The organism is Flavobacterium panici (assembly GCF_024499525.1).
In the GTDB taxonomy this organism is placed as follows: domain Bacteria; phylum Bacteroidota; class Bacteroidia; order Flavobacteriales; family Flavobacteriaceae; genus Flavobacterium; species Flavobacterium panici.
This window is the reverse complement of sequence record NZ_CP100437.1, coordinates 4,613,716-4,729,058: the sequence shown is the minus strand read 5'-3', so window position 1 is coordinate 4,729,058 and position 115,343 is coordinate 4,613,716. Positions and strand designations below refer to the sequence as shown.

At 34.4% G+C, this 115,343-nt stretch carries 104 protein-coding genes and 1 riboswitch (2 of these 105 only partly in view); of the genes, 62 read left to right on the top strand and 42 right to left on the bottom strand.

Annotated features, from left to right (window positions below):
- From NLJ00_RS20010 to kaiC, 7 genes are all read right to left on the bottom strand, one after another.
- Positions 1-483, bottom strand: partial view of a type VI secretion system Vgr family protein gene (locus tag NLJ00_RS20010; RefSeq protein ID WP_256635121.1) — the start only. Its footprint begins 1,326 nt before the window's first position; only the first 483 of its 1,809 coding nucleotides appear in the window; its start codon is at positions 481-483; its stop codon lies beyond the left edge, outside the window.
- Positions 484-731: 248 nt separating this feature from the next.
- Complete coding sequence (locus tag NLJ00_RS20005; RefSeq protein ID WP_256635120.1) at positions 732-965, bottom strand: hypothetical protein; 234 nt, start codon at positions 963-965, stop codon at positions 732-734.
- Positions 966-1,326: 361 nt separating this feature from the next.
- The gene (locus tag NLJ00_RS20000; protein ID WP_053474500.1) at positions 1,327-1,731 is read right to left on the bottom strand and encodes a response regulator; all 405 of its coding nucleotides are present in this window, start codon (positions 1,729-1,731) and stop codon (positions 1,327-1,329) included.
- 1 nt (position 1,732) lies between these two features.
- The gene (locus NLJ00_RS19995) at positions 1,733-2,989 is read right to left on the bottom strand and encodes a sensor histidine kinase (protein ID WP_053474501.1); all 1,257 of its coding nucleotides are present in this window, start codon (positions 2,987-2,989) and stop codon (positions 1,733-1,735) included.
- Between the two features lie 3 nt (positions 2,990-2,992).
- Positions 2,993-3,289 (bottom strand): circadian clock KaiB family protein, encoded by a 297-nt coding sequence (locus NLJ00_RS19990; protein ID WP_256635119.1) that lies wholly within the window; start codon positions 3,287-3,289, stop codon positions 2,993-2,995.
- A gap of 2 nt (positions 3,290-3,291) precedes the next feature.
- Entirely contained in the window at positions 3,292-3,585 is a 294-nt protein-coding gene (locus NLJ00_RS19985) for a circadian clock KaiB family protein (RefSeq protein ID WP_053474503.1), read from the bottom strand.
- Position 3,586: 1 nt separating this feature from the next.
- The gene (gene kaiC / locus NLJ00_RS19980; protein WP_256635118.1) at positions 3,587-5,266 is read right to left on the bottom strand and encodes a circadian clock protein KaiC; all 1,680 of its coding nucleotides are present in this window, start codon (positions 5,264-5,266) and stop codon (positions 3,587-3,589) included.
- A 324-nt stretch (positions 5,267-5,590) separates the two neighbouring features.
- Here kaiC and NLJ00_RS19975 point away from each other — a divergent pair, with 324 nt between their 5' ends.
- The 8 genes from NLJ00_RS19975 to NLJ00_RS19940 all read left to right on the top strand — a co-directional run bounded on the left by NLJ00_RS19975 (position 5,591) and on the right by NLJ00_RS19940 (position 13,813).
- Entirely contained in the window at positions 5,591-6,334 is a 744-nt protein-coding gene (locus NLJ00_RS19975) for an SDR family oxidoreductase (RefSeq protein WP_256635117.1), read from the top strand.
- A gap of 524 nt (positions 6,335-6,858) precedes the next feature.
- Entirely contained in the window at positions 6,859-8,151 is a 1,293-nt protein-coding gene (locus NLJ00_RS19970) for an epoxide hydrolase family protein (RefSeq protein WP_256635116.1), read from the top strand.
- A 262-nt stretch (positions 8,152-8,413) separates the two neighbouring features.
- Positions 8,414-8,827 (top strand): cupin domain-containing protein, encoded by a 414-nt coding sequence (locus tag NLJ00_RS19965; protein ID WP_053474507.1) that lies wholly within the window; start codon positions 8,414-8,416, stop codon positions 8,825-8,827.
- A 390-nt stretch (positions 8,828-9,217) separates the two neighbouring features.
- Complete coding sequence (locus NLJ00_RS19960) at positions 9,218-10,219, top strand: alpha/beta fold hydrolase (protein ID WP_256635115.1); 1,002 nt, start codon at positions 9,218-9,220, stop codon at positions 10,217-10,219.
- 155 nt (positions 10,220-10,374) lie between these two features.
- The gene (locus NLJ00_RS19955) at positions 10,375-10,785 is read left to right on the top strand and encodes an organic hydroperoxide resistance protein (RefSeq protein ID WP_256635114.1); all 411 of its coding nucleotides are present in this window, start codon (positions 10,375-10,377) and stop codon (positions 10,783-10,785) included.
- Positions 10,786-10,904: 119 nt separating this feature from the next.
- Complete coding sequence (locus NLJ00_RS19950; protein ID WP_256635113.1) at positions 10,905-11,645, top strand: DUF1223 domain-containing protein; 741 nt, start codon at positions 10,905-10,907, stop codon at positions 11,643-11,645.
- Positions 11,646-12,048: 403 nt separating this feature from the next.
- Positions 12,049-13,065 carry a sensor histidine kinase gene (locus tag NLJ00_RS19945; RefSeq protein ID WP_053472761.1) on the top strand — a complete coding sequence of 339 codons (1,017 nt, stop codon included), beginning with the start codon at positions 12,049-12,051 and terminating at the stop codon, positions 13,063-13,065.
- A complete protein-coding gene (locus tag NLJ00_RS19940; protein ID WP_256635112.1) occupies positions 13,046-13,813 on the top strand; it encodes a LytR/AlgR family response regulator transcription factor in 768 nt (255 codons plus the stop codon). The genes NLJ00_RS19945 and NLJ00_RS19940 overlap by 20 nt, the downstream gene beginning before the upstream one ends.
- Before the next feature lie 243 nt (positions 13,814-14,056).
- Here the strand turns inward: NLJ00_RS19940 and NLJ00_RS19935 are convergent, their stop codons facing one another.
- The 3 genes from NLJ00_RS19935 to NLJ00_RS19925 form a co-directional block, all read right to left on the bottom strand.
- A complete protein-coding gene (locus tag NLJ00_RS19935; RefSeq protein WP_053472759.1) occupies positions 14,057-14,869 on the bottom strand; it encodes a helix-turn-helix domain-containing protein in 813 nt (270 codons plus the stop codon).
- 315 nt (positions 14,870-15,184) lie between these two features.
- Positions 15,185-16,063: an oxidoreductase gene (locus NLJ00_RS19930; RefSeq protein WP_256635111.1), complete on the bottom strand. Its 879-nt coding sequence runs from the start codon at positions 16,061-16,063 to the stop codon at positions 15,185-15,187.
- A gap of 294 nt (positions 16,064-16,357) precedes the next feature.
- Complete coding sequence (locus NLJ00_RS19925; RefSeq protein ID WP_180857563.1) at positions 16,358-16,744, bottom strand: DoxX family protein; 387 nt, start codon at positions 16,742-16,744, stop codon at positions 16,358-16,360.
- 170 nt (positions 16,745-16,914) lie between these two features.
- Here NLJ00_RS19925 and NLJ00_RS19920 point away from each other — a divergent pair, with 170 nt between their 5' ends.
- The 12 genes from NLJ00_RS19920 (at position 16,915) to metQ (ending at position 28,590) form a co-directional block, all read left to right on the top strand.
- On the top strand, positions 16,915-17,487 hold the full coding sequence (locus tag NLJ00_RS19920; RefSeq protein ID WP_256635110.1) for a Crp/Fnr family transcriptional regulator: 573 nt from the start codon (positions 16,915-16,917) through the stop codon (positions 17,485-17,487).
- A 306-nt stretch (positions 17,488-17,793) separates the two neighbouring features.
- Positions 17,794-18,348, top strand: a complete 555-nt coding sequence (locus NLJ00_RS19915; RefSeq protein WP_256635109.1) for a YceI family protein — start codon at positions 17,794-17,796, stop codon at positions 18,346-18,348.
- 5 nt (positions 18,349-18,353) lie between these two features.
- A complete protein-coding gene (locus NLJ00_RS19910) occupies positions 18,354-18,572 on the top strand; it encodes a tautomerase family protein (RefSeq protein ID WP_012025971.1) in 219 nt (72 codons plus the stop codon).
- A 4-nt stretch (positions 18,573-18,576) separates the two neighbouring features.
- A complete protein-coding gene (locus tag NLJ00_RS19905) occupies positions 18,577-19,311 on the top strand; it encodes an SDR family NAD(P)-dependent oxidoreductase (RefSeq protein ID WP_256635108.1) in 735 nt (244 codons plus the stop codon).
- Between the two features lie 73 nt (positions 19,312-19,384).
- The gene (locus NLJ00_RS19900) at positions 19,385-19,762 is read left to right on the top strand and encodes a nuclear transport factor 2 family protein (protein ID WP_256635107.1); all 378 of its coding nucleotides are present in this window, start codon (positions 19,385-19,387) and stop codon (positions 19,760-19,762) included.
- 16 nt (positions 19,763-19,778) lie between these two features.
- Positions 19,779-20,864 (top strand): NAD(P)H-dependent flavin oxidoreductase, encoded by a 1,086-nt coding sequence (locus tag NLJ00_RS19895; protein WP_256635106.1) that lies wholly within the window; start codon positions 19,779-19,781, stop codon positions 20,862-20,864.
- Between the two features lie 310 nt (positions 20,865-21,174).
- Positions 21,175-21,275: riboswitch (SAM riboswitch) on the top strand.
- A gap of 280 nt (positions 21,276-21,555) precedes the next feature.
- Entirely contained in the window at positions 21,556-22,545 is a 990-nt protein-coding gene (locus NLJ00_RS19890; protein WP_256635105.1) for a TlpA disulfide reductase family protein, read from the top strand.
- Between the two features lie 199 nt (positions 22,546-22,744).
- The gene (locus NLJ00_RS19885) at positions 22,745-24,214 is read left to right on the top strand and encodes an aminotransferase class V-fold PLP-dependent enzyme (protein WP_256635104.1); all 1,470 of its coding nucleotides are present in this window, start codon (positions 22,745-22,747) and stop codon (positions 24,212-24,214) included.
- Positions 24,215-24,550: 336 nt separating this feature from the next.
- Positions 24,551-25,510: an NADP-dependent oxidoreductase gene (locus NLJ00_RS19880; RefSeq protein ID WP_256635103.1), complete on the top strand. Its 960-nt coding sequence runs from the start codon at positions 24,551-24,553 to the stop codon at positions 25,508-25,510.
- 546 nt (positions 25,511-26,056) lie between these two features.
- Complete coding sequence (gene metN / locus NLJ00_RS19875) at positions 26,057-27,088, top strand: methionine ABC transporter ATP-binding protein MetN (protein ID WP_180857555.1); 1,032 nt, start codon at positions 26,057-26,059, stop codon at positions 27,086-27,088.
- A complete protein-coding gene (locus tag NLJ00_RS19870) occupies positions 27,081-27,734 on the top strand; it encodes a methionine ABC transporter permease MetI (protein ID WP_256635102.1) in 654 nt (217 codons plus the stop codon). Before metN ends, NLJ00_RS19870 begins: the two co-directional genes overlap by 8 nt.
- Positions 27,735-27,777: 43 nt before the next feature.
- The gene (metQ, locus tag NLJ00_RS19865) at positions 27,778-28,590 is read left to right on the top strand and encodes a methionine ABC transporter substrate-binding lipoprotein MetQ (protein WP_256635101.1); all 813 of its coding nucleotides are present in this window, start codon (positions 27,778-27,780) and stop codon (positions 28,588-28,590) included.
- Between the two features lie 139 nt (positions 28,591-28,729).
- Here the strand turns inward: metQ and NLJ00_RS19860 are convergent, their stop codons facing one another.
- On the bottom strand, positions 28,730-29,398 hold the full coding sequence (locus tag NLJ00_RS19860; RefSeq protein WP_053472745.1) for a response regulator: 669 nt from the start codon (positions 29,396-29,398) through the stop codon (positions 28,730-28,732).
- 100 nt (positions 29,399-29,498) lie between these two features.
- Here NLJ00_RS19860 and NLJ00_RS19855 point away from each other — a divergent pair, with 100 nt between their 5' ends.
- The 8 genes from NLJ00_RS19855 (at position 29,499) to NLJ00_RS19820 (ending at position 37,154) form a co-directional block, all read left to right on the top strand.
- Complete coding sequence (locus tag NLJ00_RS19855) at positions 29,499-29,732, top strand: hypothetical protein (protein ID WP_053472744.1); 234 nt, start codon at positions 29,499-29,501, stop codon at positions 29,730-29,732.
- Positions 29,733-29,840: 108 nt separating this feature from the next.
- Positions 29,841-31,868 carry a tetratricopeptide repeat-containing sensor histidine kinase gene (locus NLJ00_RS19850; RefSeq protein ID WP_088636382.1) on the top strand — a complete coding sequence of 676 codons (2,028 nt, stop codon included), beginning with the start codon at positions 29,841-29,843 and terminating at the stop codon, positions 31,866-31,868.
- A 158-nt stretch (positions 31,869-32,026) separates the two neighbouring features.
- Positions 32,027-32,629, top strand: a complete 603-nt coding sequence (locus NLJ00_RS19845) for a murein L,D-transpeptidase catalytic domain-containing protein (RefSeq protein ID WP_256635100.1) — start codon at positions 32,027-32,029, stop codon at positions 32,627-32,629.
- 251 nt (positions 32,630-32,880) lie between these two features.
- The gene (locus NLJ00_RS19840; RefSeq protein ID WP_053472741.1) at positions 32,881-33,717 is read left to right on the top strand and encodes an STAS domain-containing protein; all 837 of its coding nucleotides are present in this window, start codon (positions 32,881-32,883) and stop codon (positions 33,715-33,717) included.
- 16 nt (positions 33,718-33,733) lie between these two features.
- Positions 33,734-34,132: an STAS domain-containing protein gene (locus NLJ00_RS19835; RefSeq protein WP_053472740.1), complete on the top strand. Its 399-nt coding sequence runs from the start codon at positions 33,734-33,736 to the stop codon at positions 34,130-34,132.
- Positions 34,113-34,529, top strand: a complete 417-nt coding sequence (locus tag NLJ00_RS19830) for an anti-sigma regulatory factor (protein WP_053472739.1) — start codon at positions 34,113-34,115, stop codon at positions 34,527-34,529. The genes NLJ00_RS19835 and NLJ00_RS19830 overlap by 20 nt, the downstream gene beginning before the upstream one ends.
- Complete coding sequence (locus NLJ00_RS19825) at positions 34,522-35,535, top strand: SpoIIE family protein phosphatase (RefSeq protein WP_256635099.1); 1,014 nt, start codon at positions 34,522-34,524, stop codon at positions 35,533-35,535. Before NLJ00_RS19830 ends, NLJ00_RS19825 begins: the two co-directional genes overlap by 8 nt.
- Before the next feature lie 2 nt (positions 35,536-35,537).
- Positions 35,538-37,154 carry a sensor histidine kinase gene (locus tag NLJ00_RS19820; protein ID WP_256635098.1) on the top strand — a complete coding sequence of 539 codons (1,617 nt, stop codon included), beginning with the start codon at positions 35,538-35,540 and terminating at the stop codon, positions 37,152-37,154.
- A gap of 56 nt (positions 37,155-37,210) precedes the next feature.
- Here the strand turns inward: NLJ00_RS19820 and NLJ00_RS19815 are convergent, their stop codons facing one another.
- The 13 genes from NLJ00_RS19815 to NLJ00_RS19755 all read right to left on the bottom strand — a co-directional run bounded on the left by NLJ00_RS19815 (position 37,211) and on the right by NLJ00_RS19755 (position 49,723).
- Positions 37,211-38,023, bottom strand: a complete 813-nt coding sequence (locus NLJ00_RS19815; RefSeq protein ID WP_180857549.1) for an SDR family NAD(P)-dependent oxidoreductase — start codon at positions 38,021-38,023, stop codon at positions 37,211-37,213.
- A 124-nt stretch (positions 38,024-38,147) separates the two neighbouring features.
- Positions 38,148-38,735, bottom strand: coding sequence for a TetR/AcrR family transcriptional regulator (locus NLJ00_RS19810; RefSeq protein WP_053472735.1), 588 nt, complete (start codon positions 38,733-38,735; stop codon positions 38,148-38,150).
- A gap of 96 nt (positions 38,736-38,831) precedes the next feature.
- A complete protein-coding gene (locus NLJ00_RS19805) occupies positions 38,832-39,314 on the bottom strand; it encodes a cupin domain-containing protein (protein ID WP_256635097.1) in 483 nt (160 codons plus the stop codon).
- An 85-nt stretch (positions 39,315-39,399) separates the two neighbouring features.
- Positions 39,400-40,860, bottom strand: coding sequence for an FAD-binding oxidoreductase (locus NLJ00_RS19800; protein ID WP_256635096.1), 1,461 nt, complete (start codon positions 40,858-40,860; stop codon positions 39,400-39,402).
- A gap of 26 nt (positions 40,861-40,886) precedes the next feature.
- Positions 40,887-41,624 carry a Dabb family protein gene (locus NLJ00_RS19795; protein ID WP_180857547.1) on the bottom strand — a complete coding sequence of 246 codons (738 nt, stop codon included), beginning with the start codon at positions 41,622-41,624 and terminating at the stop codon, positions 40,887-40,889.
- 45 nt (positions 41,625-41,669) lie between these two features.
- Positions 41,670-42,692: a heme-binding protein gene (locus NLJ00_RS19790; RefSeq protein WP_256635095.1), complete on the bottom strand. Its 1,023-nt coding sequence runs from the start codon at positions 42,690-42,692 to the stop codon at positions 41,670-41,672.
- Positions 42,693-42,746: 54 nt separating this feature from the next.
- Positions 42,747-43,109: a putative quinol monooxygenase gene (locus NLJ00_RS19785; protein WP_053472730.1), complete on the bottom strand. Its 363-nt coding sequence runs from the start codon at positions 43,107-43,109 to the stop codon at positions 42,747-42,749.
- Between the two features lie 89 nt (positions 43,110-43,198).
- On the bottom strand, positions 43,199-44,473 hold the full coding sequence (locus NLJ00_RS19780) for a ferritin-like domain-containing protein (protein WP_256635094.1): 1,275 nt from the start codon (positions 44,471-44,473) through the stop codon (positions 43,199-43,201).
- A gap of 5 nt (positions 44,474-44,478) precedes the next feature.
- Positions 44,479-46,359, bottom strand: coding sequence for a GMC family oxidoreductase (locus tag NLJ00_RS19775; protein WP_256635093.1), 1,881 nt, complete (start codon positions 46,357-46,359; stop codon positions 44,479-44,481).
- A gap of 15 nt (positions 46,360-46,374) precedes the next feature.
- Positions 46,375-46,797, bottom strand: coding sequence for a sugar dehydrogenase complex small subunit (locus NLJ00_RS19770; RefSeq protein ID WP_053472727.1), 423 nt, complete (start codon positions 46,795-46,797; stop codon positions 46,375-46,377).
- Positions 46,798-47,660: 863 nt separating this feature from the next.
- Entirely contained in the window at positions 47,661-48,902 is a 1,242-nt protein-coding gene (locus NLJ00_RS19765; RefSeq protein ID WP_256635092.1) for an MFS transporter, read from the bottom strand.
- Positions 48,903-48,906: 4 nt separating this feature from the next.
- Positions 48,907-49,119, bottom strand: coding sequence for a hypothetical protein (locus NLJ00_RS19760; protein WP_053472725.1), 213 nt, complete (start codon positions 49,117-49,119; stop codon positions 48,907-48,909).
- Positions 49,120-49,129: 10 nt separating this feature from the next.
- Positions 49,130-49,723, bottom strand: coding sequence for a TetR/AcrR family transcriptional regulator (locus NLJ00_RS19755; protein ID WP_256635091.1), 594 nt, complete (start codon positions 49,721-49,723; stop codon positions 49,130-49,132).
- Positions 49,724-49,932: 209 nt separating this feature from the next.
- On the opposite strand from NLJ00_RS19755, the gene NLJ00_RS19750 reads away from it, so the two are divergent.
- The 5 genes from NLJ00_RS19750 to NLJ00_RS19730 all read left to right on the top strand — a co-directional run bounded on the left by NLJ00_RS19750 (position 49,933) and on the right by NLJ00_RS19730 (position 55,421).
- Positions 49,933-50,334, top strand: coding sequence for a DoxX family protein (locus tag NLJ00_RS19750; protein ID WP_256635090.1), 402 nt, complete (start codon positions 49,933-49,935; stop codon positions 50,332-50,334).
- A gap of 240 nt (positions 50,335-50,574) precedes the next feature.
- Positions 50,575-50,910, top strand: a complete 336-nt coding sequence (locus NLJ00_RS19745) for a hypothetical protein (protein ID WP_256635089.1) — start codon at positions 50,575-50,577, stop codon at positions 50,908-50,910.
- Between the two features lie 98 nt (positions 50,911-51,008).
- On the top strand, positions 51,009-52,664 hold the full coding sequence (locus NLJ00_RS19740) for a peptidase domain-containing ABC transporter (protein WP_256635088.1): 1,656 nt from the start codon (positions 51,009-51,011) through the stop codon (positions 52,662-52,664).
- A 2-nt stretch (positions 52,665-52,666) separates the two neighbouring features.
- A complete protein-coding gene (locus NLJ00_RS19735; RefSeq protein WP_056198520.1) occupies positions 52,667-54,025 on the top strand; it encodes an HlyD family secretion protein in 1,359 nt (452 codons plus the stop codon).
- On the top strand, positions 54,006-55,421 hold the full coding sequence (locus NLJ00_RS19730; RefSeq protein WP_256635087.1) for a TolC family protein: 1,416 nt from the start codon (positions 54,006-54,008) through the stop codon (positions 55,419-55,421). The genes NLJ00_RS19735 and NLJ00_RS19730 overlap by 20 nt, the downstream gene beginning before the upstream one ends.
- A gap of 320 nt (positions 55,422-55,741) precedes the next feature.
- Here NLJ00_RS19730 and NLJ00_RS19725 read toward each other — a convergent pair whose 3' ends face one another.
- Positions 55,742-56,617, bottom strand: coding sequence for an NAD(P)H-binding protein (locus tag NLJ00_RS19725; protein ID WP_256635086.1), 876 nt, complete (start codon positions 56,615-56,617; stop codon positions 55,742-55,744).
- An 80-nt stretch (positions 56,618-56,697) separates the two neighbouring features.
- Here NLJ00_RS19725 and NLJ00_RS19720 point away from each other — a divergent pair, with 80 nt between their 5' ends.
- On the top strand, positions 56,698-57,060 hold the full coding sequence (locus NLJ00_RS19720) for a winged helix-turn-helix transcriptional regulator (RefSeq protein WP_256635085.1): 363 nt from the start codon (positions 56,698-56,700) through the stop codon (positions 57,058-57,060).
- Between the two features lie 112 nt (positions 57,061-57,172).
- On the opposite strand, the gene NLJ00_RS19715 is transcribed toward NLJ00_RS19720, so the two are convergent.
- The 8 genes from NLJ00_RS19715 to NLJ00_RS19680 all read right to left on the bottom strand — a co-directional run bounded on the left by NLJ00_RS19715 (position 57,173) and on the right by NLJ00_RS19680 (position 69,220).
- On the bottom strand, positions 57,173-57,562 hold the full coding sequence (locus NLJ00_RS19715; protein WP_256637485.1) for a RidA family protein: 390 nt from the start codon (positions 57,560-57,562) through the stop codon (positions 57,173-57,175).
- A gap of 175 nt (positions 57,563-57,737) precedes the next feature.
- The gene (locus tag NLJ00_RS19710; protein ID WP_256635084.1) at positions 57,738-58,301 is read right to left on the bottom strand and encodes a Crp/Fnr family transcriptional regulator; all 564 of its coding nucleotides are present in this window, start codon (positions 58,299-58,301) and stop codon (positions 57,738-57,740) included.
- A 508-nt stretch (positions 58,302-58,809) separates the two neighbouring features.
- Positions 58,810-60,054 (bottom strand): sensor histidine kinase, encoded by a 1,245-nt coding sequence (locus tag NLJ00_RS19705; protein ID WP_256635083.1) that lies wholly within the window; start codon positions 60,052-60,054, stop codon positions 58,810-58,812.
- Between the two features lie 10 nt (positions 60,055-60,064).
- Complete coding sequence (locus tag NLJ00_RS19700; RefSeq protein ID WP_256635082.1) at positions 60,065-66,442, bottom strand: HAMP domain-containing protein; 6,378 nt, start codon at positions 66,440-66,442, stop codon at positions 60,065-60,067.
- 106 nt (positions 66,443-66,548) lie between these two features.
- A complete protein-coding gene (locus NLJ00_RS19695; protein WP_053472716.1) occupies positions 66,549-66,980 on the bottom strand; it encodes a response regulator in 432 nt (143 codons plus the stop codon).
- Positions 66,977-68,428, bottom strand: coding sequence for an ATP-binding protein (locus tag NLJ00_RS19690; protein WP_256635081.1), 1,452 nt, complete (start codon positions 68,426-68,428; stop codon positions 66,977-66,979). Before NLJ00_RS19690 ends, NLJ00_RS19695 begins: the two co-directional genes overlap by 4 nt.
- A 108-nt stretch (positions 68,429-68,536) precedes the next feature.
- A complete protein-coding gene (locus NLJ00_RS19685; protein WP_256635080.1) occupies positions 68,537-68,914 on the bottom strand; it encodes a response regulator in 378 nt (125 codons plus the stop codon).
- A gap of 153 nt (positions 68,915-69,067) precedes the next feature.
- Entirely contained in the window at positions 69,068-69,220 is a 153-nt protein-coding gene (locus NLJ00_RS19680) for a hypothetical protein (RefSeq protein ID WP_165590693.1), read from the bottom strand.
- 138 nt (positions 69,221-69,358) lie between these two features.
- Between NLJ00_RS19680 and NLJ00_RS19675 the strand changes: the two genes are divergently transcribed.
- The 5 genes from NLJ00_RS19675 to NLJ00_RS19655 all read left to right on the top strand — a co-directional run bounded on the left by NLJ00_RS19675 (position 69,359) and on the right by NLJ00_RS19655 (position 76,368).
- Complete coding sequence (locus NLJ00_RS19675) at positions 69,359-70,171, top strand: AraC family transcriptional regulator (RefSeq protein WP_256635079.1); 813 nt, start codon at positions 69,359-69,361, stop codon at positions 70,169-70,171.
- A gap of 80 nt (positions 70,172-70,251) precedes the next feature.
- Entirely contained in the window at positions 70,252-71,913 is a 1,662-nt protein-coding gene (locus NLJ00_RS19670; protein WP_256635078.1) for a serine hydrolase domain-containing protein, read from the top strand.
- 114 nt (positions 71,914-72,027) lie between these two features.
- Positions 72,028-74,208, top strand: coding sequence for an HAD-IIB family hydrolase (locus NLJ00_RS19665; protein ID WP_256635077.1), 2,181 nt, complete (start codon positions 72,028-72,030; stop codon positions 74,206-74,208).
- A 122-nt stretch (positions 74,209-74,330) separates the two neighbouring features.
- The gene (locus NLJ00_RS19660; protein ID WP_256635076.1) at positions 74,331-75,851 is read left to right on the top strand and encodes a glycoside hydrolase family protein; all 1,521 of its coding nucleotides are present in this window, start codon (positions 74,331-74,333) and stop codon (positions 75,849-75,851) included.
- A gap of 268 nt (positions 75,852-76,119) precedes the next feature.
- Entirely contained in the window at positions 76,120-76,368 is a 249-nt protein-coding gene (locus tag NLJ00_RS19655) for a hypothetical protein (RefSeq protein WP_053472709.1), read from the top strand.
- 79 nt (positions 76,369-76,447) lie between these two features.
- Here the strand turns inward: NLJ00_RS19655 and NLJ00_RS19650 are convergent, their stop codons facing one another.
- Positions 76,448-76,672 carry a hypothetical protein gene (locus NLJ00_RS19650; RefSeq protein ID WP_053472708.1) on the bottom strand — a complete coding sequence of 75 codons (225 nt, stop codon included), beginning with the start codon at positions 76,670-76,672 and terminating at the stop codon, positions 76,448-76,450.
- Positions 76,673-77,109: 437 nt separating this feature from the next.
- Between NLJ00_RS19650 and NLJ00_RS19645 the strand changes: the two genes are divergently transcribed.
- The 5 genes from NLJ00_RS19645 to NLJ00_RS19625 all read left to right on the top strand — a co-directional run bounded on the left by NLJ00_RS19645 (position 77,110) and on the right by NLJ00_RS19625 (position 86,339).
- A complete protein-coding gene (locus tag NLJ00_RS19645) occupies positions 77,110-77,667 on the top strand; it encodes an RNA polymerase sigma-70 factor (RefSeq protein WP_256635075.1) in 558 nt (185 codons plus the stop codon).
- 116 nt (positions 77,668-77,783) lie between these two features.
- Entirely contained in the window at positions 77,784-78,707 is a 924-nt protein-coding gene (locus tag NLJ00_RS19640) for a FecR family protein (protein ID WP_256635074.1), read from the top strand.
- Positions 78,708-78,808: 101 nt separating this feature from the next.
- Positions 78,809-82,198 carry a SusC/RagA family TonB-linked outer membrane protein gene (locus tag NLJ00_RS19635; RefSeq protein WP_256635073.1) on the top strand — a complete coding sequence of 1,130 codons (3,390 nt, stop codon included), beginning with the start codon at positions 78,809-78,811 and terminating at the stop codon, positions 82,196-82,198.
- A gap of 18 nt (positions 82,199-82,216) precedes the next feature.
- Positions 82,217-83,752, top strand: a complete 1,536-nt coding sequence (locus NLJ00_RS19630) for a RagB/SusD family nutrient uptake outer membrane protein (RefSeq protein ID WP_256635072.1) — start codon at positions 82,217-82,219, stop codon at positions 83,750-83,752.
- 763 nt (positions 83,753-84,515) lie between these two features.
- Complete coding sequence (locus NLJ00_RS19625) at positions 84,516-86,339, top strand: alkaline phosphatase (RefSeq protein ID WP_256635071.1); 1,824 nt, start codon at positions 84,516-84,518, stop codon at positions 86,337-86,339.
- A 798-nt stretch (positions 86,340-87,137) separates the two neighbouring features.
- On the opposite strand, the gene NLJ00_RS19620 is transcribed toward NLJ00_RS19625, so the two are convergent.
- On the bottom strand, positions 87,138-87,278 hold the full coding sequence (locus tag NLJ00_RS19620) for a shikimate kinase (protein WP_256637484.1): 141 nt from the start codon (positions 87,276-87,278) through the stop codon (positions 87,138-87,140).
- 231 nt (positions 87,279-87,509) lie between these two features.
- Between NLJ00_RS19620 and NLJ00_RS19615 the strand changes: the two genes are divergently transcribed.
- The 8 genes from NLJ00_RS19615 to NLJ00_RS19580 all read left to right on the top strand — a co-directional run bounded on the left by NLJ00_RS19615 (position 87,510) and on the right by NLJ00_RS19580 (position 97,988).
- A complete protein-coding gene (locus NLJ00_RS19615) occupies positions 87,510-88,091 on the top strand; it encodes an RNA polymerase sigma factor (protein WP_180860476.1) in 582 nt (193 codons plus the stop codon).
- Positions 88,092-88,528: 437 nt separating this feature from the next.
- Positions 88,529-89,380, top strand: coding sequence for a FecR family protein (locus tag NLJ00_RS19610; RefSeq protein WP_256635070.1), 852 nt, complete (start codon positions 88,529-88,531; stop codon positions 89,378-89,380).
- A gap of 99 nt (positions 89,381-89,479) precedes the next feature.
- Entirely contained in the window at positions 89,480-92,722 is a 3,243-nt protein-coding gene (locus NLJ00_RS19605; RefSeq protein ID WP_256635069.1) for a TonB-dependent receptor, read from the top strand.
- Positions 92,723-93,244: 522 nt separating this feature from the next.
- Positions 93,245-94,561, top strand: a complete 1,317-nt coding sequence (locus tag NLJ00_RS19600; protein WP_256635068.1) for a hypothetical protein — start codon at positions 93,245-93,247, stop codon at positions 94,559-94,561.
- 69 nt (positions 94,562-94,630) lie between these two features.
- The gene (locus NLJ00_RS19595; RefSeq protein ID WP_256635067.1) at positions 94,631-95,479 is read left to right on the top strand and encodes a T9SS type A sorting domain-containing protein; all 849 of its coding nucleotides are present in this window, start codon (positions 94,631-94,633) and stop codon (positions 95,477-95,479) included.
- 46 nt (positions 95,480-95,525) lie between these two features.
- Positions 95,526-96,308, top strand: coding sequence for a hypothetical protein (locus NLJ00_RS19590; protein WP_256635066.1), 783 nt, complete (start codon positions 95,526-95,528; stop codon positions 96,306-96,308).
- 24 nt (positions 96,309-96,332) lie between these two features.
- Positions 96,333-97,688, top strand: a complete 1,356-nt coding sequence (locus NLJ00_RS19585; RefSeq protein WP_256635065.1) for a S41 family peptidase — start codon at positions 96,333-96,335, stop codon at positions 97,686-97,688.
- A gap of 27 nt (positions 97,689-97,715) precedes the next feature.
- Positions 97,716-97,988 carry a hypothetical protein gene (locus NLJ00_RS19580; protein ID WP_256635064.1) on the top strand — a complete coding sequence of 91 codons (273 nt, stop codon included), beginning with the start codon at positions 97,716-97,718 and terminating at the stop codon, positions 97,986-97,988.
- A gap of 1 nt (position 97,989) precedes the next feature.
- Here NLJ00_RS19580 and NLJ00_RS19575 read toward each other — a convergent pair whose 3' ends face one another.
- The gene (locus tag NLJ00_RS19575) at positions 97,990-98,604 is read right to left on the bottom strand and encodes a tetratricopeptide repeat protein (RefSeq protein ID WP_256635063.1); all 615 of its coding nucleotides are present in this window, start codon (positions 98,602-98,604) and stop codon (positions 97,990-97,992) included.
- 179 nt (positions 98,605-98,783) lie between these two features.
- Here NLJ00_RS19575 and NLJ00_RS19570 point away from each other — a divergent pair, with 179 nt between their 5' ends.
- The 6 genes from NLJ00_RS19570 to NLJ00_RS19545 all read left to right on the top strand — a co-directional run bounded on the left by NLJ00_RS19570 (position 98,784) and on the right by NLJ00_RS19545 (position 104,067).
- Complete coding sequence (locus NLJ00_RS19570; RefSeq protein WP_256635062.1) at positions 98,784-99,374, top strand: Crp/Fnr family transcriptional regulator; 591 nt, start codon at positions 98,784-98,786, stop codon at positions 99,372-99,374.
- A 75-nt stretch (positions 99,375-99,449) separates the two neighbouring features.
- A complete protein-coding gene (locus NLJ00_RS19565; RefSeq protein WP_256635061.1) occupies positions 99,450-100,037 on the top strand; it encodes an NAD(P)H-dependent oxidoreductase in 588 nt (195 codons plus the stop codon).
- Between the two features lie 27 nt (positions 100,038-100,064).
- Complete coding sequence (locus NLJ00_RS19560) at positions 100,065-100,286, top strand: 2TM domain-containing protein (RefSeq protein WP_256635060.1); 222 nt, start codon at positions 100,065-100,067, stop codon at positions 100,284-100,286.
- 20 nt (positions 100,287-100,306) lie between these two features.
- Positions 100,307-101,035 (top strand): putative quinol monooxygenase, encoded by a 729-nt coding sequence (locus NLJ00_RS19555; RefSeq protein ID WP_256635059.1) that lies wholly within the window; start codon positions 100,307-100,309, stop codon positions 101,033-101,035.
- 51 nt (positions 101,036-101,086) lie between these two features.
- Complete coding sequence (locus NLJ00_RS19550) at positions 101,087-101,911, top strand: DJ-1/PfpI/YhbO family deglycase/protease (protein ID WP_256635058.1); 825 nt, start codon at positions 101,087-101,089, stop codon at positions 101,909-101,911.
- Between the two features lie 1,103 nt (positions 101,912-103,014).
- A complete protein-coding gene (locus NLJ00_RS19545; RefSeq protein WP_256635057.1) occupies positions 103,015-104,067 on the top strand; it encodes an adenylate/guanylate cyclase domain-containing protein in 1,053 nt (350 codons plus the stop codon).
- On the opposite strand, the gene NLJ00_RS19540 is transcribed toward NLJ00_RS19545, so the two are convergent.
- The 4 genes from NLJ00_RS19540 to NLJ00_RS19525 all read right to left on the bottom strand — a co-directional run bounded on the left by NLJ00_RS19540 (position 104,048) and on the right by NLJ00_RS19525 (position 105,797).
- Positions 104,048-104,407, bottom strand: a complete 360-nt coding sequence (locus NLJ00_RS19540; RefSeq protein ID WP_256635056.1) for a hypothetical protein — start codon at positions 104,405-104,407, stop codon at positions 104,048-104,050. The two genes, NLJ00_RS19545 and NLJ00_RS19540, sit on opposite strands and share 20 nt — an antisense overlap.
- A 99-nt stretch (positions 104,408-104,506) precedes the next feature.
- Entirely contained in the window at positions 104,507-105,127 is a 621-nt protein-coding gene (locus NLJ00_RS19535) for a DNA-3-methyladenine glycosylase (protein WP_256635055.1), read from the bottom strand.
- A 131-nt stretch (positions 105,128-105,258) separates the two neighbouring features.
- Complete coding sequence (locus NLJ00_RS19530; RefSeq protein WP_256635054.1) at positions 105,259-105,651, bottom strand: hypothetical protein; 393 nt, start codon at positions 105,649-105,651, stop codon at positions 105,259-105,261.
- A gap of 17 nt (positions 105,652-105,668) precedes the next feature.
- Positions 105,669-105,797, bottom strand: a complete 129-nt coding sequence (locus tag NLJ00_RS19525) for a hypothetical protein (RefSeq protein ID WP_256379806.1) — start codon at positions 105,795-105,797, stop codon at positions 105,669-105,671.
- Positions 105,798-106,043: 246 nt separating this feature from the next.
- Between NLJ00_RS19525 and NLJ00_RS19520 the strand changes: the two genes are divergently transcribed.
- A complete protein-coding gene (locus NLJ00_RS19520) occupies positions 106,044-106,340 on the top strand; it encodes a hypothetical protein (protein WP_053472685.1) in 297 nt (98 codons plus the stop codon).
- 117 nt (positions 106,341-106,457) lie between these two features.
- On the opposite strand, the gene NLJ00_RS19515 is transcribed toward NLJ00_RS19520, so the two are convergent.
- Together NLJ00_RS19515 and NLJ00_RS19510 are read right to left on the bottom strand one after the other, a co-directional pair.
- The gene (locus NLJ00_RS19515) at positions 106,458-109,937 is read right to left on the bottom strand and encodes a hypothetical protein (RefSeq protein ID WP_256635053.1); all 3,480 of its coding nucleotides are present in this window, start codon (positions 109,935-109,937) and stop codon (positions 106,458-106,460) included.
- A gap of 26 nt (positions 109,938-109,963) precedes the next feature.
- Positions 109,964-110,749 carry a hypothetical protein gene (locus NLJ00_RS19510; protein WP_256635052.1) on the bottom strand — a complete coding sequence of 262 codons (786 nt, stop codon included), beginning with the start codon at positions 110,747-110,749 and terminating at the stop codon, positions 109,964-109,966.
- Between the two features lie 560 nt (positions 110,750-111,309).
- Here NLJ00_RS19510 and NLJ00_RS19505 point away from each other — a divergent pair.
- From NLJ00_RS19505 to NLJ00_RS19495, 3 genes are all read left to right on the top strand, one after another.
- A complete protein-coding gene (locus NLJ00_RS19505) occupies positions 111,310-113,697 on the top strand; it encodes a TonB-dependent receptor (RefSeq protein WP_256635051.1) in 2,388 nt (795 codons plus the stop codon).
- Positions 113,698-113,977: 280 nt separating this feature from the next.
- Positions 113,978-114,511, top strand: coding sequence for a response regulator transcription factor (locus NLJ00_RS19500; protein ID WP_256635050.1), 534 nt, complete (start codon positions 113,978-113,980; stop codon positions 114,509-114,511).
- 172 nt (positions 114,512-114,683) lie between these two features.
- Positions 114,684-115,343, top strand: partial view of a pyridoxal phosphate-dependent decarboxylase family protein gene (locus tag NLJ00_RS19495; RefSeq protein ID WP_256635049.1) — the 5' portion only. 873 nt of this gene lie beyond the right edge of the window; 660 of the gene's 1,533 nt are visible here — the first part of the coding sequence; it begins with the start codon at positions 114,684-114,686; its stop codon lies off the right edge, out of view.

The window sequence follows — 115,343 nt, the reverse complement described above, 5'->3', positions numbered from 1 at the left end:
TGTTTCGTTGTACTGTGGTTTGTATCGAAACTCTTTAGTATTTGTAGGCGTAATGGCTTCTCTTTGATAAAACTCACCTGAATTTTCTTCGTCAAAAATTTCTAAAGCGATTTGCTGTAGATTTTTATTCAGGAAAATTCTCGATTTGTCCATTTCATCCAGAACAATCGTGTGGCTTATTCCAATTACATGCAAACCAGCAGGAGTGCCGTTTTTATAAATGGATTTTAAACCTTTAATAATCCCTTTGGCCATTAATCTGATTTCGTTGACTTTGAAGGTGAAAATTACCTGACTGCCAATATATTTGGATATTGCTTTTTCCTGATCTTCGGGCGGAATTATTATTTTTCCTGTGTATTGCCATACGAAAGAAAAAACATGATGATCGGCCATTTTTTGTGAGATTTGTAAATCGTAGTAAATAACGTTTTTTTCAAATCCACCTATAGAAACGTGAACTTGCTCTGAGAATTTAGACATTGGTTGTGTGTTAGTTATTTTATCTTTTTGATTTCGGTTAATTAATATTTTTAATTTAAACGAAATCGATTTAGTAAATATATACTTGCAGAAAAAATTATGACGATCTCTAAACGATAAAATAATAACAGAATAGGGTATTGTGTAATAAGTTTTTAAAAGTGTTTTAAGTTGAATTTAAATCAAAACAAAACCCTCAATCTTTTATAAAAATTGAGGGTTTTACATTTAAATCAAAAACAAACCTTTTACTCCACATCCAAATAAGGATTCAAAATCTCGGCTAGTTCATTGAGCCAGTAAAAGCTATTTTCTAGTTTTGGTATTTCTTGCTGCAGGGTTTCGTTTTCTCTTATTAAACTTAACGAAAGAACAAAATTTACTTGCCTTAAGGCTTTTGCCATTTGTTCTGGCGTTACGGTTTGATTGAAGAAATTGGTAAGCCTGATTTCGGCTTCTTTTGAAAGGGTTTTGGTACTCATAATCTTAACTTTAGGGAAATGAAACCCGCGTGGCTTAGGTGTCCTACGCTGTTAAGAGAGCGTTGCAGTTGTTTCCAATACCGCCACCATACCACACGGGCAAACTTTTTTTCTGATATCATAATCTTAACTATTAGGACTGTAAAGATATCAAAAAATGTTTTAAATTGTAAGAAAAATATTTCTTTTGAAATTTTATTTCTAAATCAAATTTCCACAAAATCTTCTTATGAAAATGAGTTTAATAGCCCTGATCGAAGCGGCATCCTTTTTCTTGCTTCTTTAGCAAGAAAAAGATATAGCGAAGAGCAGGAATCAGCTCCTAAATAGTATTACGAATATATGAAATGGAAATGAAAACCTAAGCTTGTATAATACTCAAAATTGTCTTTGGAATTTCGGCGAAAGCCTCAAATGAATAAGGTTTTATAAGATAAGCTTTTACGCCCAGATCGTCGCATTTTTCTTTGTACGACGGATTTATGCTGGTAGAATAAACAAAACAGGGAATATCTTTTAAGTCTGAATTGTTTAAAATTTGCTGTAAGGCTTCGATGCCGTCGACAATGGGCATGTTGATGTCGGTCAGGATTACGTCGGGACTTTCGTTTGCCGTGTCTTTAAGGTAATTGAGCAGTTCTTCGCCATTGGCTACAAGGCTTACTTTGCCAAAATTGGGGTTTTGATTGAATGTTTCGAAGATCACATCAGCGTCATCATTGTCATCTTCGGCAATTATGATATGCAGGTTGTTTTTTTGTGGCATTTTATAAAATTGGAAAGTAAAGATTAAATGTCGTTCCTTCGTTCAGTGTACTTTCGACGGTTATGTTTCCGGAGTGGTTTTCCATAATCTTTTTACAAATCGCAAGGCCTATACCGTTTCCTGAATATTCGTTTCGGGCATGAAGGCGCTGAAAAATGGTAAAGATTTTAAGAAGATGGCTCGACTCCATGCCAATTCCGTTGTCTTTAATTTGAATCTTTACAAATTTAGCATTTTGATTTGGCATTTCGGCATTTAAATTTTCTGCCTGATAAATTTCTATAAGCGGGGCAACGGCTTCTTTACTGTATTTTATGGCGTTGGTAATAAGATTTCCAAAAAGCTGGCGAATTTGGACTTTAGAGGCTTTTATGGCAGGGAGTTTTCCTATTTTAATATGGGCCTTTTTATCTGCTATTATAATTTCGAGGTCTTCGATAACTTCGCCAATTATTGTTTTCAAGTCAATTTCGGCTCGTTCTTCCTGCGCGGTGTGCGACGAATACTGCACTAAATCATCAACCAGAGAATTCAACCGCAGTGCCGATGATTTTAAAACATTCATTGATTTGGCATCGTTATCAGAAAGGTAGCTTCCGTCGATTCTATCATTATGCATAACAATTTTCCTCAGCGGTTCTTTTAAATCGTGCGAGATAACATGAATAAATTCTTCGAGATTGGTATTGATCCGGTTTAACTCTTTGATTTTTTCTTCCAGTTCCTGCTGATGATGGAGCAGGGCTTCTTCGTGTTTTTTCTTTTCGGTCAAATCGGTAATCACAATTCCAATCGCTTCTACAGAAGGTTCCAGATCGGTTAGTGCGATATAAGCCGGAAAAGTTTTTTTGTCTTCGCTCGATTTAAAAAGAATTTCGTGTGTGGCGATTCCGTACCGAAGTGCCTGAATAAGCTGGACAAATTGTGTGGGATTATCAAAATATTCATTTAAATACGTCCCAATAATTTGTTCTGACGGAATACCAACAAGTTCAGAAAAGTAGTCGTTACAGTACAATATGAGTCCTTTGCGCGAAATACTAAGCGCACCCTGTCGGAACTTTTCAATAAGAAGTCGGTACGTATAATCGGCCGTTTCGAGAGAATAAAGCTGGGGTACTCCGTTATTGTTTACTACCAGTGCATCTACATCTCCTTGTTTTATGGCTTCGACTATACTGTTTGCTTCATAAAGCTGTTCTTTTAATGACTCGATTTCGGTCAATAAATCTTCTATATTTTTATCGGTAACCTCCAAATTCTACATAATATTTAATATTCTCAGTACTTTATCCTTATCTGATAAATCACCTAAAATGATTCTTTTAGGCTCGGGACATATCTTTAATAACGTAGGAATTGCTACTATCTGATGTATCACGGCCTGTTCTTTATCCCTGCTGATGTCTACGATTTCTAATTCGTAGTTTTCTTTGAGATAAGTATCGCATATTCTGCGTAAATTTTCAATTGCATGTCCTGATTTAACAGACATACCTGAAACAAAAAGTATGAACTTATGTTTGGTTGTACTTGTGCCATCAGATGAATCTTCCATGATTAAGCGTTTATAGGTTTAATATTAAGCCCTACAAGCACTCTTTCTTCATTAGAAAGGTCACCTATAATTTTACGGATTGGCTCAGGAAATTTCCTGACCAGGGTTGGTACAGCCAAAATTTGATCGCCTTCTGCCAATTGCGGATTCTTCAGCAAATCGATAATCTCGATGCTGTATTTTCCTTTTAAATGTTCTTCGGCGTACTTTTTTATATTTTCAAGTGCCTTGATCGATTTTGGCGTCTGACCTGCTATATACAGCAATAATTGCCATTCGGCTACTTCTTTTTTCATTTTAATTTTCTTTTTTCTTAGAAGATAATTTAGCCTGTAATTCTTCTGTTGCTTTCAGGATACTCAATTCTTCTTCTGCCGATTCAAATTCGGTTCTCAAGGCTTCAATATTGGCTTCCAAAACTTTGCGTTTGCGCTCAATTTCACGGTCTTTTCTGCTGATTTCGTTTTGAAGTTTAATATCAGAAATGGTTTTCTTAAACTGATGCGACTGTCTGGCAGCACCGGTCAGGATTCCCTGCGGACCTAATTCTACATCGAGTAATTCGATTCCTTTTTTAGTGATCACAAATTCGCGAACCTGATTAGAATGTCCCATTCCTCTGGCTTTGATAATAAAAATACCGCGGTTTCTTTCTCCAACGCCTTCCATATCACGAACCGTTATCCAGGTATCGACTAAAGATGATACGGATTCTTCTGCCAGATCTGGTCTAAAATTATCCGTTTGTTTATTTAATGACGTAAACAAAGCCGTAATATTATTTGCTTTGAGCATATCTATGAGCCTTACCAGCATAGAACGGACTTCTTGTTCGCTTCCTACTGTAATAAGATTACTGATTGGATCAATAATAATAGTGGTAGGCTGAAATTCTTTTATTAATTTTCGAAGTGTAAGCAAATGCAGTTCAAGACCATTTAATGACGGACGTGAAGAATGGATTTGCAAAATACCCTTTTTAATATGTTTGTCGAGATCAATTCCAATTGATTTCATATTGCGAACCAATTGCTGCGGCGATTCTTCGAAAGCGAAATAGATCGTTTTTTCGTTTTTCTTGCATTGTTCGTTGGCAAAATAACAGGCAACCGTAGTTTTAGCTGTTCCGGCTGTTCCTGATACTAAAATATTGCTTCCGCGATAGAATCCGCCGCTATGAAACATTTCGTTTAATCCGGGAACACCTGTAGAAATAATATCCGAAGAAACTTCGTTGTCGAGTTTTAACGATGTAATAGGAAGTACCGAAATACCTTCTTCATCAATTAAAAACGGATATTCGTTTGTTCCGTGTGTTGAACCTCTGTATTTTACAATTCGGAGTCTTCTGGTCGAAACTTGTTCAATAACACGATGATCGAGAACAATAACGCAGTCAGAAACATATTCTTCTAATCCTTGACGGGTTAAAGTTGCTTCGCCGCGTTCTCCCGTAATTACAGCAGTTACGCCTTTTGTTTTCAGCCAGTGAAATAATCTTCGTAATTCGGCTCTTAAAATCGCCTGATTGTCAAGACCAGCAAATAAAGATTCGATTGTATCCAGTACAACACGGGTTGCTTTTATAGAATCGATGGCGTGGCCTAATCTTATAAATAAACCATCAAGATCGTATTCTCCGGCTTCTTCAATTTCTGATCTTTCAACGCGGACATGATCTACAACGAGTTTTTTATCCTTTTTGAGCTGCTCAAGGTCAAAGCCGAGTGATTTTACATTTAAGGTAAGATCGTCTGACGGTTCCTCAAAAGACATGAAAACCCCGGGTTCGTTATATTCTGTAATTCCTTTAATAAGGAACTGCATTGACAATAATGTTTTTCCACAGCCGGCACCTCCGCAAATTAAGGTTGGGCGTCCTTTTGGGAAACCGCCATCAGTAATCTCGTCTAGTCCGTCAACGCCTGTAGGCGTTTTTGGGAATATAAAATGATGTGTTTTTGTTTTTTCCTGCACGATATAAAAATTCAGTATTATCTCAAATATACGTTTTCTTACAGAATTTACAATGAATTCTCATTAAGATTTAACAGCTGTTTAATGAAGTTTTAAAAATAAATTAAGAGAATTGATCTTTAAATATGAATAAATCGGATAATTTTAACCAAATAACTGCACATTCAATCTAAATATTTAACAGTAATTTTTGAGTTTTGCCTGAAATTGATTTTTGAGAATATTTAAATGTTAAAATCTAGTTTCCAGTATACTCTATGATACCTTTAAAAAAGCAATACCTTTTGCAATTTAACTTTGTCCCATTAATTAAAACATATAAAAATGGACAATTTAAAAGATAAAGTAGCCGTAATAACAGGCGGAAACAGCGGTATAGGATACGCTACAGCAAAACAACTAAAAGAACAAGGAGCACAAGTTATTATTACCGGAAGAAGAAAAGAAGCAATTGAAAAAGCAGCACTGGAACTGGGCGTTACAGCAATAACATCAGATCAATCGAGTATTTCTGATATTGAGAGCCTGGCTTTAAAAGTTAAACAGGATTTTGGAAAAGTGGATATTCTTTTCATCAATGCCGGAATTGCCGGATTAGGAAATATCGAGCAGGCAGCAGAAGAACAATTTGACAGTATCATGAATGTAAATTTTAAAGGCGCATATTTCACATTAAGCCGATTTATCCCAATTTTGAATGATGGTGCATCGGTTGTATTTCTTTCTTCGAATACTGCCAGTATGCCTGGGCCGGGATCTTCTGTTTATTCGGCTAGTAAAACGGCTTTGAATTCGGTTATGAAATCTGCAGCTTTAGAATTAGCACCTAGAAAAATCAGAGTGAATTCTGTTAGTCCGGGACCAACTCAAACCGAAGTCATGAAAAAAGTTGGTTTAGATGAAGCCACTGTAAATGGTATTATGGATATGGTTATCGAAAAAGTGCCTTTAAAACAAATGGGAAAATCTGAAGATGTTGCTAAAATGGTTTCGTATGTAAGCAGTGAAGCAGCAAAATTCATCACCGGAGCAGATTTTATTATGGATGGAGGAATGGTTTTAGCTTAATTTATTTTGTTTCAGGTTTAAAGTTTAATGTTTCAAGTTGCAATGCTGGTGATTTAACCGCAAAGACGCTAAGATTTATACGAAGATTCTTTTTTAATCTCGCAAAGTCGCGAAGTCGCAAAGTTTTTTGTTTCACGCAGATTCTACAGATTGAGCAGATTATTTTTTTAAATTTTTTTGAATAAACAATCAATTAAAATCTGCCTAAATCTGCAGAATCTGCGTGAAAAAATCATTTTAATCCTTTTAATCTGTGGCAAAAAAATAATAATCTGTGGCAAAAACACACATAAAGATCGCAAAGTTATTACCCACATAGCTTTGCGATCTTTGCATTTTTATAAAACCAAACGAGCCAAAAAACCTTAGCGAACTTTGCGTTAAAAAAAAATCACATTCCACTCTGTCCGTTTCACCTCAAACTTCGTCCGTTTGGACTGTTTTCTCATTTCGTAAGAAGGGTTATCGAAATACTTTTGACGAAGAAATTAACTGATATTCAAATAATTTAAAAATCAAAAAAAATGAAAACACTTCAACTAAACAAACGCAGTTTTTTAAACGTCATTGCAACGGGAAGTTTTATGTTGGCAACTGCTGTATCTTTTGCACAGAACGAAACTAAAACCGATTGTAATTTAATTCGTCCGTATCATATAAGCGTTTCGCAGGAAGCGATTACAGAACTTCGCAATCGTGTAAATGCTACCAGATGGCCGGATAAAGAAACTGTAGCAGATCAATCGCAGGGAGTAAAACTAGAGCAGATTCAGAATCTGGTAAAATATTGGGGAACCGATTATGACTGGCGCAAAACAGAAGAAAAACTAAATGCTTTACCTCAGTTTGTAACCAACATCGACGGACTGGATATTCAATTCATTCACATTAAATCAAAACATAAAAATGCGTTACCGTTAATTACTACTCACGGATGGCCGGGATCATTTTTTGAACTTTTAAAAGTAATTGGTCCATTGACAGATCCAACAGCGTATGGCGGAAAAGCCGAAGATGCATTTGATTTGGTTATTCCTTCAATGCCGGGTTATGGTTTTTCTGAAAAGCCAAAAGGAACAGGCTGGGGACCAGAGAAAATTGGAAACGCGTGGGATGTTTTAATGAAACGTTTGGGTTACAAACAGTATGTTTCACAAGGTGGTGACTGGGGTTCTGTAATTGCCGATGCGATGGCGCGTCAAGCTCCGGAAGGTTTATTGGGAATTCACGTAAATATGCCTGCAACAGTTCCTGCGGATGTTGCCAAAGCGCTTAAAGACGGAGATCCTGCACCAAAAGGATTATCGGTTAAAGAAAATGCAGCTTTTAATTCTCTGAATAAATTATACACAAAAGGCGGTGGTTATGCCGGAATGATGGTGACTCGTCCGCAGACTTTAGGTTACGGACTTACAGATTCTCCTGTTGGTTTGGCTTCATTTTTCTTAGATAAATTCAACGATTGGACCTACAGCGGTGGAAATGCCGAAAAATCATTGACTAAAGATGAAATGCTGGATGATATTTCGCTTTACTGGTTTACGAATACTGCCAATTCATCTGCTAATTTATATTGGGAAAATAACAATAACAACTTCAATGCGGTAGAACAAAGAACTGCTGAAATCAAGATTCCGGTTGCGATAACTGTTTTCCCTGGAGAAATTTACCAAGCACCAAAAACATGGGCTGAAAAAGCATACAAAAACTTAATTTATTTTAAAGAAGTAAACAAAGGCGGACACTTCGCTTCTTGGGAAGAACCGCAATTGTTTTCAGTTGAACTTCGTGCTGCTTTTAAATCATTGAGAAAATAATCTAAATAATTTATTTAAACACATAGAGACATAGGTTTTTATATGCTAAAAAAGTTTCACGCAGATTTAGCAGATTTTAGCAGATTAAATTGAATAAAAAATCTGCGTTTATCTGCTTAAATCTTTTTAAAATCTGCGTGAAACACCCAGCAAACTATGTTTGTTCAAACAAGTGAAACGCCTTTCTAGACAAAGCAAATCTATGTTCCTATGTGTTTAAAAAATCAACTGTTAAAAAACTAACTATTAAAAAAATAAAATCATGGAAACTAAAAAACAAAAAACTTGGGTAATAATCGCCATTATCATTTTAGGAATAATCGCCTTTTTGATTCCGAATCAAATCGCAGCACAAACCGGAATAAAACGTACTGATTTACAAAAACACGATTTAAGCATTCCGGGAAGAGAAACCGTTCAAGCCAAAATAGATTTCGACGGACATACCGCTTTCGGAAAACATTCTCATCCGGGTGAAGAAATCATTTATGTATTAGAAGGTTCACTTGAATATGAAGTAGAAGGGCAGGCACCCGTAACCTTAAAAGCCGGAGAAGTACTTTTTATCCCAGCTGGAGTTGTTCATTCCGCTAAAAATAATACAAATGTAAAAGCATCAGAATTGGCAACTTATATAGTTGAAAAAGGAAAACCGGTTTTGGTTATGAAAAAATAGTTTCAGGTTTAAAGTTTCAAGTTGAAATGCGAATTAGTTTAACCGCAAAGCACGCTAAGGATACACAAAGTTTCACAAAGTATTTGTTTCTCGCAGATTTTGGAGATTGAGCAGATTTGATTAAATAATTTGAAACGAATAAAAAATAGTCTGCTAAATCTGCAGAATCTGCGAGAGAAAAATCATTTTAATCCTTTAATCTGTGGCTAAAAAAATATAAGAATATAGAGTTTTACGGCTAAACTACTCACATTTCACAACTTGACCCTTGTCCATTTCACCTTTTACTTTGTCCACTTCGGCTTTTTTCTCCTTTTAAAACGAGGATTGTCGAGATACCTTTGACGAAGAAATTAACTGATAATCAACTAATCAAAAAAAATAATAATTATGAAAAAGATAGTAAAAATCAAAAACAGTATTACAAACGCAGTTCTTTTAATTGCCTTTCTTTTAGCAAACGCAGCAGCAATTGCACAAACAGAAAAACAAGATGGTTCGCTAGGAACTTTAAAACAAATCAACGCCGGATTATTAAACGTAGGATATACTGAAGCTGGTCCTTCAAACGGAACTCCGGTAATCTTACTTCACGGATGGCCTTACGATATTCACAGTTACAATGAAGTAGTGCCAATTTTAGTTTCAAAAGGATATCATGTATTTACACCTTATTTAAGAGGCTCTGGAACAACAACTTTCCTTTCTAAAGATACTTTTAGAAACGGACAACAAGCAGCATTAGCAACTGATATTATCGCTTTTATGGATGCTTTAAAAATCGACAAAGCCGTAGTTGGAGGATTCGATTGGGGAGCAAGAACAGCAGTGGTTATGGCAGCACTTTGGCCGGAACGTGTAAAAGGTCTGGTTTCAGTAAGTGGTTATTTAGTAGTGAATTTAGAAGCTAACTTAAAACCATTGCCTCCAAAAGCCGAATTAGGATGGTGGTACCAATATTATTTCGCAACTGAAAGAGGAAAATTAGGCTACAGCCAAAATACATATGAATTCAACAAACAAATTTGGCAGATCGCTTCTCCGTTATGGAATTTCGACAAAGCTACTTACGATCAAACAGCACAATCTTTTGACAATCCGGATCACGTTGCAATTGTAATTCATAATTACAGATGGAGACAATCGCTTGAAGCAGGAGAATCTAAATACGACAGTTTAGAAAAACGCCTTGCAGCAAGACCGGAAATTAAAGTACCAACCATTACAATAGGAAGTGATTTTGACGGCGCTTTCGCAGATGGAAAAGCATACGCAAACAAATTCACCGGAAAATACGCCCACAGAATTCTAAAAGGAATAGGACACAATGTTCCGCAAGAAGACCCGAAATCATTTGCTCAAGCGATAATTGATGTAGACGGGATGAAATAAATTATAATTTTTAAAATTCCAAATTCCAAATTCCAATTCAATGTCAATGACAATATCAAAAATCAAATAATCTAAACTCTAAAATCTAAAATCTAAAATTAGAAATAATCTAAAATCAACAATCTAAAATCAACAATCTAAAATCTAAAATTATTATGAACACACAAGTATTATACACAGGAAAAACACACACAATAGGTGGTAGAGAAGGAGCTTCTCAAAGTTCAGATGAACAATTGATTATCAAATTAAGTTCACCGGGAACATCGCGTCCGGGAACAAATCCGGAGCAGTTATTTGCTGCAGGATGGTCGGCATGTTTTATTGGAGCATTAGGAATCGCAGCTTCGAAATTGGGAGTTAGACTTCCGGCAGAAACTGCAGTAGATGCAGAAGTAGATTTATGTGTAACTGAAGGAGAATATTCTTTACAAGCACGTTTAAACATCAGCCTTCCGGGTATTGGTCGTGAAACTGCGGAAGCTTTAGCGGCTCAGGCACACCAAACTTGTCCTTACTCAAAAGCAACAAGAGGAAATATAAACGTTGAGATTAATATTCTTTAATTTCTAAGTTGCTTAACCTGCAAGGTTTTTAAAACCTTGTAGGTTTAAATTATTAGACTTTCTAAATAAAAAAATATACCTACAAGGTTTTTAAACCTTGCAGGAAATAAATAGGAATCATGAAAAAGATAAAAATAATAAGTGCTTTTACAATGCTGTTTTTCTTAACCGGAAACACCATTTTCAGCCAAAGCAATCCCGATAAAAAAGGTTTTGCCCTTTTAGAATTATATACTTCCGAAGGCTGTTCGAGCTGCCCGCCAGCAGATGAATTACTGGGAAAAATTCAAAATGAATTAAAAGATAAAAATGTTTACGTGCTTTCTTATCATGTTGATTATTGGGACAAACAAGGATGGAAAGACATCTTCAGCAATGCCGATTATACCAAAAGGCAATACGATTATGCAAAATATATGGAGAAAGATCCAATCTATACTCCGCAGGTAATAATTAACGGAAAAATTGATTATGTAGGTTCTCAGGAAACAAGTTTACGAAACGGAATTAAATCGGCACTTTCAAAACCAGCTTCGACGAATTTAAGCTTAGAAGCCAGTCAAAATGCGAATGCTATTGTTGTAAATTATAATGTGGAAGGAACTTCAAAAAACAGCCGTTTATTAATTGCTGTAGTTCAAAAAGAAGCGAAAAGCAATGTAAAAAGAGGGGAGAATGCCCATAGAGTTTTATCACATTATCAAATTGTTCGTAATCTGCAATGGGTAGATTTAAACAAAGTTAAAAAAGGAACAGCATCGGTTCATCTTCCTAAAAATTATAATACACAGGATTTTGAGATTATTGGGTTTGTTCAGGATATGAATTCAGGGGCAATTTTAGAAGTAAAACGAGCTTGATTTTTTTGCTTCTTGCAGATTTAGCAGATTAGCAGATTTTTTTTCCTTTCTTATCTGCAAAATCAGCTAAATCTGCGGGAGAATTAAAAATATATTTCACGAAGATTTGACAGATTTAGGCAGATTTTGCAGATTCTATTCCCAAACAATTTGCGAATAAAAATTTTGCGCCTCTGCGACTTTGCGAGATTAAAAAAACACTCCGTCATATTTGTCATTTCGACGAAGGAGAAATCTTCGCAAGTAACTCCATACAGAATGTCGCCAATCTTTGTAGAGCTTCTCGTGGAGATTTCTCCTTCGTCGAAATGACAATACTTTGGGCTGACTTTTTAAATCTGCATAAAATCTTTTTTCAAAATAAAACTATCTTTGACAAACAGGATAAAAAACGGATACAATTATGGAAAAATCAAAACGTTTTCAGGTTTCGCTCAAAATTATTTGGGGAAGCTCAATTGCACTTGCAATTCTGGCTTCAATTCCAAAATTATTTGATGCCGATTCTACGCCTGGAGACATCATCATAAACTCTTCAATTACACTGCTTTTTTCCCTTTTTATTTGGTATTACAACATTTATAGTCTGCCTAAATTTTCATCGCAGCGTACGAATAAAAGCCTGTTTAACTGGAAACTTTTACTAAGTGTTGTTTTGGGAATTTTGCTGATGGTGATTCTGGTAATTGCACATCAGGAACTTTTTCAGGTTTCAAAAATGGATGCGCCAATCATGTTTGAACTTCGTGGTATTTTGATCAATTTGATTGTCTATATGTTTCTGCATTTACTTTTTCAGAATTACCAAACCCAGCAAATGGGAGTAGAACTGGAGCGTACCAAAGCCGTACATTTAGGGGCGCAGTACGAATTATTGAAACAACAGGTAAATCCGCATTTTTTGTTTAACAGTTTGAATACTTTAAAATCGATGGTCGATATGCAGGATCCGCAGAGTTCTGATTTTATCCTTAAATTATCTGATTTTTACCGATTTACTCTCGAAAGTAGAAAAATGGATTTGATTCCGTTAAAAGAAGAATTACAAATTTTAGATTCGTATGTATATCTGCTCAAAGCCCGTTTTGAAGATGGATTTGAAGTGATAAAAGAAATCGATGAAAAGCAATACGATTGTGCGATTCCTCCTTTTTCATTGCAATTATTGATCGAGAATTGTATCAAACACAATGTTGTTTCGCTTGATAAACCTTTGAAAATTAAATTATATACCGAAAATGATTTTCTGGTAATTGAAAATCCAATTCAGCTGAAACGAGGAACTTTGTCAACCGGAGTAGGACTGAACAATATCAATCAGCGTTTTCTGCATTTGGTTAACAAAGAAATTGAAATTGATAAAACCGAAACCCTTTTTAAAGTAAAAATACCACTGATTTATGACTATCGTAATAATTGAAGATGAAATAAAAACGGCCAAAGCACTTGGTCAGCTAATTTTGAGTATCAGACCCGATGCTCAAATTTTGTCGTATATTCAAAGTATTGACGGAGCTGTGAGTTATCTTTTAGAGAACGATCAGCCCGATTTGATTTTTATGGATATTCAGCTTGCGGATGGTTTGAGCTTTGAAATTTTCAAAAATGTAGAGGTTTTGTCACCCGTAATTTTCTGCACCGCTTTTGATGATTACGCCATCGACGCTTTCAAATCAAACGGAATCGATTATGTCTTAAAACCTTTTTCAAGAGAAAGTATTTCGCAAGCTATTAAAAAAGCAGGCGAACTGAAAAACTTCTTCCAAAGAAATAAAAAAATGATGCCCGATTTCGATTATCTTTTAACAAGAACGGGAGAAAATAAAGGCAAAAGCAGTTTTTTGGTTTTCAAAAACAATAAATACCAAACGATTCAAACAGAGAATATCGCTTTTTTCTACATTAAAAATGAAACACCAACAATAGTAACTTTTGATAAAACCGAATATCAAATTACACAATCTCTCGATGAAGTTCATAAGCTTTTATCAGCCATTCAGTTCTTCAGAATCAACAGACAATATTTGGTAAACTTTTCAGCGATAAGAGAAGCAGAACATTATTTCTCAAGAAAGCTGATTCTTAAACTTACCATTCCAACAGAAGAAAAATTATTGGTTGGGAAAGAGAAAGCAACGGCATTTTTAAGCTGGCTGGAGAATAGATAAGTTTACAGTCTCAGTTTTCAGTTGCGTTATTCAATCACAGTTTTATAGACACAGTTTGTCATTTCGAGGAACGAGAAATCGCACTAGATATTCCACACAGTAATTCTCCAATCTTTGGCGAGTTTCGCGTGCTATTTCTCGTTCCTCGAAATGACAAACTGCATAATCTGAATCCTGCAAACAGAGACTGCAAACAGAGACTGCAAACTGTAAACTGCGACTGAATACTGCGACTAAAAAAAACTAAACCTTAGAAGGCGGTAACCCAAACTGTTTCTTAAAAGCAAACGAAAAATGCGATAAATCCTCAAAACCTACTTCTAAATAAACTTCCGAAGGTGTTTTTCCTTTTTCTTTAATTTGATAATACGCTTCCTGTAATCTTTTCTGAATGAGCCAACGACTTGGGGAAAGATCAAAAATACGCTGGAAATCTCTTTTAAAAGTTGCCAGACTTCTTCCCGTTAAATAAGCAAAACGATCTAATTGAACATTAAAATGAAAATTCTTTTTCATAAATGCTTCCAAATCAATTTTTCCGGGTTCGTTAAAGTCGAATAAAATATCTTTTAATTCAGGATGGCATTGCAGTAAAATCGTAATGGCTTCATTTACTTTTAACGTCTGAAGATCTTCGGTAATAAGCTGGTCTTCGTTGATATACGGAATCAGCGAATTCATAAAGCTTTTCAATAACGGAACTTCTTTTAACTGCAAAACCATTTCAGTTTCCGGGCTTTTAATCAAACTTGTTTTTTGATTGTATTGTATCGAATAATCACGAAGTGCTTCCTGATTCAAATAAATAGAAATAGACTGAAAAGCGGTATTGGGATCAGGTTGTTTGATGAATTTTATGAGCTGATTTCTTCGGATAAATCTAAAATCGCCTGGGTTAAAAACATATTCTTTATTCCCGTTATTTAAAGTCAGAATTCCCGAAATCTGAAAACTCAAAACATGTTGTGCAGCAAATTGCTCGCCTTCACGATTTTGTGTGTAATAGCAGGAATACGCAATGGGCGAGGTTTTCTGATTTATTTTTGAATCGTTCATATCACAAATTTATAAAAATTAAAGTTGGGATTATTTTAAACACATAGAAACATAGATTATATTCTAAATAAAAGATGTTTGAAAAAATCTAGATTTTCACACATAGTTTTGTGTTTTAAACAAAAAACTTAAAATAATGTTTCCCGCAGATTTAGCAGATCAAGCAGATTTTTTTTTATTTAATCTGTGTAATCTGCAAAATCTGCGAGAGAGTATCAAACTATGTTTGTTCAAAACAAGTGAAACGCCTTTATAGACAAAGAAAAACTATGTTCCTATGTGTTTAAAAAATTATGCATTAACCATTGATAATGCTTATTTCTTACCAGTATACCATTTTCCCTGAGCTGAATCAAAAAAACTTCCAGAATCTTCATGATCTGTAGACAAACTTACATTCATCCATTTCTCCATTTCTTCCGTTCTGTTTTTATCAGCATTTTGTAAAATTCCAATTGCTTCACTTCCCAAAACAAGATGTACAGGCGGATTTGGATCTGAAGCCAGATCAACCATCACTTTAGCCGCTTTTTCAGGATCTCCAACCGGAACAAAATTTCCACCTTTAAAGAAATCGGTACGTTGTTTCACCATTTCATAGCCTTCAATATCTTCGGCATACGTCATCGATGCGCCTGCCCAATCCGTGCGGAATCCGCCTGGTTCAACGCTCGTAACCAAAATTCCAAGCGGAGCAACTTCTTTGGCCAAAGCCTCAGTAAATCCGCCTAAACCAAATTTCGCAGCCTGATACATTGTTAAACCCGGATTCCCAACACGTCCGCCAACAGAACTGATTTGTAAAATTCGGCCAGAACCTTGTTTACGCATAAAAGGCAGAACGGCACGTGTAATTTCAATTGGCGCGTATAAATTAGTTTCTAACTGACTTCTAACTTGTTCACTTGTATACGCTTCTGCAGCACCAATAATTCCGAATCCGGCGTTGTTAACCAATACGTCGATTCTTCCGAAATGCTCAACAGCTTTATTTACGGCCTCATGAACTTCATCATAATTGGTAACATCTAATTTTAAAGGCAGAATCTGATCCTGAAATTTTTCTTTTAAATCATTTAACTGATTAATGTCTCGTGCAGTTGCTGCTACTTTGTCTCCGCTTTCTAAAACTGCTTCAGTAAGATTACGTCCTAATCCTCGAGAGCTTCCTGTAATAAACCATATTTTGTTCATTGTAATTGTGTTTTTAAGTTCATTACAAATTTACGGCGGGAATGAAGGTTGTTATTTTGTTGAAAAGCTCAAATTTATTTGTTTTAAGGCTCAAGGGTGTTTTGCCGCGAAGACACAAAGGCGCTAAGTTTTATTTTTGCCACAGATTAAAAGGATTAATGGATTTTTTTATTTCACGCAGATTTTAAAATGATTTAAGCAGATGTGGGCAGATATTTTTTTAATAATCTGTCCAATCTGCTTAATCTGCATGAAATAAAAGTTAGTGCCTTTGTGTCTTTGTGGCAAAAAAAATTAACGTGCAGTATAAGTTACACTGTATAATCTTCTAAACATTATATAAGTAACACTTACCATAACAAAAGCAATAATTGCATCAATAGTTGCAGGAAAACCTAATACAACCAATTTTGAAAAGAAAGCGAAAATAATGTCAAAAAATACTCCCGCAAATACCCATTCTTTTAATCGTAATAATTTATTCGGAATTAATAATGTGATGACGCCTGAAACTTTCATTACACCAAGGATGTAAATAAAATGAGCCGGATAACCTAATAGTTGTGTAATTTCCCAAACCAATTTGTTGGTTGTAAGTTCAAAAAATCCGCTGGCACCAAACCATAAAGAAGTTAAAATAATTCCTGTCCAATAAATAATTTTTGTTGTTTTTGCATTCATGATTTTAAATTTTAAGTTGTTAAACAGGACAAATTTGCGGCAACGGCAATCGATTTCATATTCATATTTTGGTGAAACGGACAAATTCAAATCCGAAATAGACAATCAATAAGTTCATTTGATTTTATAACTTTACAAAAGATTTTCAAACCCAATAGTCACCATTTAAAATGGAAGCCAAAACACTTTTAAAAGAACATATCGCCAAAACAGTTTCGCTGACAGAGGAAGAGTTTGATTATTTCTTTTCGCATTTCAAATCCTTATCTTTTAAAAAAGGGCAAACGATTATCAGCGCAGGCGATAAAGTCGATTGTGAGTATTTTGTGATTTCGGGTTGTCTGAAAGCTTTTTATATAAATGATGAAATCAAAATGTACATTCTGCAGTTTGCGATGCCAACCTGGTGGACATCTGATTATAATGCACTTTACAACCAAACTCCCGCCGCTATAAATGTTGATTGCATTACAGATGCCGAAGTGCTTTGCCTTTCTAACACCGACCGTGAAAAACTCTGTGCCGAATTTCATCAGGTGGAACATTTCTTCCGTTGGAGAACGAACAAAGGATACATCGCTTCTCAAAAAAGACTTTTATCTTTTATGAATAATAATGTCAAAATTCGTTACGAAGAACTTTTGGCTTTATATCCTCAATTATACAATTTAGTTCCAAAGCATTTAATTGCGGCTTATTTAGGAGTTTCGAGAGAAACCCTTAGCCGACTTTATAATTCTTAGTTTTTGTAGCCCACGGATTTTACGGGTTATTTTTTTGTTTTGCGTAGATTTTGTTTCTCGCAGATTTTTTATCGCTATAAAAATATTGCCTGTGGTTTCAACCACAGGGATCTTGATTATGGCAATACTTTGCGTTCCAGCGGTTGAAACCGCTGGCTATATTTTAAATTCGATATCAATATAAAAACCTTTGTCTCTTTGTCCCTTTGCACCTTTGAACCTCCAAAATAAGAATGTGATCTACATCACGTAACCGATTTCCATAGTCGCCGTTCCTTTGTACTGTACTTTTAAATACAACAAAAAATGGAAACAATAAATTTTGAAATCGTAAGCTCAAACAGCAGCGTAGAATGGACTGGTAGAAAGGTTACTGGTGCACATAATGGTACAATTGGTATCAAAAATGGTAATTTCATCTTTAATGATGGAAAAATAAAAGGAGGAAATGTTGTTATCGACACCACTTCTATTAAAATTCTGGATGTAACAGATCCGGCAACGAACACTCAATTTGCAGGACACCTTGCATCTGATGATTTTTTCTCAATCGAAAAATTCCCAACAGCGACATTAGATATTTTAAACGTAAAAGAAATATCAAGCACAACGTATCATCTTGAAGGAAACCTGACTATAAAAGATATTACACATCTTGTTGGGTTTGAAGCACAAGTAAACAATGACAACAATACCCTTTCACTTGGAGGTAAATTAATAATCGATCGTACCAAATACGATATCAAATTCCGTTCAGGAAATTTCTTCAAAGATTTGGGAGACACATTAATTTACAACGACTTTGAGCTAGATTTTAATATCACTGCCGAAGCTGTTTTTACAGGACAATCTAAAAACTAATTATCATGCCTTACGTAAAAATCGAATTGACCCGCGAAGGAGTAACACGCGGGCAAAAACAAGAATTAATCAGCGGCATTACCAACCTGATTACAGAAGTATTAAATAAAGATCCGCATTTAACTCACGTTGTGATTCAGGAAATTGAATTAGACGATTGGGGTTACGCAGGAGAACAAGTATCAGTATTAAGAGAAAAAGGCATTACAGCCGATAAAAAATAACATCATGAAAAAACAAACAATAATCGTTACCGGAGCAGCTTCTGGTATTGGAAAAGGAATCGCCAAATATTTTTTAGACAGAGGCGATAATGTGGTTATAAACTCCGTTACAGCATCTTCATTAGAAAAAACTTTCGATGAATTTGGTGCAGGCGAAAATCTGGCGATGTTTGCCGGAGATGTAAGCGATAAAAAAACAGGAGAACAATTGGTTAAAATTGCTTTAGAAAAATTTGGTTCTGTAGATGTATTGGTTAACAATGCAGGAATCTTTGCCAGCAAACCATTTTTAGAAGTGGATGAAGCATATTTAGATACATTTTTGAAAACCAATCTAAAAGGAACTTATTTCACTACACAATCTGTGCTTCCGCAAATGCTGAAACAACAAGGCGGGGTTGTAATCAATATCGGAACTCCTCTTGTAAATCATGGTTTAGGCGGATGGCCTGCTTCGGCTCCAATTGCAAGTAAAGGAGCAATTCATGCCTTAACGATTCAGTTAGCGGCAGAATTCGGGAAACAAAACATTCGTTTCAATACCGTTGCGCCGGGTGTAATTCGTACGCCAATGCACGGAGATAACGCAGATCAAAGTGCTGGTTTGCATTTATTAAACAGAGTAGGTGAGATCGACGATGTTTCTGAAATGGTCTACACAGTTGCTAAAAGCAATTTTATTACCGGATCAATCATAAATGTTGATGGCGGAAAAGGTGCAGGACACAATTTAAATTAAGGTGAAAACTATATTATTAACTGCTTTTATGCTCTGGAGTTTTCAGGGCATAAAAGCTCAAAATACTAGTAAAATGGAAAATCAAATAGAAATTCAGGCTATTACCGATGCAATAGAAAACTTTTATTTTAAAGGCATTTATGAAGGTGATGAATTATTGCTTGGCAGTATTTTTCAACCCGGGACATTACTTTTCGGAGATATAAAAGGACAGCCATATTTCAAAACCGTTGATTTGTATTTAGACGGCGTTAAAAACAGACAAAGTCCAAAGGATTCAGGCAAACCTTTTAAAGGTGAAATTCTGCATATAAGTGTTGTAAATTCTATCTCTGTAGCGGAATTAAATGTTAAAATGTACGACTTTAATTATAGGGATTTTTTATCTTTCCATAAGATTAATGGCAAATGGCTTATCGTCAATAAAATGTTGACTGATACCAATAAATAACTAAAATTTTGAAGCTATGTGGTACAATACAAAAGCTAAGGAACTGTTAGGAATTGACTATCCAATTTTGCAAGGCCCTTTTGGGGGTAATTTATCAACGGTAGAATTAACAGCGACGGTTTCAAATCTTGGCGGATTAGGCGGTTACGGCGCATACACTTTAAGTCCACAGGAAATTTACGAAGTTGATAAACAAATAAAAGCAGCCACAGATAAGCCATATAACATTAATCTTTGGGTTTCCGATCATGACATTCCGGATGGTGGTTTAACCGATGAGCAATTTGAAAAAACAAAAGCACTTTTTAAACCCTATTATGACGAAGTTGGAATTCCGTTACCGGAAAAACCAGCGCCGTTTCAATCGAGATTCGAAAACCAATTGCAAGTTATTTTAGATGTTAAACCGAAGGTTTTCAGTTTTATGTTTGGTGTTCCTTCAGATGATGTTTTAGAACAATTGCGAAAATTAGGAATTGTTACTGTTGGTGTAGCTACAACTCTTGATGAAGCTATTTTTCTGGAAAGTAAAGGAGTTGATATGATTATTGCTTCGGGTTTTGAAGCGGGCGGACACCGACCTTCTTTTTTAACCAACGCCGAGGCATCTGTAACCGGAACTTTTGTTTTACTGCAATTAATTCGAGAAAAAATAAAAACGCCAATCATTGCAGCGGGAGGAATTGCCGACGGAAAAGGAGTTGCCGCAGCCTTAACATTAGGCGCAAGCGCAGCCCAAATAGGAACCGCTTTTTTAGCTGTAGATGAATCGAATGCATTGCCAATTCACAGAGAAATGTTATTTTCTGATGCGGCAAAATATACAACGCTTTCACGCGCATACACGGGAAGATTAGGTCGAGGCATTACAAGCCGAATTGCAAAAGATATAATTGGAAAAGAATCGAATATTCTGCCTTTTCCATTACAGACTACTTTTATTTCTCCATTGAGAAAAGCTGCACTCGACCAGCAAAAATGGGATATGATATTATTTTGGGGAGGACAAATTTCGCCAATCTTAAAACATACCAAAGCAAAAGAATTGATGCATTCTTTGATTGAAGAAACTACGGCGTATTTTGATGGATTAAAGTCATAGTTCCTCGGAATGACAAGCGGTACGGTAATTTCTGTTTCAATACAAACTCATTTCAAAAAACGGAATGAGTTTTTTTATGATTTTTCTACAGTAAAAAACAGAATTAGTCAATTTTATTCTATCAAACGTATGAATTTCCATTATAAAACAAGGAATTATTAAAAATTATACCCTGATTTAATTGTTTGAAAATCAATTATTTGTATTTTGTATAAAATGTTTTTCAATTAAAATTCAAAAAAAATAAATTTAAATACTACTAATTCGGTAGAATTAATATATATTTGTATCACAGAAAAATTCTGAATGATACTTATCCAGAAAGACTGAGGGAGTAGGCCCTATGAAGTCTTAGCAACCTGTTACCAAATAAGGTGCTAAATCCTTCCCGTCTTGCGGGACAGATAAGAAAGATTGTCGCAAATCTGAATAAGATCATCATTGTTGAAATTATTTATTTTTTAAAATGAAAACCAAACTACATTTTTTACACGACAGTGACGAACTTTTGAATTCAATCTTCGAAGAATATAGTCTTGCTGGTTTCCGAATGCGAAAGCATTAAATTCTCTCTCATTTCTTTTTAAAAATCATTTGCTAAAAGCCTTTATAAATTGGCTTAAAGGAATTCTTTTGTCCCAATATTAAAACGATAATAAAAATCATATCATCACCTTAAAATCAAAATAAAATGAAAAAAATACTATTATGTTTTGCCTTATTTCTTGGAGTTGCACAAACTCAGGCACAAGAAAATAATTTACAATTAAAAGGAACTGTTGTCGATACAGTAGCTCAATATGTGTATTTGCAAAAATTCCACAATAAAATGTTTACCACAATTGATTCGGTAAAAGTAAAAGACGGAAGTTTTAGTTTCAAGACTAAAGTTAAAACACCAGAATTATACGGTTTAAGCGTAAACACACAAGATTCTCCATTGTATATTTTCCTTGAAAAAACGCCTATTACAGTAAAATTAAGCCCAAAGAAATATTATACAAGCTCTGTAGTTGAAGGTTCTGAATCTCAGAATTTATTCGATGCCTATAAAAAATCAAAAGATGTAGAAATCAGTAAATTCATTACAGAAAATCCTAAATCTATTGTTTCGGCTTATGTTTTATACAGAAACTGGTCGTATAGATTAACGCCAGAACAAATTACTCAAAACATTGCTTTGCTTGATAAAAGCCTGCAAAGTACCACTTACGTGAAAGAACTAAAAGAACTGGTTACTGTTTTAGACGGATTAGCTGTTGGTAAAAAAGCCCCAGATTTTACTGCTAATGATCCGCAAGGTAAACCAGTTCGTCTTTCAGAAAACTTAAATGGATATACTTTAGTTGATTTTTGGGCGTCATGGTGCGGGCCTTGCCGTAGAGAAAATCCAAATATCGTGGCGGCTTACAAAGAATATCACGACAAAGGATTTAACATCGTAGGTGTTTCTTTAGATAAAAAGAAAGAAAACTGGATTAAAGGAATTCAGGATGATAATTTGACATGGACTCATGTTTCTGATTTACTTTTTTGGAACAGTGCCATTGCTAAATTATATGGTGTAAGAGCGATTCCCGGAAATTATTTAGTGGATTCAAAAGGAATAATCGTTGCGAAAAACCTTCACGGAGAAGAATTACAGACTACACTTAAATCACTTTTAGGACAGGCAAATTAATTTTTTTAAACACATAGAAACATAGATTATATTCTAAATAAGAGATTTAAAAAAATCTAGATTTTCACACATAGTCCCGATAGCTATCGGGATTAGTTAAAACAAGTGAAACGCCTTTTACCACAAAGAAAAACTATGTTCCTATGTGTTTTAAAAAAACAATCAATAATAAATTTAGTTAATTAAAATGATAAAGGAAATGAATGCTATTGAGACAACAGAACCAATCGAGTTGGAGTGTTACTTCTCTAAATTTAGAGAAAATACAATAGGAGTAGATCACCGCTTTAAATCCGTTTACGGAAAGCAGAACCTGCTTTATGCAGATTGGGTTGCCAGCGGAAGATTATACGCTCCAATTGAGGATATTATGCTCCATAAAATTGGTCCAATGATTGCCAATACGCATTCACTTTCTAGTCAGACAGGAAAGACTTCAACGCACGCTTATCAATATGCGAGAGATATAATTAAGAAATCAGTAAACGCAAATGCTTCTGATGTTTTGGTGACTACAGGAACCGGAATGACGGCAGCTTTATCAAAATTACACCGCATTATGCGCTTGCGAAAAGAGTATGAAAATGATAAACCAGTTGTTTTTATAACGCATATGGAACATCATTCGAATCAGGTTTCGTGGTATGAAACCAACGCCGATGTTGTGATTTTACCTCCAGATGAAAATAATTTAGTCGACCCCAAAATTCTTTCGGAAGAAATTAAAAAATATGCTCACAGAAGCTTAAAAATAGGTTCTTTTACGGCTTGTTCCAACGTTACAGGAATTATAACGCCTTATCACGAATTGGCCAAAATCATGCATCAAAACGGCGGACTTTGTTTTGTTGATTTTGCAGCTTCGGCACCGTATGTCAAAATCGATATGCACCCAAAAGATCCGGAACAACAATTAGATGCTATTTTCTTTTCTCCGCATAAATTCTTAGGCGGACCAGGAACTTGCGGCGTTTTGGTTTTTAATGAAAAATTATACAAATCTGAATTTCCGGATAATCCGGGCGGCGGAAATGTAAAATGGACCAATCCTTTAGGAAGGTATTGTTATAGCGAGGTCATAGAAGTTAGAGAAGATGGCGGGACACCAGGCTTTCTACAAGTAATAAGAGCTGCTTTAGCTTTAGAATTAAAAGAAAAAATGGGGGTTTCAAACATCAAAAACAGAGAAAAAGAACTACTTGTTCTTTGTTTTTCAAGACTCCAAAAAATAAAAGGTTTGTCAATTTTAGGAGATTTAAAAACAGAAAGAATCGGCTGTGTTTCTTTTATAATCGAAGATATTCACTATAATTTAATTGTAAGGCTTTTAAATGACCGTTTCGGAATTCAGGTTCGCGGAGGCTGGTCATGTGCAAGTACTTATGCGCATTATTTATTCAATATAAACGAAAAGAAATCAGCACAAATTACAAACGAACTTTTAGAGAAAAATCAAACTAATAAACCCGGCTGGGTACGTTTGTCGCTGCATCCGATTATGACAAATGATGAGCTTAATTTTATTTGCGATGCGATTGAACAAGTATCTTTACATTATAAAAAATGGAAGAAAGATTACGAATATAATTCAGTAACAAATGAATTTGAAAATCCTGAAATTAAAGAAACTATAGCTGAAGAAGTAAATGAATGGTTTAAGCTGGATTAAATTTTTAAACACATAGAAACATAGATTTTTTTAGTTTTTATAAAAGTTGATAAAAAGAAACTAGTTTCTAACACATAGTTATGTTGTTTAAACAAAGGAAATTTAAAAAGCATGTTTATCATTCCGAGGAACGAGGAATCGCATGCGTAAGTCGCCAAAGATTGGCGACATACTTTATAGAGTTTCTAGTGCGATTCCTCGTTCCTCGGAATGACAAACATTGATTAACTATGTTTGTTTAAAACAAGTGAAACGCCTTTTACCACAAAGAAAAACTATGTTTCTATGTGTTTAAAAAATTAAACAGCTATACTTTTGTATAATAAAGCAATAAAAATGAAAGCAATTGTATTACAGGAAAACCAGGAATTTCAATTAGAAAATGTAGAAATTCCGCAGCCCGAAGAACATCAGATTCAAGTAAACATTAAAGCTTCAGGTTTTAATCCGATTGATTATCAAATGACGGAAGACGGATCTGAAAGAAAGCTTTTGCACTCTCCAATTCTGGGTCGAGAGTTTTCAGGGATCGTATCTGCAATTGGTAAAAGCGTAACTGATTTTAAAATTGGCGATGCTGTTTTCTGCGGATCAGGAAGTATGGGTTCTAACGGAACTTACGCAGAATATATTTGCGTTCCCGAAGCAATTGCAGTGCATAAACCTGCGAATATTTCTTTTGAAGAAGCTGCTGCAATTCCATCAGCAGGATTAACATCTTTGCAAGCCTTTAAACGTATAAATGCCAGCTTTTCTGATTCCATATTAATTACAGGCGCTGCGGGCGGAGTTGGGAATATGTTTGTGAAACTGCTTCTGGCAAATGGCTTTCAAAATTTTGTAGTTACAGCCGGAAATGAAAGTAGTATTAACGCATTAATTGACCTTGGTGTAAAACCAAAACAAATCATCAATTATAAAAAAGAAGAAATATACGAAGCTGCTCTTTCCTTAAACGGAAATAAAAAATTTGATATTGCAGTTGATTTGGTTGGAAACAACGTGGCAGAAATTGCTGCAAAACTTTTAAAAACCAATGGAACTTATGTTGATGTAACCAATTTTTCTACTCCGGAATCGCGAGGAATTCTTTTTAGTAAAGGGGCCTCAATTTTAAACATCTCCAATTATGCCTACGGACTTGAAAAACGTTACGATTATTATAAAAACGGATTGAATGAGCTAAGGTTACTTTTGGATCGAGAAAAAATTACGCCACCTGCTATTTTAGTAGTCGGAGAATTAGAAACGCCCATAGAATACTTCGTGAGAATAAAACGGAAGGAAAAAAGTTAATCATGAAAATTTAGATTTTTTTTCACGCAGATTCTGCTGATGTTTAACCGCAAAGTTTTTTGCCTCCCGCAGATTCTACAGATTTGGCAGATTGATTAATTTTTTTTGCAATAAATTCAGAAAAATAATCTGCTCAAATCTGCCAAATCTGCGTGAAAAAATCTTTTTAGTCCTTTTAATCTGTGGCAAGACTGGCGGTAATCTGTACGGAGTTTCTAGTGCGATTCCTCGTTCCTCGGAATGACAAATTGGTCGTTAACACCAAGCAGAGAAGCTTTAAATCAAAGCAATCGTTATAGTAATCTACTATTTTGATAGGTTAATAAAAGTTTTAATGGTTTTTATACTAAAATTAAAATTATCTGTTTAAATTTGCAGCAACAATGAGAAATAATAGCCAGAAAATGAATAATTATTATAGCTGCAGCATGATGTGCTGGGATGCTTTATGATTGTTTGGCTTATATATAAATGATATTATTTATTTCAAAAAGCCTTTCAAATAATTATGAAAGGCTTTTTTGTTTTTAAACCTGAATTGAACAAATGATTGAATTAAAAAACGTTACCAAAACTTTTCATCAAAAGGACAGAATCGTTTCTGCTTTAGATGATGTCTCGCTAAAGGTGCCGCCCGGGAAAATTTTTGGTGTTATTGGAACTTCCGGAGCTGGAAAAAGTACACTAATTCGTTGTGTAAACCTTTTAGAAAGACCAACTTCTGGAGAAATTATTGTAGATGGAAAAGCTTTGATGCAATTATCAAATGCTGAATTGGCTACAGAAAGAAGACAAATAGGGATGATTTTTCAGCACTTTAACCTGCTTTCTTCGAGAACTGTTTTTGATAATGTTGCTTTCCCGCTTGAATTGGTGGGAACTCCAAAAGCAGCAATTAAAACCCGTGTTTTAGAATTATTGCAATTAGTTGGTTTAGCTGAAAAAGCAAATGATTATCCGGCAAGCCTTTCCGGCGGACAGAAACAAAGAGTTGCGATTGCGAGAACTTTGGCAAATAATCCAAAAGTTTTATTGTGTGACGAAGCTACAAGTGCATTAGATCCGGCAACCACACGTTCAATCCTGAATTTATTGAAAGACATTAACCGTCGTTTAAATATTACCGTTTTATTGATTACGCACCAAATGGAAGTTGTAAAATCTATTTGTGATGAAGTTGCGGTAATCAGCCACGGAAAATTAATTGAGCAGGGAAGTGTAGGCGAAATTTTTGCTGATCCAAAACATGAATTAACAAAAGAGTTTATTGCTTCTTCACTTCATTTGGAAATTCCAGACGTTTATCAGGAGAAATTACAAAAGGCAGATAACGGAAGCTTAAATCCGTTATTAAAGCTTGAAATGACCGGAAAATCGGTAAATGAACCTGTAATTTCAGAAGTTTCAAGATTATTTGATACCAACTTCAAAATTGTAAGCGCCCAAATGGATCAGGCCGGAGATGTAAACTTTGGTGTTATGCTGATCGAATTATCAGGGAAACGTGAGAACTACGACGCTGCCATTCAATATTTTATTTCAAAACACATTAAAACAGAAATCATAGGTTATGTCTGATTCTATTATCGCTTTATTATTAAATGGAACCTGGGAAACTATTGTTATGACTTTTGTGTCTGGCTTTTTTGGTTTCCTAATCGGACTTCCAACGGGAGTTTTACTTTTCCTTACCAGAAAAAATCAAATACTGGATCGGCCGGTTTTAAACAGAACTTTATCGGTTATTGTAAACGTTTTTCGTTCCATTCCGTTCATTATTTTAATCGTTTGGATGATTCCGTTTACACGTGCTATTGTTGGAACTTCTATTGGAGTAAGTGCTGCTTTAGTTCCGTTAAGTATTGGCGCGGCACCGTTTATCGCCCGTTTGGTTGAAAACAGTTTATTAGGTCTGCCATCGGGATTAATTGAAGCTGCAAGAGCTTTAGGAGCAACGCCTTTACAGATTGTATATAAAGTATTACTTCCAGAAGCTTTACCATCATTAATAAACGCAGCATCGATTACTTTAATCACTCTTGTAGGTTATTCTGCTATGGGTGGAGCAGTTGGAGCAGGCGGTTTAGGACAAGTTGGTTATCAATACGGATATATTGGTTATGATGCCATAACGATGAATTCGGTTTTGGCATTATTGGTGATTTTGGTTTTCCTTATTCAGTTTATTGGAGACAGATTATCAAAACATTTTGACCACAGATAAGTATCAATTAAAATTAGGAATTAAAATTAAAAATAGAATTGTCATGAAAATAAATTTCTTGAAAACAGCCGGAATTTTAGCTTTATCATTGGTTTTAGCTAATTGCGGAAAAAGTAAAAACAACGATCCGCATTTTATAAAAGTTGGTGTAGCTTCCGGGCCAGAATTAAAAGTTGCAGAAGCGGCTAAAAAAGTTGCAAAAGAAAAATTCGGACTTGAGGTTGAATTGGTTTCTTTCAACGATTATGTAATTCCAAACGAAGCTTTAAGTCAGGGTGATATTGATGCAAATGCTTTTCAGCATAAACCTTATTTAGATGAGCAGTCTAAACAGCGTGGTTATAAATTGGCCATTATCGGAAATACATTTGTTTATCCGATTGCGGCTTATTCTAAAAAAATAAAAAACCTTTCTGAATTGAAAAATGAAAGCACAATTATTATCCCAAATGATCCAACAAACGGCGGACGTTCGTTATTGCTTTTACAGAAAAACAGTTTATTAAAATTGAAAGATGGCGTTGGTTTATTACCTAAAGTAACAGATATAGTAAGTAATCCTAAAAACTTAAAAATATTAGAGTTAGAAGCGCCTCAATTGCCTCGTGCTTTAGACGACGCTAATGTTTCGATTGCAATTATCAACAACACTTTTGCTTCTGCAGCAGGATTGGTCCCGTCTCGTGATGCCTTGTTTGTTGAAGATAAAGATTCTCCTTATGTAAATCTGGTGGTAAGTCGTGAAGACAATAAAAACGAAGAGAAAGTAAAACAGTTTTTACAGGCTTTTCAATCTCCGGAGGTTGAAGCTGCAGCGGAACGTGAGTTTAAAGGCGGCGCTGTGAAAGGATGGTAATAATAATTGTTAGTTGTGAGTTGTTAATTGAACTTTGACAACTAATTATTTGATATAAAAAAGGCAGATGAAATTGTTTCATCTGCCTTTTTTATTTTATTGTGTTTTTGTTTGTGGCTTCAAATCTTTCTTTTGAAGCTTATATAAGCCCCAATTGTCTCGCTTTATTAATAAGCTCCGTATCGCCGCCTTTTTCTAATAATAAATGGCTTTTAATATTTGCTTTTCGCTTTTCAATTGAACTCATTGAAAGCGGAATATGATTTGGAATATTAACGGTTTTAACGCCTTGAGATAAAAGAATTAAAATCTGGCTGTCGTATTCATCCCAATTTAAATTTCGGTGCGTTAATTTCTTCTGAGATTTGATAATCTCGTCGCTGTAAATTATTTCCCCTTTTAGAATTTTTTGGCAGATAGCCGGAAAAGATTCAAAATTAACTTCACTTTTTGATATAAACCCGTCGGGAGCAATAGTTTTTATAATTCTGTTTACGATAAAGGCTTCGGTATGCATTGTCAGTAATAGAATTTTGCAGGAAGGAAGCACTTTTCTAATCGTTATTGCCAGATCAATACCATTAGCAATATTGAATTCTTCATAAGGCGGAAGATTAACATCCAGAATAGCAAAATCCAGTCTGGTGTTTTGTTTTTCAAGCAGCATTATCTTTTTATAGGCAGTCTCGCAATTGTATTCTTTTAGGAAGATGGGTTCAACTGTATCAAAGCAATCGTCAGACAGAAGGTTGACATAACTGTCTACCGTCATAGGATGATCATCAACAATTAAAATATTAAGTGACATTATCGTAAAATTTAAACAAAATTAAACAATCTTACGGATTTTCCGTAAAATATGCAACTTTTTTGGATGTTTTTTTGCAAAAACATAAAAATAACACACCATGAAAAGTAAAGTAATTCGTATTCTTTTTGCATCAATTTTAATGATGAATTTATCTTGTACAACTGATGATCTTGACAACCAAGATTTTAATTCATCCGAAAAAAAAAAGCTTAATAACCAAATCAGCAAAGATGAAACTGTTAACTCCAAAACAATTGACTCTTTAAAAATCAGTTATAATTTACAAGTGAGCGCTCCAGATGGAGATCCGCTAAATCCAAAAATTAAATAAAACATGTTCGACTCTATTCGCTGAAGACTATAATACTGATATTGAAGTATTATAGTCTTCTTTATTTATAATATATTTGAATTTAATTTATAAAGTATCATTTTGAGATTGAAGTCGAAAATATATATTCCAATACTTCTATTAGTAATAGTAATTTTATTAGTGTTTTATCATAGGAGAGATGAATTAAAAATTAGAAATCAAAATCAAAATACTTTTGATGCAGAATACTTTAATAAAATTTCAGGAACTGCAAAAGAGAAATATTTAGATTCGCTTGTCAATAATTTAAAGCATCTAAAAAATGACTCAGTTGTTAGAAATTTATATTTAAAAGCAGGAGAGGAATATTATTATTTAAATAATATAAAAAAATCACATTCCTCAAGCGTAACAGCTTTGAAATTATCAAGAGAAGAAAACGATAGTTCCAGAATTGCAAAATCCCTTTATTTTATAGGCGACTGCTATGAAAGTTCCCAAAAAGACAGTGCCTACTATTATTATCTGCAGGCTCAAAAAATTTATTTAAAAATTCACGACTACGACAAGTTAGGGCAAATGTATTTTAATAAAGCCTATGTTCTTTTTTATGATGGAAATTATGTAGAATGTGAGGTAGAATTAACCAAAGGTCTTGAATACTTAAAAGATTCAGATAATATAAAATTGCTTTATTCCTGTAATACCTTAATGGGGAATTGCTTAGAAAAGCTGTTTATGTACGATCAGGCTTTAAAATATCATCAACTGGCGTTGAGAAATTTAAAAGCAATGAAAAAAAATAATACAGATAGTGATGAAGTCAATAATTTCAATATTTCATCTGTAATTAATATTTGTAATTTATATGATTTAAAAGGCGATTATTCTAAATCAATTAAAGAATTAAAGCCTTTGCTGACTAAACATTTAAGAAAGAACTGGCCTCGGTTTTATGCTATTGTTTTGTCTAACCTGGCTTATTCTAAAATGAAAAATAAAGAATATAAAAATGTTGAATCAATGTTTTTAGAGTCTTTAAAAATTGTTGACAGCTTGGGATATACTTCTGATGTCATGTATAAAAAAATTCATTTGGGAGAATTTTACCTGACACAAAATGATTCTTTAAAATCCTTAAAAACTTTGCAGGAAGCTTATACCGTTTCTATCAAATTAAAAAATACCAACGAAACTTTAAACACATTAAAACTGCTAACCCGAATAGACAGCAGAAAGAGATTGTTTTATGCCAATCAATATATTGCTATAAGTGACAGCATTAACAGTATTCAAAGCAGAACCAAGAATAAATATGCCAGAATTGAATATGAAACTGTAAAGGTTGAAGATGAAAATAAGATTTTGACTAAAAAGAACTTTTATATTTTAATTTTTTCTTTTGCCTTGTTTTTAGTTTTGTCGGCAATTTCGGTAGCTATTTATTTAAAGTATAAAAACAAAGAATTAAGATTTGTAAAACAGCAGCAAAGTGACAGCGATGAAATCTACCAGCTTTTGAGCGAACAGCAAAATATAATTAACGCCGCAAAAGAAGAAGAAAAGAATAAAATTGCAAGAGAACTTCACGACGGTGTAATGAATAAGGTGTATGGTGTAAGAATGAATTTAGGATTTTTTAATTCTAAATCAGACGAAAAAACGATAGAAAAAAGAAAGCAGTATATATTTGAATTGCAGAATATCGAAAATGAAATCAGAACCATTTCGCATGATTTAAATCAGGACTCTTTTTTAGAAAGCAATGATTTCAATACGCTTTTATCCAATTTAATCAAAAGCCAAAATGAGATTAGTAAAACGCAGTTTAATTATTTTGTAGATGAGAGATTTGAGTGGGAGCAGGTGCAGAATATTTATAAAATAAACTTTTACCGCATTATTCAGGAAGCACTTTTAAATATTCAAAAATATGCCCAGGCTTCAAAAGTCGATGTTAAAATAGATTTAATTGATAAAGATGTTTTGCAGTTATCCATTATAGATGACGGTGTTGGCTTTGATATCAATACAGTAAAAAGAGGAATTGGCTTATCTAATATAAAAGAGAGAACCAACTCTTTAAAAGGAAACTTCGAAGTAAAATCTAAACCGGGCGAAGGAACCGAAATCATAGTAACTTTTACTATTTAACTGAAAAATAGAGAGATATAAAAATAAATCTTATTTTGTTGCTCTTCAGACTTTTAGGTGTGATTTTTTGATTTATTGCAAACTAATTTTGCTTTGTTAATTTGATAAAAACAAATTAATGAAATTTTAGACTTTGCATTAAATTAAAAATATTTGTCATGAAAATATACAGCTTAATCTTTTTATTTTTTACAATTAGTTTTTTTGGAAATCCTGTAGAAATTAAAAATGATAATCCGCCGTTGAGTCCGGAAATGGAAAGACTTAATACTGAGCTTTTGGATGTGAAAGCGATGATTAAAAAAAATGCGGCTTACAATACAAAAATTGCCTTTTTTATTGATATGAGAATTAAATCGGGTAGAAACAGATTCTTTGTTTACGATTTAGAAAAAGATGAAATTGTAGACCAGGGTCTTGTAGCAAACGGTTTTGGTTCCGAAACGACAACCAGAGGGGAATTAAAATTTAGTAATGAACCCAATTCAAAATGTACATCTCTAGGAAAATATATTGTTGGTAAATCCTATAGAGGAATGTTTGGAAAATCTTATAAATTATCTGGTTTAGACGAAACAAACAGCAACGCGGCAAAAAGAGCTATTGTGCTGCATTCCTATTCAGCAGTTCCTAATGAAGAACAAGACTATTATATAGCAAACAGTCATGGCTGTCCAATGGTAAGCGAAGCCTTTTTTAAAAAATTAGAAAAGATAATAGACAGCTCTAAACCTAATATTATTTTACATATTTATTATTAATTAAAACATATTTAAATGGTTGAAAATTAGTCCGAATACGATTATATATTGAAAAGAGACAGCTTAAGACAGCTGTCTCTTTTTTGTTTATTATCATCTAAATTTTAACAGAATTTCATGTTGTTTTTATTTGATTATTTGTTTTTAACATAATATGTTAATTTTTTTCTTTCTTCCGTTTTAGTAATTCTTTTCCAACATCCAAATTAAAATCCTATATTTGTTTAAGAACAAATCCAAATTTAATCCTCATGCAAAATAACTTATTGAGTGGCTTAAAAGAGCACGAAAACAAATTACTAACCATATGGTCTCAACTTCTAATCGATGGTGGATCTGATGACGGAGCAGTAGAAGAAGAAGAGTCAAAAGAATTTGCTTCTCTGTTTTTAAAAGCTGCCGCTGCTGCTGAAGGTAAAATTCAGGATTCTCAGGAATTTGAAAAAGTCGAGGATCTTATAGTTGGAATAGCTTCATCACGAGGAAAACGTGGGTTTTCGCCAAGAGAAAATGCGCAATATTTAATCACATTCAAAGAAGCAGCTTCTAAAATACTATCTGAATTAATAAAAGACCCGGAACAGCTTTTTGATGCAAACCTGCAGCTAAATGCAGCTTTGGATAATATGACTATTTTGACTTTTGAAGCTTTTATGCGAGGAAGAGAAGATATAATATCCAGACAAGTGGATGAAATCAGTGAAATTTCAACTCCGGTTATCACCGTTTGGGAAGGTGTAGTTGCCCTGCCTATTATCGGAACTTTAGACAGTTCGAGAACGCAGATTGTAATGGAAAATTTACTGCAGCAAATTGTAGATACAGGAAGTTCTATTGCTATTCTTGATATTTCGGGTGTTCCGGCGGTAGATTCTCTGGTGGCGCAGCATCTTATTAAAACTGTAAGTGCAACCCGATTAATGGGAGCTGAATGTATCATAAGCGGTATCCGTCCGGAAATTGCTCAGACAGTAGTACATTTAGGAATTGATCTTACAGGAATTATTACTAAAGCATCGCTTGCAAGTGCACTTAAAACGGCATTTGATATGTTGCAGCTTTCAGTTGTTAAAAGAAAAATAGTTTAAGATTTTATAAATTGATATGGAAAGAATTCCTATACTTAAAATGGGAGATTTTCTGCTTGTTACCATACAAGTAGATTTGTACGATCAACTTGCAGAAAATCTTGAATCAGACTTAATAAACACCATTAGTAAACATAGTTCAAAAGGTGTATTGATAGATATATCGGCGGTTTCTATTATCGACTCATTTATGGGTCGAATATTAGGAAACATAGCTGTAATGTCTAAAATAATGGATGCACAAACAGTGGTTGTAGGAATGCAGCCGGCTGTAGCTATTACACTGGTAGAATTAGGATTATCTTTAAACGGAGTTATAAGTGCCCTTAATGTTGAGAAGGGCATGGATCTACTGCGCTCGAAAATGCAAATAAGCGATAATGAAGAGCAGGATTATGACGACGATATCGAATAGTAAAGAAGAAGCACTTATCGTAAAAGAACAAGATGTAGTACCATTACGCAACCGGGTAAAAGAGTATGGCGTAAAAATTGGTATGAGCATTTTAAATCAAACTAAATTAATTACGGCAACCAGCGAACTTGTTCGTAACCTCCTTAAATATGGCGGCGGCGGTAAAGTCATTATAGAGTCGGTCAGTAATGGCCGTGATAATGGTGTACGCGTTACTTTTATTGATAATGGCCCCGGAATAGCCAATGTAGAACTGGCTATGAAAGATGGATACAGTACCGGTAAAAGCTTAGGCTTAGGATTACCGGGTACTAAAAGGCTTGTCAATGAGTTTGATATTAAAACAGAATTAGGAAACGGTACCACCGTAACTATAACAAAATGGAAAAATGGATAATACTTTTTCCACTTATAAGATAGACGATCGAAGTCTGATTGCTTTTATAAAAAGAGAAATACATAACCTGGCGCTTCAATTAGGATTTACGCCGCACAGAGCAGGAGAAACGGATATAATTGTAGCAGAATTAACTTCCAATCTTATTAAATATGCAAATGGCGGTGAATTGCTGTACAGGGCTAATGTAGAGGAAGGGCAAAACGAAATTGAAATTTATTGCCTTGATAAGGGAATAGGATTTGAAAATGTTTCAAAAATAATGAATGACGGTTATTCGTCATCCAATACATTGGGACATGGTTTGGGCTCGATTAAAAGACTGAGCAACGATTTTCAAATTTATTCCATGAAAAACTGGGGTTGTGTACAGTACGTGAAAATTTGCGAAAAGCCGGATTTTCGTTTGTCTGATATACAAAAAGGTTTATACCATAAAGCCATAGCTTTAAATTATCCCGGTGAAAAAGTCTGCGGTGATGGTTATCATATTAAAAATCTTAAAAAAGGTTTTCAAATATTTGTAGGTGATGGTTTAGGTCACGGTGTAAATGCCCATGAAGCCGTGCAGCTTGCTGTTAAAGCATTCAAACAGTCGGTAGAATCTGATCCTGCGGAAATCCTAAGGGATATCCATTCAAAAGTAAAAAAAAGCCGAGGACTTGTTGCTACAGTAGCCACAGTAGATTATAGTTTAGAAACCTGGAATATTTGCGGTATTGGCAATATCAATACGCGAATTTACGACGGATTAGAAAACAAAACTTATACGCCTTATAATGGAATTATTGGACACAATATTCCGCGTACATTAAACAATTCGGTTGTTCCTTACAAAAAGCACCAAATTATTATCATGCATAGTGACGGACTAAGAACAAGATGGAATCTTAGCGATATGAATTCTATATTTAAACAAAGTCCAGGAATTATTGCATCAGCATTGCTTAAGGAAAATATTAGAGGTACAGATGATGCCACAATTCTTGTTGGTAAAATAATTTAGTTATGAAGGAAATCATAAAAATAAATCTGGATAACGAAATGGACTTAATACTGGCCCACAAACGCTGCATGAAAATTGCCGAAATGTGCGGTATGCCATCCTCTTTCCAGACAAGATTTTCGACAGCAGTATCCGAAATAGCAAGATGCTCGATTGCAAAAGGTAAAAATTCTTTGCTTGTTTTGGGAATTAATGTTATTAAAGCAACTCAAAAAGAAATTATCGCAATCATTACAGATACTGTAGATTTAAAAAACTGCAATCCTGAAGCTTTTAATTATGCATCGAAAATTTCCGGAAATATAGAATACAGTTATTTAAACAATCAGTCTACAACGAGAATAAGCCAGCCGGTTGCTTCTCCGGGACTTCTTTCAGAAACTAAAATAAAAGGATTTATCGATTATTTTAAATACGAACCTCCTTTATCGCCTTACGATGAAATCAGAAAGAAAAACATTGAACTCATTGCGCTTTCAGAAAAACTGGCAGAAAGTGAAAACAAATACAAACAGCTCGCCAACACAATTCCTATTTTAATTTGTGTAATAAATGAGCGTAATAATGTTCTTTTAACCAATGAGTCATTAGAGCATTATCTGGAAGTTCCAATTCTTGCTTTCGACAAGAAAAACCTAAGTAATTTTATTCATCCTGATGATATTGACGGAATATTGGAAGGCTGGAAAATAGCAAAATCAAAGCGTTCTGAATTTTTAGGGGAAACCCGAATTAAATATGGTTTAAGCTATATCTGGCATTTAATTTCGATTATGCCAAACAAGGCAGAAGACGGGACTTTTAACAGCTGGCTAGTTTATTTTGTAGACATCAATGCTCAAAAAATGGTCGTAGAAACGCTGAAAGATAATACAGAATTAAAAGTAATTCAGCGTGAGTTAGAAAGTGCCAACTTAAAACTGGTTTTTAAAAATAAAGAATTAGAGCAGTTTGCCTATATTGCCAGCCACGATCTTCAGGAACCACTTCGTAAAATCATGATTATGCTTTCGCGCGCCGGGGAACATTTAAGTGAAGACCAAAGGAAATTATATTATTTTGATCGAATAACGATGGCGGCAGGAAGACTCTCGAACCTGATTACTGATGTTCTCAATTATTCGAGAATTGACAATAAGAAACAAATATTTGAAGAAGTTGACCTTAACCAAACCCTTTCTGAAATATTAGGAGATTTAAGTCTGGTTATTGAGGAAAAAAATGCTATAATTGATATTAAGTCTTTGCCGACAGTTTTAGGACTTGATACACAACTTCGACAGTTATTTTATAATTTGGTCAACAATGCTCTTAAATTTAATACTGCTGTGCCTGTAGTAACTATTTCGGCATCAGATATTAATGAAGATAACAAAGTGTCTTCACCAGAAAATTATCATATAATTTCAATTGCTGATAACGGAATCGGAATGGACAGTCAATATTCTGGACGTATATTTGATATGTTTCAAAGATTACACGAACGCGATCAATATGGAGGAAATGGGATAGGACTAGCTTTGTGCCGCCGAATTATCGAAAACCATAACGGAGTAATCAATTTTACAAGTAAACCCGGAGAAGGAACAATCTTTTGGATTTATCTTCCCAAAAAATAAATAATAAAAAAGGCAATCAACAGATTGCCTTTTTTTATTATGATAAAGAAAATTAATTATCCGTGAGCTGCAACTGAAACATCAGCCCATTCTTCCCATGTTTTTAATTTTTGTTCGTAGGTTTGTTTAGCAAATGGTAAAGCTATTTTTCCTAAAAATAAACGTAAAGGAGGATTTTCTGCTTCAACTAATTTAACGATTGCAGGAACTGTCGCGCTAACTTGTCCAAATGTGTCTGGATCGTGTCCGTCTGCAAGTGCTTTTTTGATTCCGTCGTAAGCAGGAATACTTTCGCTGTGGAATCCGTTACCCCAAATATCAGTAAAGTAACCATTTGGCTCTACTAATGAAACATTGATTCCGAATTGTTTTACTTCAGATGCCAAAGTTTCACTTAAACCCTCAACAGCAAATTTTGAAGCATTATAAAGTCCGATAACCGGTAAAGTTGCGATTCCTAAAATAGAAGAAACCTGAATAATGTGTCCGCTTTTTTGGTTTCTCATAATTGGTAAAACAGCTTGTGTTAACCATAAAGTTCCAAAGAAATTAGTTTCGAATTGTGCTCTGGCTTCCGCTTCACTTGCTTCTTCAACAGCGCCGTTTAAAGCGTAACCTGCGTTATTGATCAAAATATCAATTGTACCGAAATGATTTTTTACTTTCTCAACTATTGCAAATGAATCTTCGCGTTTGTTTACGTCAAGTTTTAATGGTAAAATTGCGTCTCCGTATTTTGCTTTTAAATCGTTTAATGTATCGATATTTCTCGCTGTTGCAGCTACTTTATATCCTTTTTCTAAAAATGCTTCTGTCCAGGCTTTTCCAAATCCTTTTGATGCTCCTGAAATTAAAATTGTTTTTGACATGATTTCTTAAATTGTTAAATGTGAATTGTTAATTGTGAATGATCTTATTTTAATTGGTATTATATTTTTGTTGATATTGTTATTTATAAATATGACTGATCGGTCATATTTTTAATAAAAAAAATTAGATGCTGTTTTGGTCTATTAAATTTTTTAAGGTTTTAACAATGATTTCCATTTTATCATTGTTTCCGGACATTCTTGACATTAAATGTCCGCCTTCGAGCATTGCAAACATTACAGTTGCAAAATCTCCAGGTTTTAAATCAGTTTTAAATTCTCCGTTTGCTATTCCTTTTTCTACTAATCCAGAAAGCAATACTTGACCGGAACGAATAACAGTATTTACCTTTTCTTTTACTATTGGGTTTGTATCATCAGCTTCTGTTCCAAAATTCAAAAGAGGACAGCCTCCAAAAACCGGTGGCTGCAACGGATTACTAAAAAAGTCTATATATGCAAACAACTGTTCTTTTGAAGTTTTGTATTTACTTATTGCTGTTTGAATTTTTGTGTTAAGCATTTTAATATTATGATCAACAGCCGCACAAGCTAAAACTTCCTTATTTTCAAAATGTACATACATGCTTCCTTTAGACAATTTGGTGGCTTCCATAATATCGCTCATAGAAGTAGCTGCAATTCCTTTTGTATTAAAAATAGGAGCGGCTTTTTCTATAATAAATTGTCTGGTTTCTTCACCTTTTGCCATGATAGCTTTTATTTAACGGTACAAATATATGACCGATTGGTCATATTTACAAACAAAAAGAAGATTATTTTTTAAAAAATTTCAAAATGTGCCTGTTTATGAGGGATTCGTAAGGGCTATAATTAATTTTTTGTGTTCAGGATATTGTGCAATTAAGGTATCTCGATCTCCTAAAAAGTAATTATCAGGATTAAAAGGAGGCGCCATTGATACGCCCATAAGGCTCCAGGAATCTTTACTTTTAATTCTGGAACCAATCCATGTTCCGCCCGGAATTACTTTCATTGGTTTTCCGCCTTTAGCAATATCATTACTAAAAATACAGATTTCTGATTTTGGCGTATGACCTTCCGGATATAATAAAAGCATTTCAACAGGCTTTCCCGCATAAAAATGATACAGCATATCTCCTGTAACTTTATGCATAATAGAGCAGCGGGAATTATCCAGAAAATAATAGATCGCGCTGCAAGGAGTATTTTCTACAGGAGGAATAGGGTAAGTATTGGCAAAATAACCGCCTTCGGTACTGTTTAACTGCAAATTAAGAAGTCTAATTATTTCAGATGCTGGTGACATAATTTTAATATTTAATTGGTTTGTTAGAAATAGTAAATCCCCGAAGATTTATACTAAAACTTCGAGGATTTGGGGTTAGTAAGCCTTATACTCTGGTTCGGTTGATCGGGCTGATATCTGTTAATTCTTTTGTTGGATTAAATGGCGAACCAACGCTTTGCTGGAAATTAAAATAATTGTTAGGATCCACTTTCTTTTTAATTTCTAAAAGGCGTTTGTAATTGCTTCCATAATATTGTTCGGTCCAGTTGTGCTGTAAAGGATCAATGTAGTTTACATAAGCTCCCGTAGCATTTCCGGCATCAGATAATCTTTCGAAAAATTCATACGCCCATTCTACATTTTTCAGCGTATCGCCAGGTTTGTCTAAATCCCAGATTGCTTTTACTTCCGGAATAAAACGGCTGTTCCTGTGTACATATGCTGTAGCATCTGAGGCAACATTTTCGATTGCACCTCCGGCATGCGTCCAAACGGCAAAACTTTCTGCAGACGGAGCTTTACTCATCGATTCTATAATAACCTTTGCTACTTTATTATTCATTCCGCCTTCTGGAAGAACCGTAGAACGGATGTAGGAACTTCTTCCGGCAACTCTTGTGGTATAACCGTTATAAAATTCCCAGTCCGGAAGTGTCATATTAAACAAATCGGCATTAATTGGTTTTAGCTTTAAAAGCCCTTGAAGATGTTCAATTCCTTCGGCACCGTCACCATTAAAAACCGGAGTTAAACCCAGCACTTTTACATTGGTCACTTTGTCAATTAGGTCTTTTTGATTTCCCATAAAACCATAAACGGCCATTGCGTCGGGAACGGTTTCAACCCATTCGTTGTAATAACCTAATACATCTTCGGCCATTTCTAACGGATATCGAATTTGGCCCACTAACATTTTTTTGCTTAATGGTTTACGAACTCTCATTTCCATTTCGACTACAATACCAAAGTTTCCACCTCCGCCGCCAGAACAAGCCCAGAAAAGATCAATATCTTCTGTAGAAGTACTGTGTACACCAATGTGACGTAATTCGCCATCTGGAGTAACGATTTTTAAACTTTCAAGATTATCGATGCTCATTCCGTAGGAACGGGAAACAAAACTATAACCGCCTCCTAGCATAAAACCCGGAGGCGCAACAGTAGGGCAGCCGCCGCCTACAGGAATTAACCCTGTATTGGTTAACTGCATGAACTTGTAAACATCGTACCAGATTACGCCCATTTCTGCCGTAACAGTTTCTTTTTTAGGATCGAATGTAATTCTGTTTAAATTTTTCATTGCAATTACAACACCGCCTTCGTTCAGGCAGTAACCGGCAGCACTGTGTCCGCCGCCTTTTATGGAAAAAGGAAGATCGTTTGTAATGGCAAATTTTAATCCGAGTCTCACATCTTCAACTACGGCCGGAAAAATGATTAAACGAGGTCTGAACTGAATTCGGCCGTTATCAATTTTTATAACATCTTCATATTCTGAATCACCGGGCTGAAGCACATAACCGCTCAGTTCACGAACTAATTCCTGAATTGCTGTTTCTATCATGATTTTTAGTTTTTGGGGTTAATTTTTTATCTGGTAAGCGAATACACTTTTGACTGGTATTTTATATAAGAATCAAAAATGTACGTGTTGTCAATCATTCCGGCTGTTGCAGGAAAAAAATCTTCGTGCTTTTTGCTTGTCAGATAATCATCGTACGCTTTTTTACTTTCGTAGATAATAGAAACCGCAACATCAAAATTTCTAACAGAAACATTTCGTTTAATATCCGTCAGTCCGCCAGTTGAAAACTGCTGAATTCCCGGATGTCCTGATAAATATTCTACACAGATATCCGTAAATTTTTTAATGTTTTCCGGAGATTTATCTTTTAGAGAGAAATACAAGTCATGAAACATACTTTGCGGATAATTTCCATCGGCACCAATAGTTTGCGGTTCTGAAGAATTTCCACCAATAATAAGATTGGTTACATAATAATCCATAACACGTCTTGTTGTGCCAGGAACCCATCTGTTTACGTCAATTACGAATTGATTATGCGCAGAATCATTTCCGTTATACACATTAAAAGCATCTTCGTTTGCAAAAAGCTGATGCATGGCAATGTCATAATTAAGATCATTTTCAGGACGGATCATATCATCGGCTCGAACGCCAATCCAGAAAGAAATCATTCCAACAGATTCAGAAAGATATTGTCTTGCTTCGGCCATATAGGCTTCTACAATACCTTGCGTATTACTTGTACCCAGATTGAAGTACGTGCTGTGCAGCAACATGGGTGCGTTATTTGAATTTTCCATTTGAATTTCTTTTAAATGTTTTTAGTTGATTTTCTTCAGAAATTATTATTGCTGAAGGCGAAGTGTTGCTACTGAAATATGAGGCCATTTAATTTCGACAACGCTTCCATCTGGGGCAAAAACGGGGAAATCAAGGATTACGGTTTGTGTATACTGCAATTGAAGGAATTCTGAACCATCTGCATTTTCAACAGTTTCTATCCAAAAAATTGCTGAAAGACTATTAGCGTTAGCATTTACATTTACAAACGGAATGTTTGTAATCCCGCCAACAGGAGCTGTTGCGCCCGGAGTTGCCACGCCGTCAATTGGGTTTGCATCTAAAAAGATCACAACCGTTTTAGTGATGTTTTGTCCTTTAATCGCATTTTCCAAAAGAATATTTGGATTCATAATAACTTCTTTCGGAATTCCCGGAGGCGGAACTGCATTTACCAATTGTGATAAATAAGTTTCGCTTGTGTCATTTACTCTTTTCCCGTTTACAATAAAAAATGGAGTAGGATCTGCTACTTCAAATTGTGGCGGCCCGTTTACGGTAAAAAAAGTTCCTTGTGCTAAAATTGAATCTCCGTGCGGAATTGAACCTAATCTGGCGATACTTGGCTGTACCGCCGGATCAGTACCACTTGGAAGATTTAAGAATAATCCCGTTTCTAAATGGATTCCGTTTTGACCGCTTGGCAGGTTAACATCATCTACCTGCTGTAAATAATGCAGCCCCTGAAAAGCGATATCAGATTGTGCGTTTCCACGGTTGATAATATCACCCCCAATTGAATTAAAAGTAAAAGTTTCTGCAGTAGAGTTTAATATAATTTTAAATTTATCAGCCGGAGGCGGGCCTGGTTTTGCCTGATTCATATTTGGAACTTCAATGATATTGAATCCCGGACCAACCCAGGTTCCAACTAATGAATTTAATACACCAAGATCAGCTGATGGAATTTCTACAGCTTCGGCTTTAAATTTTGACTTAAGCCCCTTATTAACTGTTTTTGTTTCTAGCTTTTCTAAACCCGACAGGTTCAGGTTTGCTAACGGATTGTTGTTTTGTTGTGATGCCATTTTATTTTTTTGAATTGATTTTGTTTTTGATAGGGTATAAAATTATTTTAAGGGTTAAAGTGCTTTTCGGCTAAATCCCTGAATCTGAAATAATACTTCAGTGGTCATGAAAACATTTGGCGGCGTGCTGAAATCGCTTAGAAATAAATCGCCATATGTTTTTACAAATTCAGTAAATATTGGGCCGTTTACATGTTTAAAAAACGCATCCTGATTTTCATAAACTTCCCAAAAAATTACCTGACCCTGTGGCGGAGTCGGAAGGCTTTTTTGGTTGAAATCCGGAACGTGAACCATATACAATAATGTTTCGGGTTCGTTTTCCTGAACATCTTTTGCGAGTTGAATTAAAGCTGTTTTTGCTTTTTCTTCATTTCCGGGCAAAATGGTCCATTTTGCTTCAAGTGGGTAATACATAGTTTTGTTGTTTAGTTGTTAGTTATATTGACATTGAATTACAATTAAAATTGAAATCGCCATTGTCATTACCATTGAAATTGCCATTTTTATACTTCTACATATTCAAATGTTGGCCCTGCGCATTCGCCATTTTCCAGCGGAATGTTTAGTAATTCCAACGCTTTGTATTTAAGTTCATACATCACTGTAATTCCTTTAATAAGAAGTTCAGGTTCACCGCTCACTGCATCGTTAATTCCGTTTAGGAGCTGTACATATACTTTATTGAAGTCTTTTGCTTTTTCCAGTAATTCAGGATTTTTTTCATAATCTTTCATTTTTGGATTTGCTTTCATATTATAAACAGATGACCAGCTTACCGTAAAAGGTTTTCCTGTTGGTATACTTTTTACAGGCATTTGAAAATTGGTATCATTCGCGCTGTACATTCTTCCAAAACAGATTTCCTGAAACTTGAAATAGTGTGCATATTCAATATCTTCTCCAAATAAAACCTGCTCTGTTGCAATAGTTCCGTCGATACCTTCACCTTGACCTACGATTTCTCCAATCGCTTCTTCGGCATCTTCATACGTTACAACTTTTGTGATTTTACCACCGCTTCCATAATAATGTTCGGCAGTAATTTGACGGCTTGGATCTCCAATGAAAATTCCATTCTTTGTTGTTTTCTTTGCTTCTTCATTTAAACGAAGCAAACCATAACGAATCGCTTCATAAAATTGCCCGATGCTATCAAAATGACCCGTAATAGGCGCTTTTGGATCAGAAGGTCTTTCGATTGTAGAAAATTCATCTAATGCTTCTCTGGAGAATTTTAAAAGATGAACTTCAAACGGAGGCGAACCTTTCGGGACTTCCGGAACAATGCCGCCCGGAAGCGGAGTAGGGTAGTTTGGAATAATCTCTTTTACGTTAAAAAGTTTATCACCTTTTTTAATTGTTTTTGGATCTGTAATAGCGTTCAGAATATTGGATACCAAAACCATGTGCAGCATTTCTTCAACCACGACACTTCTAATAAGCGCTGCCGCCTCTACATTGCTTCCTTCTTTAATCGTGTAAAGTCCGCATAAATAAGGAGGAATCGTTGAAAGCTCTAATTTTAAAGCAGTTCTAAGACAATCCTGAAGATGTTTCAAATCCTTGATGTAATTTTTTACATCTCTTTTAGACATTTTCAACGACATTCCTTTTGCACTTTTAGCTGTTATTGCCGGCGCAATACTGAGTTCATTATCAGCAATAAAGGCATTATCTGTTGCAACTGAGTAAACCTCTTCGTTAATATCCAGATCAGCAATTGGTTTAATTAGCTTTTGACGATTCGGATTGTTCTTTTGAAATAATTTATTTTCCATAATAGTTATTGTTCAAGTTGTTGAAGGATAGCTTCTGCCGCTTTAAAAGTTAGGGCAGACATAGTTAGAGTTGGGTTTGATGTTCCTAGAGTCGGCATATTTCCACAGCCTACTAAGTACAAATTTTCGTGGTCCCACGTACGCATATTGGCATCGACTACAGAATCTTCTTTAGAGAATCCCATTCTGTGCGTTCCTACAATGTGTCCTGCGCCAGCAAAAGTGTAGCCTTTGCCTTTGTAAGTCACATAATCAGCATCCGAAGCCGGATTGTAAGATGTAAAATCTTCAATATCACATTGGCTGAACAATTGCTCAGAAACAATTCCTGATGCTTCAAAAGCTTTCAGCATGTATTCTGTTGCTTTATAATGAATTACAGGTCTGTAATTGCCAATATTATCTTTGTATTGAGGATCAATTGTTACACGGTTATCAGGATCTGGAGCCTGTTCGCATTCAAAGTGTGTAAAGAATTGTCTTGTAACCAGATTTTCGATTTTAGCACGAAGCTCTTTACCAATAATGCCTTCATTTACAGCATTAATAACATCTGTTGCAGGTGAACCAGTTGGCCATGCCCAGCCCCAGTTGTCTAACGGTAAAATCCAGGCAGCGTGATTTTTACGGAATTCTCCATCTCTAAAAGTTGGAATGTTAGAAGTAGAACCCGGACCACGATACGGATAAATAGGATCTTTTGATAATCCCCATCTTAAAACCGTCATGTGATCCATTAAATTACGTCCCACCTGGTCACTGCTGTTTGCTGCTCCTGATGCTAATAATAATTTAGCATTTTCAATTGCGCTGCAGGCCATTACATATAAAGTTCCTTTTGCAGTATGTGTTTCATATTCTGATGAACTTCCTTTGATATACGTTTTGTATTCAACACCGTTAATCCAGTTTGAAGTTTCGTTGATTAACAATCTTGAAGCAACAGCTTGTGTTTTTGCGACAAGATTTCCCATGTCGCATTTTCTGAATGTTTTTAAGGCGTTGTATTTTGCCTGAACGGGACAAATAGGTACACAGCTCGCATTTCCTTCGCAGCGCTGGCCTGTATATTGATCCCAGTTTGAACCAACCGGATCATATTCTCCAGGTTCAATTTTGATGATATCTAATTTTTTTGAACCTGGATTCCATTCTACTCCGCCAATATTGTAATCAAGATTAGGGATTGAATTTCTTCCTTGTGGCGTACTGATACAAGTTAATTTATAGTCTTTACCATTAAGTTTAATGTTATTGTTTTTATCAATAACTTTTTTCATTACGCCGTCAAGGTAACTCGTTGGAATACCTTTCATTGGAAACACATAATCTTTACCAAAAATGTTTTTTTGTTCGATAGGATAATGCTGATCATCTACATTTCCAGAAACACCAATTTCGTTTTCGGCCATTTGATAATAACGGGACATATCATCATACTTAATTGGCCAGTCTACACCAACGCCGTATTTAGATTTCATTACAAAATCGTTTGGCAGCATTCTAAGTGTAGTTCCAAGCCAGTGCAGCGTTGTTCCGCCCGGCGCTCTTGTATTGTCACTTGCAAAAGGAAGCGGTCCCATTTGTACCAAATATCCTTTTGTTGAAGGTCTGTCTTTTGGGATTTTCTGAATATCAAGAACATCAATTGAAGGGGCATCTTTTATATTCGGATAAGGCGAATTAGGAACTTTTGCAGAAGCGTTATAAAACGTATTAAGATAATCCTGATAGTTTTTATAATTAGCATCCTGATCCATTGCTATACCTGCAGAAAGACCTGCTTCGAGCATTAAAACTTTCTTACCTGCATTGGTAAGAACCTTTGCTATTATTGATCCGGCAATACCAGAACCAACAATAACTACATCATAATTATTTTCCATTTGATTACCTTTTTGTTATGAATTTTTTACTGTAAGCGGACGTTCTGCCCATGAACCGTAACCAGGTTGTTTTGCTCCCGGCGGATGTGTATGCGCAGCGTTCCACATAAGTCCCTGAATGTAAGAAGCTGATGATACTACATCGTTGCCCCAATTTCCGGTATACCAAAGAATAATGATGTTTTTTGCCAATCCATTATAAGCCGATGCAGCCATAAATTGTGAAGCTAAAGCAGCTTCAATGTTTTTTTTGGATTTGTCATTTAACAGCACATGAACATCAAGAAAGAAATAATCGATGTCCTGTTTGTCTGTGTTTTTCTGGATCGTGTTGTAGTAGGTTTCCAGCATTCCGGTAGCTTTAAGTTCAGTTTTACTGAATCCGGTTAGAAGCGCCGAAACCTCTAAAAAGAGTTTTGTGTGGGAATTAGGTTCCATGGTGTTAGTTTTTTGGGAATTAAAGGGTTAAACATTTTTTGTTAATTGGTTTTTGATGTAACATGTTTAAGTCCAATATGCTAACGTTGTACCTTGAGTATAGATGCGATGATACCTCCAGAAGTAAAGTCAAGCTTATACAATTGGCTGTTTCCGCAAGTTTTGAAGCGCAAGTATTAGTAGCGTTACTTTGCTCCGACACAGTAGTATTAGTTTTGATATTGAGCCTTGTTTTTTCTACTAAAATTACTGGAGATATAAAAAGGCTATTGATAAATTGACACAGGAGTAAGATTTTATGTCACAAAAGAGATAATTTTTGGTACTAAAACTTTTATAATGTTAGATTAGTTGTTAAAAGTTTGAAAAATTAACATTAGCTTAAAGATTGTAACATATTGAAATTGAGTTTTCTATGCGCTTATAATTAGTATCGGATGTAAAAGAGTTTTTATTCAGCTGTGTTATAAGCATAAAAATGCCCCAAAATAGTGTTTGACTTTTTTGGGGCAGTGTAAATCGAGACGGTCTCTTTTTTATTTTACATGTTTCCTTGTTCCGTAGGAACATTTCATTGGTAGAAAATTATATTGTTACAGGTTTACGTTCCGTAGGAACGTTTGATTTAGACGTTGTTTTTTTAAGAATCGGATCTATCAAACGTTCCTACGGAACGTAAAAATGCGACTCTTACTATTTTTCTACCAATGAAACATTCCTATGGAATGATAAATTGGATATCAAAAATTGACAAATTAGTCTCTAAAAACTAACAAAATATTTATAGCAAAAGAGCTGCCTCGACTTTAGAGGCAGCTCTTTACTATTTGTGTATTTATTTATCCTAAAGAATAAAATCCAGATTAAAGTTTATTAGTTTTAGTGTCAACAATTTTACTTACTCTAAATACTAAAAAGATAGTAAGTAACATAATTCCAGAAGCAGTCATTGCCAGAATATCATAATGTTCTAACGGTGCATAACTGTCTTTTTGATAAATGATTAATCCGGCAATTACAGCACCAAAACCTCCGGCCATTTGCTGTAAAGACGAGTTAATACTCATAAACGCACCACGATCCTGCGGATCTGGAATGGCAGACGTTAAAGTCGTTGACGGAACCATTCTGCTCATAATCGTTGCCATCATAAAAACGTTGATAAGCAATACAATATAGAATGGAGTTGGGCCAAAATGAGAATAAATATTGATTAGAATCACGGCAGATACGGTAGCAAATGCAAAGATTTTAAATTTATTTACCCTGTCACTCAATTTACCAATAAAAGGCATTGTAATTAAAGTTGCAATTCCGGTAATCATAAATAATAAAGGTAATTGCTCATTAGTTACTTTAAGATTGTTGATGGCAAACGCACTTCCGAATGGCATCATCATAAAACCTCCAATAGAAAGCAGGGCAGTAGCTAAAAATCCAACCTGATAGTTCTTTTTAGAAATCGTATGATACAAATGCATCAAGGCTGTTTTCTCTTGTTTTAAATGTAAATGCTCTGTAACAGGTTTTAATTTTACATATAAAATCATGGTGATAATAGCTGCCATTGCTGCAATCCATAAAAACGGAACGTGCCATCCCCAGGCATTTGCAATGTATAAACCAATTGGGATTCCAAGAACCTGACTCACGCCAAATCCCATTTGAATAAATCCCATTACTTTTCCTCTTTGCTTCAGGCTGAATAAATCAGCAACAATAGCAAGAGAGATTGAACCAATTACACCGCCAAATAATCCGGTGAAAACGCGCGCTGCAACCAACAGAAAAAAGTTAGGGGCAAGGGCACAAAATAAAGTCCCGATTGTAAATCCGATGTAAAAGAAAAGTAACAATTTTTTTCGGTCAAATTTATCTGCAAAACCAGCCGTAAGCAATCCGGAAATCCCGGCACTAAAAGCATAAGCAGAAACGGCAATACCAAATTGAGAAGCCGTAATATTTAAGGTTTTAATCATAATATCCCCAAGCGGCGACATTACCATAAAATCAAGCACAACCGTAAATTGTGTCATGGCTAAAAGAAATATAACCAGTTTTTGATAGCCATTAAAACCGGTTTCGATAGTTTGTTTTTCGTTCATATAATTATTGTAGTTCTTTGCAGTCAAAATTGTGAAAATTCAATAAGTCAATAATTTGAGCTGCATTTAGTTTTTCGCTTATAATTCTCAATACGCAATCAATATCTTCCTGGTCAATTGACCATTGCAATATAGATTTGTTTGCGTTTAAAAACGTTGCGATTTTGTTTTTACTTGTCTCTGTTTTTATATTAGTGGCGAATATCAATACATTCATAACATAAAATTTAAGGTGTTAATGCCTTTATCACGAGTCTAAAAGCTTCTTGTTGTATTTCATTTGTTAATTGAAATGGAGTGGTACCTCCAAGTCCTTTACCTTTTTCATGAAAACGAAGTAAATTGTACAGCGGGCCATAAGCAATACTCCAGAAAACCTCCTTTGATACTGGTACTATTTCTTTTCTTTCAATTGCCCGATGCAAAAACTTCGTCATGATTTCTTTGAGTTCCATCAAACTTTCGTTAACGATATGTTCCCCATAATTTGAATTTTGGAGAATTTCCCAGCAGGCAATTTTATCAGTGTTTTTCAGCATAAACTCTGATCGGTTTTCCCATTGCTTTGCAAGACCTTCTACAAAAGGCATTTCTGGCGAGAAATCTTTAAGCGAACTTTTAAAGAAGTAAGTGCCCATTTCAGTTCCAATTTTTTTAATCAGATCTTCCTTGTCGGCATAATAAATATAAAGTGTCGCTACAGAAATCCCGCACTCTTTCGCAAGTTTGTTCATTGTAAAGCCTTCTATGCCATACTTTACAATCATTTCTATAGTTTTCTCTTTAACTAATTCTTCTTTATTAATATCTCTTGTTCTCAAAATGAAAAGGATTTTATTGAATTGACATTGCAAAGATATAATAATAAATGAACGTTTATTCATTTATGAAAAATGTTTTTCAAAAAACTTTAAAAAGGGCAAAAGTTGGTTCCCAATATAATTTTACTATTTTTACTCTTAACAGCTATCATACTCAATATTATTTGGTATGAAATACTGAATTGTTTTATTAACCTAATTATTTAAAAATGAGAAAAAACAACGATTTTGGTTTGTTAATACTTCGTATTACAATTGGATTTTTAATGCTTTTGCATGGTATTTCAAAATTTAAAGGCGGTTTAGATTTCATAAGCGGAATGCTTGTTGAAAAAGGACTTCCTGGTTTCTTTGCTTATGGCGTTATCATAGGCGAAATTTTGGCACCAATCTTAATTATAATTGGTTTTAGAACCAGAATTGCTGCTTTAATATTTGCTTTCAACTGTTTAGTGGCAGTTTTAATGGCACACAGTCAGGATATTTTTAAATTGAGCGATCACGGAGGTTGGGAATTAGACCTTCTGGGGTTATATTTCTTTACGGCAATTGCATTGTTTTTTACCGGAGGAGGAAAATTTGCAGCTTCAAAAAGCAATAAATGGGATTAAAAACTCATTAAAATATAAAATTATAAAGCGGCCGTCGAGCCGCTTTTTTTATGATTTTATTAGTAAGAAAGTCAGTAAAATCAGCGGGTGATAATAATTTGAATTCTAATGTTATTCTAATGTAGCGACGAAAATTTAGTTTTAACTTGCGCCTGAAATTTATTTTTTACGATGCTTAATAAAATTAAAAATAGCCTTTTATGTAAATGCCTTCAGGCGTTACTAATCGGCTATTTTTTAATGAGCAGTATTAATGTCTCAGCAACTTTCAGCCGAATTATAAAAGAAAATACAGAAACTCATTCTGTTAAAGGAATAGCGTGTACTCTTTTGAAGAAAATCTTTAAGTGCGACGGAATCCCAGAAGAACTGGACGATTATGAAACAAAAGATACGAAGACCACAAAACTTGCAAAAGGAATTGTGTTATTAGAATATCTGGTTCCTTTAGATGCGTCTGTGCCAGGATTTTATTTTCAAAATAATCTTAAAGGAAAAAATTATATAGACAATCCAATTTTCTCATTTGGATTTCACGGCAAGATACATTTGCCTCCTCCACGATTTATAGTATAAGTATTTAGTTTTGATTGGATTATGATAATTTTTGTAATCCTTAATGCGATATTTTTCGTAAATTAACATCTATTAATCTTGTATTTATATATAAATCCATGACACCTTTAAAACGTTTTTACAACTTACTTGCGTTAGACAAACGTGACGTATACCAAATTATATTTTATGCCGCTTTTGCGGGTTTGGTAAACCTTTCCCTGCCTTTAGGAATTCAGGCGATTATTAATTTTATTCAAAGCGGACAGCTTAGTGTTTCGTGGATTGTGCTGGTTTTTTTGGTTACAATTGGAGTTGGCTTTGGCGGAATTTTAACCATTCTTCAGCTGCGAATCGTAGAAAATCTGCAGCAGCGAATTTTTGTGCGTTCGTCTTTTGAGTTTGCATACAGACTGCCTTTAATTAAGTTTAAAGAAATGTATTCGGAATACGCGCCCGAAAAAGCAAACCGATTTTTTGATACGCTTATGGTTCAAAAAGGAACGGCAAAACTTTTACTTGACTTTTGTACCGCCTTTCTGCAGGTTGGTTTGGGTATTATTTTGCTGGTTTTGTACCATTCCTTTTTTACCGTAATTGGACTTTTATTTATCGTTATTCTGTATGTCATTTTTAAATTCTCTTATAAAGATGGTTTAGAAACAAGTCTTAACGAATCAAAGTTTAAATATAAAGTGGCGGCCTGGCTTCAGGAAATTGCCCGTAATCGTGAAAGTTTCCGCAGAAAAGGCGGCTTCGATTATGCTTTAGACAGAAATGACGGTTATGTGAGTCATTATGTCAATTACCGCGAAAAGCACTTTCAGGTAATGAAAAAACAATACATTCAGCTTACTATTTTTAAGGTAATTGTTACAGCTGCTCTTTTGTCGATTGGTGGTTTTCTGGTAATTCACCATCAAATGAACATTGGGCAGTTTGTGGCAGCTGAAATTGTAATTGTATTGCTGATCAATTCTGTAGAAAAAATAATCTTCGGGTTAGAATCTTTTTATGATGTATTGACTTCTTTGGAAAAAATTGGTCAGGTTACCGATATGGAAATTTCATGTATTCCGAAAACTTCTGCCGTAACCGAAACCGGAATTACAATCGAGACGGAAAGTATTGCTTATAATTATCCGGAACACAGTAAAAAATCACTTAAAAATATTAACCTGAAAATAAATCAGGGTGAAAAGATTATTTTAAGAGGAACAAACGGTGCCGGAAAAAGTACTTTATTACGCTTACTTGCAGGATTGCTGGAGCCGGAAAGCGGCGCAATGTATGTGACAGATAATTTTATGAACCGTTTGGACGAAGATAGTTACAGAGCACAATCCGGAACACTTTTACAGGGCGATACACTTTTTGAAGGAACAATTAAGGAAAACATTCTTTTTGGAAATGAAACCATTAATAATGACGATTTAAAATGGGCTTTAGATAATGTGTGTTTAACGCCTTATATTAAAACTTTCCCGAACGGACTGGAACATCAGATTCATCCGGGCGGACGCGAGCTTTCGGCTTCAGATGTGCAAAAGATTCTTTTGGCGAGAAGTATTGTGACCAAACCTAATATATTATTCCTTGAAGATCCGGTTGATAAAATGGACGAACTGACGTCGGGTAAAATTGTTGACTTTTTACTTGCCGAAGAAAATGACTGGACGGTAATTGTTACTTCTAAAAATGATTTCTGGAAGAACAAATGCAGCCGTATGATTACGATTGATGATGGAAAAATTATTAACGACATAAAGCTTTAATCATGCTTAATATATCTAAAGATAATAACGTACTTATAACGCCGGGCAAATACAAATCGATTACCGCAGTTGCCCGCAGACCGCACTATAAAATTTTAAATAGAGTAATTGTTGGATTTTTAATTTTCTGCATTGCCTGCCTTTTTCTTCCGTGGACACAAAATATTTCGGGAAGCGGTTCTGTAACAACTTTAAAACCAGATCAAAGACCACAAACTGTTCACAATGCTATTGCCGGAAGAATTGAAAAATGGTATGTTCAGGAAGGGGATTATGTAAAAAAAGGAGATACGATTTTGTTTATTTCTGAAACTAAAGAAGATTATTTAGATCCAAATTTAGTTGGAAATACAAAAGATCAGGTTGATGCCAAAAAAATGGCTGTAGAATCATATGCTGATAAAGTAAGTTCGCTTAACGTTCAGGCACAGTCGCTTAATACGGAAAGAGAATTGAAACTGCAACAGGCTCAAAATAAAATCAAACAAGCCCAGCTGAAAATTAAAAGTGACAGCATGGATCTTGAAGCGGTAAAAACGCAGTTAAGAATCGCAAAAACACAATTTGACCGTTCGACTGCATTGAATAAAGAAGGTTTAAAACCGCTTACAGATGTAGAACAAAAACGATTAAAACTGCAAGAATCTGAAGCGTATATTATTACACAGCAAAATAAACTTTTGAGCAGTAAAAACGAATTGATAAATGCAAGAGTAGAAATAAACCGCATCACGGCTGAATATTCTGAAAAAATATCAAAATCAAGAAGTGATAAATTCACCGCTTTAAGCACGCAATATGATACAAAAGCTCAGGTAAATAAACTGGAAAATCAATACGTAAATTACAGTATTAGAAATGGTTTGTATTACATAACAGCTCCGCAAAGCGGATATGTAAACCGTGCTTTACTGGCCGGACTTGGCGAGACAATTAAAGAAGGAACGCCAATTATCAGCATTATGCCGGCAAGTTATGATATTGCGGTAGAAACGTATGTTGATCCTATCGATCTTCCTTTAGTGCATCGCGGTGCAAAAGTGCGTGTTTGGTTTGATGGATGGCCAAGAATTGTATTTTCTGGATGGCCGGGATTGTCCTACGGAACTTTTGGCGGCAAGGTAGTGGCAATTGAAAATTTTATTAGTGCCAATGGAAAATACAGGGTTTTGATTTCACCAGATGGAAACAAAGATGAAAAATGGCCGAAAGAATTAAGCATTGGAGCAGGAGCGCAGAGTATTGCTTTATTAGAAACGGTTTCGGTTTGGTATGAAATATGGCGAAACTTAAATGGATTTCCGCCAAATTATTATAAGTCAGATGAAAAGGAGGCAAAAAATGGAAAAGACAAAAAATAAATTTAAGACTATAGTTCGACTGTTTTCTCTTTTGTTTTTATTCGGTTTTTCTGCTTATAGTCAGGATTTTAATAAGGAAGAATTGAGTTACAGTGAATATTTAGGATATGTAAAAAAATACCATCCGCTGGTAAAACAGGCGAATCTTGAAATTAGCAATGCGCAGGCAGCGTTAATGCTGGCGCGCGGTGGTTTTGATCCGAAAATTGAAGTCGATTACAATAAAAAAGAGTTTAAAGGAACAGAATATTATTCGATTTTAAACAGCAGTTTCAAAATCCCAACTTGGTACGGAATCGAAATCAAAGCCGGATTTGACGATACAGACGGACAATATTATAATCCGCAGAATCGTACGCCGGATAATGGATTAACTTCATTAGGAGTGAGCGTGGCTCTGGGGCAGGGAATGTTCATCAACCAAAGAATGGCAGATGTCCGCGAAGGAAAACTGCAGTTAAAATTAAGCGACGCACAAAGAAAACTAAGAGCAATTGAGGTTTTGTATAAAGCCAGCGAAGCGTATTTTGAATGGAGAAAAAGCTATAATGAAGCTGAGCTTTATAAGCGATATCTTGGTTTTGCCAGCACACGTTTTACAGGTGTAAAAAAACTAATCGAACTTGGTGATTCTCCTGCAATTGACAGCGTTGAAGCCGGAATTACAGTTCGAAACCGGGAATTAAATGTTGAAAACGCGAATCTAAAATTAGCTAAAGCGAAATTGTATTTGTCTAATTATTTATGGCTTGAAAATGTGCCTGTTGAATTGGGAGATATGGTGAAACCGGAAGAAAATTTAATTTTGACTTTAGAAGAAACGCTGAAAACAGATGCGATGATGGTCAATGTTGAAACTTTAGATTCGCATCCTAAAATTCAGGCTTTAGAAACTAAAATGTCGATGCTCGAAGTTAACAGACAATTGAAAGCCAATTCGCTTCTTCCCAAATTAAATGTAGGCTACAATTATATTTCTGAGCCTTCTTATTTTGATTCTTTTAATGCCGATGATTATAAGTTTAATATTGATTTCAGCATTCCGATTTTTTTGAGAAAGGAGCGAGGAAGCCTGAAAATGGCAAAACTAAAAATTCAGGATTTAAAGTTTGATATTGAACAGCAGAGACTGGAATTGAAAAACAAAATAAAAGCACAGCAAACTGAAATTGCTTCTTTAAAAAGGCAGAAAAATGTAATTGACAATTTGGTAAAAGATTATGTAACAATGCTTAATTCTGAAGAGAAGTTATTTTCCTTCGGCGAAAGCTCGATCTTTTTGCTTAATTCGAGAGAGAATAATTTGGTAAGCGCAAAACTGTCTCAAATTAGTATTGAAAATCAGTTTTACATTTCAAATGCTGAGTTGTATAAAATATTGGCTAATCCCGATTAATTTGAATTTTCTAAAATGTTATACATTAATCATTGAGTGAAAAACTAAAACTTAGCTTTTTATTTTTTGACAATCATGTTATCATTCCGTAGGAATGTTTCGTCGGTAGAAAAATAATGCCCAACGACATTTTACGTTCCATAGGAACGTTTGAGATGTTAGATTATTGAAAAAAAAATGTCAAAATCAAACGTTCCTATGGAACGTAAACAATGACAACAATATAATTTTTTCTACCAATGAAATGTTCCTACGGAACAAAGACATAAAATAAAAAGGGATTGTTTCGACTTTTGACACAATCCCTTTTTATTTTTTAATTAAAATTTACTGGCAAATTCTTTCGCAAAATCTTCCAGTTTTATTTTCCCGTCAACAGAAGCATTGCTTGATAAGAAATGTTCAATGATTTTTCCGCTTCTTAAACCAGTTCCCATTTCAGCATAAAGTTTAGCAATTTCTTCCGGAATTCCGGCTTGTGCCATTCCGCCAAGAGCTTGTTCATCTGTAAATTCTACCCATGGTAATTCTGGTTTTGCAATTGCAGCACCCAAAACTTTTGCAGCGTCACCCGGAGTACGAACATCGCTAATAATATATCGGATATTTTTTCCTGCCGGAGTATGCTGCAATTCTTCTGCGGCAGCCTGAGCAATATCTACTGGATGCACAAACGGAATTGTTATTTCTGATGGATAATTAGAACCAATAATTCCCGCTCCCTGAATCATCGGAACATCATTATAAAAATTAGTAAAGAAAAAACCTGCTCTTAAAAAAGTTACAGAAGTATTCAGTTCCTTATATATTTCTTCAATTTTATGAAGTCCTGCAATTGGGCCAGTTCCGTTTGGTAAATGAGCGCCAATACTGCTTAACATAACGACTCTTTTTACTTGTGCTTCTTCAATTGCTTTTGCAAAATATTTTCCAGCGTTTTCAGTATTTGCAATAACATTTGCTCCGCCTAAATTTGGAGGTGTCATGGCAAAAATAGCATCTGCACCTTTTAATGTTTCCAATAAAAATGCTGCATCGCTTACAGAACCTACTGCAGTTTTTGCGCCCAGATTTTCGATTGCTGTTTTTCTGTCGGCATTACTGCTTATTACGGTTACGTCGTGACCAGCAGCGACAAGTTTTGTAGTTAATGGTTTTCCTATGTTCCCTAAAGAACCTGTTACTATAATTTTCATATATATAATTTTTTTTATTACAGTTACAAAGGTATCTTTGCACTTACTTTTATACAAGTACTTACCCTATAGTATGTATCATGACAGCAATTAAAGAATCATCGACAATTCAGGAAAATAAGCAATATGCACTGGAAAAATGCCCGGTTACGTTTGTAATGGAAAAAATAGGCGGTTACTGGAAACCTATTATTCTTTGGCATTTATCAAGCGGAATGAAACGTTACAGCGAATTAAAAAGAGAAATTCCTGCTATTACAGAAAAAATGCTCATTCAGCATTTAAAACAATTAGAAGCCGATGGTCTTGTAATCAGGGAAGCAAAACCTGTAGTTCCTCCTTTTGTAACCTACAGACTCAGCAACGCCGGACAAGGTTTACTGCCTGTTATTGAAGCAATGGCAGCGTGGGCTTTTAAAGTTAAGGATGGGGAGTTTTTGTAGGCTCAAAGGTTCAAAGGTTCAAAGTAACAAAGGTTTTAGAAAAAATCTTAGCATCTTAGTATCTAAGAAGCTGCCTTTGTACCTTTGTCCCTCTGTACCTTTGCACCTAAAATCACTTAACAACTGTCGCTTCCAATTCTACTTTAACGGTTTCAAAAAGGCTTTTTACTTCCATTAAGGTTGTGGCTTGCTGAATGTTGTGTTTTGCAATCCATTCCTGCAGGATATTGAAGTGAGGCCAAAGCTCTGAAGTTGCAGTAGTGCAGATCGTTAATCTCACGATGCCGCTGCATTCGTAACCTGCTTCGGTGATTACTTGTTCCAGATTTTGGATCGCCAGTTTTAACTGTGATTCCATGTTTTCATTGCTTGAAATTCCTTCGGCGTTTATTGCGGTCTGTCCTGAAACATATAATGTTCCCTGCGGATTTTTTACTTCAACTGCTTGGTTATAACTACGTTCATTTTGCCATTTCCACGGATTGATAACTCTTTTTTCCATTTGATTTCCTTTTTTAGTTTGTGCCAATAATGGCATTGTTGTGATTAATAATAATCCTAAAAGTTTTGTTGTTGTTTTCACGATTACAGTTTAAAATTTATACTGCAAAATTGAAAATAACTTGTGGAAACAGGTCTTGACATTTGTCACGATTATAATGTGCGAAATGTCACATTTACGAAGATAAACGGCTTAAGGTTTCGCGAGAGACGCCTAAATAAGAAGCGATAAGGCTTTTAGGAACGCGCTGAAAAAGAGATGGATATTGTTTTAAAAGCTGTTCGTAGCGTTCTTTTGGATTAGAAGTCATCCAGTAAAGAATACGACGCTGTGAGGCAAGGAACCCAAAGTTAGCTTTCTCCAGAAGAAAGCGAAGCATTTTAGGGGAATTATCACATAGATCTTTATAATCATCGAGGGTAAAACAAAGCACTTCTGTATCTTCAAGACATTCTAAAGACATAGTTGCTTTGGTTTGAGTGAAAAAAGCATAATAATCGCTTTCCCACCAATCTTCCATAGCAAAGGAAGCAATATGCTGTTTTGGGGATTCATCGGTGTAAACCAATTTTAAAAGTCCTGAAATGACAAAATAAGCATATTTTACATCATCGCCTTCCTGAATTAAAAATTGATGTTTTTTGAATTTCTTAGTGATAAAATGCTGACTGATAAATGAAAATTCTTCATCTGTCAGCTTTATTATTTTTTCGATATGTTCCCGAAGTTTTTCCTGCATGTTATGGTCAAAGATATTTAAATTTTTCGATGATCAAAAAGGTAAAATAAATCAGATAGCCATAATCAAATTAAACCGGATTGAAATCACACACGTCGTTAAACCGGATTAAAATCCGGCCCTACAATATGAATCATCCCTTCGGGATTTTACATTCTGGGTGTTAATGCGATCTATAATTTTCGGCATCAAAATAAAGAGCCGGAGGCTCGATTTATATTGTAGGGCTGGATTTTAATCCAGTTTGGGTTATGATATTTTAGGTGTACAATGAAATTAAACCGGATTGAAATCCCGCGTTACAATGATATTAAACCAGATTGAAATCAAACATATCGTTAAACCGGATTGAAATCCGGCCCTACAATATAAATCATTCCTTCGGAATTTTAAAATTGGGATTTAAATACGATCGATATTTTGCGGCATCAAAATAAAGAGCCGAAGGCTCGATTTATATTGTAGGGCTGGATTTTAATCCAGTTCATATTGTAGATCCGGTTTCAATTCATTTTTGCGGAATATAAATATTAAACGTCGCGCCCTCCATTGGTTTTGCCGTAGCATTAATAATACCATTATGATTTTCGACAATCTTTTTTACGATGGCAAGACCAATTCCCGTTCCGTCATAAATATCGCGACTGTGTAAACGTTGAAAAACACCGAATATTTTTTCGCTGTGTTCCGGTTCAAAACCAATTCCATTGTCTTTAAAACTAATGTGGCAATAGTTTTCTGCTGACGATAATTTATCATTCTGTAATTCTTCACCGCTGACGATTCGGCTTTTGATTTCGATTTGAAGCGGAATTTTCTTCTGAGAAAATTTCAAGGCATTGTTTACCAGATTTTCTATAAGCTGAATAAACAAAAACGGAATGATATTTATTTTACCATGAAGATTCGTAATAATCGAAGCATTTTTTTCCTTAATATTTTCCCGAAGCGCTTCTTTTACATTTTCAATAATGATATTAAGATCCGTATTTTCATAAATACGATCTGTAATATTTGTTCGGGAAAAAGTCAATAGATCATTGATTAATTCCCGCATTCTGTTGGTGGAATATAAGATTCGTTCAAATTTTGCCTGTCCATCCGGGCTCAAATTTGGATATTCTTTTGCAAGGATAATGTTTGTAAAAGTTTGAATTTTACGCAGCGGTTCCTGTAAATCATGACTTGAAATATGAGTAAAAGCATCAAGTTCCGTATTTTTCTTTTTTAACTCAGTTGCATATTTTTCTATAGCAATATATTGCGCTGCCAGTTCTTCATTTGCTTTTGTGATTTTGGCATTAAGTGCTGTGGCTTCTTCTTCTCTAAGGCGTAATTCCCTGTTTTTCTTATACAATTCGGTAAAAACCATCACTTTTGCCTGAAGGATTTCTGCAGATAAAGGTTTAATCATATAATCAACAGCACCAGACTGATATCCTTTAAAAATATAATCTGTAGTGTTCATATTTGCCGTCAAGAAAATGATAGGCACATGTTTAAGTTTGTCGCTTTGACGAATGAGTTCGGCAGTTTCGAATCCATCCATAAGCGGCATTTGCACATCCATAAGAATTATTGCAAAATCCTGACTTTTGAGCAGAATTCGCAGCGCATCTTTCCCGGAAGTTGCTTCTACAAATTCATATCCCTTATCTGCAAGTATGACCTGAAGTGAAAGTAGGTTTTCCTTCTTGTCGTCGACAATTAATATTTTAACCGGATATTCTTCTATGGGGTTCTGGCCTTTCATAATAGGGGAATTATTTTAACCACACTCTCATTAAAGAGGATAATTGTTCAACATTAACCGGTTTTGTAATATAATCTGATGCGCCCGATTCGATACAGCGCTGTCTGTCACCTTTCATTGCTTTTGCTGTTACGGCAATGATAGTTAAGTCTTTATGTTTTATGTTTTTTCTAATGATTTTCATGGTTTCATAACCGTCTAATTCCGGCATCATAATATCCATTAAAACAATATCAATTTTTAGATTCTGACTCAAAATATCAATCGCTTCGTGGCCGCTTTCTGCGCTGATAACATCTAAACCAAAACGTTCTAAAGCAGTTGTAAGTGCAAATAAATTTCGAACATCATCATCTACTAAAAGTACTTTTTTATTGATTAAGACATCTTCTTTTAAATAATACGTTTCGATTCTGTCTTTCATACTTTCCGGCAGATCTTTGTGTATACGATGCATAAACAAGGCAGTCTGATCTACTAATTCATCGATAGATGTGGCACTTTTTGTAATAATGCTGTGTGCAAAACGACTGAGTTTAGCACGCTGTTTTTTATTCACATCGCCCGCAGAATGCACGATTATAGCCGTTTCCTGTCCGCTGATATTATTTTCCAAATCGCTTATTAAATCTAAACCATCGGCATCAGGAAGCATTAAGTCTAATATAATACAATCGAATGATTTTTCCTGTATCAATTTTACAGCATCTTTTGCCGTTAAGGCAGTTGAGACCAAAATGTCTTCGCCTTCAACAGCTTCAACAATTCGTTCCAGTTCAAATTCATTATCATCCACTACAAGAAGATTTTTTTCTTTCTTGTCTTTGAAATCCTGAATATCATTGAAAAGAGAAGTCAATAATTCGTTTTTGACTGGTTTAAGGAAAAAGTTTCGGGCACCGCGTTTCAAACCTTTGTTTCTTTCATCTTCTCCTGAAATAATATAAACCGGAATATGACGAAGCGTGAAATCTGTTTTTAATCGGTCGAGGATTTTCCAGCCGCTGGTGTCCGGCATGTTTAAATCCATTGTAATGGCGTGCGGCTGAAATTGATTGATATAATCCACCACATCATTTCCGCGTGTCGTTACAATCGCTTTTATGCCATGCTGATGTGCTCTTTCCAGTAATATTTTAGCAAAGGTGACATTGTCTTCGGCAATTAAAAGAATTTTGTCATTTGGTTTAATATCAGTCCTATCGTCACCAACCTCATCTACAAAATATAAATCCATATCAGATTTTTTGAAACTTGCAGACGGAAGTGATTTTAAACGGCTTTTTCCGGCGTGAAGAACATTGGTTTCTTCATTTACATTAATGTCTTCCAATTCTGGAATATAAACGAATTTCAATGGTAAAAACAAGGTAAATTTACTTCCAATATTGGTATCACTTTCCAGTTCGATGCTTCCTCCTAATAAATCAGAAAGCCCGCGGCTGATGGATAATCCTAAACCGGTTCCTCCATATTTACGGCTTGTAGAACCTTCTGCCTGTTGGAAAGCTTCAAAAATGATGTTTTGTTTTTCTTTGGAAATTCCAATTCCGGTGTCTGAAATTTCAAAAGCAACAACAGCTTCAGCATTTTCCAGACTTGCGTTTTTCGTTTTCCAGTTATTATCTGCTTTGTAAATATTTAATCTTACGCCTCCTTTTTCAGTAAACTTGAATGAATTCGAAAGCAGGTTTTTAAGAATCTGATTCAATCTTTGTGAATCGGTTTCCATAACTTCAGGAAGATTATGATCCATCATAATTTCAAAATTAAGATGTTTCGCCTGAGAAATAGGGTTGAAGGTCGACTCCACAAATCGGCTGATTTCTGCAAAACTAATCGGGTTGTAATCCACAGAAATATAACCGGATTCAATTTTAGAAAGATCCAGAATATCGTTAATTAACTGAATTAAGTCATCTCCGCAAGAGTTGATTGTTTTAGCAAACTGAATTTGTTTTTCGGATAAGTTTCCGTCGCGGTTGGCAATTAATTCGTTGGCGAGAATCTGCAAACTGTTTAACGGTGTTCTTAACTCGTGCGACATATTCGCCAGGAATTCAGATTTGTATTTTGATGTCAAAGTAAGCTGATCTGCTTTTTCTTCCAAAGCTTTACGGGCAACTTCAACTTCTTGGTTTTTAAGTTCCACCTCTTCTTTTTGATTGGCTAATAAAATAGCTTTTTCTTCCAGCTCTTCGTTGGTATTTTTTAACACTTCCTGCTGGCTTTTCAGCTCGCTTGCCAATGATTGTGACTGTACCAATAATTCTTCAGTTCTTGAATTTGATTCGATAGTATTCAATACAATACCAATACTTTCTGTTAATCCTTCAAGGAAATCTAAGTGTGTCTGACTAAAGGTATCAAGTGAAGCCAATTCAATAACAGCTTTAAGTCTTCCTTCAAATAAAACCGGAAGAATAATTACGTCTTTTGGTTTGGCATCTCCTAATCCGGAATTAATTCTGATATAATCTTTTGGGACATTACTTAAAATAATTCGTTCTTTTTCTACAGCAACCTGACCTATAAGTCCTTCGCCCATAGCGTAGGAGGTAGGTGAATTTTTTCGTTTAATGTAAGCGTAAGAGGCAATTAAATTCAGTTTAGAATCCATGAATTCTTCGCCTTCTTCCAAAATATAGAAAAGTCCGTGCTGTGCAGTAACTACCGCGGCAAGCTCAGAAAGGATTTTCATGGTAACCGATTTAAGCTCTTTTTGCCCTTGAAGCATTTGCGTAAACTTAGCTAAATTCGATTTCAACCAGTCTTGTTCCTGATTACGTAAAGTAGTTGCTTTTAGGTTTGAAATCATTTGGTTGATAGTATCTTTAAGAGCTTCAACTTCACCTTTTGCTTCAACACCAATTGTTCGCGTTAAATCTCCCTGCGTTACCGCCGATGCTACTTCAGAAATAGCACGTACCTGAGTGGTAAGATTCGCCGCTAACTGATTTACGTTTTCGGTTAAGTTTTTCCAAGTTCCAGATGCTCCGGGAACGTTTGCTTGCCCTCCCAGTTTTCCTTCGGCACCTACTTCACGGGCAACTGTTGTTACCTGATCTGAGAAGGTGGCAAGTGTATCAATCATCTCATTAATAGTATCCGTAAGCTGTGCTACTTCACCTTTTGCATCAATAGATAATTTTTGTTTTAAGTTTCCTTTTGCTACAGATGTTACGACTTTAGCAATTCCACGAACCTGACCCGTTAAGTTAGATGCCATTACGTTAACCGAGTCCGTTAAATCTTTCCAGGTTCCGGCAACACCTTTTACTTCAGACTGTCCTCCCAGTTTTCCTTCGGTACCCACTTCACGCGCCACACGTGTTACTTCAGATGCAAATGAATTTAATTGTTCCACCATCGTATTGAAGGTGTTTTTTAAATCTAAGATTTCTCCTTTTACGTCAACGGTAATTTGTTTGGAAAGGTCACCATTTGCTACGGCTTTGGTTACATCGGCAATATTACGTACTTGTCCGGTAAGGTTCGATGCCATTTGGTTAACGGAATCCGTTAAATCTTTCCAGGTTCCGGCAACTCCGGGAACAAACGCTTGTCCGCCCAGTTTTCCGTCAGTACCTACCTCACGTGCCACACGAGTTACCTCAGAGGCAAAGGCACGAAGCTGATCCACCATGGTATTTACGGTTTCTTTTAATTGCAGAATTTCTCCACGAACGTCGGCCGTAATTTTTTTCGACATATCTCCATTGGCTACGGCAATCGTAACCTCAGCAATATTACGTACTTGAGTCGTTAAGTTACCTGCCATTTGATTAACAGAATCTGTTAAATCTTTCCATGTTCCGGCAACTCCGGGAACATTTGCTTGTCCTCCCAGTTTTCCTTCGGTACCCACCTCACGCGCCACACGAGTTACCTCAGAGGCAAATTCTCGAAGCTGATCCACCATGGTATTCAGGGTTTCTTTTAATTGAAGAATTTCCCCGCGAACGTCAACAGTAATTTTTCGGGACATATCTCCGTTGGCCACGGCAATCGCCACATCGGCAATATTACGTACCTGTGCGGTAAGATTTCCTGCCATTTGATTAACAGAGTCAGTTAAATCTTTCCAGGTTCCTGCAACTCCGGGAACGTTTGCTTGTCCTCCAAGTTTTCCTTCGGTACCAACTTCTCGCGAAACCCTTGTTACCTCCGAAGCAAAGCCTCGAAGCTGATCCACCATCGTATTAATTGTATTTTTTAACTCTAAGATTTCTCCTTTTACGTCAACCGTAATCTGGAGCGATAAATCTCCTTTTGCTACGGCAGTTGTTACTTCGGCGATATTACGTACTTGTCCGGTTAAGTTGGATGCCATTTGGTTTACGGAATCTGTTAAATCTTTCCAAGTTCCGCCGACACCTTCAACCTGCGCTTGTCCTCCCAGTTTTCCTTCGGTACCAACTTCACGCGCCACACGGGTTACCTCAGACGCAAATGAGTTCAGCTGACCCACCATTGTATTAATGGTATTTTTCAACTCTAAGATTTCTCCTTTTGTATCCACCGTAATCTGGCGGGATAAATCGCCTTTTGCTACGGCTGTTGTTACTTCGGCAATATTACGTACTTGTCCGGTTAAGTTCGATGCCATTTGATTAACAGAATCGGTCAAATCTTTCCATGTTCCGCCGACACCTTTTACTTTTGCCTGACCTCCCAGTTTTCCTTCGGTTCCTACCTCAAGTGCCACACGCGTAACCTCAGAAGAAAAGGAGTTCAGCTGATCCACCATTGTATTGATGGTTTTCTTTAATTCGAGGATTTCCCCTTCGGCTACAGCCGTAATTTTTTTAGAAAGGTCACCATTTGCTACGGCGGTTGTAACCTCGGCAATGTTACGTACCTGTCCGGTTAAGTTGGACGCCATCTGATTAACGGAATCGGTTAAATCTTTCCATGTTCCACCAACACCTTTTACTTTTGCCTGACCTCCCAGTTTTCCTTCAGAACCTACCTCACGCGCCACACGGGTTACCTCAGAACCGAATGAGTTCAGCTGATCCACCATAGTATTGATGGTATTTTTTAGTTCAAGAATTTCTCCCTCAACGTTTACGGTAATTTTTTTAGATAAATCGCCTTTTGCTACGGCTGTTGTTACCTCAGCAATATTACGTACCTGACCGGTTAAGTTGGATGCCATCTGATTTACGGAATCGGTCAAATCTTTCCAAACTCCACCCACACCTCGTACTTTTGCCTGACCTCCCAGTTTTCCTTCAGAACCTACCTCACGTGATACACGAGTTACCTCAGAAGAGAAGGAGTTCAGCTGATCCACCATGGTATTGATGGTATCTTTTAGCTCTAAGATTTCTCCTTTTACGTCAACGGTAATTTTTTTAGATAAATCTCCTCTTGCTACGGCAGTTGTTACATCGGCAATGTTACGTACTTGTCCAGTAAGGTTCGATGCCATTTGGTTTACCGAATCCGTTAAATCTTTCCATGTTCCACCAACACCTTTTACCTGCGCTTGTCCGCCCAATTTTCCTTCTGTACCAACTTCACGAGCCACACGGGTTACTTCTGAAGAAAAAGAGTTCAGCTGATCCACCATGGTATTGATGGTATTTTTTAATTCTAAGATTTCTCCTTTTACGTCAACGGTAATTTTTTTAGATAAATCTCCTTTTGCCACCGCTGTTGTTACATCGGCAATATTACGTACCTGACCAGTTAAGTTACTCGCCATTTTATTTACAGAATCGGTCAAATCTTTCCAAACACCGCCCACACCACGAACTTTTGCCTGACCTCCAAGTTTTCCTTCTGTACCAACCTCACGCGCCACACGGGTAACCTCCATCGAGAAAAGGTTCAGCTGTTTCACCATTCCGTTTACCTCTTTTGCAATTCTAAGGAATTCTCCTTGAAGCGGGTTTCCTTCAATAGATAAAGGCATTTCCTGAGATAAGTTTCCTTTTGCCACCGATGTAATTACGTGTGCAATTTCGATAGTAGGGTGAACCAGGTCAGAAATCAAGGTGTTTACAGATTCAACACACGAACTCCACGAGCCACGTGCACCGTCAAGAACCACGCGATTGGTTAGTTTTCCTTGTTTACCAATGCTTTTTCCAACCTTTTGAAATTCAAAAACCATTCTTTCGTTAAGGTCGATAATTTCGTTTAAAGTATCGCAGATTGATCTTTTTATTCCGTTTTGATCGGTTGGGAAACGCTGCGAGAAGTTTCCGTTTTTAACTTTCAGCAAAATCTTTAAAAATTCGGCATCGTTAAGAATAGATTCTTCGGGTTCGATTTTTTTTACTTTGGTTCCAGATGGTTTTTTTTCATCTGTTATGATTGGCAGTGCGATCAAAACCTCATTTTCTGGTGCTTTATCGGTGTGTTTTGCTTTTTTCATAATTGGCGGCTTGGTATATTTTTGATTTTAGAGTTCAGATTTTAGATTATTTCTGATTTCTGATATTGGAATTTGGAATTTTAAAAAATTGAAATTTCTATTAAATTTAAGTATTTTCATTTAATAAAATTTTCCTTAGATGAAATTGTACAAAAGCATCCATTGAATCGGGTCTTTTTGTATTGTCATTGTAATTCAATGGTTTAATGATATATCCTGAAATGCCTAGTTCTTCGGCGGTAACCCTGTCGTTATTTTCAGAAGATGTCGTCATAATAAAAACATTTAGGTCTTTTAGATTTTCATCGCTTCTTATGATTCTAAGAAATTCAATTCCGTTCATTCTGGGCATATTAATGTCCAGAAGAATCACATCCGGCACAAGCGGATTTTCTGGATCTCTTAATAGTTTTAATGCTTCAAGTCCGTTGTAGGCGGTATGAAGAATATATTTGATTTCTAATTTTTTTAAGGAACGTTCTACCGATATAGTATCCAGTTCATCGTCTTCAATTAGTAAAATGTTTGGCTTTCTCATACGGCTTTATTATTTCTCCAGGTAAAGGTAAATTCTGCCCCTTCGCCTAGTTTTGATTGTACATTGATGGTTTCACCTTGTTCGTCAATTATTTTTTTGACAATGGCGAGGCCAATTCCGGTGCTTTCCATTTCATTTTTTTCTCTCAGGGTTTGAAATATTTCAAAGATTTTTTGATGGTATTCAGGATCAATTCCAATTCCGTTATCTTTTATCGAAAACTCAAAAACGTTCATTATTTTTTCGCATTTTATAACGATGCGGGGATTTTTAGGATTGGAGTATTTTACCGCGTTACTGATTAAATTAGAAAATACCTGCTCGAGTTTTAAACGTTCTGTAAAGATTACGGGAAGATTAATAATTTCTAACTTGAATTTCCTTGGAACAATAGACTGCGCAATTTCATCAACCATTATATTGGTATCCACTAATTCAGGAGTTGTTTTTCGGTTGATTCGCGCATAATCCAAAAGACCGTTAATTAAGGCTTCCATGCGCTGCGTTCTCTTCGGAATTATGCTCAGATAATTTTTTAGGGCAGGAGAGAGTTCTTCTGATAAATCTTCTTCAATCCAGCTGATAACATTATAAATACCGCGAAGAGGCGCTTTTAAATCATGAGAAACTACATAGGCAAATTTGTTAAGCTCTGCATTTTTGTTTTCCAGATCCTGAATGTTTTTTTCCAGTCGGCGCGACATAATGTTTAAAGAGGAAGAAAGCGCACTTAATTCATCCTTTCTATAATCTTCAACTATGGTAAATTTTCCTTTAGAGATTGTATCTGCTACACGAACCATAGAGTTGATTCGGTTGGTAATCATAATAACGATGTAAGCCGTACTTGCAATACCAACAAATATGGTTAAGGATAAAAATATGAGCGAAAATGTTCTGGTATTTGCTAAAGACTGCAGTAACATATCGCTGTGGTATTTTCGTGTTTTATATTCGATTTTATCAAACCGTTTGAACTTTCTACTAATAGCATCATTGATATTTTTGCCTATATGTTTTTTGAATTTAGTGTCTATAAGGTTTTGATAAACTACGGGATTATTGTTTCTGGTTTCGATTAATTCTGATGTATATACAAGCCACTCAATATGCAGCTGTGTTATAGAATCTATAATAGACCGCTGGGTATTATCAATGCCAATAAGGGAACGCTGTTCTCTAAGATATTCGGGTACTTTTTTTATTCCTTTATTATATTCTTCTAAAAATGTGGTATCGTTTGTTAAAAAATAACCTCTTACGGCACTTTGCATTTCAAGAATGGCCCTGTGGGTTTTATTCGAATTTCTAATTACGGCTTCTGATTTTGAAAGAAATTGAGAATTAAGCTGTACTTTTTTAGACAGCCTGTAATTCGTATAGGAATCTGCTACAGAAAGTAAAATGATAAGCGTAAAAGCTACAAGTATTTGAGTTGATAATTTCATTGTCTTTCTGTTAGGAATACCAAAGGAACCAGGGTTTAACAATAAAAAAAGCAAAAAATAGCACAGCGCAGTAAATGGTTTGAATGTTATAATTAAGCACAGTATACATTATGCGATATAATGACTTAGTATTTTTTTTAATTCATTGAAATCACTTGGTTTTGAGATGTATTCATCTGCTCCGTATTTTTTGGCTTTAAGCTTAATTTCTTCAAATTGTGAAGTTGAGAAAATAATGATAGGAATATCTTTAATGACTTCCTGCTTTTTAATTTCTATTAAAAATTCTAAGCCGGACATAACCGGCATATTAAGATCCAGAAAAATAACATCGGGATTAATTTTTTTGTGGATCAGTTTATTGAGTGCTTCTACAGGGTTTTGCATCGATACATAATCAGCACTGGAAACTGCCTGAAGCGCTTCCATAAAAAAATCGCAATCGTCAATATCATCGTCAATTTGTAATATGTTTTTATAACTCATATAAATATTGGGGTGTTTATAAAAGATGATATTTCGTTAAAAACGAACGGCATGACAATATTTTTCTTACTCAAATGTAAAAATAATATTGCCAATTTTAATCTCTTTTGATCTGTTTTTTGAAAGAAATTTATTAAAATTCTTAAAAATATTTTAATCGATAGTCGCTTCTAATGTGTCTGTTTTGTGAGTTGAAGCTTCTTTATGATTGCTTCTGGAATTATCATCTTCGCAAAGCGATTCGCAGCTGTAGTTCAAAATTGAAATTAGGATAACAATTAAGAAGATTGGTAAAAGTATTTTCATGGATTTATGTTTTGGTGAAACATTTATAAGACTGAAAAGTATAACTATGCCCTAAAATTTTCTTACACAATTTTTAAATATTGTTCTATAATTCTCATGCCAAAATAATGTACATTAGTTTTCTGAAATTCTGTAACGATGAAACATTCAAAAAAAGGCGAATTTTACGGCGATACAAACAAGACTATTTATCTCGACGGAATTACTTTAACTGATACCGTTTACACACATCCAAAAGTGGACTGGCATTACCATGAACATGCTTATTTTACTTTTATTCTGGAAGGAAATGTTATTGAAGGAAATAAAAAAGAAGTCTACAATTGTTCTCCCGGAAGTCTGTTGTTTCATAACTGGCAGGATGCGCATTATAATATAAAACCTGACGGATTTACGAGAGGTTTTCATCTTGAAATTGAAAAGCACTGGTTTGAGAATCTGAGTTTAAACAGCGAAAATCTGGAAGGAAGCAGTAAAATTTTAGATCCTGATATTAAATTGTTGATGTACAAGGTTTTCAGGGCTTCAAAGATAGACGATAATAGTACTGATATTTCTACTCAAATATTACTGCTCGAAATAATTTCACGTTTGCAAAACAATTTTAAAACGGTTTTAGATAAAAAACCAAAATGGGTAACAACGCTGGATGAAATCCTGCACGAACAATTTGCAGAACCTCTTACGTTAGAATATTTAGCCTCGATATTAAATATTCACCCGATACATTTGTCGAGGGATTTTTCTAAATATTTTCATTGCAATCTGGGCGAATATATTAGGAAATTAAAGGTTGAAAAAGCGCTTTCGCTGATGTCTTCCCAAAACCAGTCATTTACTGAAATTGCTTATCAATGCGGATTTTCAGACCAAAGTCATTTTAATCGCTGCTTTAGGGAAATGAATGAAATTAATCCATCAGAACATAAAAAAATACTTTTTAAGAAATAACCGTAATGTTAATTCTGTACAATTTTTAGTGAATGGAACGATATAGTTTTGCTTTTCAAATATTTATTAAAACTAAAATAATGACACGAATAATATTGTTTCTTTTACTGTCTTTTTGCGGTAAAATTGCGGCCCAAAATGATTTATATAAAGCAGACGAAATCACTTATGATATTCATAAAGCCAATATTGGCAAGGTTACTTTTATGAATGGAAATATTCCGCTGGCTGAATATAAAAAGACAGACATTTTAAAATCATTTGAACTTAAACCCAGATCCGATTTAAATATCAGGGTTTTCATGGATAATTCAGTAGTGAATTATTTACATCAATTAGCTCCTGAACTTTCTGCGGAAACACTTTTAAAAACCGGAAATCTTCAGTTTTCTTTTTATGTTGACGGTAAATTGATTTATACCGAAAATATTCATCACGGCTGCAATTTTGGTTCTGGCGGAAACAAAAATACATCGACAGTATTTAGGGTTCCGCTAACGAGTACAAAAGGAGAAGATTGGTGGGCAATGAACATGTGGGAACGTTTTAAAAATAATGGCGGAGAAAAAGCACTGAACGCAGGAACGCATGAACTCAAAATAGAACTCAGACTTTATATTAAAATAGACGACAATATAAAAACAGGAAATTTAATTGCCGAAGGTCAGTTAAAGCTGCTTATAAAACCCATTGTATTAACTAAAAAACAAATTGAAGTTCAGCAGATTCAGCCGGGAAGCGATTGGGAAATTTCAAATCAGTCTTTTGATAAAAAGAAAATTGAGGAGTTAAATTCAGCTATTGGCACTTATAATTTAAAAGAAATTACGAGTGTCGTTGTAATAAACAATGGTAAATTATTGCTTGAAGAATATTTTAATGATGCCAATAGAAATACGCTGCACGACACGAGATCTGCTGGAAAATCTTTTGCTTCTACAGTAATGGGAATTGCAATTGATGAAGGTTTTATTAAAAATGAAAACCAGACTTTAAATACATTTTACGATTTAAAACAGTTTACTAATTATGAACCTAAAAAAGACAGCGTAAAAATAAGAGATCTTCTCACAATGAGTTCTGCTTTTGAAGGTTCTGACAGCAATGGAGATTCTCCGGGAAATGAAGATAATATGTATCCGGCTGAGAACTGGGTAAAATTTGCGCTGAACCTTCCTATGGATAAAACCAAAACAAACGGCGGTCAATGGGATTATTTTACGGCAGGAGTTGTGGTTCTTGGCGATATTATAAATAAAAGTGTGCCTCAGGGTTTAGAAAAATATGTCGATGAAAAGCTTTTTAAACCTTTACATATTACGAATTATCAATGGCAGTATACGCCTCAAAAAGTGCCTAATACGGCTGGAAGTTTACAAATGACTTCGCTGGAATATGCTAAATATGCGCAATTGTATAAAAATAATGGTTTGTGGAACGGAAAACAAGTTTTAAGCCCGGAATGGGTTTCTAAAACTTTTACAAAACAAATCCAGATTCCGGAACGAAATAATGAATTCTACGGTTATTTGTTTTGGAATAAAACTTTTGCTTTTGAAGGAAAAAATTATGAAACGTTTTATTGTGCCGGAAATGGGGGAAACCAGTTTATAGTTTTTAAAGAACTTGCGTTAGTGATCATTATTACTTCAAAAGCATATAATAAACAATATGCACATCCTCAGGCAGAAAAAATTGTAAAGGATTATATTTTGCCGGCTGTTTTAGATTATAAACGGTAATGTTTTAGGTTAAATTATCTTTCAAATGTGGGAAATATGTAAATTTAAACTGTAATTATTTCTTTACAATCTTCGCAGGCATGGTAAATTGGGCTTTCAAAATAACAATGCCCGATGATGAAAAAATTACGAATCTCAATTATAAATATACACGGACTTTTAAAGGGTTCCGGTCTTGAAATTGGCCGGGATGCAGACAACGGCGGACAAACTAAATATGTCTACGAACTTGCCGAATTTTTATCCCAGCACAAAGATGTTGAGCACGTACATTTATTTACACGATTAATTGACGATCCTTTGCTTTCGCCGGAATATGCAGTTCCTGTGGAAGTAATTAATGATAAATTAGATATAAGACGAATTCCTTTTTTAGGAAAAAAATACAAATCGAAAGAACTGCTTTGGGAAGATCTTGATACGTTTGTAAACGGAGCAATGCAGCATATTAAACTGCACAACATTTATCCGGACTGGATTCATTCTCATTACGGGGATGCTGGTTACGCTGCCGCCGAATTATCTGCGGTTCTCAATATTCCTTTTGCGCATACCGGACATTCTTTAGGATTTTATAAAAAGAAAAAATTGCTTGAAAGCGGATTTACGGAAGAAGAACTGGAAAAGAAATTCAAGTTTAAAGCCAGGATTGCGGCTGAGGAAAAGACACTTGAACTTTCGGAATTTATTGTTACTTCTACCGAACAGGAAATTGAAACCTATAAAGCGTATAAAAATTTTGAGTTAGGAAAATACCACGCCATTTCTCCGGGAATCGATACCAGAAAATTTGTTCCTTATTATTTTCAGGAACCGGATAATGATAAACATTTAGAAGAAACACAGCGAAAATACTGGGTTTCAGAAACGATTTCAAAATTCCTGACCAATCCGCATAAACCTTTTATACTGGCACTTTCGAGGCCTGACCGACATAAAAATCTCCATACACTTATTGATGTTTACGGTAAAGACAAAGAATTGCAGAGCATTGCAAATCTGGTCATTTTTGCCGGAATCCGTAAAGACATTGCCAAAATGCCGGAATCTGAAAAAGATGTTCTGACGGATTTATTATTGCAAATGGACAAATACGATTTGTACGGAAAAATGGCCATTCCGAAAAAGCATGATGTGGAGAATGAGGTTTCGATTATTTACCGTTATGCTGCCGAAAAAAGAGGTGTATTTGTAAATTTGGCTTTGCATGAAAATTTCGGTTTAACCGTTATAGAATCTGCCAGTTCAGGACTTCCGGTTGTGGTTACCAAAAATGGCGGGCCATCAGAAATTATTCCAGTCTGCCAAAACGGAGAATTAGTGAATCCGCAAGATGAAAATCAAATTAAAAAAGCACTTCGAAATATTCTAACTGATGAAAATCAGTGGAAATATTATTCGAATAACGGCGCCATAAATATTCAAAAACATTACAGCTGGTTAAGCCATGTTAATCAATATGTGGAATTGGTAAAAGAAAATTTATCCTTATCATCCGGAGCCGGAATCAAAAAACAGCATTATCCAAATATCAATATTGACCGATTGAAAAGAAAGATCGAAAACTTATTGGTTTCGGATATTGACGGAACTCTGATCGAACCCAAATTAAATAATCCCGGATTAAAGGAATTAAAAGCGCACTTAACAAACCGTACGGATAAGATGGCTTTTGCGATGGCTTCGGGAAGAAATTTGACTTTGGTTAAAAAAATCATTGATGAGGAGGAGTTTCCGCTGCCGGATTTTATTATTTGTTCCGTTGGGACAGAGATTTATTATACTAATGGGGAAGATTATATTCTCGACAAAGGCTGGGCAAAATTCTTAGCCGGAAGATGGAAAAGAGAAGATATTGTCGAACGTTTAAAGGAAGTGAAATGGATCAGGCTTCAGGAAGTAGAAGCTCAGAATCCTTATAAAATTTCCTATTACTACGAAAAAGAAGATTACGATCACGACGAATTAATCAAGGCTTTAGGAACAGGCTGGTATAAAATAAATATTATCCCAAGCCATGGTCAATATCTGGATTTTATTCCGAAGCGGGCTTCAAAAGGAAATGCTATAAAATTTTTATGCCGTAAATGGAATATTTCATTATCGAATGTTATTGCTGCCGGAGATTCGGGAAATGATGTTGATATGTTCAGAGGTTTGGTAAAAGGTATTATTGTGGGAAACAGAAGCGCAGAACTGGCAGATTACGAAACGACCAAAAGTGTTTATGTTGCTAAGAATTCTGCTTCTGAAGGAATTTTAGAAGGATTGAAATATTATAAAATCATAAAATAACCGTTGGGCATTCAAAAGAAATAAGCCACGAATTTCACAAATTTCCACGAATTTGAAATTGGTGAAAATTGGTGAAATTCGTGGCAAAAAAAAACATACTAACAGATTAAATAAGTAATAAAATGTATTCAGGTTCAGGATTTAGCAATTGGGAAATTGGAGATGTTGATGTATTTATAGATGAAAAAGGAATGCATCATTTGTTTCATTTGATTATTCCCAATCACGATTATATTGCGCACGCAGTTTCAAAAGACGGTCTTTCTTGGAAAAGAGTAAAAAATGCTTTGTTTGTAGGTGATCCTGGAGAATGGGACGATGATATGTTGTGGACAATGCATGTAAGCAAAAGATCGGATAAAAAGGGTTACGAAATGTATTATACCGGTTTGAAACGTCAGGATAAAGGAATTGAGCAAAAAGTAGGCAGGGCAGTTTCGGCAGATTTAATTCATTGGGAAAAAGAAAATTTTGAAGGCCTGCCTTTTAAAAGTGAAGCACCACATTATGAAAGTTTTTCTAACAATCCACGGGAATGGATTAGTTTTAGAGATCCTTTTAAATACACGTATGAAGGCGAAGATTATTTATTGATTTGCGCCCGAAGTGCATCCGGACCAATTTACCGACGCGGCTGTATTGGTGTAGCCAAAAGAGAGAAAGAAGGTTTTGTGCTGCAAAAACCGCTGCATTTCCCATATGTATATGATGATGTTGAGTGTCCGTGTGTTATCGAAATAAAAGGAACTCATTATTTACTAGGCTCCATTCGCGAAGATGTTAAAGTACGATATTGGTCCGCGCCGGAGTTTAAGGGAGAATATTGTGCTTTCCATAATAATGTATTGCTTCCGCAGGGGAATTATGCAGCGAGAGTTGTAAAAGACGGCGCGCATTTTTTAGTTTATAATTTTTATTTTGCCGATGGAAATGTCAATACACACCGAGTAATTCCGCCGCCAAAAGAATTGGATATTGACAAAAGCGGCAGACTTTTATTAAAGTCTTATTATTACTGGGAAAAGCTCTACCAAAAAACAATTTTGCAAAAAGATTTACCGCAGCCCGTACCAATTCTGGGAAATCCAACTGCTAATTTTGTTCAGGAAAATGAAAACAAATGGCGGTTTGGATGCCGAAGCGGCTATGAAATTTACTGCTTCGAAAAACCTTCAATGGATTTTGTATGGGAAGGAACGCTTGCGGTTGAAGGAATGGGAAAAACAGGATTTGTAATTGAATGTGATAAAGAAGGAACAGCTTATTATATTTCGATTGATTTTGTAAACGGATTTGTTCAATTCAGGGCTTGGGGATTTAATGAAAAGGACGTTAAGAATAATTTTATTTTTGAAAACATTCAAACCAATCAATTTGAAATTCAGGATAATAAGCAAATCTATTTTAAGATTATCCGTTACGGAAATTATTATGAACTTTCTATAAACGATGTTGTAAAACTAACTCTGCTGGATTTTAGATATAACGAAGGCAAAATAGGAATTTATGTCTGCTCGGCCGTAATATCTGTTAGTGATTCTAAAATTCATGTAATTCCCGAACCGGAAAATGAATACGCAGCATCAGACCCGGAAAAATATTCTAAAGATTACAGCCGGATGGTGCAGATTAATCCGAGTTAAATTAGAAAAAGCCATATCGTTGTTGATATGGCTTTTTTGATGGCTCTAATATTTCTTTTAAATAATCTTTTTTTGATGGTTCATTAAAACTACAGCAAACATTGCTTTCGAAGGTTTCCATGTTTTAAATTTAATAGTATAATTCTGAATTGTTGATAATATACTGATAAACAGTTAATAACTACTGCATTGATTATTATATACTTAAATAATCGAATGTTTATATTTGATAAAGGAATAGTTAAGGAATTAATTTAAATATTAATATATGGAACGAGCTATAAAACTACAAGTACGTAAAGAATTAGACGGACGTCAACAATTTAATGTAATTAAGTTAAAAGGCAGTTTAATCTCCAAAGGCTACACTGAAATAATACATATATTAGATCAGGACGAAAATTATCATATTAATTCTTTTGCCACTTCGGCAGAAAGCAGGAATGAAGTAAAAGATTTTATCGCCGATTTTATTTCCAGCCAAAATCTTACTGATGCAGTAACTGTTTTTAAATAAACAAATCATTTACACCAAAACCAAAAAAAAGCTATCTGAATTCAGATAGCTTTTAATGATTATTTATTATTGGAGAGATTTACAACGGTCGATCATAGCTCTCTAAGGTTTCCTCTTCATCTTCGTAATAATTGTCTTCTTCCTCAAGGCTGTCATCTTCATCATCCCAGGAAACATTCTTACTCTGACCTCTAAAATATCGACTTATTTCCTGATCGTCGCATATTGTAATGGAATCATACAGACAAAAAGATTCTTGTTTTCTAAATGTGGTTTCGTCATTTTCATTGCCTTCAAATTTCATGATATCAGTATTTAGAGGTTAATAATTGCTGTTTAAATTTAGTTCTTGCAGATTTTTACTGCGGGAATGTAAATGTAGAATTGTTAATGGGAAAATATTTTATAGTTTAAATTGTAAAAGTTATATAATTCACATATTCAGTTTGTTAACATGAAAATATTTAAATTCTTTTACTAAGTTATCCCAAATTTTTACTCTTCCGTTTTTTTAAATGTATTGGTAACAAACCAAACGAAATGTTAATACAATGTTTCATAATCCTGCTGTTTTATTAATGTAAACGTAACCTAACCGACCTACCCTCAGTTTTAATTTTGAAGACATATTATTAAACAAACTATTGCAGTATATGTCATTTTTCAAAGTAAGCATACTTCACCAAATAAATGTTTTAATAGACATTATTTTCCCGGTCAATAATAATAAAGTGAAGTATTATGTATAAAGGTTATTCTGATGAAGAACTTGTTGAATTATTAAAACAAGGAAAAGATAAAGCTTTTGATGAACTGTATTTTAGATACCGTGATTTGCTGGTGCGCTTCGTTTATTTAAGGATGAAATCGGTTCCTATTTCTGAAGAAATTGTTCAGGAAGTTTTTACCACCATCTGGGAACGCCGTAAAACGATCGTAATTCAAAAAAGTTTTGCAGCATACATCTATACTTCCGTTCGGTATACAACCTTAGATTATATTAAATCCCACACCGTAACAGATCAGTATATTCAGGAAGTTTTAGATAGAAATACCGTTTCTTATAACAGTCACAATGCAACCGAAGATTCTATTTTTTATGATGAATTACAAATAGCGGTTGACAAAGCTGCTTCGTTACTTCCAAAAAAATCAAAAGAGGTTTTTATTCTCAGCAGAATCAAACATTATTCTAATAAAGAAATTGCTGACGAGCTTAACGTTTCGATCGATACGGTAAAATATCATATTACATACGCCTTAAAATTTATGCGGACTTATTTAGGAGAGTTTAATTGATTTTAAAATTTCCGAAAATGATAAGCCGACTTTTTTCTTAACAAAAGCGTAACCTTTTCAACCTACCTGAATTTTCAATTCTCAAGACATACTATTAAAGACATAAAGAAATTATAATGCCTGATAAATTAAAACAAGAAATAAAACATTTTTTAGGAGGAAATTATTCTCCAAAAGGACAAGAAATGTGGAATAAATGGTACGATCGTACTGATGAAGCTTTCGAGAATATGGAGACTATACAATCAGATCGTTCCCAACTAAAAAAAGAATTGAGACAAATAAAGAAATCAAACAAGGTCATTTTTCTTCAAACTAAATATTGGGCAGCTGCGGCTTCCTTATTAGTATTATTTGGTGCATCATTTTTCTTTTATCAAAAAGTAATAAATGCTGTTGAAACTAAAGAATATGCTGCAAAGCTGGGCGAACACGCTAAACTGACTTTAAGCGATGGAACACAAATTTGGTTAAACGCCGGAAGCCGTTTAAAATACCCAAAAGAATTTAAAGGAGATACACGTGAAGTTTATCTTACCGGAGAAGCTTTTTTTGATGTAGCCAAAGACAAAAAACATCCTTTTATAATCCACACCGATAAAATGGATACCAAAGTACTGGGAACGAGTTTTAATGTTCAGGCTTATCCGGACCAAAGAACACAGGAAGTTTCTGTTATGACTGGAAGAGTAAACGTAAAATCGACTGTTACAGAAGAAAATGTATATGTAACGCCGGGTCAGAAAGTGGTTTTTAAATCAAAAAACAACAAACTGCAAGCCTTTAAAGATGTTCCTGTAAACACGATTTCATTGTGGCGAAAAAATATTATTGTTTTTGAAGATACGCCGCTGCCGGAAGTTATTGCGACCATAAACAGAAACTACAATGTTGCCATCGAAATTAAAAACAAAAATCTAAACGCACTTAAAATAAACGCCTATTTCAAAGAACTTCCTGTAGATCAGGTTGTGGCTCTTGTATGCAATATCGTAAACGCCGAATATAAGGTAGAGGACGGGGTTTATAAAATTCAATAGTTGTGAAAAGTGAATAGTAAAAAGTGAGAAGTAATTAGTAAAAAATCTAAAATCAGAATTCTAAAATCTAAAATTAAAAGCCAATCTAAAATCCAAAAACTATGAATGAAAAACAAAAGCGGTACGTCGTAAAGTTTCAAAGCATTAAAAAAGCTATGTGGGCAAAAGTAATCTTATTTATTGCTTTGTTTTTTACCGGATTAATAAATGCCGGAAATATTGATTTTGATAAAAAAGTAACCTTAAAGGTAGAAAATGAAAGCTTGAAGAATGTTTTTCAAAAAATTGAAAATCAGGCTGGCGTTCATTTTATGTACGAATCAAATCAAGTTAATACGAACCAGAAAATCAGTTTAAAACTTACGAACGTTAAACTGGAGCAGGCATTAGATAAAATATGCAGCAATTTTTCACTTCGATATGAAATTGTAAGTAACAATATTGTAATTAAAAAAACGCAGAAAGTAGCCAATCTAACGGATGATCAAAACAAAATTATTGTTTCGGGAACTGTTTTTGGCGGAGACGATAATATGCCATTGCCGGGAGTTGGAATTAAAGATAAAGGTTCTAACGCAACGACAGCAACAGACTTTGACGGAACGTTTAAAATGGAAATAAACGCATCTGAAGCGGTACTTATTTTCTCTTATGTTGGTTATGTAACACAAGAAATAAAAGTAACCAAGTCAGAAAATATCACTGTAAAATTAGCAGCCGATATGAAACAGCTTCAGGAAGTTGTGGTTATGGGTTACGGAAGCGTAAAAAAGAATGAAGTTTTAGGATCTGTAGGATCTGTTTCTATGAAAGAAGCATCAAGCAGAACGTATAACAATGCGGGCGAATTATTACAGGGAACTGTAGCGGGTGTTACCGTTATTAACGACGGAGGAGATCCAACAGCTTCGCCAACAATCAATATTCGTGGTATTGGATCTTTAAATGCAGAAACGCCGTTAATTGTTTTAGACGGAATTATCTACAGCGGTTCCTTAAATACGATTAACCCAAATGATATTGCTTCGATCAGCGTTTTGAAAGATGCGGCATCAGCAGCGATTTACGGAGCAAGAGCTTCTGGAGGTGTAATTTTAATTACGTCTAAAAAAGGAATTTCAGATAAAATTAATGTAAACGTTAATTATCAGGGAGGTTTTCAAAATGTGGCTAAAAAACTTGATGTTTTAAACGCTGCAGAATATGCTGATGCCATGAATACTGCAAGAGATAATGCGGGTTTACCAAGAATTCCTGCTTTTGATCCTGCTTTTGAACCAACAGCAAGAACGACAAAAACAAACTGGATGGACGAAATTTTCCGTACAGGAGAAATTCAGGATTTATCTCTTTCGATAAATGGAAAAACAGAAAAATCAAATTTCTTTCTTTCAGGAAGTTATAGAAGAAACGAAGGTATTTTGTTAAATACTTTTGGAAACCGTTCCACCGTAAGAGCGAACACCTCTTTTAAACTGGCGCCAAATTTTACACTTGGAGAAAATTTATCGTATTCCTTAACAGATGGTCAGTCTGCTAATACATCAAGTGCTTATACAGGAGCAATTTTAGGAGCAATTTTTTATCCGCCAAATGCAACAATTTACAGAGAAGATGGTTCTGGACAATTTGGAGGAGTTCCTGAAAAATATATTGGTTCTTACGGAGACGTGATCAATCCCGTTGCTTACTTAAAAAGATTAGACAACAGAAACCCAATTTCTACAGTTTTGATCAATCCTTATGCAGAATGGGAAATTATCGAAGGATTAAAAGTAAAATCAAACTGGGGTTATACCAGAATACAAGATAACGCAACAGATTTTACGGTTAAAATTACAGAACCGGGAAAAATATTCGACTTTAACAGATTGACGAAAAAGTCAATGACAACAACTGATTTATTGAGCGAGCAAACTATTTCTTATGAAAAATCATTAGGAAAACACAACTTCAAAGCTTTAGCTGGATATACCTATCAGGAAACTAAAAGAGATTATTATACGGTTGAAGGAACTGGTTTTGATAACGAAGATCCATCACAGCGTTATTTGTTGAATGCTAAAGTAATTCAGCAGACTGGAGCAGGTTTATCTGATGAAATTATTTCTTCTTATGTGGGAAGGTTAAACTATGATTTCAATCAAAAATATTTATTATCAGGAATTGTACGCCGCGACGGAACTTCAAAACTTTTACAAAATAATCGTTGGAAAGTATATCCATCAGTTTCGGCAGGATGGTTAATTTCTGAAGAAAGTTTCATGAAAAGCATTAACCCAATTGTAAGCAATTTGAAACTTCGTGCAAGCTGGGGACAAATAGGAAACTTAGGGAACCTTGGGCCTTACCAGTTTAGTGTGCCTCTTACGCAGACATCAGCTTTAATTGGAGCAACTCCGGTAATTAATTACGGTTATGCTGAAAGTGAATTATCTAACCCTAATTTAAAATGGGAAAGTTCTGAGCAGACTAATATAGGTTTAGATTTTACAATGTTCAATAATACAATTGTAGGATCTGTAGATGCTTATGTAAAAACAAACAAAGATATGTTAGTTCGCGATCAGCTTCCTGGAGTTTCTGGAACGCCTCTTGGCAGAATCGTGAATTCTGGAGATGTAGAAAACAGAGGTCTTGAAGCAAGTTTAACGTATCAAAAAACACGTGGAGAATTTAAATTTGATGTAACGGCAAACGCTGCATTTTTAACAAACAAAATTGTTTCTATTAAAGATGATTTGACTTCACTTGAGCCTTTAAACTTAAGCCGAGTTCGTAGTTTACCATTAGCAAATATTTATCAGGTTGGAAGTCCGGTTGGTGCATTTTACGGATACGCAACTGACGGATTGTTCCAAAGTACTGCAGAAGCAAAAGCGTATGTAAATGCTAATGGAGTAGCGTATCAGCCAAATGCCGTTGCCGGAGATATTAAATTTAAAGATGAAAACGGAGACGGTGTAATTAACAACAGCGATAGAGTAGTGCTTGGAAATCCGTTTCCTAAAACAACTTACAGTTTAAATGCCAATTTCAAATACAAAGGTTTCGATATGAATATCTTTTTTAACGGAGCTGCAGGAAACAGTGTTTTCAATGCTGTAAAACATACAGGTTTAAACGGTTCTTTCCCAGGTTACAACTTATTGGCTGAATCTAAAAATGCCTGGTCACCAACGAATACAGATACTAATATTCCGGTTCTTTCATCTACAGACAACAACAATAACTTCGGAAGAATCTCTGATTTTTATATCGAAGATGCTTCTTTCTTAAGATTGAAAAACGTGTCTATTGTTTATACAGTTAAAGAAAACTGGTTAAACGGAAAAGCAAAACTAAGATTCTTTATTTCTGGACAAAACTTGTTTACAATCACGAATTATTCAGGAATGGATCCGGAAGTTGGTCTTAGAAACTTCGGAATGGATGTAGGTAAATACCCGCTTTCCCGAATTTATATGACTGGTGTAAACGCTACTTTTTAAAAATATAAAATAAACAAAATGAAAAAATTAAGCCTTTTATTATTGAGTTTTGTGCTATTGGTAAGCACCACAGCTTGCGAAAGTGAACTTGATGTAATTCCGCAGGGAGCGCCGTCAAGCGGAAATTTCTGGAAAACTCCGGCAGATGCACAAGCAGGAGTAAATTCGATTTATGCTTTGTATTCTGATGATAATATGTACGGTCGTGGTTTCTTTTGGTTAAACAACGCCAGCGATGATATTGGAACAAAACCAAGACAAAATGCAGAACGTATCAAAAATTTTATTGTTGATGGAGCTGAGTCTGATACAAAAGATATCTGGAGACTTCATTACGAAATTATGAAACGCTGCAACGACGTAATTCGTAATATCCCGAATATTCCTTTGGATGAAAAAACAAAAAACGGAATGCTTGGCGAAGCTTATTTTAATCATGCTGTAATGCATTTAGAATTAGCGTACCATTATGGAGACGATCGTGCCGGAATTCCTATTCAGGATAGAGAAAACTTTACAAACGTTTACGTTCCGCGTGCTAAAAACGTTGCCGAAAATTACGCTTATATCGCTGCCGATTTAAAGAAAGCTGCTGATTTATTACCGTATTTTAATGAGCTTACACCAGACAATTATGGACGTGCGCACAAAACCGCTGCTTGGGCTTATTTAGTTCGTACGTACTTGTATGCTAAAGATTGGGATAATGCTATAAAATATGCGAACATGATTGTTGCAAGCGGAAAACATAAACTGCTTGACAATTTTGAAGATGTTTTTAAAATCAAAAATAACTGGTCTACAGAATATATCTGGTCTGTAACTTCTAGTGCAGAAAATACTGGTTTGGGTTCCATTTTTCCTGGAGTTTGTTTAGAAGATAAAGGATGGGGAGCTTACAACGGATGGGGGAATTTTTATCCAACAAAAGAATTGTTTGATACCTATGATCCAACAGATAAAAGAAGAAGCGCGACAATACTTCAAAAAGGAGATAAATTCGTTTATTTTGGACAAGAAGTAACGTTTAACGAAGGGAATTATATTGTAAGTTCAAGTAACAGAACAGGTTATCAGTTTAAAAAATACATGGAGCCGTTTAGTTATCCAAAAACAAATTCTGGAGCTGTAGATATTCGTTATGTAAATGCAAACGGAGACAAACCTTCAACTGCTTTAAATGTTCCGCTTTTACGTTATGCTGATGTACTTTTAATGCTTGCTGAAGCGAAATTAATGAAAGGTCAAAACGCAGATACTGAAATCAATTTAATTCGTCACCGTGCTGGTCTTGGCGATCTTTCCGGAGCAACATTAACTGATTTAAAAAGAGAGAGAAGATGTGAATTAGCAGGGGAGTGGACAGACCGTCATTTTGATTTAGTTCGTTGGGGAGATGCAAAAGATGCTTATGCAAAACCGCTTCACCATTATAACGGAACTGTAATTTATCCGGCTCGTAATTTCAATCCGGCGATTCATCACGTGTGGCCAATACCACCAGATGAAATCGCTGTGAGCAAAGGAGCTTTGACTCAAAACCAAGGATGGTAATTTAATTGTTAATTATGAATTGTGAATGGTTAATTATCAATTAGTCGTGAACCATTCACAATTTACCATTAACAATTAATTAGTTTGTTTGTTTATTTATTTTTTTTTTACGCTGCAGGCTTGTTGTGGAGTCTGCAGACAGTAAAAAAATAATGGGCAGCATTAAATATTATAAAACCAGTCTTTTTTGAAGGACTGGTTATTATTGTTTTTTTAGTCACAGATTTAAAGGATTAAAAAGGATTTTTTCTTTTGCCACGAATTACACGAATTTCCACAAATTTTATTCGCAGGAATAAAAAAAATAATTCGTGAAAATTAGTGCAATTCGTGGCAAACCCTTCACACAAAGCAATCCAAAAATCATTTTAATCCTTTAAATCTGTGGCAAAAAATAAAGATCATTAGTAAATATTGTTTTAGCCGCGAATTACACGAATTTCCACAAATTTTATTCGCAGCAATCAAAAAAATAATTAGTGAAAATTCGTGCAATTCGCGGCAAAAACCTTCACACAAAGTAATTCAAAAATCATTTTAATCCTTTTAATCTGTGGCAAAAAATAAAGATCATTAGTAAATATTGTTTTAGCCGCGAATTACACGAATTTCCACAAATTTTATTCGCAGCAATCAAAAAAATAATTCGTGAAAATTAGTGTAATTCGTGGCAAAACCCTTTTTACACAAAGTAATTCAAAAATCATTTTAATCCTTTTAATCTGTGGCAAAAAACAAACAGCTTTAATAAAAAACATTTTCAATGAAAAAAATATTCACCCTTTTCTGCCTTCAATTCTTCCTGTTTGTGCAAGCACAGGAATATAGTTCTTCTAACATACATTCGCATAATGATTATGCAAGTCCGCTTCCGTTTTACGGGGCGTATTCTAACGAAACCGGCGTTATTGAAGCCGATGTTTTTGTCGTAAATAATGAATTGTTTGTAGCCCATAATTTTAAAGATATTACGCCTCAGAATACATTAAAAAGTATGTATCTGGAGCCACTTTCTTTAAAATTAAAAAGTTTAGGAAGTAAAGCTTATCCAAGCAATAAACCTTTGATTTTAATGATTGATATTAAATCTGATGCCGATGCTACATTGAAAGTTATTGCGCAGCAATTAAAAACATTTCCTGACATTATTGTAAACAAAAACATTAAGGTTGTTATTTCAGGAAACAGACCAAACCCTGCACAATGGAAGGATTATCCCGAATTTATTTATTTTGACGGAAGGCTTAACGAAGAATATTCTCCGGAGCAACTAGCTCGTGTTGAAATGATCAGTGAAGATATAAAAGTGTTTACGCCCTGGAACGGTAAAGGAGTTTTAACACAAGCCGATTTAGAAAAAATTCAGGCAGTGATTAAAAAAGTCCACAATCAAAATAAAAAAATAAGATTTTGGGGCACGGCAGACAACGTAAATACGTGGATGACTTTGATGAATTTAAAGCTTGATTTTATTGGTACAGATAATGTTTCTGAGTTGACACATTTCATTAATAATATCAAATCAACGTTTTATCAAAATACAGAATTTCATCAGGCATATGTTCCTAAAAATGTTTCGGCTTTCGCCAAAAAGAAACCTAAAAACGTAATTCTTTTAATTGGTGACGGAATGGGATTAACGCAGATATATGCAGGTTATACAGCCAATAAAGGACAGTTAAGTTTATTTAATATTCCAACACAAGGACTTTCGATAACTAAAGCTTCTGACAGCTATATTACAGATTCTGCAGCCGGAGCAACAGCAATGGCCACGGGACATAAAACCAATAACAGATTCATAAGCGTTGATGAAAGTGGAAAACCTTTGGAATTAATTACGCAGCAATTGGTTAAAAAGAATTATAAAACAGCCATTATTTCGGCAGGAAATATTACAGATGCAACTCCGGCTGCTTTTTATGCACACCAGCCGGAAAGAAGTTACAATGAACCTATAGCAAATGATTTCTTAAGTAATCCGTCTGATATTTTAATTGGCGGTGGGACAAAAGAATTTAAATCCAGAAAAGACGGGAAAGATTTATCTAAAGCATTACTAGAGAAAGGATATACTTTTTCAGATAAATTCAGCGCTTTAGATACTATTAAAAACAGCAAATTTGTTATTGCAGATGATGCAGCGGTTGTTTCGATGAAAAATGGAAGAGGAGATTTCTTAACTAAATCTTTTGCTAAAACGGTAAGTACTTTTGCAAAATCAAAAAATCCGTTTTTTATCATGGCCGAAGGTGCACAAATTGATTACGGGGGACATAGTAATAATGTTGAATATGTGGTTCGCGAAATGCTTGATTTTGACAAATTAGTAGGGCAGGCAATGGAATTTGTAGATAATAATCCTGAAACTCTTTTAGTTGTTACGGCAGATCACGAAACAGGCGGACTTTCTTTAATCGACGGAAGTATTGAAAAAGGTTATGTTCACGGTAGTTTCAGCACAAACGATCATACAGCAGTTCCGGTTCCTGTGTTTGCTTATGGAGCTGGAGCTCAGAATTTTGCAGGTGTTTATCAAAACACTGAAATTTATACTAAAATAATAGAAGCGATTACTAAAAAGTAATGTTTTAAAAAAAGTAAAGAGGCTGTCTCAAAAGTCGGGACAGCCTCTTTTTTATTTTACATGTTTGCTTGTTCCGTAGGAACATTTCATTGGTAGAAAATTATATTGTATTATGGTTTACGTTCCGTAGGAACGTTTGATTTTTGACATTTTTTTTAATAATCTGAGCTATCAAACGTTCCTACGTAACGCAAATGTTGCTGATCTTTATTTTTTTCTACCAACGAAACATTCCTATGGAATGATAAGTTGGATATTATAAAGTGCCTTATTAAATCATTAAACAAACAAAATAATTATAGTGAAAAACTGTATTGACTTTTAAGAAAGTCTCTTCGATTATTTATATATTTCCTTGTTCCGTAGGAACATTTCATTGGTAGAAAATTATATTGTTATAATGGTTTACGTTCCGTAGGAACGTTTGATTTCCGACATTGTTTTTTTTAATAATCTGACCTGTCAAACGTTCCTAAGGAACGTAAATGTTGCTGATCTTTATTTTTTTCTACCTACGAAACATTCCTACGGAATGATAAGCCGGATATCAAAAAGAGGTCAATTAAGTCACTAATAAAAAACAAAATAATTATAGTGAAAAACTGTATTGACTTTTAAGAAAGTCTCTTCGATTATTTATATATTTCCTTGTTCCGTAGGAACATTTCATTGGTAGAAAATTATATTTTTATAATGGTTTACGTTCTGTAGGAACGTTTGATTTCTACATTGTTTTTTTTATAATCTGACCTGTCAAACGTTCCTACGGAACGCAAAAACGACTGATCCTATTTTTTTCTACCTACGAAACATTCCTATGGAATGATAAGTTTGGGTTTTCTCCCAAAAATAGGCATCGCTGTCAAGGTAAGGTATATCTAGTTTTTTGGATAAGGCTTCACCAGTTGTCGTTACACCGCTCCCGGATGCGAAAAATATGAATTTTCATTACGAGGAGTTACTTGCTGATTTATACATCGAAATTACAAATCTTTTAATGATTTGCTAATACAGCGATTTTTAGAAATGCGTGAGCCTCTCGTAAAACCCTTTAAACACAGGAAACTGGTTTCAATATTAATAAATTATTAAATGACCAAATTGTAAAAAATACCAATAAATGTTTATTATACTTTTGTAAGGCTCTTCTTTAACATTTAAAATTGCATTATGAGTTCTAATTTGATATTAAGGTTGCGTGCTGGAGATGATTCTTGTTTTAAGGAAATATATGAATTGTATCATTTTAAAGTTTTTTGTTTTGTCAAAAAATATACAGCGCAGCTCGCAGATTCAGAAGATGTGACGCAAAATGTATTTATTCATCTTTGGAAATATCGGACTAAATTAGACCCAAATGTTACGCTGGAAGCCATCTTGTTTAAAAGCTCCAAACAGGAAATCTCAAAATGGTATAAAAAGCAAAACCGAATTTTTTCTGTAGAAGACGATCAGTTGATCAAGGAGCTTGACAGTGCCGCTGAACCAGATGAAGACATCAGTTCGCAGCTGGAAAAAATCGAATATCTGCTTAATAAAATCCCTGAAAAAAGAAGAAAAATTTTCAGCCTTCATAAATTTGAAGACCGCAGCTACAAAGAAATTGCGGTTGAAATGAATATGTCTCCTAGTGCTGTTGCTAACCAAATCTCTAAAACGTTACAATTTTTAAAGAAAAACTCGGTAAAGAACCATGAACTTTATTGGTTTGCGCTTTTCTTTATCAGTCAGACTGAGTTTATTGCGTATTAGTTTGTCATTTCGAAATTCAGATTAACAGAAAAGAGCCGAAGGCTCGGCCTATATTGTAGGGCCGGATTTTAATCCGGTTTACAAAGATTGGCGACAATATTGTCATTTCGACCGAAGGGAGAAATCGTATGTGTAATTCGACAAAGATTGGTAATATGCTTCGTAAACCGGATTAAAATCCGGCCCTACAATATAAATCGAACCTTCGGTTCTTTTTTAAAATTCCGAAGGAATGATTTAGTGCTGTAGAAACGTCCCGATAGCTATCGGAATTAATCTGTTGATTTTTTTGTTTTCAATATAATGCTGCCAAATCTTCTCGCAGATTAAGAAAACGTTAATAGTAACAATACCCCGTGACATTTAAAAGAATGAAAATCTAATGTAGTTGAATCGAGGAGATTCGCGCATGATTTTTCGATTCTAAATAAATCTAAATGAGAAATAAAAAATTAAAAGAAGAATGGAATGCTATACCCAACAGAGGTATTCTTCCAAATGATACGGAAGCCCGAATGTGGGATAATATTCGAAAGGTGACAATTCATAAATATAGAAACCTCTACAATTGGGCTGCTGTGGCGTGTGCCGTAATTGTTCTTTCTATTGGCAGTTATCATTCTTTAAACAGATTAGATTTATCTAAGCCTAAAATTACTTCAACCATAACTTTTAAAGATGATATACGTCTTATAACGCTGCCTGATGGTACAAGAGTCTGGCTGAACCAAAATACAGAAATTGATTATCCTGCAAAATTCTCAAAAAAGGAACGAAATATAACTTTAAGAGGAGAAGCCTTTTTTGAAGTAAAGCGAGATGTTACACGTCCGTTTATTATTACTTCAGGAGCTGTAAAAACAACTGTTTTAGGAACTTCATTTAATATTAAAGCCTACAATGATAATGATGCACAAGTAAGTGTAAGAACAGGAAAAGTAAAAGTAGAAAGCACACAAAATACGGTTTTTCTTGAAAGAGGTTACAGGGCGATATATGCCGAAAAAACGGCTACAGTTAATAAAGAGAAAACAAACAATTTTGAACCAGAGTGGAAAAAAGTTTTACTCTATGTTGATGGTTTAACTCTCGATGAGGTTATTACAATACTGCAGCGCGATCATAAGTTTACGGTGAATTATCTGGATGACGATTTAAAAAGCCTAAAAATACAGGGAACTCTGGATACCCGACAAGGGTTTTATGAAACACTGCAAACTATTGCTTTTGCTTTAGAAATACATATCAGTCCGGCGGGAAACAGCACTTATATAATCGGTAAAAAATAAACAGCAATTTGCTGTCTTACAACCATTATTTTAAAACTACAAAATAATTAACGCAAAATATCTCATTAAAATTAATTACATAAACTAACAATTTCAACTATGAACAATGATTTTTCCAGGCATTATTTTATTGCCATCTGGATTTTGCTTTTGGGATTTTTTCTCGGAACAAGCACTATTTATTCGCAAACAGGAACCGTATCGGTTGATTTTAAAAACTCTTCGCCTCAAAAAATCATTGATAATTTAAAGTCACGAACACCTTATCAATTTGTTTATCAAAAAGACCTTGACCTTAGTTTTCCGCTTGTTACCTTAAAAAAAGATAATGTAACAATCGATGAAGTATTGAATGATTTACAAACCTTAACCAATTTAGATTTTAGAAGAACGGACAATAATATTGCGGTTAAAAGAAACGAAACCGTTAAAAAAAAAAGGAGAGGGAAAATTGTAGGAAAGGTGGTTGACAACAACGGACTTTCGCTTCCTGGAGCCAATATTAAAGTTGTTGAAACAGGTTTTGGCGCACAATCAGATATTGATGGTAATTATATTTTAGAGCTTGAAGCAGGAGAATATACCATCGAGATAAGTGTGATTTCTTTTCAAACCCAAAAAATTACTCACGTAAAAGTTGAGGAAGGAGAAGATACGCCGCTGGTTGTTTCTTTAAAGGAAGATGCACAATCGCTTAATGAAGTAATTATTGTGCAGAATTATAAACAAGCCACAGCTTCGGTTGAAGGAATGTTAATTCAGCAAAAAAAGGCAGCACAGTTTTCTGATGGTATTTCGGCAGAACAAATCGCAAGAACTCCAGACAGAGACGTAGCAGCTTCGTTAAAACGTATTACGGGAGTTACAACTGTAAATGATAAATATGTTGTAGTACGCTCCATGGGAGAAAGATGGAACCAGGCCGTTATGGATGGAATCGCTTTACCAAGTACAGACGCTTATCAGCAAAACTTTTCTTTTGATATTATTCCAACAGCAATGGTAGAGAGTATTGTTGTAAGTAAATCTGCAACGCCGGATATGTACGCTAATTTTGCCGGAGGATATGTAGAAGTAAAAACAAAAGATATCCCAAAAGAAAATTTCACCAATTTTTCTATTAGTAATTCTTATAACAGTAAAAGTACTTTTAAAGACAGACTAACAAGACAAGAAGGCGATTATGATTATTGGGGATTTGATGACGGAAGACGTGATTATCCTACTAATCATACAACAATAGATCCGCCTACAAGTTTAGCGACATCTGGGCCTTTTATTGATTATTCTAAACAATTTACCCAAGATAATTTTAGTACTTATAAAACATATGGAGCACCGGGAACTACGCTTCAGTTTGGTTTAGGGCGTGTTTATAAATTAAAAGACAATAACAAATGGGGGTTTGTAGGTTCTTTTATTTTTAAAAACACGCAGGAAACCTTAGAAATTGAACACACTCAAAGAGGAAGTTACCAAATGAATTCTGAATTTACTCCAGAGAAAGACAATTCAAGTTATTCGACTTTTACAAAATATGGATTTAGAAATTCAGGAAACAATTATAACTATAATTCAACATTAGGCGGAATGTTTAACGCTGCAATTCAGTTGGACAACCATAAAATTACAGTGCGTAACACGGTTATGCATATTTACAATAACCAGTTAACACAAATTAGCGGCTGGGCAGATGGAGCTTATTCTATTCCGGAAATACTAAGCGGAAGCATTTTACCAACTACATCAGAATCTAATTATCCTGTTTACACCACATTTATTCAAAATAAAGTGGAAGGAAATCACAAATTCGACAAACTCGAAGTGAATTGGTACGGAGCATACGGAAACGTTACAAAAGATACTAAAGACGCCACATTTGTAGCCATAGGAAAAGGAAAAGTAGGTGATGATATTATAACAAATTATAGTGTCGATAACAATGGAAACAGGTTTCCGTTTAGCCGAAGTTATTTTACAAATGATGAAGTAGATTACAACTGGGCAGTCAATTTTAAATACACTTTTAATTTTGGAGAATCTTTTACAAACGATATCAAAGCAGGATATTTTGGTACTTATAAAAAAGCAACCAATCAGCAGGAATCGGCTAAATTAATTACAGTTGGTCAACCTACTGCTTTTGCAACAATTTATGAGCCGCTTTCGGAATTTCTAGACGGATCAAACTATTATTATGGTGGTTTTGGCTGGCAGAAATATGGCATCTATGGAAACAAATACGTTGGAGACGTAAAAATACATTCACCTTATTTAATGCTCGATGATAAAATTGGTCAATATGTAAGATTGGTTTGGGGAGTAAGAGCAGAAAGTTATTTATATACTCAAATAGAAAGTCAGTCTGAAACTCCAGATGGTTTCTCAGAAGCGCAGGGAGATGATAAAGTGTGGCAATTTTTACCATCTGCCAGTTTAATTATTAGTCCAACTAATAAAATGAACGTAAGATTGGGGTACAATAAATCAGTTTTACGTCCACAGTTTGCAGAGCGATTAAGTATTCCATATTATGACCCGCTTCGTGCCGCTAAAATTTATAATTATACAAACGGAATTGTATCGAGCGTTGCTAATAATTACGATTTAAAGTTAGAATGGTTTCCTTCTGGAGGCGAGATTTTATCCTTTGGTGTATACCATAAAGATATAGATAACCCAATTGAAGCCGTAGGTTATTTAAATCCATCAGGTGTTAGGGATATCTATAATATTAACTCAAACAAAGCCAAACTTTGGGGAGTTGAATTAGAGTTCTACAAAAATCTTTCTTTTTTAGGAGAAGGTGATCTTTTAAAACATTTGTTTGTTTACGGAAATGCTTCTGTAAATGATACCAAAGTTACTTCATACGTTAATCTGGATGGTACCGGAGGACTTTATGAAGCTAACAGACCGCTTTACGGGCAGTCGCCTTATACTTATAATTTAGGAATGGATTATGTAGGCGACCGTTTTGGGTTCAGCCTTAGACATAATGCCGTTGGAGATCAGTATATTTTAGTTGGGTTTGATTATTCGGCAGAGGAAATCCGCATGCCTTACTCACAAACAGATGCTCAGCTGAGTTATAAATTCTTCAAGAAAAAAGATTTGCAGTTTAAATTCAGTATCAAAAACATGTTTGATACAGGCGTGCAAACCTACAACAATACAAACAGCTACAGTAAAATAGAAGATGTTCCTACAGGATCTAACCCAAGATCAAGATTTAGCCTTGGAGCCAATGCAACCAATAAATATGACCCGGATATCGATCAGGTAGTTTTTAAATCATTTGCCGGAAGAACGATTAGTATTTCTTTAAACTATGATTTTTAAAATTAGCTATTGTTAATACTAAATTCATAATCATAAGTATTTTCCTGCTGAATATTAAGAAAAAGTTAACAATAAAAAACACCCATGATATTCTGTTATTTCAAAAGCTAATACTAATAAATAAGGAAGTTGGGTAAAATAAAAACTCTTTTTGCTGAGAGTATTTAAAATGTTCTTCGAAAAATTTAAATAGATAAAAGAATGAAACCTGCAGATATACGGAATCTTCAATTTAAGCCAAAACAATAAAAGAAGACAAAGGCATTAGGTTTATCATATCCAAAGACATTTATCTTTTTGTGTATTTAAATTTTAAAGGGAATCGAAGTTGATCCTTTCATTGAAATGAAAAAAATCCTAATAGTGAAAGATGGAAGTTAGGTAAGCTCCCCCGGACGGTAAAACGGATGCGTTTGAAAAAACAAATTTACCAAAAACGAGAAAGACCTGAGGAAAGAAATTTTGCTGCTCTCTCCAAAGGCCTAGTTTAATAGCGGCAAATATAGCAATAATTAAATTATTATGAAAAAATTTTTTATGTTCGCAATTGTAGCTCTACTTGTGAGTTCTTGCCAAAATGATGATTCTTCTGCTGATTCTTCTTTTTCTATGAAAGCTGCTGGGGCTGACTACAGCGGATATCCTGCAACAGTACAAACTGTAAGTGGAGATATTACAACTAACACAACTTGGACAAGTGACAAAGTTTGGGAAATTAACGGAGTAGTTCGTGTAAAATCTGGAGCTACATTAACAATCCAGGCTGGAACTTACATTAAAGCAAAACCTCTTGCTGCTGGTGTTGCTACAGGAGTTCTTGTAATTACTAAAACTGGTAAAATTAATGCACAAGGAACTGTAAATGCTCCAATTATCTTTACAAGTTACAATCTTTTAGATGGTAACGCTTCTACAAAAGGAGCTCCTGGAGATTTTGGTGGTCTTGTAATTTTAGGTGATGATCAGGTAAATAACGGATCAACTACTAATATTATCGAAGGATTAGGTGATCAGCCAAATGTTTCTGATTTCTATTATGGTGGATCTAATGCTTCTCACAATGCAGGAACAATTTCTTATGTTCGTGTTGAATTTGCTGGTAGAATCTTAGATGCTGCAACTGGTGTTGAAATCAACGGTGTAACTTTTGGTGGAGTTGGTGCTCTTACTACAGTTAACCACGTTCAGGTTTCTTACGGTAGAGACGATTCATTTGAATTTTTTGGAGGTAGAGTTAATGCTACTCATTTAGTTTCTTTTGCTCCGGATGATGATAACTTTGACTTTGATTTAGGTTATACTGGATCAATCACAAAAGCAATTGCTCTTGCTGATATCAATTCTACTCACAGTACAAGTGGTACAGCACCAAACTTAGTACCAGATTCAAATGGTATCGAATTAGATAACAATGCTGGTGGTACTTCTACTACAATTATTACACGTCCTGTTATTTCTCAATTATCTATTATTGGTGTTAGTTCTGCAACAGCTGCTAACTCATACGAAAATGGAATCCACGTACGTAGATTAGGGCAAATCAGCCTTACTGATGCTACTGTAACAGGATACAACAGAGGAATCAACTGGGAATCTCCTTCAGTATCAACTGGTTCTACTTGGTCTGCAATATCTATCCACGGATATGTTAATCCTGTATTGCCAACTACAGTTGCTTTAGGTTTTGGAAATGCTACATCTACTGTTGCTCCAGGAACTAAATGGTCTTTAACTCAGCCATTCTTTAATGATGGAGCATTAGACTTTACAGGTGCTACAGGTGCATTCAAAACTGAAGCACTTTGGACAGCTACCTGGACTAAGTTTACAAGTTTTTAATTCGTTAGGTTAAGCAATATTTAATTCAGCATGGGCAGCATTTCTGCCCATGCTTTTTACAAATAAAATATGAAAAAAATTATACTATTATTTTTATTACTAATGATTACAACTGTATCATCTGCCCAGTTTACAATTTGGGAAGATGATTTTGAGGATGGTGACGTTTCAGATTGGACTTTATTAGACAAAGATGGCAACAGCAGTAACTGGAGTGCCCGAAAAAACATTCAATTTGATGAAAGTACAGGCGGTATCAAAGATGGTAATTTTAATGTATTAGGTACTTATAATATTGATTTAAATTCAGGTGCGCCACTTGATATAATAGAACAAAACTGGGCTATGCTGCCAGCAATAGATTTATCGTACTACAGCGGAAAAATTGAATTGAATTTTACAGCACAAATGGCAATTTTTGGTGGAAGCAAAAACATTTTAATTTATGGAGGAACATCTCCAGATCCTGCTTCAGCCACACTTTTAGGAACCGTTTATATGGAAAGAATATCACAATTAGATCCTGAATTTAAAGATTATGTGGTAGATATTTCGCAGTTTGTAGGCAATCAAAACGTTTACATTTCCTTATTAAATGAAAACAGCAATTTTGTTGGATATGAAGTTGATAAAGTATGGATCACAGCCGAAGCACTTTTAGGTGTTGACGATTTCGATAAAAATAATACCATACGCCTTAAACAAAATCCTGTTGCCGAAAATTTAGAATTAGAAATAAGCGACCAATTTCTAAACGAAGATTTTGCAGCAAAAATTTACAGTTCTACAGGATTATTAGTTAAAAGTAATGCAGATTTAAAAGAAAACATTTCAGTAGCAAATCTTCCGCAGGGAATTTATTTTCTGGTACTATCAAATAATACAGCTTCAAAAAAAATAAAATTTATCAAAAAGTAAACAGATAATTATTTTCAGAAATAATTATAAAGACAAAATATAAAATATGAAAACTAAAATTGTTCCAATACTTTTATTTTCAATTGTACTTCTCCTTTGCCAGGCCTGCATCAATGAAGATATGGTTCCTTATTATGAAGAGCAGCAGCCCGGAAAAGTAGTAATACATGGTTACAATGCACAAAAAGATTCTATACAAATAGCGGTAGATGGAAAAATCCTTACAGAAGGAAAGAAAAATGCCTACATAAAAAAAGTTGCTAAAAATCACGAATTTGTATTTTATTCAAATAAAACGAAACTGGTTGAAATTATGAATAAAGTAAGCAAGCAGCTTCTTTATTCTTATCAACTAACCACTGCAAAACCTATTGATACGATCTCTTTTTATACTAAAGAAGATTTATGGATAAATAATGTTTTGGCTACGAAACCAGGTAAAATAACACAGACAGGAAATGCCGGTTTCAAATTTATTTTCCCAACCCTTAATAAATATTCTGCCAGCGGTTATACCGGCAAACTAGACGGAATAATGCGCAAAGTAAACGGAGAAGTAGTAGGAGTAGTTAAAAACATTGGCAAAGATAACTTCAGCGATTTTATAGAATTCCCTTCAAGTCTGCCTCCAATTATCAGAATGGAATTGGTGAAACACAATACAACTGAATCTTATATAAGCGGCAGACAAGTTATTACAGTGATGCTGATGCTGCCAAACAAATCAGGATTAATCGTTTTGGATGAAAGAAAAGATGAAAGCGGAAAATTTCAAAATGTAGATGCAAGTTTAAATCTGGTTGATTTTTTTGATTTTACTGCTCATTAAAACGAATTAATTCTAAGATATCCAATGAAAAACTGTTTACACATTAAGTTGTTTTCTTTTTTATTTTTTGCGCTCTTTCTTATTTCGTGTGAAAACACAGATGAGCCAATAACTTATGAAGAAAACACAAATGAATATGTAAACGACTGGATGTACAATCAAATGAAAAGATATTATTTATGGAATAATGCAATAAAAAACCAGGGTAATTTAGCATTAGATCCAAAAGAATATTTTAAAACCTTACTGCAGTCCGAAGATATTTATTCCTACGCTATACATCCTGAAAAACCAGAAACTTCACCTAAAAGCCTTAGAAGTAAATTCGGGTTTGACGTAAGTTTTATTGCTTTTGAAGGGAAATATTATGGTGTGATATTATATGTTTTAGAAGATTCTCCGGCAAAAAATAATGGTTTGCAAAGAGGACAGCTTATAACGCATATTGAAGGAACAGAATTGAAATTTGAAAACTACGATAATCTCTATAATAGCATGATTGCCGATACGCAGCTCAATTTAAAAGTCGTTTCTTATTCTGCTCAATCAGGTTTTTCTAATTCAAAAACAGTTTCTGTTTTGCAGGGTTTTACCTTTTCACAGCCTATTCCATATCTGGTAATCGAAAATAACAATACTAAAATTGGTTATGTAAGTATTTCACATTTTGATGTTGGACAAGCACAATTGTATTTGCAGATGTTTCAGGAATTAAAAAGCAAATCCATAACAGAATTGGTTTTAGACTTAAGATATAATGGAGGAGGAGATGTCTCATCTGCGACAGCATTAAGTATAATTCTGGCACCCAATATTAAAGCAGATGATCTTTTTATAAAATTTGAAGGAAATCAAAACGGAGGAAATGTTGACCAGTCTTTTTCTACGGCTTTAAAAAGCAATGAATCATCGGTAAGTTTTGATGCTTTACGCAATGCACATCCTGGAATTAATAAAGTTTATATTTTATGCGGAAAAAGGACAGCATCAGCATCAGAACTTATTATAAATAATCTAAAACCTTATATGGAAGTTATTACAATTGGCGAAAAAACATTTGGCAAAGATGTAGCAGGATTTCCTATTGTAGACGACCGAAATCCAGATAAAAGAGGCTGGATATTATACCCTTCCATATATAAATTATTTAATGCCAGACACGAAGGAAATTATTCAAAAGGAATAAACCCTGAAATAAATTTAAATGAATTACAACAGCCGGAAGTATTTGCTTTAGGAAACCGCTCTGAAACTTTATTACAAGCTGCCTTAAATAGAATATCAGGAAACACAAATAAAATAAAAACAGAAACTGTACAAACCTTGCCACTTAGCAAAATAAGTACAGATATTGACCCGCTTTTGCAAATTACACCATGAAAATTATAAATACATTGATCGTTCGTTATGCAGGGAATTGATAACATTGAACATCGAAAATTGCTGCAAATCTTTGAGAAATACAAAGATGAATCTATTGCGGTACAAACAACATCAGAAGATGATCTTAAGATTTATCAAAACATGGAAGAACTCGATGTTTTGTACAATTGTTTTAAAATCTTATTGGCAGAATTACAAAAATGTACCAGAGATTATGAACTAAAGAAAAAATCAACACGCAGTATCATCCATAAAAACTTAAGGAAAATAAAAACAGAATCTGAAAAGAAGCTGTAATCTATATTTCAGGATTTATTATAGAAGGTATTCCTTCTTTTTTGATCTGGCGAAAAGGAGTCCTAATTTTATTCCTTTTAAGCCTTATTTTCTTTATTTGATAAAGACAATCCGTTAATAAAGCCTTTATTTCTAAATAAGAATTATGATGAAAAGAGCTAATATTGTATTTCAGTTTTTCGATATGGTTTCCTGCGTTTATTAAATCAGTTTCAAATATTTTTAATAAACCAACTTCTATATTTTTATTCTTTTTATAATAATGAATACAGTTATGAAGATCTTCAATTTGTCCTGTAAAATCAAAAACGGCTTTTTTAGAAACTGCCCTATGGTAGTAATAAGAAAACTCTAGCGGATTAAATTCAATTACCTTATCAAAATCTTCAATGGCTTTATAATGATGTTCCAGTTTTTGAAAACAACTCGCCCTTAATTCATAAGCCGTCGAATCAAATTCATAATTGACCACATTATCTAAATGAATAATAGCCTCCTGAAAGTGGCTGGTGGAATAAAGCTGTTTTCCTTTCTCTAAATCCACAAAACTTTTTTTAAGGTTTGATTTAAAAAATTTGTCCTTAAATGTTGTTTTTAAAGTCACGAACCATTTCATAATTTTAAATTTAGGAAGTTACAATATTCAGCTGGCTAAATTTTGATGGGACGTTAAAGTTAATAAAAAATTAATACACAGCACATTATAAATTTTTATTTGTAGAAAATAATGGTTTGGTTTTTACATTTTAAAAAAATATTCTTTTTAAATTAGAGGCTTCAAAGCAAATAATGATTATGAATTCGGCCAAAGAAATATTTCTAAAATCAGTAAAGGAAATTTGTCCTAATGTTACTGATGCTGAACTTTCTCAATTTGCTTTAAAAATTACTATTGAAGAATTCAACAAAAAAGACTTCTTTCTTCAATTCGGTAAAGTACAAAAATCAATAGGTTTTATAGCAAGCGGATTAGTGCGTTCCTCTTTTATAGACAACGATGGCAATGAAATTACCGTAGGTTTTTATGCCGAAGGTGAATATGCCACACATTATCCCGCTTTTATAACACAGCAGCCCAGTAAATATTCAATTCAGTGTTTAGAACCAGTAATTATGGTTTGTCTTTCGTATGAAAACATACAGTGGATTTATGAGCATTTACCGAGCTTTGAACGATACGGACGATTAGTTGCCGAAGAAATTTTAAAACGTCAGCAGGCCCGTATCGAAAGCTTTATATTTCAAACCGCCGAGGAACGTTATCTCGATTTTATAAAGTGTCACTCAGAGCTATTTAACAGAATTTCAATTTCTCACCTATGCAGTTATCTGGGTATTGAAAGACAAACACTTACCAGAATTCGTCAAAAATTAGCGCACCAATAGTTTTTGACACATTTGTGTCAGGAAGTCCTTCGCATTATTTAAAATCTTTGCAGTGTCAAATTAAAATGATGCGCAATGAAAACGAATATCTTATTAATACTTGGTCATCCTTCTCAAAACTCATTTTGTAATGCCTTACTTAATGCTTACAAAAAAGGAGTAGAGCGTACAGGAGCAATTTGTAAAACCATTTATATTTCTGAACTAGATTTCGACGTAAATCTTGCTGACGGATATAAAACCGGAAAAACAGTACCGCTTGAAAAAGATTTAATTCAGGCTCAGGAACTCATTTCCTGGGCAGATCACATTGTATTGTCTTATCCTAATTGGTGGGGTTTTATGCCTGCCATTACCAAAGGATTTATAGACAGAATCTTTATGCCTGATTTTGCATTTAAACATCACTCAGGAAAAATCTTCCCCGAAAAACTTTTAAAAGGAAAAAGCCTTAGGCTGTTAATTACGATGGACACACCAAAATGGTGGTTCTATCTCATCTACCGTGCTTCTCAATATCAAATCCTCAAAGACAACGTATTCGGTTACGTAGGATTCGATCCTATCAAATTTACCACTTTTGGTTTTATGAGAAAATCAACAGAAGAACAGCGCATTAAATGGCTGAAAAAAACAGAAAAATTAGGAACACAACTTATATAAAACAATCCATTAATAAATTTTAATATCATGAGACATCTAGCAAACGAGCATACAATTGCTCACATTGACCCTAAAAAAGGTTTCAGAATTCACTTATTAGTATTTGTATTATCAATTCCTGCCATTTGGACGATTTGGTTTTTAACAGACAGAACATATCTATGGCCGCTTTGGCAAACTGGTGCATGGGCAGTAGGTTTATTATTTCATTATCTGGGCGTTTTCATCTTTAAAAATAGAAATAAATAATCTTTAAAAATTTAGAAGTTATGATAACAAAAGCAAAACTCACAGTTTCTAAAAAAGTCTTAGAGATTTTTACCGTTCTGTTTTCATTGCAAAGTGCATTAGCGACTGCACAAAATGAAACAGCAAAGATTACACGCTACGAAGTAAAAGAGCAATATCAGGAGCAATTTCAAAAAGCCATAAGCGAGTACGTTCAAAAATCGCTTTCAAACGAAAGCAACATTATGTCTGAAGCTTATTTTGAACAGAATAACAAAACGGTTATCTGGTTATTTGAACGCTGGACGAGCAAAACAGCATTGGATAAAAACAATTCAAAATCTATAAAAGAACTTGTCAAAACTGCCCTAGTAAAACCGGAGAAAATAATCTATGTAAAAGATTTAGAACCTCTCAATAAAGAACAATGGAGAAGAACAAGTAAAAAAGAAGACAATCAGTTAACCATTATGCTTTTTGTAGATGCAAAAGCCGGAACAGAGAAAAACTTCATGGAAGTTTACCATACTGCAATGCCGCAGTTTAGAAGTGAACCCGGCGTAGTAACGTATCAGTTATCACAATTGGAAAATGATAAAACCCAATTTGTAACCTTCGAAAAATTCAGAAGCAACGATGCATTTCAATATCATTTAAATTTTCCGCCAATTCAACCCGTAATAGATTACCTAAATACGAGTATAAAAAAACAGCCGTTTCAGGACGGAATTCATAACCTAATCGAATTTGCACCGCTTACTCGGGAGTAACATTCAATAGAAAAATTCAACACAAATTATTAATATTTAAAACCTAAAAAAATGAAAACAATTAGTAAAATCATTGCAGCAGGTATAACAAGCGTACTTGCTGTAGTAAATGTAGAAGCACAAGTAACCGTAAAAACAAATGAAATGAAAACAAACTACAGTCATGAATTAGAAGTTGTAAATCAATTGTCTACTCAGTCAGCCGTTGTAAATATGCCGGTGACAAAATTATTAAACGCACCAGGAAATGAAGCATTAAAAGATTTCTTCTTTACACCTGTAAAAAACAAAACAGCCTTAAAAGGGAAAAAAATTGCCGTAATCGTTGCCGATGGTTTTGAAGAAATTGAATTAACAGGACCAGTTTGGTATTTTAAAGAATTAGGAGCACAAGTTGAAATAGTGTCACCAAAATTTAATCCCGCTCCAGAAAGATACGGTTTAGTATTTCCTGAAATGGCAAATACACATGTTATGGCAATTCAATACTTACAGCCAGTTGGGTGGATAAAATTTGACCGTACCGCAGACCAAATAAAAGTAAGTGATTATGATGCGATATTTATTCCTGGAGGAGCCTGGAATCCTGATAACCTGCGTTATGACAAAGATGTAATCAAATTTATTCAGGACTTTAATAAATCAGGAAAACTAATTGCTGCTATTTGTCACGCCCCGGTTGTTTTGGCTTCCGCTGATATTTTAAAGGGAAGAAAGCTGACGGGATACTGGAACATTCAGGTAGATTTAAAAAATGCCGGCGGAACTATTCTTGAACAACCTGTAGTAACAGATGGAAACATTATTACCAGCCGTCACCCAATTGATGTAGCGGATTTTTCAAGAGCTGTTGAAAGCTGGTTAATTAAAAAATAAAAATAAGTTTGAGGCTGTCTCTAAGTGGAGGCAGCTCATTTATTATAATTATTTTGTTGTTTTTAGTACAATAGGTGACTTTTTCATATCCTAATTTATCCATTCCATAGGAATGTTTGGTAGGTAGAAAAAAATAAGATCAACCACATTTACGTTCCGTAGGAACGTTTGATAGGTCAGATTTTAAAAAAAACAATGTCTAAATCAAACGTTCCTACGGAACGTAATCCATTATAACAATATAATTTTCTACCAATGAAATGTTCCTACAGAACAAGAAAGCATGTAAAATAATATAACGGCCTCTTCATTATTTGGATAAAAACTTTGTTTTATCATTCCATAGGAATGTTTGGTAGGTAGAAAAAAATAAAGATCAGCCACATTTACGTTCCGTAGGAACGTTTGATAGGTCGGATTATTAAAAAACAATGTCAAAATAAAACGTTTCTACGGAACGTAATCCATTATAACAATATAATTTTCTACCAATGAAATGTTCCTACAGAACAAGAAAGCATGTAAAATAATATAACGGCCTCTTTATTATTTGGATAAAAACTTTGTTTTATCATTCCATAGGAATGAAAAAATAAAGATCAGCCGGATTTGCGTTCCGTAGGAATATTTGATTGGTCGGATTATTAAAAAACAATGTCAAAATCAAACGTTTCTACGGAACGTAATCCATTATAACAATATAATTTTCTACTAATGAAATGTTCCTACAGAACAAGAAAACATGTAAAATAATATAAGGGCCTCTTCATTATTTGGATAAAAACTTTGTTTTATCATTCCATAGGAATGTTTGGTAGGTAGAAAAAAATAAAGATCAGCCAGATTTACGTTCCGTAGGAACGTTTGATTGGTCGGATTATTAGAGAGCGATGTCAAAATCAAACGTTCCTACGGAACGTAATAAAATATAACAATATAATTTCTACCAATGAAATGTTCCTACAGAACAAGGAAACATGTAAAACAACAAACAGGCAGTTTCAAAAGTAGAGGCTGCCTCTTTGTTTTTAATCAGCAAAACTTCTGTGGTAGTTTATATTAAGATTTTATCTATTTTTATAAGGAACGAAAGCATCTTAAATATGGAATTGCCTAAGTTACCTTTTTATAAAAAATACGGTCTTGTTATAAAAGCCGCTATTGTTGGCGGAATCTTAGGTTTGCTATATACCTCAATTACAGATGCAGAATCCAATTTTGATTATTTAAAGCTTTTGCCCGGCATAGTTATAGGCGTCTTTATTGGTTTAATTATTATAACATTTGAGAAACGGCTTATCAATTTAAACCGATATTCCTTTTTAGGAGTAATGTTTTTAAAAGCACTTATTTATAGCATAAGCATATTGTTGTTTTTACTATTCTTTGTTTTGATGTTTTCAGAAATGCTGGGGCATCTTTCCTATCAGGAAGTTTTTATTAAATATGCTAAAGAACGTTTGTTCGAAGATTATATGTTTTCTCTGGGAGCGTCTATATTTTTAATTCTCTTTTTAGAAATAAGCAGTTTATTAAGTTCCCGTTTTTTCTATAATTATTTTACAGGACAATATCATCGGCCAATTCAGGAAGAACGAATTTTTATGTTTGTCGACGTAAAATCATCCACCACACTTGCCGAACAATTAGGGGATATTCTATACAGCAATTTATTGCAGGATTTATTCAATGATTTTACCGATGCGATTCAAGCTTCGCGTGCAGAAGTTTACCAATACGTGGGAGATGAAATTATTCTGACTTGGAAATCTGCTGTCGGACTAAAAGATAAACGATGCCTTTATTGTTTTTATCTTCTTAAACAATGTATTGAAAATAAACGCGAATATTATTTAGGAAAATATAATCTCGTTCCAAAGTTTAAAGCCGGAATGCATATAGGAACCGCCGTAACAACATGGGTAGGAAAAGTAAAAAAAGAAATTGTTTATCACGGAGATCTCTTAAATACAACTTCAAGAATTCAGTGCGAATGCAATAATTTTAACCACGATTTTGTTATTTCTGAAACCATGAAAAATGCACTTCCCGAAGATCATTCGATAACTTATATTCAAAAGGGAGAAATACTTTTGCGGGGCAAAGCAAAACCAATGAAATTATATACTGTTGATTTTAATTCAGCCGTTCTGTAGTTTCCAATCTCAAACAATGCTCTGTACCTAAAAACAACGGATTTCCATGTTTTTCTGACCAAAAACCATCCAGTATATCTTTAGTAATGCATCGGTAAACCACAACGCCTTTATACGTTTTATTGTCGTCGCCTTTATAACTAAAATTTATTACGAGAATATTATCTTTAAAAAAACCATGACCTTTTTGAACCTGTGCATTATTGATGAACCATTTTGCAATAATTCTATTGTTATCATCTAAAGATAAACTCAAAGTTCCTTTGTAAGTAACCTGATTGCTCTCTTCCTGATTACTTCCTGAAATGGAAAAATCACCAATTAAATCTTGTATTGTCATTTATTTTTTGATGGAGAAATTGAATAGATGCTGAAGTATAAATCACCTCAATAATTGCTGCAAATTTATAAAATTTTAAAGTTTCGAAAATTTACCGTTTTATACCTTATTGGGTTTGCTGACATATTTATTTCCTTTAATAAAAAATCGCCACGGTAAAAGTGCATCTTCCTGTGCATAAGCAACGCCCACACGAGGCGATGCTGCAATTTGATCTTCAGGATATCGAATGCCGTGATCTTCCAGCCAGATTTCTTCTCCGCCTAAATCCTTTTTATTAAAAGAACGGTCAATACCCAAAGCCTTTGCCGCAGAACCCGGACCAGCAGAAATAGCCCCTTTTGATGCCGACATATTTCGTCTCGTTTCCATAATATCTTTTCCGCTCAAAGGTTCAATTGCGCGAATTAAAACCGCATGAGGTTCACCTTCAACAGAACTTACAATATTAAAAAGATGATGAATTCCGTAGCATAAATAAACATACGAAACACCGCCCTGACTGTATAAAGTTTCCGTTCGATCCGTTTTTCGTCCGCCGTAAGCGTGAGAAGCCTTATCTTGTATCCCGAAATAAGCTTCTGTTTCTACAATTATGCCAGAAGTAATTTCGCCGTCAATTTGTGTACAAAGTACTTTTCCCAAAAGATCTTTAGCAAGGAAAATAACATCTGAATTAAGATAATATGAAAACGGAATTTTATTAGGAGATTCGGTCATTGCTGTTCAATTATAATTTTGATACGAAGGTCGAAATTTCGAAGCAATTTATAATTCTAATTTATTGATTAATTATTATTTGTGATTATAACTAAAAAACCGCCTGCAGTACAGGCGGTTTATTTTTAGTATTATAAATTTCGATCAGGATTTGTACCTTCTTCATCGTCATCGTCAACTTCTTCTTCATCGTCATCATCTATATCACCAAGACCTTCATCTCCGTAATCATCGTCTTCTTCGAATTCTTTATCAGTATCGTTGTCGCTTGCGAATTCGTTTTGTTCAAACTCATTATTCCCAAGTCTTTCATTCTCGAAAGATTCATTACCAAGATTTTCTCCTGATAATTCCTGATTGTCAACTTCTTCGGTTACCAAATCATTTCCATAATCCGGTTCTGCCGAATTGCTGATAGAATGATCTACTGGCGGCGCATCGATTGCATTATCTTGATATCCTTTTTCATTTTCTTGAAAATTCTGGTCGTCCTGACGGTAATTTTCTCTTTCATCTAAGCTCATACTATATTTTTTTAAAGTTATTTTTTAGTAGTTTTTTTATCCGCAGCAGTTTTAGAACCGCTTTTTGATGTTTCCTCTTTTTTATCAGTTTTTTTATCTGATGCTTTAGCACTCGCTGTGCTTGCTTTGCTTTTTGAAGTATTCATGGTTTCTAATTTTTTAGATTGTTATAAGTCAAATGTACGACGTCTGAAAATCAGAATCTTACAATTAAGAGGCTTGTCAATTATATAATTTACGGTTACTAACCCTAAACACAATATGTCATATAATATTAATTATAGAAAAGCTGTAATATTCTTGTAAAAAAGTATAATAAGAATTATTGTTTTTTGTTGAATTTTAAGAATTGATAAAAAAGAGTTCTTTAGTTCAATTTTAAAAAAGTAAATATGGAAACGAGAAACAGCAATAGCGATTTTTTTCATGATGAAAATGATCGCCACGAAAATAAAATTTGGAGCCCGACTGTAGATTCACGTTTACACTCTCAGGACAGAAATCCGGATGAAGATAAAGAGTACGGAAACACACACGCCAACGATCCTGCTCAAAAACCGAATACAGGCGATTGGGGAGACGAAAGTGATTTTGAAGAAAACGAAGAAACCGATGAAAACCTTGGAAACGATAACAGCGGCGGGGCTGGAAGCACCGGAAGCGAATCGACCAATAGCGGAAGTAATTAATAAAAAGCGGAAAATAGATTTTCCGCTTTTTTTGATTTCATTTAAAAGAAAAAGATCTTTAAAAATACAGATATAACATCCCGAATTCTAAAATTCGGAAAATTTAGTTTTTTTAATTTACAGACTCTTGTTTGCATCAAGGATTTTATTAATCAAAGCCAGTACCGTTACAACGCTGCCTCCCATTAAAGTTACCTGGTCATAACTGTCTTTGTTAAGATACATTAATAAAACTAAGGCGCTGACTGCAATAATTATTATTGGGAATTTCAATTTACTGTAAGTTCCATTTTTGCTTTCATCTTTAAATTTCTGTACAAATAATTCATCACGTTTACTTTTAGATAAAATAAAAATCCTAAAACTCAGGCTCATCATTTTTAGTCTTCCCGTTAATTGATGGCAGTCAATAATTCCTCTTTCCATAAGGTTTATCAGGGTATCTTTATTTTTGTAATTTACAAAGTGATCCTGAGCAAAATCAAAAAGCACATACTGCGTTTCTTCAGGCAGGGATTCCCAGATATCTTCATACTGCTCACAAAATTGCTTGTGATTGATGTTCAATATAAAATCCATTCTTAAATAAGGGCTTATTTCATTTTTTTTATCTTTATAGAAAACCTGATCGATACTAATTTCACGTTCAGGGCAGTCTTCATTACCGGTATATCTTTTGTCGGGTTGTATTTCGCAGCTATTATGATCAATTTGAATTAGTTTTTTAATATCATAATTATTTACCATAGGTATAAAAATATGATCGTTTGCTAATTCATTTTTTGTACAGGGATAATACTTTTCATAGTATGCCTGCATTAAATCATAAAAGAAGAAACGATTACTATAATAGTTTAATAATTTATAGGCTAAACTGGCAAGAAAGAAGAAAGTAACCAACAAGAAAAAAAGTGTTAGAAACGAAAAATTATTGTTTTCATTATGTAGAATTGCCAGCAGGTTTAAATAATATTTGCGGCTAAGTTCGTTAAATGTGAAATTTTTAATTTCGTAACTCGAAGGACGATCAAAAAAGCCAAGATTAGCCTTTTGCATAATTTGATCATTCGTTTGGTCTCTAGTTTGCTCCTTACAATCACAGTTGTAAGCATTGGTTATTCTGTCTTTTATAATAAAATCATTTTTATCTTTTATTTTTTGTTCTTTCGCGTCAAGTGACGAGCAGTAATAGCGCGCAAAATCATTCAATTCATTTACATAAAAAGCACTAACAAGAACAAACGGAAATACAACAAATTGATATAATAATCTTGCTGTCAGGAATCTGGTATAAGCTTTTCTGTTTACTCCTTTGTTTTTCTTTGCAAATACACTAAGTTCTGCTTTTTCTCTTTTTCTCCAGTTTTTATAATAGAAGATTATTAATAGAATATGTGTGCCAAAAAGCGCAAGAGCAGCAATAAAAACATTATAATAAAAGAACAAAACCATAGGCAGACAAATTGCCGGAAGAAACAAAATCAATACTAGTTTAATAAGTTCTTTTTTAGGATTTAATGTGCGGATATTTAAAGTAATTAAATTAATAAATGCAACATTAACACCCAGTACGATACAAAAGATAAATGCCAATGAAGGAGAAGACTTAAAAGCGACTATTAGGGCCAATACAATAGAAACACAATTGACAATTAATAACTTTTTATATTCAGTAGTTCGGCTGCTGTCCGGGAAAAGATAATAGAAATGATGTTTTGATAATGTACCTATTCGACCATTGTAAAAGATTGTTGAATAGATGTAATTAATTAATAATATGAAAAAGCCATATAAAAATGAAATCAGGAATCCGTTTGTAAACGTGAATATGGATAAACGATTGGTGTGTGACAAGTCACGGATTGCCAGAATATAAACCGGAGATTCAGTTTTAATATTTAATTTTTTTGCACAGATCTGATAAGGTATTCCCATATATTCCATCTCAAATGACGGTATATCTACGCCAGCTAGCAGACTTATAAATGCAGGATTGTTTTGAGATACATAAAGCAGGTTTTGATAGATGTTTTTTTTGGGATCATTCTGCATTAATACATCTCCATCTTTATCGATAAGCATATAACCGGTTCCGGGCGGTAATTCTAATTCATTAGAAAAATATTCCCTAAACGCAATTCCTTTAATGCCATTACTTTCAGATTCCTGATTGATTTCTTTAAGAGTATCTTTTTCAGCATATATTAATTGATATCGATTATTTTCTCTTGAAAAAACAGCAGTAAGTACAGGATCTGTTTTTTTATTTTCTATATTTTTTTGCTGAAGCGCTTTAAAATACATTCTATCCGCATATTTTCTCGATATATCTGGAGCATTATTACTCAAATTTTTTGTAATTAATGCTTTATTGTCCATTCGGAAATAACCATCTAAATACTTAATTAACTTTGCGTTTTTTGTACCCTTTTTAAAATCAGTATTTCCATTTATAAAACATTTTTGATTATCAGGCAAAGAATCTTTTTTAGTAAGAAGCTCTCCATTTAAAGCCGTTTTTTTTGAACCGGTTACCAGAAATATTTTTGCAAATGAATTTTTTTGGTTTTTCCATTCTTTCCCAAATAATAAATCCCTTTTTTTCCAGCTTTGATAAGCCGTAATTTGTTCTTTAAATGAAGTATCGATTTTATTTACCAATAGTTCTAAGTCATTTATATTTCTGGTTTTTATGGTATTGTTCCAATATGATAATGCTGTAAAAACCACAACAACAGCGACCAGTAATCCTATGGAAAACACAACACCAACCAGATCAATTTGACTGAGTCTTTCTTTGTAACTGCTTATAATGGGTTTTATGAAATTAATGCCTAATATTAGAACAATAATTGAAATAAGACTAAAAATCAAAAGATTAGAGTTTATCTGCCGAACGTTGAGGTCAAAAGCAGATTTATCAATTCCTGCGGCTAAAAATAAAGTGTGATTGGTATGAGGAATATTGATTTGATCCGTATAATAATGTTTTGAAGATTTTTTGAAACTAAAGGGACCATTTTTTCTATTGTATTTAATTAAACTATCCTGATCAATAAGACTGACATTTTGGGAAAGAAATGATTTCTCAACCCGACATTTTCCTTTCTCAATAGGACAAATATAAAAGGAAGTAAAATGCGTGGTAGAATTAATTTTATTGAGAAATTTAGCCAAATCAATACTAATTTTATCCTTAATGATACTATCCTCTAACTTGCGGTTTTTAAAAAAATTATTTTTTCCTGATAACTTAATTGTTCTTGAGAGCTTGATAGTTCCGTCTTGTAATTGCTGAAACCCTTTTTTATCAATTAAAATAGTATCAATATAGACATCAGCAGAGCCTTTATATTGTAAAAGCTTAAGACTCTTCATTTTTTCTTCACTAATATATTTTACCTGATCATCAATGTATCCAACTAAATGTTTTTCGATGCCTTCCAGAATAGATATATTTTTTGCGTCTTCTTTACGTTCATTATTAGGAAGCACATAAGAGAGATAACCAAACGTTAGCAGCGCAATAACCGCAGCTGTTACGATGGAATAAATATGTTTCTTAAATGATTCGTTTACGTTAGAAGTCAGTCCCATTGTATTTATTTCAATTAATTAAAATATCAAGCTCTTCTAGGATCTCCTTTTAAATATGTTTTACTGAATTTAAAATACTCAGATGAGGTTCTTTCGCCTGCTTTTCCGTCCACTCTTAATATACTTCCGGCTTTATTAAGCAGCGTTTGCAATTCTTTGGCTTCGTTGGTTACTGTTCCAGTGTAATACAATGTTTTATTGCCCTGCGCTAATATTTGTTCTACGATGTGACCATTAGGAAGTGTTATGAGTTTTTGCTCACTCAAACGTCGCAGCAATACCGCAGCACCGCATTGTTTAGAAACTGCATTCGGATCATATTTTCCGTCTTTAACATATTTTCCTTTTGTATAATGATTCGAATAACTCCATAAATAAGGCGAATTAATACCTTGTCTATAATAACCCAAACCATTAAATAATTCCAGTTTATAGAGAATTCCGGCAATTTCCCAATTCGTCCATAAGTTTAGTTTATCAAAAACTAAAGCATCATTAGCACTAAATTCCCATGTAAATGGAGGATTTCCTGTTTTTGGGCGCCCTGCAGGAACCTGAACGGTACGTTTGGTAAGGGGATCGCCATTATGTAAATGAGTATCAAACCTTAAACTAGCTTCCATGCAATGTATTATTGCAATGACATACCAGGGAATATTTAACGGATCTCCCACAGCTTGATATCTGCTTTTATTCGCGGCCATTTTCTCAACTAGTTTATCAATTTCAGGATATTTAGCCTCTCTGATAATACAGGAAGCAAATAATTTTTCATAATTAGCCTTCTTGTCTGGTGGTACTATTGAACTCATAATCGTTGGTTTTTAATTTATTAATTCATTTGATATCGTTATTTTAATTTCAAAAGTTTTATAAATAAAAGGGCAGGGCAATGAATACGTTATGCTGCCTGATTCATGCAAAGGCATACGAAATAATTAAGCATATAGTAAAAAGAAGGCATGTAGAATATTCTCTTTGTAGGTGCGTATGAGAATAAATAATTTGCTGATTGTAAGTATATTATGTAAATATGGATCAAATTTATCACAATATAAGAAATGAAAAAAGGGTATAAACACCCTTTTTTTACCCAAAAATCCCACAGATTATTGCACTAAATGATTTAGGATAAAATAAGGACTTAAATACTTCAAAATTGTCGCATATCTTTCGCAAACGTGTTTTTTATACATTAATTAATTGGCCGATTTTCGTTAAAAAAAAGAGATTCTTCTTTTTTATGTTTAAAAAATTGACAAATAAACAGTAAAATCTATTTATGTTATTATTATTTGGAATAAATACAAATAATTTGGTTTGTTTTAACACAACACATAAATTTGCGCTATTAAAAATAATTCTAAATAACATGAAAGTAAAAATACTACTTCCGCTATTGAGCTGTTTTATGCTGCTTATGGGCGCTGCTTCATTTGCACAGACAGGTACAATTAGAGGTACGGTTTCATTATCGAATGATGAAATTGCCGATAATATCTCTGTAACTTTAAAAGGAACAAAGATTGGAACCGTTACTGATGCTCAGGGAAATTACGAAATCAAAAACATTAGACCGGGGAATTATACACTAAAGGCTTCTGTAGTAGGGTTTTCACCTAAAGAAGAAATCATTACTGTTACAGCAGGAAAAGAACTTTTGGTAAACTTTACATTGATCACAACATCTGAAGCCTTGACAGAAGTATTTGTTAAAGGAAATGCAAACAAGTATACTAAAGCAGAAAGTCAGTATGTATCTAGAATGTCTGTTAAAAACCTTGAAAACTCACAAGTTTACAATGTTGTAACTAAAGAATTAATTAAAGACCAGTTAGTAACAAACCAGGACGAAGCTTTAAAAAACGTTCCGGGTTTATACCAATTATGGGCAGCTACTAACCGTGCAGGTGACGGAGCTTCTTGGTATTCACTTCGTGGATTTACAACACAAAGTTTAGTAAGAAATGGTCTTGCCGGAAAAGTAAACAGTAATACAGATGCTGTGAACCTTGAAAGAATTGAAGTTATAAAAGGGCCATCTGCAACACTTTTTGGAAACGTAGTTTCTTCATACGGAGGATTAATCAACCGTGTAACTAAAAAACCTTTTGAAACTTTTGCAGGAGAAGTTTCATACCAAAACGGAAGTTACGGTTTCAACCGTTTAACTGCTGATGTTAATACTCCAATCAACGACGACAATACAGCTTTATTCAGATTAAATGCTGCTTTTGGAAATGCCAATACTTTTCAGGATTTCGGTTACTCAAAAAGCTTTTTCGTAGCGCCATCTTTCTCTTATAAAGTAAATGATAAACTTACTATTTCTATTGATGCTGAAATTGGAAATCAGGATAACTCAGGTATGCCTCTAATTTATTTTGGTGCAGCTCCATCTGGGTTAGGAGTAACCAATGCTAAAGATCTTGACATCAACTTTAAAAGATCATTTTTAGGAGACGAATTTGTGATGAATACTAAAACATTAAATGTTTTTGCACAGGCTTTATACCAAATGTCTGAAAAATGGACTTCACAAACTGTATTTAGCAGCAGTTCTAATAAAGCAACTGGTTTGCAAACATGGTTTTACCTTTTACCAAACCAACAATTATCAAGAAATGCATGGGATGCAAATGGTAGAGATAATGCTATCGAATTCCAACAAAACTTTAATGGTGATTTCAACATTGGATCCATGAGAAACCGCTTTTTAGTAGGTGGTGATATTTATTACGGTTCAAATAATTTAGTATTCAAAAATATCAAAAATTATGCTGCGTATGATGTAATCAATTATACAGGAACTGCAGCTAATTATTATGACTTTAATCCAACAAATGTAAGGAATAGGATTTCTGGAAATGATAATGATCCATATACCAGCAACAGCGCGGTAACAACTTACAGTGCATATGTTGCAGATGCCATTAACATTACAGAAAGATTAATTCTTTCGGCAGCAGTACGTTTTGATCATTTTGAAAATCAAGGATCATTTGACCCTCTTTCAGGTACAGAGGCTGGCAAATTTTCTCAAAATGCATTCTCGCCAAAATTTGGTGCCGTTTTTCAAATCTTAAAAGATCAGTTATCAGTATTTGGTAACTACCAAAATAGTTTTAAAAACGTTGGATTTGCAAGTGCAAATGAAGGAGGTTCTCTTGTATTGAAACAATTTGATCCTGAAAGAGCAAACCAGTTTGAGTTTGGTGTTAAAGCAAATGCTTTCCAAAATAAACTAAGTGCTACAATTAGTTACTATAATATCAAAGTAAAAGATATCGTAACTTCTGACCCAAGCTTACCAAATGCAAGCATACAAAACGGTACACAATTTAGTAAAGGTTTTGAATTAGAAATTACAGCAAACCCAATCCCTGGATTAAACTTACTTGTGGGTTATGCAAAAAATGATTCTGAGTTAAATGATCTAAGACCTATAACTGCAGGGCCGGAAAATTTAATTAACTACTGGTTTAGCTACAACCTTCAAACAACAAAACTAAAAGGATTAGGTTTAGGATTTGGTGGTAACTATGGAGATGCTACATACGTTTACAATGCTGGACCAACTGAAACTTTTGAACTTCCTTCATATTCTGTAGTAAATGCTGCATTGTATTACGATCAGCCTAAATACAGAGTATCATTAAAAGTAAATAACCTTACAGACGAATTATACTTTAATGGTTATTCAACAATAAACGTTCAGGCTCCACGTACATTAATGGGAAGCATAGCGTATAAATTCTAAGCGAATTTAAAAGCAAAATAATAGTAAAGAAGCCCGGACAATGTCCGGGCTTTTTTTGTTTTAGTACATTCAGCTTATCACAAAAAACTATTATGATTATAAGAAAAAAACTATTTTTTTTACATTTAATATATGCATAATATTTATTTTTATATTACTTTTGTTTAGACTAAATCTAAATAGTAAAATGAAAAATTTCCTTTTGGCCGATTCCGAAAACCTACACATAATTGGACTGAGGCACACACTTAAAAAGTTGGTAAAAACACCCAGTTTAAAAGTGGCAAATTCAAGAGAAGAATTGTTTAAGTGTTTGGATAAAAATAATATAGAATGTTTGATTATTGATCCTAATAATATCTTTTTGTTTTATGATGATGATCTCAGGATTATTAAAACAAATTATCCCAAATGCAAAATAATAATCCTTTCGTATTTTAAGAATAAACAAACCATTGACAGCTTCTTAAAAGAAAATATAAACGGCTTCATATCAAAAGATTGTGAAGAACAAACCATTTTTGATGCCTTATATAAAATTCAGCACGGAGAACGTTATATATGTCCCAAAACCTTAAACACATTTATTGATGTTTTTGCTTTGCCCACTTCTAAAAGTGATGAAAAACTGACGTTAAGAGAGTTTGAAATCCTGAAACAAATAGCACAGGGAAACAACGGAAAAAGTATAGCATCGCAGCTTTTTATCAGTATCCATACCTTCAGGACACATCGAAAAAACATTATGAAAAAAACAGGCAGACATACTACTTCTGAACTTATACTTTATGCTTTAGAGAAAAAAATAAAGTAATTTTCGCATTATTTAAGTAAATTTTATGCTTTATTTCCTACTATAATTGAGGTATTTTAACTACCTCAATTATAGAAATAATTTTCCCTTTTTTATGGTATTGATTTAATTTTCGTACAAATCTACATTTGTGAAAATTATTCTTTAGAATTAATCTAAATAAAATACCACAATGGAGGCACAAGAAAAATTAGAAACAATACTGCAAGAAGTCATAATTGAAAATGCGCACGATAAACATATTTTTTCTAACAACAATAAATCAATTGGGATTTATAAGAAAAGCATGAAAAAGGCCATTAAAACAATTGGAAATCATTTAAAAGAAAGAGATACACCATTTACCGGAACCAGTATTTCGACAATTAAGCAAAGAATCGACAACATTTATCTTGAAGAAAATAAGAGAGGAAAAAGCCTGGATTATGTTTTGGATGAATTGAAAGATATTTATTTAGATGATTGTATTCATTTTCATAATCCCAAATACATAGCACATCTTAATTGCCCCATTCTAACGCCAACACTTGTGGCAGAAGCTTTTGTATCATCTTTAAATTCTTCGATGGATACGTACGATCAAAGTACGGGAGCAACTTTTATCGAATTAAAGTTGGTAGAATGGACGTTAGATAAATTAGGTTATCCTGAAAACGCTGACGGAATTTTCACCAGCGGAGGAACACAATCGAACATGATGGGATTACTTTTGGCAAGAGATCATTACATTAAAAAACACTACGGAATTGATCCGAAAATGGACGGACTTCCTCCTGAATCTTCAAAATTTAGGGTTTTGTGTTCAGAAGTAAGCCACTTTAGTTTAAAGAAA

Bases quoted from the DNA above. Each gene is read 5' to 3' on its own strand.
- NLJ00_RS20005 (WP_256635120.1), bottom strand. From the start codon at position 965: ATGAGTACCAAAACCCTTTCAAAAGAAGCCGAAATCAGGCTTACCAAT.
- NLJ00_RS20000 (WP_053474500.1), bottom strand. From the start codon at position 1,731: ATGCCACAAAAAAACAACCTGCATATCATAATTGCCGAAGATGACAAT.
- NLJ00_RS19990 (WP_256635119.1), bottom strand. From the start codon at position 3,289: ATGGAAGATTCATCTGATGGCACAAGTACAACCAAACATAAGTTCATA.
- NLJ00_RS19985 (WP_053474503.1), bottom strand. From the start codon at position 3,585: ATGAAAAAAGAAGTAGCCGAATGGCAATTATTGCTGTATATAGCAGGT.
- NLJ00_RS19975 (WP_256635117.1), top strand. From the start codon at position 5,591: ATGGACAATTTAAAAGATAAAGTAGCCGTAATAACAGGCGGAAACAGC.
- NLJ00_RS19970 (WP_256635116.1), top strand. From the start codon at position 6,859: ATGAAAACACTTCAACTAAACAAACGCAGTTTTTTAAACGTCATTGCA.
- NLJ00_RS19965 (WP_053474507.1), top strand. From the start codon at position 8,414: ATGGAAACTAAAAAACAAAAAACTTGGGTAATAATCGCCATTATCATT.
- NLJ00_RS19960 (WP_256635115.1), top strand. From the start codon at position 9,218: ATGAAAAAGATAGTAAAAATCAAAAACAGTATTACAAACGCAGTTCTT.
- NLJ00_RS19955 (WP_256635114.1), top strand. From the start codon at position 10,375: ATGAACACACAAGTATTATACACAGGAAAAACACACACAATAGGTGGT.
- NLJ00_RS19950 (WP_256635113.1), top strand. From the start codon at position 10,905: ATGAAAAAGATAAAAATAATAAGTGCTTTTACAATGCTGTTTTTCTTA.
- NLJ00_RS19945 (WP_053472761.1), top strand. From the start codon at position 12,049: ATGGAAAAATCAAAACGTTTTCAGGTTTCGCTCAAAATTATTTGGGGA.
- NLJ00_RS19940 (WP_256635112.1), top strand. From the start codon at position 13,046: ATGACTATCGTAATAATTGAAGATGAAATAAAAACGGCCAAAGCACTT.
- NLJ00_RS19935 (WP_053472759.1), bottom strand. From the start codon at position 14,869: ATGAACGATTCAAAAATAAATCAGAAAACCTCGCCCATTGCGTATTCC.
- NLJ00_RS19930 (WP_256635111.1), bottom strand. From the start codon at position 16,063: ATGAACAAAATATGGTTTATTACAGGAAGCTCTCGAGGATTAGGACGT.
- NLJ00_RS19925 (WP_180857563.1), bottom strand. From the start codon at position 16,744: ATGAATGCAAAAACAACAAAAATTATTTATTGGACAGGAATTATTTTA.
- NLJ00_RS19920 (WP_256635110.1), top strand. From the start codon at position 16,915: ATGGAAGCCAAAACACTTTTAAAAGAACATATCGCCAAAACAGTTTCG.
- NLJ00_RS19915 (WP_256635109.1), top strand. From the start codon at position 17,794: ATGGAAACAATAAATTTTGAAATCGTAAGCTCAAACAGCAGCGTAGAA.
- NLJ00_RS19910 (WP_012025971.1), top strand. From the start codon at position 18,354: ATGCCTTACGTAAAAATCGAATTGACCCGCGAAGGAGTAACACGCGGG.
- NLJ00_RS19905 (WP_256635108.1), top strand. From the start codon at position 18,577: ATGAAAAAACAAACAATAATCGTTACCGGAGCAGCTTCTGGTATTGGA.
- NLJ00_RS19900 (WP_256635107.1), top strand. From the start codon at position 19,385: ATGGAAAATCAAATAGAAATTCAGGCTATTACCGATGCAATAGAAAAC.
- NLJ00_RS19895 (WP_256635106.1), top strand. From the start codon at position 19,779: ATGTGGTACAATACAAAAGCTAAGGAACTGTTAGGAATTGACTATCCA.
- NLJ00_RS19890 (WP_256635105.1), top strand. From the start codon at position 21,556: ATGAAAAAAATACTATTATGTTTTGCCTTATTTCTTGGAGTTGCACAA.
- NLJ00_RS19885 (WP_256635104.1), top strand. From the start codon at position 22,745: ATGAATGCTATTGAGACAACAGAACCAATCGAGTTGGAGTGTTACTTC.
- NLJ00_RS19880 (WP_256635103.1), top strand. From the start codon at position 24,551: ATGAAAGCAATTGTATTACAGGAAAACCAGGAATTTCAATTAGAAAAT.
- metN (WP_180857555.1), top strand. From the start codon at position 26,057: ATGATTGAATTAAAAAACGTTACCAAAACTTTTCATCAAAAGGACAGA.
- NLJ00_RS19870 (WP_256635102.1), top strand. From the start codon at position 27,081: ATGTCTGATTCTATTATCGCTTTATTATTAAATGGAACCTGGGAAACT.
- metQ (WP_256635101.1), top strand. From the start codon at position 27,778: ATGAAAATAAATTTCTTGAAAACAGCCGGAATTTTAGCTTTATCATTG.
- NLJ00_RS19860 (WP_053472745.1), bottom strand. From the start codon at position 29,398: ATGTCACTTAATATTTTAATTGTTGATGATCATCCTATGACGGTAGAC.
- NLJ00_RS19855 (WP_053472744.1), top strand. From the start codon at position 29,499: ATGAAAAGTAAAGTAATTCGTATTCTTTTTGCATCAATTTTAATGATG.
- NLJ00_RS19845 (WP_256635100.1), top strand. From the start codon at position 32,027: ATGAAAATATACAGCTTAATCTTTTTATTTTTTACAATTAGTTTTTTT.
- NLJ00_RS19840 (WP_053472741.1), top strand. From the start codon at position 32,881: ATGCAAAATAACTTATTGAGTGGCTTAAAAGAGCACGAAAACAAATTA.
- NLJ00_RS19835 (WP_053472740.1), top strand. From the start codon at position 33,734: ATGGAAAGAATTCCTATACTTAAAATGGGAGATTTTCTGCTTGTTACC.
- NLJ00_RS19830 (WP_053472739.1), top strand. From the start codon at position 34,113: ATGACGACGATATCGAATAGTAAAGAAGAAGCACTTATCGTAAAAGAA.
- NLJ00_RS19825 (WP_256635099.1), top strand. From the start codon at position 34,522: ATGGATAATACTTTTTCCACTTATAAGATAGACGATCGAAGTCTGATT.
- NLJ00_RS19820 (WP_256635098.1), top strand. From the start codon at position 35,538: ATGAAGGAAATCATAAAAATAAATCTGGATAACGAAATGGACTTAATA.
- NLJ00_RS19815 (WP_180857549.1), bottom strand. From the start codon at position 38,023: ATGTCAAAAACAATTTTAATTTCAGGAGCATCAAAAGGATTTGGAAAA.
- NLJ00_RS19810 (WP_053472735.1), bottom strand. From the start codon at position 38,735: ATGGCAAAAGGTGAAGAAACCAGACAATTTATTATAGAAAAAGCCGCT.
- NLJ00_RS19805 (WP_256635097.1), bottom strand. From the start codon at position 39,314: ATGTCACCAGCATCTGAAATAATTAGACTTCTTAATTTGCAGTTAAAC.
- NLJ00_RS19800 (WP_256635096.1), bottom strand. From the start codon at position 40,860: ATGATAGAAACAGCAATTCAGGAATTAGTTCGTGAACTGAGCGGTTAT.
- NLJ00_RS19795 (WP_180857547.1), bottom strand. From the start codon at position 41,624: ATGGAAAATTCAAATAACGCACCCATGTTGCTGCACAGCACGTACTTC.
- NLJ00_RS19790 (WP_256635095.1), bottom strand. From the start codon at position 42,692: ATGGCATCACAACAAAACAACAATCCGTTAGCAAACCTGAACCTGTCG.
- NLJ00_RS19785 (WP_053472730.1), bottom strand. From the start codon at position 43,109: ATGTATTACCCACTTGAAGCAAAATGGACCATTTTGCCCGGAAATGAA.
- NLJ00_RS19780 (WP_256635094.1), bottom strand. From the start codon at position 44,473: ATGGAAAATAAATTATTTCAAAAGAACAATCCGAATCGTCAAAAGCTA.
- NLJ00_RS19775 (WP_256635093.1), bottom strand. From the start codon at position 46,359: ATGGAAAATAATTATGATGTAGTTATTGTTGGTTCTGGTATTGCCGGA.
- NLJ00_RS19770 (WP_053472727.1), bottom strand. From the start codon at position 46,797: ATGGAACCTAATTCCCACACAAAACTCTTTTTAGAGGTTTCGGCGCTT.
- NLJ00_RS19765 (WP_256635092.1), bottom strand. From the start codon at position 48,902: ATGAACGAAAAACAAACTATCGAAACCGGTTTTAATGGCTATCAAAAA.
- NLJ00_RS19760 (WP_053472725.1), bottom strand. From the start codon at position 49,119: ATGAATGTATTGATATTCGCCACTAATATAAAAACAGAGACAAGTAAA.
- NLJ00_RS19750 (WP_256635090.1), top strand. From the start codon at position 49,933: ATGAGAAAAAACAACGATTTTGGTTTGTTAATACTTCGTATTACAATT.
- NLJ00_RS19745 (WP_256635089.1), top strand. From the start codon at position 50,575: ATGAGCAGTATTAATGTCTCAGCAACTTTCAGCCGAATTATAAAAGAA.
- NLJ00_RS19740 (WP_256635088.1), top strand. From the start codon at position 51,009: ATGACACCTTTAAAACGTTTTTACAACTTACTTGCGTTAGACAAACGT.
- NLJ00_RS19735 (WP_056198520.1), top strand. From the start codon at position 52,667: ATGCTTAATATATCTAAAGATAATAACGTACTTATAACGCCGGGCAAA.
- NLJ00_RS19730 (WP_256635087.1), top strand. From the start codon at position 54,006: ATGGAAAAGACAAAAAATAAATTTAAGACTATAGTTCGACTGTTTTCT.
- NLJ00_RS19725 (WP_256635086.1), bottom strand. From the start codon at position 56,617: ATGAAAATTATAGTAACAGGTTCTTTAGGGAACATAGGAAAACCATTA.
- NLJ00_RS19720 (WP_256635085.1), top strand. From the start codon at position 56,698: ATGACAGCAATTAAAGAATCATCGACAATTCAGGAAAATAAGCAATAT.
- NLJ00_RS19715 (WP_256637485.1), bottom strand. From the start codon at position 57,562: ATGGAAAAAAGAGTTATCAATCCGTGGAAATGGCAAAATGAACGTAGT.
- NLJ00_RS19710 (WP_256635084.1), bottom strand. From the start codon at position 58,301: ATGCAGGAAAAACTTCGGGAACATATCGAAAAAATAATAAAGCTGACA.
- NLJ00_RS19705 (WP_256635083.1), bottom strand. From the start codon at position 60,054: ATGAAAGGCCAGAACCCCATAGAAGAATATCCGGTTAAAATATTAATT.
- NLJ00_RS19700 (WP_256635082.1), bottom strand. From the start codon at position 66,442: ATGAAAAAAGCAAAACACACCGATAAAGCACCAGAAAATGAGGTTTTG.
- NLJ00_RS19695 (WP_053472716.1), bottom strand. From the start codon at position 66,980: ATGAGAAAGCCAAACATTTTACTAATTGAAGACGATGAACTGGATACT.
- NLJ00_RS19690 (WP_256635081.1), bottom strand. From the start codon at position 68,428: ATGAAATTATCAACTCAAATACTTGTAGCTTTTACGCTTATCATTTTA.
- NLJ00_RS19685 (WP_256635080.1), bottom strand. From the start codon at position 68,914: ATGAGTTATAAAAACATATTACAAATTGACGATGATATTGACGATTGC.
- NLJ00_RS19680 (WP_165590693.1), bottom strand. From the start codon at position 69,220: ATGAAAATACTTTTACCAATCTTCTTAATTGTTATCCTAATTTCAATT.
- NLJ00_RS19675 (WP_256635079.1), top strand. From the start codon at position 69,359: ATGAAACATTCAAAAAAAGGCGAATTTTACGGCGATACAAACAAGACT.
- NLJ00_RS19670 (WP_256635078.1), top strand. From the start codon at position 70,252: ATGACACGAATAATATTGTTTCTTTTACTGTCTTTTTGCGGTAAAATT.
- NLJ00_RS19665 (WP_256635077.1), top strand. From the start codon at position 72,028: ATGATGAAAAAATTACGAATCTCAATTATAAATATACACGGACTTTTA.
- NLJ00_RS19660 (WP_256635076.1), top strand. From the start codon at position 74,331: ATGTATTCAGGTTCAGGATTTAGCAATTGGGAAATTGGAGATGTTGAT.
- NLJ00_RS19655 (WP_053472709.1), top strand. From the start codon at position 76,120: ATGGAACGAGCTATAAAACTACAAGTACGTAAAGAATTAGACGGACGT.
- NLJ00_RS19650 (WP_053472708.1), bottom strand. From the start codon at position 76,672: ATGAAATTTGAAGGCAATGAAAATGACGAAACCACATTTAGAAAACAA.
- NLJ00_RS19645 (WP_256635075.1), top strand. From the start codon at position 77,110: ATGTATAAAGGTTATTCTGATGAAGAACTTGTTGAATTATTAAAACAA.
- NLJ00_RS19640 (WP_256635074.1), top strand. From the start codon at position 77,784: ATGCCTGATAAATTAAAACAAGAAATAAAACATTTTTTAGGAGGAAAT.
- NLJ00_RS19635 (WP_256635073.1), top strand. From the start codon at position 78,809: ATGAATGAAAAACAAAAGCGGTACGTCGTAAAGTTTCAAAGCATTAAA.
- NLJ00_RS19630 (WP_256635072.1), top strand. From the start codon at position 82,217: ATGAAAAAATTAAGCCTTTTATTATTGAGTTTTGTGCTATTGGTAAGC.
- NLJ00_RS19625 (WP_256635071.1), top strand. From the start codon at position 84,516: ATGAAAAAAATATTCACCCTTTTCTGCCTTCAATTCTTCCTGTTTGTG.
- NLJ00_RS19615 (WP_180860476.1), top strand. From the start codon at position 87,510: ATGAGTTCTAATTTGATATTAAGGTTGCGTGCTGGAGATGATTCTTGT.
- NLJ00_RS19610 (WP_256635070.1), top strand. From the start codon at position 88,529: ATGAGAAATAAAAAATTAAAAGAAGAATGGAATGCTATACCCAACAGA.
- NLJ00_RS19605 (WP_256635069.1), top strand. From the start codon at position 89,480: ATGAACAATGATTTTTCCAGGCATTATTTTATTGCCATCTGGATTTTG.
- NLJ00_RS19600 (WP_256635068.1), top strand. From the start codon at position 93,245: ATGAAAAAATTTTTTATGTTCGCAATTGTAGCTCTACTTGTGAGTTCT.
- NLJ00_RS19595 (WP_256635067.1), top strand. From the start codon at position 94,631: ATGAAAAAAATTATACTATTATTTTTATTACTAATGATTACAACTGTA.
- NLJ00_RS19590 (WP_256635066.1), top strand. From the start codon at position 95,526: ATGAAAACTAAAATTGTTCCAATACTTTTATTTTCAATTGTACTTCTC.
- NLJ00_RS19585 (WP_256635065.1), top strand. From the start codon at position 96,333: ATGAAAAACTGTTTACACATTAAGTTGTTTTCTTTTTTATTTTTTGCG.
- NLJ00_RS19580 (WP_256635064.1), top strand. From the start codon at position 97,716: ATGCAGGGAATTGATAACATTGAACATCGAAAATTGCTGCAAATCTTT.
- NLJ00_RS19575 (WP_256635063.1), bottom strand. From the start codon at position 98,604: ATGAAATGGTTCGTGACTTTAAAAACAACATTTAAGGACAAATTTTTT.
- NLJ00_RS19570 (WP_256635062.1), top strand. From the start codon at position 98,784: ATGAATTCGGCCAAAGAAATATTTCTAAAATCAGTAAAGGAAATTTGT.
- NLJ00_RS19565 (WP_256635061.1), top strand. From the start codon at position 99,450: ATGAAAACGAATATCTTATTAATACTTGGTCATCCTTCTCAAAACTCA.
- NLJ00_RS19560 (WP_256635060.1), top strand. From the start codon at position 100,065: ATGAGACATCTAGCAAACGAGCATACAATTGCTCACATTGACCCTAAA.
- NLJ00_RS19555 (WP_256635059.1), top strand. From the start codon at position 100,307: ATGATAACAAAAGCAAAACTCACAGTTTCTAAAAAAGTCTTAGAGATT.
- NLJ00_RS19550 (WP_256635058.1), top strand. From the start codon at position 101,087: ATGAAAACAATTAGTAAAATCATTGCAGCAGGTATAACAAGCGTACTT.
- NLJ00_RS19545 (WP_256635057.1), top strand. From the start codon at position 103,015: ATGGAATTGCCTAAGTTACCTTTTTATAAAAAATACGGTCTTGTTATA.
- NLJ00_RS19540 (WP_256635056.1), bottom strand. From the start codon at position 104,407: ATGACAATACAAGATTTAATTGGTGATTTTTCCATTTCAGGAAGTAAT.
- NLJ00_RS19535 (WP_256635055.1), bottom strand. From the start codon at position 105,127: ATGACCGAATCTCCTAATAAAATTCCGTTTTCATATTATCTTAATTCA.
- NLJ00_RS19530 (WP_256635054.1), bottom strand. From the start codon at position 105,651: ATGAGCTTAGATGAAAGAGAAAATTACCGTCAGGACGACCAGAATTTT.
- NLJ00_RS19525 (WP_256379806.1), bottom strand. From the start codon at position 105,797: ATGAATACTTCAAAAAGCAAAGCAAGCACAGCGAGTGCTAAAGCATCA.
- NLJ00_RS19520 (WP_053472685.1), top strand. From the start codon at position 106,044: ATGGAAACGAGAAACAGCAATAGCGATTTTTTTCATGATGAAAATGAT.
- NLJ00_RS19515 (WP_256635053.1), bottom strand. From the start codon at position 109,937: ATGGGACTGACTTCTAACGTAAACGAATCATTTAAGAAACATATTTAT.
- NLJ00_RS19510 (WP_256635052.1), bottom strand. From the start codon at position 110,749: ATGAGTTCAATAGTACCACCAGACAAGAAGGCTAATTATGAAAAATTA.
- NLJ00_RS19505 (WP_256635051.1), top strand. From the start codon at position 111,310: ATGAAAGTAAAAATACTACTTCCGCTATTGAGCTGTTTTATGCTGCTT.